Origin of the sequence: Vibrio sp. YQ_11 (assembly GCF_043103065.1) — a bacterium.
Taxonomy (GTDB): Bacteria; Pseudomonadota; Gammaproteobacteria; order Enterobacterales; family Vibrionaceae; genus Vibrio; species Vibrio parahaemolyticus.
The window spans coordinates 115079-230421 of the sequence record NZ_JBICJM010000036.1 but is presented as its reverse complement, the minus strand read 5'-3'; the positions used below and the strand labels follow the sequence as shown (position 1 = coordinate 230421).

Below are 115343 nucleotides of genomic sequence, written 5' to 3'. Positions count from 1 at the left end.
TTTGGTCTTGCGCCTTTGGCGAAGTTTGCAAACCGTCCGGGCATCACTTGGGGGCGCATTTTCCGTTGCTGGGGTCTGGTAGGTTTGGGTAACCTGATTGGTTCTCTGATTGTGGCTTACCTTGTGGCGATTTCTCTAACCGGTAACTTTTCTCTAGAACTCAACGCGGTAGCGAAGAAGTTTGTCGCTGTTTCTACCGCGCGTAGCCTTGGTTTTGAAAACATGGGTATGGACGGATGGATCACGTGTTTCGTACGCGGTATCTTCTGTAACCTAATGGTGTGTCTAGGCGTGATTGGCAACATGACTGCGCGTTCAGTATCCGGTCGCGTGGCGATGATGTGGTTCCCAATCTTCATCTTCTTCGCACTCGTATTTGAGCACACGGTGGTAAACATGTTCCTATTCCCACTAGGTATGATTCTAGGTGCGGACTTTGGTATCGCGACTTGGTTGAACTTCAATTTAATCCCAACCATTCTAGGTAACATCATCGGTGGTCTTGTCATGACTTGTCTGCCACTGTACCTAACTCATGCGAAAACAGCGCCTTCTCTAAGTGTTGAAGAGGACGTTATTGCAGAACCTGCAATCGCAAAATAAACCGCTTTATTTGGCCCTACCTTTGGTGGGTAGGGCTATTCAACTCATTTAACTTTCGATAGATATTGTATTGATTTAGCTATAAAAAGTAATAACTCCTTGGGGTAGTTTGAACCCTAAGCCAATTAAGTGAGTGTTACTCTTTATATCCCAATTTTCCGATAGGCGTTGATATGACTACTGTGAACTCATCTTTAAACAGCGGCTTTGTTTCTCTTGTTGGTGCAGGTCCGGGCGATCCAGACTTGCTGACGGTCAAAGGTTTGAAAGCGATTCAAGCGGCTGAAGTTGTGGTGTATGACCGTTTGGTATCGAAAGAGATTCTAGAGTTAGCACAGGCATCCGCAGAGATGATTTATGTCGGGAAAAAGCTCGATTTTCACTGCGTACCACAAGATCAGATCAACCAAATTTTGGTGGAAAAAGCACAAGAAGGGAAACGCGTTGTGCGCCTAAAAGGTGGTGATTCATTTATCTTTGGACGCGGCGGTGAAGAGTTGGAAGAGCTTGCAGAATACGGTATTCAATACGAAGTGGTACCGGGGATCACCGCTGCGGCGGGGGCGACGGCTTACGCAGGTATTCCACTAACGCACCGTGATCATGCGCAAAGTGTTCAATTCATCACGGGTCACGTGCAAAAAGACGGTCGCGAAATTGAATGGCACTCGTTAGCGCAATCAAACAACACGCTTGTGTTCTATATGGGGTTGAAGCAAAGCGGCCACATTATGGACAAGCTCATCACGCACGGCTTAGACCCAGAAATGTCATGCGCAATCATCGAAAATGGGACGCGACCAGAGCAACGCGTGTTCCAAGGTAAACTAAATGAACTGTCTAGCATGGCAGAGCAAGCAGTGAGCCCTGCATTGATAGTGGTGGGGAGCGTTACGCAGCTGCATAATAAGTTGGCGTGGTTCGGAAAGTAACGAAGAATCCTGTTTCTTCACGAGTCTTCATTTCCTCAAGTGCTTCAGATTTCGCAGGGGCTTCGCTGCCTCTGCATCTCTTGTTTTCGCATCGGCATTTGGTCAATCAAATCGTTAATGTATTGCCAGTCGGTTTCTGCCCCCCAGCGGTATTTTTCTAAGCCATCTTTACCGAGCAAAATCGCAGTGTGCTCGCCTTTTTTCACGCTGTAGATCTCTGCGAGTATCTTTAAATCAAACTCTTCTTTAAGCCAGCTTGGCACGGCGTAGCCGTCTTCTGTGATCACCAATGTGACGACATCTCTATCAACTAACTCACACTCGTGCATCAATGCTTCAAGCAAGAACTGTTTTACGTAATCATCATTTTCAGGCGCGAAATACAGAACACTGCGATGCGGCCAGTATTGAGTGTGTGCAGGATAGCCGAGTGCCGTCGAGGCAAAGACGCCCAAAAGCAGTATCACCAATAACTTTCCACCCATGACTCACTCCTAAAAACGCGATTTTCCGTTTATACGTTAAGTTTAGTGGAATTGGCTCATTGTGCTTTTGGGCGATCTGGCTTAGGGTAGGCGGCAAATTATCGGTATGAGATCACCATGCAATCAGACCACAAAGAAAAAATCGCCATTCTCGTTGACGTTCAAAACGTTTATTACACTTGTCGTGAAGCGTATCGCAGTAACTTTGATTACAACCAGTTTTGGTATGTCGCGACACAAGAAAAGGAAGTAGTAAGCGCAAAAGCTTATGCCATTGCCAGTAACGATCCGAAGCAACGCCAGTTTCATCACATTCTAAGAGGTGTGGGATTTGAGGTGATGTTGAAGCCTTACATTCAGCGTCGAGATGGCAGCGCCAAAGGGGATTGGGATGTCGGTATCACGCTCGATGCGATTGAGATTGCGCCTGATGTCGACCGCGTGATTTTGATTTCTGGTGATGGCGACTTCAGTTTGCTGGTGGAACGTATTCAGCAGCGCTACAACAAGAAGGTCACCGTCTATGGTGTACCAAGGTTAACCTCGCAAACCTTGATTGATTGTGCTGATAATTTCGTCGCGATTGATGATGATTTCTTGCTGTAATCATTAGACTAGACAAAGAAAAGGCGAGTCATTCAGGCTGTACTTATGCGTACAATGACTCGGCTTCCAATCTTACTTTACAGGTTGTTTATGAAGGAATGATGATTTGTCCTAGTACGTAACCTAAGCAACACGCGCCGATCACACCAATCAAACCTACCGACATAAATGAGTGGTTGAAGTACCACTTACCAATCTTAGTTGTACCTGATGTATCGAAGTTGACTGTTGCGATATCAGAAGGGTAGTTTGGAATAAAGAAGTAACCGTACACCGCTGGCATTAGACCGATAAGCAGTGCAGGATCCAGACCCAAGCCAAGACCAACAGGCAGCATCATACGAGCCGTTGCTGCTTGAGAGTTCACCACAACCGATACAATGAACAACGCAAGCGCGAACGTCCAAGGGTAGTTCGTTACCATCTCTACAATGCCAGATTTGAATTGAGGCATTGCGTATTGGAAGTAAGTATCAGACATCCATGCGATACCGAAGATAGCAATTGCCGCCACCATACCCGATTTGAATACCACACCGTTTGGCACGTCACGCGGGTCAGTTTTGGTTGCAAGAAGAATGATACCGCCGAAGCAGAGCATCATCATTTGAATGACAACGGCCATGCTAATTGGCTTCGCGCCATCCACAATGGTACGAATGTCTGGCCACATCGCGATAACGACGATAACCAAGATAGAAGCGATGAACAGCAACACAGAGTTGCGAGCACTTGTTGGTAGCACTTCGTCAAGAGACGTTGCAGTTGTGTTGAGGATCTTTTCACGCCACACAGGATCTTTCAAACGCTCTTGGTATTCTTCATCGTCTTCCAGTTCTTTACCGCGTTTGATGCTGTAAAGTGACATTAGCAACGTACCGAATAGTGTTGCTGGAACCGTAACGAGCAAAATAGAAAGCAGAGTGATCTCGTGCTGAATATCAGAGAGTTGCGCTAAGTAGTAAACCACAGCCGCTGAAATTGGTGAGGCTGTGATTGCGATTTGAGAAGCGACAGACGCCGCCGCCATTGGACGCTCAGGACGAATGCCGTTTTTCAATGCAACGTCGCCAATGATTGGCATAATGGAGTAAACCGCGTGACCTGTACCGAGCAAGAAAGTCATAAAGTAAGTCACAAAAGGAGCGATCAGGGTGACGCGTTTTGGGTTTTTACGAAGCACACGTTCGGCAACCTGAAGCATGTATTTCAAACCGCCTGCGGCTTCAAGAATCGATGCACATGTTACAACCGCTAGGATGATCAACATAACGGTGACAGGAGGGGAGGTTGGCGGCATCTTAAAGATAAAGACTTCAATCACCAAACCAATACCAGATACGACCCCGAGGCCGATACCACCATAGCGTGAGCCGATATACAGCATCACGAGCAAAAATAGAAACTCAAGATACAACATGTGGATTTCCTTATTCAAAACAGAGGGCTATATAGCCAAATTACCTAGTTATATTGTCCCGATATTCAGATGGAAAATACTTCATGTTGTTCACATTCCGCTGGATAAGAAACAGCAAGATTCAATTATTGGCAATAACTCACGCTATCAGAGCGAACTGTTACAGAACTTTTACCAAGGTGTTTTTATGCTGTGGCATTTTTAAATCGAAATACCTCAAAACCTGCTGATGATTTAATCATTTGTTGAATTTTATAGTGTGTCGTTTTACTCAAGTGGTTGAGCAACGAAATAGATACTGACTTGTCGCGCCGGTCAACGGTATATAAAATGCACAAATACAAAAGATAATAGTTTGCATTGCGATTCATGGTTAAGTATAAAGGGGGCAGATCTCAAACCGTAACCGCACGCAATCATGTCCGAGCCATTTTTCCCGCAACTCTTTCAAACATCGCAAACCATCACTCCTTATTTACATGGCGATATTGGTCGCATTGAGTCGGATGCCATTCATATCGATAATGATATCAATCCCATCGTTCAAGAGTTGTATCGTCAACTTTCTGAAACGTATCCAGAGGCCGGAAGGGCGTATTGGCTCACAAGAACATGGGATTTGCTCTGTTGGCAGCCAATCTACGTTGCGCTTGTCTCTATCTACGGTTTTCAATCGCTCCCGAATTTACGCAATATGGCGCAGTACTTACAGCCCTGCTTTGTAAGAGGATTTCGCTTTGCGGATCAGGAACATATTCAAGGTGATCACACAATATTGATTACGCAGGCAGGGCGTCAAATTCGAGCTTTGTTCGATTTTTATCAAGAACAGATGAACGAGTGGATTCGCATTCGTCCGGGGTTTACTCATCAGTTGATGTCAGACGGTATTTTGGCGTGCTTGTTAAGGTTACAGCAACATTTCCCTCAACTGACCGATGCCATCATTAAAGAGCACGCTAGCTTGTGGCTTAGTGCTCTGGGGCTGGATGAGCGTCATATCGATGCTTTGCATGGTGTGCCTCACGAGCAACCGCTCAAATTGGTCAGAAAAAGCTGCTGCTTGGTGTACAAGTGTGAAGGAAGAAAGCTCTGCGAGGACTGCCCTAGAGCAGCAAAAAACCGTCAGTTAATCATGCAAAAGAGCAATGGTTAACAACTTGTTAACCTATGTAACAGTGCTCGATTTGTTATTGATAATAAGTATCATTGTCGATTCTTTGGCTACAACAAAAAGATAAATACAATGACAAATAGGAAGTTCTCTTTAAACCTCATCGTATTAGCGATGAGCAGTGGATATGCAGCGCACGCATTGGCTGCGGAACAAGCTCAGCAACTGGCGTCTCAAAACGCAGCAGATGAACAGTTAGTTGTGGTTGGCAGCGTCATGCCAAAATCCATTTCTGATATTCCCGGTACGGTTTGGTTTGTAGGGCAAGAAGAAATTGCTCAACAATACCGAGCAGGTAAAACTCTGGGTGATATTCTTTCTGCGACGATCCCTTCTTTAGATGTTGGCACTGGCGGCCGGACAAACTACGGCCAAAATCTGCGTGGCAGAGCCATGCTGGTCATGATTGATGGCGTTTCTCTGCAATCTTCTCGTCCTATCAGTCGTCAATTGGATGCGATTGACCCGTTCAACATCGAACGAATTGAAGTGCTTTCAGGCGCGAGCTCCATTTATGGGGCTGGTGCGACGGGTGGTGTCATTAACATCATCACTAAAAAAGCGTACTCAGATGAATTGGCGTTTGAATCTTTTGTCGGCGGTACGTCAGGCTTCAACAGCAGCGATGATTTTGACTACAAAGTCGCACAATCCGTTGCTGGTGGGAATGACATCGTAAAAGCACGTGGCTCTGTGGTGTATTCCGAGACACAAGGTGCATTTGACGGAAATGGTGACATTGTCACGCCAGACATTTCTCAAGGTTCTCTGCAATACAACTCAACGCTTGATGTTATGGGTTCGGCAGAGATCCAAATCTCCGATGCCAGCAAGCTAAACCTAGTCGCGCAATACTATGACAGCCAGCAAGATTCGCCATACGGCTTGTACATTGTTAATAGCAAATTTGTTGATGTGCGAAAAGGGTTCGATTCCGATCGTGAGCATGGTACAGAGCGTGTACTTTTAAGTGCAAACTATGCACACGACAACGTATTCGGTCATCAATTGATTGGTGAATTGTCTTACCGTAGCGAAGATCAAACCTTTACACCGTATTACCAAAGCTCTTCACAGCAAGAAACCGAAGTGTTTGCGGGGCGTTTAGCGCTGGCGAAAAGTTGGGGGGCATTCAGTGCCGTTTACGGTGTGGATGCATACCTAGATCGATTCGATAGCAACCAAGCTTTGTTCGACAAAACCATTGCAGACAACTCAGGTAACCTAATTAACCGAACGTATGCGGAAGTGGGGCGTTATCCTGGTGTAGACGTAACATCTTACGCGATGTTTGTGCAAGGTGATTACCAAATCAATCAAGATTGGTCTGTGCAGGCGGGATACCGTTATCAATATATGGACAACAAGATTGATGATTTTGTCGCATACAGCGTGCAGAAGAACATTGTTTCGGGCAAAGGTGTGTCTGCCGATGCAGTGCCGGGTGGCAGTACTGATTACTCGGTGAGTTTGTTTAATGTTGGGACAATTTATCAGTTGAATGATGAATCTCAATTGTGGGCGAACTTCTCACAAGGTTTTGAATTAGCAGACCCAGCGAAATACTACGGTCAAGGCAGCTACGAGGCCGTTGATGCCAACGGGCACTACGCACTCAAAGACAGCATCAACGTAGCCGATTCAAAAATGTCGGGCATTAAAACGGACAGCTACGAAATTGGTTATCGCTTAGATACCGATACTGTCGCACTGCAAGCGGCGGGTTACTACTCGGTGTCGGATAACTCCATCAAGTACGATAAAAAGACGCTTCTAATTACCAACGTCGATGACGAGCAACGCGTGTACGGCGCAGAAGCAAACATCAATTATTGGGTAAGCAGCGACATCCTACTGGGTGCTTCTGGTCATTATGTCGTGTCTGAGCTAAAAACTAACGGGAAGTGGGAAGACTTAAGCGCAGGTAAAGCAAGCACATCAAAAGCGAACGCGTGGGCGGCTTATTATCAGGATGATTATTCAGTGCGTCTACAAAGCCAAACGATGTTTGATTACGAAGATGATGCCAACAACAAGCTTGATGGTTACACCACGTTTGATCTGCTGGGCAATGTGAATTTGCCAGTTGGTCAACTTGGCTTTGGTATTCAAAACCTGCTTGATGAAGATTACACCACGGCTTGGGGTCAACGTGCACAGATCTTGTACGCCGCTCACTACGATGCGGCGGCGTATGATTACAAAGGTCGAGGTCGCACGTTTACACTGAACTACAGCCTTGAATACTAAGTTCAATATTCTTTTCTAAAAGTAAAAAAGCCGCATTATGCGGCTTTTCTTTTTAAGCTTGGTCAGCAGTTGCTGTCTCTACAACGTTTTCAGAAGATTGCTGTTGTTCTTCGGCTTCCATTTTCGCGCGCTCAGCTTTAGAGATGTAGCGCGGTTTGTTGCTTTTATGCAGCTTCGCGTTGTGCTTCTTCTGCTTCGCTTTTAAGATCTGATTGATTTTCTTCTTGCGGTTCATGGTGTTGGTCCTTTAATTTAGCGGGGCAGGATAGTGATTTTTCATCCAAGTTACAACCATAATGGAGTTCGTATGAAAACTTTGACCACCGAACGATTGATACTGCGTCTAGTGAGTGTAGATGATGCGCCATTTATATTGGAGCTCTACAACCACCCTGACTTTTATCGCTTTGTTGGGGATAAGCAAATGCGAACCGATTACGAAGCGGATCGTTACATCAAAGAGAACATGCTGCGTATGGAAGAAAAGAAAGGTGTGAGCTTGCTGGTGGTTGAAGATAAGCAGACAAAACAGCCGCTAGGCATTTGTGGGTTAGTGAAGCGTGATACCTTGAACGCTTACGACATCGGCTATGGTTTTCTTCCTTCAGCTTACGGCCAAGGTTTTGCTATAGAAGCAGCAAAGGCAGTAGTCGAGTACGCGAAACAAGCGATGCAACTTAGTCAACTGGTCGCGATTACGAATAATGATAATATTCGTAGTATAAGTTTGCTGAAAAAACTCGGTTTCGAATTTGAACGTGTTGAGCAGCAATATGATAATGGCTGAACTTTAGAACTCTACACTCTCCAACTGTGATTTTGGGCAATACCATGAGCGATATTTTACTTGGCAAACTCGCCATCGAATTTAAAACCGTCAAAGCGATGGTGGAGGTGTATTGCCATGATCATCATGGAACCAAAGATGCGCTGTGCAGCGAATGCCGTGAACTGCTTGATTACGCGGAAGTGCGATTGGACCGATGCCCATACGGAGAAGAAAAACCGACGTGTAACAAGTGCCCAATCCACTGCTATAAACCCGAACCTAAAGAACAGATGCGTTTAGTGATGCGCTATTCAGGCCCGAGAATGTTACTCAAACATCCGATTCTGGCAGTTCGGCACCTGCTGCACGAGAAACGCGAGGTTCCTGAAAAACCAGCTGCCAATGCATCGAACCGCCACAAAAGAATCAATGAAGAACGCGATACTAAGAAGTCGTAACGACGGTTAGATTCTTTATCCAATACTTTTGCGTATATCGACGATAACACAACGCCAACTTAACGACTTCCTCTGCAATCATCAGTGCATACACGTACTTAAACTCCCAACCAAGAACAAACGCAGCGATTGCACAAAGTGGTAAGCCTGTCATCCACATGGCGATAAAGTCCATGCGTAAGCAGAATACGTTGTCGCCACCAGCTCGAATAATCCCGTTAATGATGATCATGTTCAACATACGCAACCAAATCGCGCAGCACAAAATCATCACCGCAGGGGCTGCGAGTGGGTAAAGCTCAGGGTTATCTAAATTCAATGCTGCAATGATCAACTCACGATTAAGAAGCAACAGTGCTCCGATGGAAATACCAAACACAAAGACTGCTTTGATAAAGAATTTTGCCATGTATTCAGCTTGCTCAAAGGCATCACGCCCCAAGGATTGACCAATTATCACAGAGCATGCCACAGAGATCCCAAAGAAAATCGAGTAACAGAGTGATTCAAATGGGCCGAGCATACTAAACACCGCCAATTCGGTTGTCCCCATGTGGCCAAAAATCATCTGATAAACCATGGTGCCGATTGCCCAAAGTAGCGCACCTAGCGTCATTGGCAGCGCAAGACGACGATAAGACAGCCACAGCGAAGGGCGTTCAGAGCCTTCTTTTACTTCCAGCAACCAGTGCTTCCGCCAACGCATGTAGGCAATCATGGCGAGTACTTGGAACAAACGAGAAATGGTCGTAGCGAATGCCGCACCAGCGACCCCCATTGCTGGGATGCCAAAGCCGCCTTTGATTAACCAGAAATTCAAACCAATATTAAGGACGATGGTCATTGCCCCCATTAATAGCGGAGTGACGGTGTCTCCCGAGGAGCGCATGCTGGCTTCGAGCACGATGACGATATGCGTAAGCAACAGCACCGGAAACGCATACCACAAGTAAGTCGCACCCAACTCAATCACTCGTGTATCGCTGGTTTGTAAACGTATGATGAGTTCGCTACCAAGCGTGATGATCAACGTCACTGGGATAAGCACTTTTAAGCCAAATCGGATGGCGATTCCAGTGACGGTTTTGGCACTGACGGCATCATTTCGCCCCCAATATTGAGCAACGAGCGTGCCGTTGGCAGAGGCTAGACCGGCCATGATCATGATCGCCACGAAATGCCATTTTGACGCAATTCCCACAGCCGCTGTCGCTTCTTTACCAAAGTCACTAACCATGAGAACATCAGCCAATGCCAATATCGCGACAAGCGCGCTTTGGATTGCGACAGGAAAACCTAAGCGAATAATCTGACGTAACAAGTCGCCAGACATAGGATTTGCTTGATTTTTGATGTCAGTATTGTTCGTCATAGTCACTCCTCATTTTGTGGGGGAATATAAAACCAACCGAGGCATAAATACATGTTCGAAAATCGACAAAACCTGTGCGAATCCGTCATTGGTCAATTCTCTCCTCAACATGAGTGGCACGATGACGTCTACCTTGCGCCTGCGTGCAAAGAACGTTTTCTTACGCTAACGGAAATTCCAGAATGGCAACGTGCCGATATTTTTATGGCGGGATTGGCTGAGCTGCACGACGGTTATCACGTTGAGCGCGACAAGGTGGGCGTGCATACGTTGTTATTCACGTTAGAAGGCGGCGGTGTGTTGATTACGCCGAATTGCGTTAAGGAGATCGAACCCTACACGCTGACCATCTTGCCCGTAGACACTTGCTTTCGTTTCGAGATCAACCCGCGTTTGGGAAGTTGGAAAATGGTCTGGTTGCTGCCGCAAAATGCACCTGCATGGCATCATCTCAATGATCTTGGCCAGTGCGTGATTCCATTTCGTGGCTCAGAACAGATTTGGTCGTTGATGACCTTACTCTACAACGAAATCGGCGGACGCTCTGGTTTTCGTCAGTTATTGATCAGTGAAGTTCAACGGTTGGTGCAAAGTGTAGAAACGCCAATCAGTACGTCGCTTTCGCGTGTTCAGACCTTGTTTAATGAGATAGAAGGGCAACTGCATTTGCCTTGGACTGTCAGTGAAATGGCTAAGCGATGTTTTATTAGTGAAGAACAGCTAAACCGTTTGTCGAAACAGCTCTTCAATATGAGTCCGAGGAGCAAGTTGATCGAGCTGCGAATGCACAAAGCTGCGGACTTGTTGCAATACCGGGCGTGGTCAATTGCGATGATTGCCAATAGATTGGGATACCGAGACCCGTACAACTTTACGCATCGATTTAAGAAGTTCTACGGCATTTCACCAACACGTTATCGAAAGCAGTTAATGGAAAACGCATAAAAAAACGAGGGCAGATAGCCCTCGTTTTCAATGGTCATTTGGTTGTTTTAGCTTTATAGGCCCGCAGCCATTTGCTGTTTGGTTTTGCTCGCTGCAAGCAACATGTAAACGCATGTCGCTACCAAAGCCGCAAACAAGTAACCCAACAAGCCGTGTACTTGGCCCATAAATTTGTCTGCGACTACTGGGCCTGCTACTGAGCCTACGCTGTAGCTAAACAGCATGACTTGAGTTGCAGAGACAATAAAGCGTTCATCAAGTCCTTCACAGCCGAGGTTGATTGCCACTGGATATAGAGCAAACGTGGCCATGCCCAATAGGAAAAGCGACGCCGCCAACACTGCGGTAGACGTAGAGATGAACGTCAAACCGATAGAGAAAATACCCAAAATACAGAAGAACGCCATTAAGACTGTTCGGCTCATGTATTTGTTTAATGTGGTCACCATAGGTTGAACCAACATACCGCCAAGGATCACCAACGCCATAAGCGTACCAATGTCTTGGTGGGTAATTTTACGGTTCGCCAATTCAACAGGCATAAGGCCGTAAATCGCACCCAAGGTTAAACCAGATACGACGCAACCGATGATCGCTGCATGATTGAGTTTTGCAATCTGTTTGAATGACAATGAAGTCGATTCATGGCTGTTCGGTTGTTCGCAATCAATAAACATCAGTACCAGCATCGCCATTAGGATCAATGTTGTAATCGCAACAAAGGGTACGCCGCCACTTACGCCAAGAACGCCAATACCAAATTGACCTAGAGCCGAGCCGCCGTATAGAGAAAGCATGTATAGGCTTAGGCGTTTTGCGCGTGATGCTTCGTCGCCTGACATCAACCAGGATTCAACGATCACGAACACACCTGCAACTGCTACACCAGCAATAAAGCGCGCAACGAGCCAAACTAGGCCATTCGGGAATGCTGGTAGAGCAACGATAGTGAGCGAAAAGGCAGCCAAACAGCCAATAAATGCTTTGCGGTGGCCAACATTACGAACAATACGTTCGATAAACATGGCACCAATCAACAAGCCGCCATAAAACACGCTCGCCAACCAACTCGCGTAATCAGCAGAGATGTTGTATTCGCCGAGCATGAGTGGGATCAAGCTCATCAAATAGCCTGAAGCAACCGCGTAAAGAGACAGTGCGACGACTGGAACTGTAACTCGTGGTGATGCTGCAGAAACGACTGTGTTTTCCAATGTTTTGCGCCTATAAATTAAGAGAAATCTAGGGGTTATTCGGCGCGAATATGAGGCTAATTAGTAGGCATGTAAAATGATAAATTTGTGTCGTATCGACAAATAAAATTTGTCGATATTATATGGCAATTTGCTGCATAAAAAAGCCTGCCAGACTGGCAGGCTCAAGGCTAGAATTATTTTGTAAGTGCTTGATTTAACCATTGATCAAACTGCGATTTAGGCAACGCACCATTCAGCATATCAACGCGCTGACCGTTCTTAAATACCATGATGGTTGGAATGCTGCGAATACCAAATTGCGCCGCAAGCTGTTGTTGGGCTTCAGTATCAATCTTTACAAAACGAGCCGTTCCTGATTGTTCTTGCGCGACATCCGAGAAAACAGGAGCAAAGCCGACGCACGGATTGCACCATGGAGCCCAAAAATCGACAACAACTGGCGTTGAGCTTTCTAATAGTGCAGAAAAGTTATCGAGTGTACCTTCAATAGGCGCGCCATCTAAAAGCGGGCTCTTACATTTACCGCACGTTGCAGATTCTGCAACACGCTCATTAGGGACACGATTTAAACCGCCACAAGATGGGCAACGAGTTTTAAACGATGACATGACTTCTTCCTTTATAACAACTTGATGAAAACATGACTTACCAGTCAGCTTCATAATGCGTATACTTTCTTTTTACTTGCAAATTTTATGGAATAGCAAGTTTTATAATAGAACCGGATCAGGTTCTTAGATATTTCATTAAAATACAACAATAAATAGGTCTGCGATGACAAATTACTACGCTGAAATTACAGGTTGGGGGAAATGTGTTCCGCCAACCGTGCTCTCTAACGATGATCTTAGCACTTTCCTTGATACTTCAGATGAGTGGATTCGCACCCGAACAGGTATCGAAAATCGCCGTATTAGCCATGTAAATACTTCAGATATGGCGACAGTAGCTGCTCAGCATGCGTTGGCAAGAGCAGGCGTTGAAGCAAGCGAAATCGACCTAATCATTGTTGCAACGTGCTCTCCTGATTCACTTATTCCAAACATTGCGTCTAAAGTGCAGCAAAATCTGGGCATTCGCTCAGCGGCGGCTTTCGACTTAAACGCTGCATGTACCGGTTTTGTATACGGCCTAGAAACGGGCACGCGTTTGATTCAGTCCGGTAACTACCGACACGCCATCATCATCGGTGCGGAACGCTTGTCTTTCTACATTGACTGGGCGATGCGTGATACCGCGGTTCTATTTGGTGACGGCGCGGGTGCGGTGGTTCTATCTCGCACAGAGAAAGAAACGGGCTTGCTGCAATCGCAAATTGGTTGTGATGCCAAAGGTCGCGATATTCTTTCTGTACCGAAGTTTGGTACTTGTATGGACCGCTTTGCGGAAGATAACGGTTACTGGGATTTCAACTTTGTGGGTCAAGAGATCTTCAAACGCGCAGTGAAAGGCATGGGCCTAGCGGCGAAAACCGTACTGAAAGCATCTCAGTTGACGACGGAACAAATTGATGTCGTGATTCCGCATCAAGCGAACATCCGTATTATTCAAACGCTGTGCGACCTTTCCGGTATTCCTCAAGACAAAGCGTTTGTGAACATTCAAAACTACGGCAATACCTCTGCGGCAACGGTGCCAATTGCATTGTGTGAGGCGGTAGAGCAAGGCCGAGTAAATCCTGGCGATAACATGCTTCTGGCTGCGTTTGGTGCAGGTTTGACGTGGGGTGCAGCAGTGCTGAAGTGGGGTGACCGCGTAACGCCAATTGGTGAAAGTGATGCGGCTCTGCCTGAGTGTGAAAAATCCGCGCTAGAATTACTTGAGCGCGCTATCAAGCTTTGTAACGAACGTCGTCGTGACGAAGTTTAATGAACGTTCGTTAACATAGATGATATTGCAAAGGGAGCATTGCGCTCCCTTTTTGACAATTAAATAAACGAAACTGAGCCGCTTGGCTTAAGCCATAAAGCCAAGGTTAGATGTGGTGAAATTACGGATGTTCGGGAATACGTATTCCAGTGCGGCATTGTCACTCACTCCCATCCACTGTGCGAGAGTTGAGCCAACTTGGTCTGCGGCAATAGTCGGAATCAATCGACCTTTTGAGTAATCATCTTGCCCTCCAAGTGTTAACTCTGGCCACGTACCGATCGGCGCACTGCCATTTACCGCACCACCTATCAATAACTGATGACCGCCCCAGCCGTGATCGGTACCGTTACCATTATTGATTATTCGTCGACCAAAGTCAGACATCGTAAACGTGGTCACGTTTTTACTCATACCGAGCTTATCAACTGCGCGATACATGGCATTTAGGTTGGTGGCGAGATCTTCGAGTAACAAAGGGTGTCGCGCAAGTTGCGAGTCATGCAAGTCGTATCCTGTATGTTTTACAAAGAACACTTGTCGCTGCTGACTAAGCGCACTCTGGCTGGCGATCAATTTGTACACGGTCTGCATTTGTTTGCCGAGCGTAGAAGAGGAGAATAAAGGCGCGTCATCGATCAGTTTCAGTTGCTCCGCGAGGATGTTGCTCATCATCATGGATTCGTCGACCATCAAATTAAAATGCCCACTGAACGGGTTATCTGCGCTTTGTGAGAGCAGTTTTTGATAAATCTCTTCGTAAAGTGGATTTCCAACCGCCGTCAATTGAACCGCTTTGTCTTTTTTGAGTACGGTCTGACGGTGCTCCATGGCCTTCAACCACAACGTATCGCCATGCACACTATACAGCGGTGTGATTTGAGCGTCTGACGTTAGCACATCGAGCATGCGTCCAGCCCAACCTAAATTCGTAGAAGCATCCATCCCACCGCGCAGCCAAGATGCGGTCTGTGAGTTGTGAGAAAACAGCTGCTCTGGCAATGGAACATCACCTTGTTCGATGGCTTGTTTTGTCACAGGTTGGTTGAGAATGCCGCTATTAAGCACCAAATTAGCATCGCCTTGTTGGAATAGCGGAGCAAGTGCCGACAACTTAGGATGCAGCCCAAGCGGAACGGCGTTGTTGTTTGCGTCGTTCGCATTCAATCCAATGGGAATAATGGTATTTTTGGCAACAGAAAGAGATCCTCTCACATTGGCGTACTGGTTGTAGTGAAAATCAGATAGCGGCAATATGGTATTAATCGCGTCGTTTCCGCCAGCTAAGTACACACAGATCAGCGCTCGGAAATCATTTGAAGGCGCGGCAAGTGAATAACCCGGCAATCCGAGTGAAGCGATCGCCCCAAACGATGCGGTGCTTTTTAGAAAGTTACGTCTCGAAATGTCCATAATTCACCCCTAATCCTGAATGTAAAACTCATCGCCAGAAATCGCAGTAAAGATAACGAGTGCGAGTTTTGTTGTTGGTACGTAATCGGTTCGATACTCATCCGACACTTCTAGCAAAAGCGCTTTGAGCTCAGGCGAAGCCGTGCCTGCAAAGAATCGTTCATCGACACGCTCAACGAGAGCTTCGTGATCATCGAGTAGGGAATACAGTTCGCTAAAGTCCAGCGTATAAGTATCGCCACCACCCGAGCGAGTGCTACTGAGCATGAAATTGACCAGATCGGTATACACTGACCAATCGAGCAATTCGTATTCGGGTGACACCATGCCTGATTGCACAAACTCATTCGAAGGTTGATAGTCTGGCGAGTAGAAATTAAATACTGAAGGAGAGCGCAGTGCGCCTTGTTCTGCGGTGTTCATCACTGTTGTTGCTCCGTCATAGCGCGCAGCGGTAAGTGTAAAGCCTGCGGCTCGGTGGAAGTTGGTGAGCACCAAAATGGGCTCTTTCACTTTCATTGGCGGCGTGTTGGTTAACCCCATGGCTTCGTTATCAAGTAAAACCGCGCGGATCACTGCGCTTAAATCACCTTTTACCCCTTTTCCGTTGTTGTTGAATACGCGAGCAACTCGCGCAACGTACTCCGGGCTTGGGTTAGAAGAGACGAATCGTTGAATCAAAAACTTCGACACAAATGGCGCAATGTTAGGATGAGACATCAATATATCCAGCACTTGTGAGAGCTCTTCTTGGGCGGTCAAACCCGCAGGAATGGTTGTTCCCAACACGGTTTTTTCGTTGGTATCATGTCGGCTGTTTATCACGCGCATGGGTTCAACAAATGCCGTGTCTGAATTTTTCCAACCAGTTAGCGCACGGGCCAGTTCTTGGATATCAGTTTGAGAGTAGGTCGGCAGCGGTTTTCCGGTTTTAGGATCACGTTTTACACTACCATCAAGGTTTAGCTCGTAAAGTCCTAACGTAAAAAGCTGCATCAGTTCTCTGGCAAAGTTTTCATCCGGTAGCGCGCCTGTTGAAGTATTTTCCTTAGTGCTGCCCATCATCGATAGGTAGTTGCCCATCGCCGGGTGGATAGCCACTTCGTGTAGAAGATCACGATAGTTACCAAAGGCGTGCTTCACCAACACATCGTAGTAGTCCACTAGGCCTGTTGGCTTGCTCGATAGTGCTCCGCCATAGCGCGAAACCACGAGTATTTGGCTTAACGCAAACGCCATTCGCTGACGAAGCTGGTCTTCTGATGTGAGAACAATTTGATACCAAGCATTTTCTCGATTTGCTTGTGCTCCTTTGCTAAAAGGAGTGTCGTAGAGAGGACGATGATAGGTCGCCGGAAGAAGAAGTTGTTGTTTGAGCCAACTTTCAATGCCAACTTCTTCGACTTGATCAATCAAGGCTGGCGTTGGTCCAAACGTACTTTGATAAAGAAAGCGCGCATTGATGAAGTTAGCGGAATCCTCTTCTGAGGAAGCGGGCCCTGCATAGCAGAGCAACATGGCTAAGAATCCTAGCACCCAACAAGAAATTCCATTTTGTTTCTGACGTCTCATAGTTAACTCGCTTACCCAAAGGAACGACTTAAATCCATTTAACGGGAGTAGTGACGCTCGTGTGAGCTTTAAAATAAATTTAGAAAAATCAAGCAGCTGCAGAGGTGAGTATAGTCGCTATAAGTGACTAATAAAAAACACAATTACTGAAAATAGTACGATTTTGTAACGACAGGAATTGGTAATTTGAGATAACTTACTGAATTTTATGTATAGACAAAAAGAAAGAAAAACCGCGTAAGAAAGAGAATAATTGTGTACAGATACGGAACTGACGGTCAATTTTGCCCAATGTAAAGAGGCGGCTTTATCGATGAGAGCGAACTCGGTGTTTAAAACGAATGAGCCATGAAAGAAAATTATCGAAGAGAAGGATCTGAATAAGTGCCCCGCAGAAGTTCAGCGCTCAGAGAAAAACAAAAGGCCTTCTCTGAGCGGCGAGTCTGTTATTTACGCGCTAATTTATGATGAGCTCGGGAGAAGTGATCGGCACAAAATGCGCCAACAATCGAGAGTTCGCCAGCCAGACAAAGCGCAGCTGCTACTTCGGCTAAGGCTTTCGCTTTGCCGTTGCCGTGCAAACCCAAAATATCCAAACATGCTTTTTGTGTTGGAAGGCCTGTGCCCCCGCCAACCGTTCCCACCATGATGTTCGGCAAGGTCACGCACGCGTACAAGTTGCCTTGAGCGTCCACATCCATACGAGTGATACCAATGGCAGACTCTGCAACGCAAGCGGCGTCTTGACCACAAGCAATGTACAGCGCAGCAAGGGCGTTTGCGTAATGCGCGTTGACGCCAATTGTCCCGCTGAGTAAACCGCCCACCGTTGTCATTTTGCCAAATTGAACCATAGACTCCGGCGTTGTATGCAAGTATTTTTCCACCAACTCAGCCGGAATGGTCACTTCGGCGGATACTTTCTTACCGCGTACCGAGCGTAGTGTGTGCGCGTTTGGTTTTTTGTCGCCTGATAAGTTGCCATCCAAGAATGCTTGAGTTGGTTTGATTGGGCTGGTCGCCAAAACATGATGGAACACTTCGTTTGTTGCGATGGTCACCATGTTTTGTCCGGAAGCGTCACCGGTCACGTATTCAAAGACCAAATAAACGTGGTTTCCTTCGATATTTACATTGATGTCTTTGAGTTTGCCATGTGAGGTGGTGGATTCCGCAATTTGACGAAATACTTCAAACTGGGTCACAACCCAACTGACGAACTGGCCAGCGTTGGCAAGGTTATTAAAGGCGAACACTGGTGTTCTGCTCACCCCTTCACTTAGCAACAATGCGCTTGCGCCACCAGCGGCGGTAATAAGATTTGCGCCACGATTGTAGGAAGCGACTAACGCGGCTTCTGTCGTTGCGAGCGGAACCAAAAAGTCATCGTTCGCATACAAACCGTTGACGCGTAAAGGACCTGCGATGCCGACCGGCACATTGACAGTACCAATGAAGTGCTCGATGTTGTTGGAGTAAGCGTCGCTATGTGATTGTGTGAAAGGATCAAGAAGATGATCTTTATTGGTCACTTGTTCCAATACTTGCCAACGGCGCGCCAAATGCTTATCCGATAGGCCAGGGCTTAAGCAGAGACGTTTCTCTGGCTTGTGAAACTTCGGTTCTAATGCCGATTGAATCTTACTGCTGGTTTCGATATCGGAAAGGGCGGAGCTTTGAACAGGGTTATCTTGGTTTAACTTCGGCATACAAACGTTAACTGAAAAATCGAACCAGAGATTGTAGTGATTGGGGCTTTGATTACAACGTTGATTATACGTTTTGCAACAAATACCACTGTGCAAGCGCCTTTATTATCCAAGTGATTTGATATTGGAGCGGCGAATTTAACGGAAATCAATGGGTTTTGACAATGAATGTTGCAGTGAATAGAGGAATCTATGGTTCTCAGAGAACTTAGATGGTTTAGACCGCAGCGGCTTTGAGTCGATAAGGTGTAAGAATGAGTGTCTTAAAACCGGACAGGCTCAATCTATGAGAGGAATAAATTGTCTAACCCAGTCCCTTGGGTCAGACGCTAGCTTGAATCCGTTATTCAGAAGTTAGTTAAAGGCGCGAGCCACACGTCCCGCACTTTGAATACGGTAATGGCCAACGTAAGCAGGAACAAATACCGATTGTCCTTTCGCTGCGGTTAACGTCTCACCGTTATCACTGATGAGTGTCAGGTCGGCATCAATCGCCATCAAAATCTCTGCGCTGTTTGCCTCAACCACTTCATTGTTCGGTTGGTTAATAATGCTGAAACTAAAGTCTGCCACTGGAACGGGGTAAAGGCTTTGGCAACCATTTGCATTGGGTTCAAGTACAAGGCTGTTAAACGGCTTAGGCACAAAGTCTGTGCATTTAACCAGTTCTTCAACATCCATATGTTTCGGCGTGAGTCCTGCACGCAAAACGTTATCTGAGTTCGCCATGATCTCTAATCCCGTACCTTTAATGTAAGCGTGTGGCGTTCTTGCGCTCAGGAACATCGCTTCGCCAGGTTGCAGCGTGATGACATTCAACAGTAATGGCGCAAACAAGCCGACATCGCCGGGGTATTGAGTGGATAGATTCAAGATGAGCTGGAAAACATCGCTGTCAGTGCCTTGCTCCGAGTCAGTGCATTGTTCCGATTGACGTGAAGCGTGGGCAAGAAGCTGTTTCAGTGCTCGCTCTTTTGTTTCTCCTTCCATGGTCAGAATGTGCACAAAGAAATCTCGTAAACCTTGTGAGTTGATTTCGCGTTTGAATGCATCTAGCGGTGCGCGTAGCTCATCGATATCGCAAAGGCTAAATGCCTCAATAATCTCGGCATACGAGCGAAAACCGTTCATGGCTTGGTAACTTGTCAGCGCGTACACCAACTCAGGTTTGTGGTTTGGATCCTTGTAGTTACGATGGCTCGCGTTTAGTGGGATGCCAGCACTTTGCTCTTTTTCGAAACCTATTTCGGCATCTTGTTTGCTTGGGTGAACTTGAATCGACAGTGCATGTTCGGCCGCTAAGATCTTAAACAGAAAGGGCAGGTCGCCAAATTTCGCTGCGGTTTCTGCTGATAAGTAAGCGGGTTGGTTTTGTTTAATCAGTTCAGACAAAGGCAGCGTGTTTTGCTCAACCTGAACTTCAGAGCAGCCGTTTGGGTGAGTACCCATCCATACTTCTGCTTGAGGTTCATTTGTTTCGTTAGAAAAGCCAAACAAATCGTGAATAGACGAGGTGCTTCCCCAAGCGTAGTTTTGGATTTTGTTGTTCATTTGAAAGAAGCTATGCGATGAAATAGTGTTCAAATTCATGAATTTTTCCCATAGTTAACCCTCCGAACTGAATCGGAAGAAAAATTGAGCAGAGATACGTTAAATAAGGATGGCGAGCGCGGTTAGGTCACTCGCCAATTTGCCCGAAGGGCGATAAGTCGATTTACAACCGAGGTTTTGGTTCGAGTGGTTTTCGTGATGGTTGCGCTTGCAAAAATGGCAGCAACAAAAGGCCAATGACGGCTGCACAAACTGAAATGGTGATGAAGAAACCCGTCCAATGATATTCTTCAAGAATTAACGCCAGTGGATAACCAGACAATGCTGCGCCCATGTAGGCGAACAAGCCCACGAATCCTGTTGCCGCGCCGGCAGAATCTTTGTGAGAGCACTCAGCTGCCGCCATACCGATCAGCATTTGTGGACCAAAGACAAAGAAGCCGATGGAGAACAATCCCGCCGCTTGGAATGCAAAGTTGGTCAGAGGCATCAGCCAAAGCGCGGAGACAGATAAGAAAATCCCAATAGCGAACAGCAAGTTCATTGGCCCACGGTTACCGCCAAAGAGTTTGTCTGAGCCCCAACCCGCAACCAATGAACCAACAAAACCACCGATTTCAAACATAGAAAGGGCAGCGTTGGCGTTAATCAGGCTATAGTGATGCTGCTCGGTCAAGTACAGGTTTCCCCAGTCGTTGATTGCGGTTCGGACGATGTAAACCAACACGTAACTGAACGCGAGTAGCCAGATGTATTTGTTGTTAAATACGTACGATTTCAGAATTTCGCGGTAGGTGAGGCCACGTCCGTAATTTTCTTGCGCAAGTTCTAGTGCGTCGTTGCGCCATTGTCCGACACTTGGTAAACCCATTGTTGTGGGTTTGTCGCGCAATCGCCAACAAACGAATAGACCGAGTAATACCCCTATGATGCCGGGTAGAATAAAGCCTTCACGCCAGCTGTAGTGTAAGGTTAAATAGCCCACCAAAATAGGGATCAGCGCGCCACCAACGTTGTGTGCGGTGTTCCAAATCGCCCATAAGAAGCCACGCTCGGAGCGTGAATACCAAGTGGTTAACAGCTTGGAGCATGAAGGCCAGCCCCAGCCTTGGAACCAGGCGTTTAAGATCCACAGAGTAATGAAAGCCGCGAGTGAGCTAGAAAAGCCGAACGCGATATTGACCAGACCTGTCGCTATCAAGCCTAGCCCCATGAAATAACGAGGGTTAGAGCGATCCGAAATCGTGCCAGAAATAAACTTCGAGCAGCCGTAGGTGATGTAGAAAAGTGTACCGATAAGACCCAAATCGCCTTTATCTAAGCCAAGGTCGGTAATCATCGCTGGTGCGGCGTAGTTAAAGGTCTTACGGGTAAAGTAGAAACCTGCGTAGCCGATGTACATCCCCAACATAATGTGCAAACGCCAATGGCGGTAACGCTGGTCGATTTGCTCGTTGCTCAGACTCGGTTGAGTAAATTTAGGTGAACGTAAAAATCCAAACATCTTGAGTTACACCTTAGGTAAAGTAATGCTGATTTGTGTGCCGATCACTTGATCGCTGGTGGAGTAGATAACCATTTTTCCACCTAACGCGTGCACACGCTCTTGCATGCCGCGAACGCCCATGCCTTTCATGCTGTCCTGAACTTTGAAGCCGACACCATCATCGTGAATCATCAGTGACACCGCAGCTTCTCCAATTGTCAGTTCAATATTGATCAACTGCGCTTCTGCGTACTTGGCTGCGTTATTTAATGACTCTTGGCATAAACGGAATAGGGTGACTTTGAGTGTGTCACTCAGGCTGGTGTAATCGCCTTGCCAGTTCAATTGAACAGTTGTTCCGTGATTGGCGAATTCCATCTCTCGCGTCAGTTGCTCGACGGATTCTTTTAAGTCCAAATCATCCAGCATTTTGGGTCTTAGCTTGCTTAGCAGTCGCTTTGTGGTGTCGTACACGTTGAGAGAAAGCCCCTCAATGGTATCTGCGCAATGTGCGCTCATTTCTGCGTTATCGATGCGCTTGATGATGTTGGCTTGAGTACGGATAGCGGTAATGTTCTGGCCGATTTCGTCATGCAGCTCGCGGGCAATGTCGCGTCTTACCGATTCTTCCGCTTCGATAAGTTGACGAGACAGATTTTGATTGCGGGATAGCTCGCCACGCAGTTTGTGGTTGAGATCTTTTTGCTTTTGAACCGCCAAACCCAGCATGATGCCGGTTATGGTTTGAGCTGAAAGAGACAACAACAAATCGGTGATTTCTAGATTCGATACGCCGCTACGAGCCGCAATCAGCGCAATGCTGTTGAGCATGGTGGCGAGTAGGGCTCCTTGCCAGCCGTAACGAAGTGCCAGCACGATGATTGGGATAGCCATACAAAATGGCGCAAATCGTTTTAACTCTTCAGGCAAACTCGTTTGCACCAGAATGCTGCCGATAAGAAGTACGGAGTAAAACACTATGTGTCGAATGCTGAACACCACAGTGTTGTTCAAAAGATGTGACGTCAGAGGCGACCATCGGCTTTGAAAGAGGTAGTTCCACAGCAGGTAGCACATAGGAACCAGCATCAGCCCACCAGAAATACTGGCTAACCACACCATGTAAACAGAAGGCACGTGAAAGCCGACCGCCATTACGTTGATGAAGGCGGTAATGATGATCACAACGCCCATGACGGCTAAGTGGCGGTTTTGGTCACCGTAGTAGTATTTTTTCGCAATCAGTGTGACAGGGATGCTGGCAACGCTGGCGATCAGCACGGTGAGCCATTGAGGTTGCTCTAATAAGGTCGCCAGTGCAATCGTCAGCGCCCATTCTGATACGTAGATTGTTGGCCAGTAAGCGGTGCGAGTGTGCAGCGCAATCCCCAATCGTAAGGCGAATGGGAAAAGCAGAATGGCGAGCTCTGGATCGTTGACAAAGTAGTAGGCGATCACCCACAAACAGAACCAAGCACAGGCCATAACAAACAGGCCACAAATCGTTGTGACAGAATAGGCTCGCATTAAAAGGACTCTTGAGAGAATAGTTTGGCGAGCTCAACGTTGTTTTTCACGCCGAGTTTGTCGATGGCATTCGCTCGATGAACGTGTACGGTCTTGTGGCTCAAGCCAAGCTCTGCCGCGACAGATTTTACATCCAGCCCTTTGGCTAAAAGCTGGCAAACTTCATTTTCGCGTCTTGTTAGCTGGCAAAGCGATGCAGCTTTGTCACTTGGTGTTGCCAGTTTGATGGCAATGTCGGAGGTAAGATAGCAGCCGCCAGACGCACTGGTTCTCACTGCTTGAATAAGTTCGTCTGGGCTACAGCGTTTGCTTAGATATCCTTTTGCACCAAGTTTTAGTGATTTTTCCACCATTGCTGGGGAGTCGTGCACGCTTAGCATGACACAGGCAATGCCAGTTGGAATTTCGCTCAGTAAGTTTAATCCGCTCTCATCGGGCATGGAAATATCTAGGATGACGACGTGTGGGTGTACCGCAGGCAAGCCTGTGCGTGCTTCGGCGACAGAACCAAATTCACCAACAACGGTAATATCACTTTCTAAATTTAATAATTGTGCGAAACCAGAACGCACGATGACGTGATCATCAACTAGAGCAACATGAATCATCATTACAACCAAATAGAGCAGACAACAAACAACAATAAGCCCCAAAACGGAGCTAATAGAAAAACCTTTAATGATACTGAATTGATCAACTCATTTTAATGATCTTGCGCGCTTTACCGAAGTAAAGCGCGCAGAGAAGTTAGGCTTGGTTTTGTGCAAGTTGAAGCTTCTTCGCGTGTCGAATCTTCTTCTCTTCCGCGATAGCAACGAAAGCAAGCAAAACAATACAAATCATGGCGGAGGTATCTAGGGCTGCGAAGGTACCTTTCCAGCCTGTTAGACCGAAGATTGGTGTACCGTCTGCAATCATACCGAGACCAAGTTTCGCGAAGCTGTCACCGATTAGGTAAGCGAATGTACCTTTCACACCGTCAGCCACACTGATTGCTTTTTTAGGAACAAAACCAACCGCTGCAACACCGATAAGAAGTTGCGGACCAAACACCAAGAAACCAAGTACGAATAGAGACGACAAGTACATGAATTCATTTGTTGCGTGTTGGTAGAACTCAAGCGATACGATGATCAAACCAAGAGACACACAAGCAACCAATGCGCGGCGACCATTTGCTAGGTCAGATAAGTAACCCCACATCAAAGTACCCACAAGCGCACCAACTTCGAACAGAGTAAAGCCAGAGATTGCCGTTTCTTTTGACAGACCAAGTTCTTGGTACGCGTATACCGTTGACCATTGGTCGATACCGATGCGAACGATGTAAAGGAAGATGTTGGCAAAGCAAAGTAGCCAGATAACTTTGTTTTTAAGAACGTATTCAACAAAGATTTCTTTTTTGGTCATCTGGTTTTCTTCAGCGGCGGTGTCTTCTTCACTCACTGCTTCATCGAAAAGTTCTTCTACTTTACCTAGACCGTAAGCTTCTGGAGAGTCGCTACCAAAGCGCATACCGATAAAGCCAACGATGATCGCGATGATAGAAGGGAACACGAACATGCCGATTACGTGGCCGTCGAATAGGTAGTTAGCACCGAAAAGAGCAACACCCGCTGCGCCCGCACCACCAACGTTGTGTGACATGTTCCACAAGCCTAGGTAAGAGCCGCGCTTGTTACGAGGTGTCCATTTTGTAATGGTTGAGTAACTAGAAGGGCCACCAGTACTTTGGAAGAAACCACTTAGAGCGTAGAAAGCCACCATCAAGAACAGGCTTGCACTACCGCCGCCCATGCTGAAGCTGAAACCAAGCATTGCAAGACCAGAAAGGATCAGCATAAAAGGGAGGAATTGCTTGGTGTTCTTACCGTCAGCGTAGTAAGACACAACGGTTTTACCGATGCCGTATGTGATGGAGAAGCCAAGGCCAATAAGACCTAGGTCTGTCATGCTCAAACCGTAAGTTGAGATCATGTCGTTTTGCGCGACATTGAAGTTCTTACGAATCAAGTACATGGTTAGGTAGCCGATAAATACGACCAAGTAAGATTGGATGAACGGTTTAAACCACATCTTTCTTCTAACTTCGACAGGAAGATCGAGGGTCGGCTTCCGCACCTGTTCGAGGAATTTTAACATGATGAACTCTCTTGTAATTGTTTTAGAAACACAACGGAGACCGTTATGCGCTCTTGTTACCTTTGACTGAGCGGAATTCTAGAGAGTGGTTTTGTGAGGCACATGAGATGGTTGCCTAGATCGGATAGGAAAAATTCCTAGAAATGCCTAGGAAGGAGGAAAAGCGTGAAAAGAGTCACACAAAATCCTTACTAATCTATGGGTTTTTGACTGGGTTCTTATCGGATTGGAAAGCGTTCAAATGCAAGCGGGTTAATATGCGTAAGCTTAGTGCAGACAAGGGGTGAGCACGTTTGGTTGGAGAGAATAGTGGCTTGTCGCTAAGTATCAATTAGGAATGAGAAGCAAACAACAGAAACCCGGAGGTCTCTGTTAGAAATATTAGGAATTCGGCTAGGTTGACGTGTTAAGGCGCAGGGCTGTATAGACGCGGCGAGCCGTGTTTTGGCAAGTGAATTAGGTTCAAATGGTTTCTTCTTGCCCATTCGACGGTTAACGCTGTAGGTGCAGATAAGCAAACCAGAGTGGGGATACGCGCGCGAACGGCCTTGTGGATCAACTCTAAGCTGCAACGGCTTGTCATGATAGCGAAGCCACTTTGAGGCTCGATGTGATTGTTGGCCAATGCACCAATCAACTTATCTAGCGCGTTGTGACGGCCGATGTCCTCTCGGCACAACTTGATGTTGCCTTGTAAATCTGCAAATAAAGCGGCGTGTAACGCGCCAGATTCACGTGCGGCTTCTTGATGCAGTGCGACTTTGTCTCGCAGCCCTTCGAATACATCGGAGCGCGGAGGAAGAGACGGTGTTAGCGGTGCCAAATCAGGCAAAGCTTGTTCCAGAGCCTCGACGCCACAAATGCCGCATCCGGTTGTGCCTGCAAGATTCCGACGTTGTGTTTTTAACGCCCAGAAAGCGCGGTTGCTGATTTCCACTTCCGCATAGTGAGATTCGTGATCGCCACCAATTTCAATGTCTTTGATCTCTTTGAAGTCGTGGACGATGCCTGTGCTTAGGCTAAATCCTTTCACGAAGTCTTCCAGATGGCCTGGCGTCACCATCATGACCGCTTGGCTAATGCCGTTATAGCTGATAGCTAAGGCGGATTCACTCGCCAGCGACATTTGTTGCACTGGGCGGCCATCAATCAATTCTCGGTAATTGAACGCACTTGGTTGAGGTGGTGCTTGATTGAAATCGGACAGTTCAAAATAAGATTGAGTAGTACATCTCATGAAATCACCTCATAAGCCGTTATGTATGCCAAAAATTGACGTGTGGATTCTTGTTATCGATTAAATATGTTTTTTGCTTCTGCGAAGCACTGATCGGTTAGCGCGGAGAAGGGTTCTTGTTTTCGCTTTAACAAACCTAGTGGGGCGTGAACGGCGGCTTCTTCGATAGGGATAATGCGAAGCGTATCGTTCAACTCTTCCAATCCACAATTCAGCGGCATAATGGCGCAACAAAGGCCACTGGTTACTGCTTGGATCAAGTGAAAGGTTGAGTTACTTTCAATGACGGTTTGCGGAACCAGCCCTTTACTCACAAAGCTAAGATCAATTGAGTGGCGATAGTGCATGCCCTTCGAAAGCAGCCCTAGCGGAATGTTATTGAGTGACTCCCACAACACTTCAGATTCGGCAAAATCAAAATGACGCTCATCGAATAAAACGCCAAGTTTGGTTGAATCTAGCTCGATAACATCGAAGTAAGCGGTGTTGACTTGATCGACATAACACATCCCCAAATCCAGTTGATTGCGATTGAGTTGGTCTATGATCTGTTCGGTCGTCATGGAGAGTATTTGAAAGCGTAACTCAGGGAACTGTTGAGCTAATGGTTTGAGCAATTGCATAGGGTTTTGGCTGGCGAGTGGTACCATTCCAAGCCGAAGTGAACCGACCAACTGACCACGGCAGTTGGCGGCTTCGGCTTGCAATCCATCATGAGCTGCTAAGACGGTTTTTGCCCAAGCTAAAATGCGTTCTCCGGCTTCAGTAAATCCTTCAAATCGTTGACTTCTTTGGATTAATTCGAGATCGAGTTCTTCCTCTAAGCTCCGGATTCTCATGGACAAGGTAGGCTGCGTAATGTGGCACAATGCGGCGGCTTGACCAAAGTGTTTGGTCTGTTCAAGTGCGATGAGATATTTAAGTTGTTTGATATCCATAATGGCTTGTTAACCTTGCGTTGTGAGTCACATGTACGGGGGAACTCCCTAAAAAGGGCACAGCACTACCGTACTTTTTTAAGCGCTGGAGCGTTTTAACTGGGGAATGGAAAACCAAAACCAAGTCAAGAATAAAACCACACTCAAAATTGATCTGAATCAAGGCTATTCCTGATATTAATTAGGGTCAAATTTAAAGTATCTATAGTGTGATAGATATTATCTATTATCAAGAGTACCGATTTTATTGAGTTCGTTAAGCGAACTAGGTGGAATCGAATAGGAAAACGATTAACCTCATAAATTGTATTGATTAAAAATGTGATGACCGTCAGTGGAAAAATTCGTCATAGATTTTGTTTATCACTCGGTCAGGATTATCAATTGGACGCATATTGAATATCGACTTAATCTTTGATTTAGATCAAGACGCAACAATGCAAATTGAATCTAACAGTCTTAGAAACAGTAGGCGGGTATCCGATATCAAGAATCTAGATAAGTAAACGCTCGGACAAGCGAGAGCATGTTGAGTGGTTACTTATTTGGATTAAAAAATACATGGATTAGAAACTAAGCCCTTCAATACTTCCGCATTATCTCAATAAATAACGCGCTTGTTTTCACGGGCACCCTGCTTGCTGGTATATCTGCGAGGAGTAAAGTCGTGAGCCAAAAAGAACAAATAAAAACATACAAAGGTCCAGCTGGTGGTTGGGGTGCACTGAAAGCCGTAACCAGAAGTTGGTGGGGCAGTGAAAATGCAGTTAAAAACATTCGCACTATGCTCAAAACCAACCAAAATGGCGGTTTCGACTGCCCGGGATGTGCATGGGGCGAGTCGCCAGATAGTGGTAAAGTCAATTTCTGTGAGAATGGCGCGAAAGCGGTAAACTGGGAGGCGACCAATCGTCTGGTTGATCCTGAGTTTTTTGCCAATCACAGCGTTTCTTCTCTCTCAACTCAAACCGATTACTGGTTGGAATACCAAGGCCGTATCACGCACCCAATGCGATACGATGCCGAGTCCGATCACTATGTGCCTGTCTCTTGGGATGAGGCTTTTTCTCTTGTGGCTAAACATCTCAACCAATTGGATTCACCACACCAAGCGGAGTTTTATACCTCTGGCCGTGCAAGCAACGAAGCGGCGTTTTTATATCAGCTATTTGTGCGCGCATTCGGTACCAACAACTTCCCAGATTGTTCCAACATGTGTCACGAAGCCAGTGCAATCGGGATGAAAGACACCATTGGCGTTGGTAAAGGCACAGTGATCTTTGATGATTTTGAAGAAGCCGACGCGATTTTTGTGATTGGTCAAAACCCAGGCACGAATCACCCACGAATGCTTGAACCTCTGCGCGAAGCGGTAAAACGTGGTGCTCAGGTTATCTGTCTAAACCCGCTGAAAGAGCGCGGATTAGAGCGTTTCCAAAACCCTCAAATGCCGATTGAGATGTTGAGTAACGGCTCAGAGCCTACCAACACGGCGTACTTGCGTCCTGCTTTGGGCGGAGACATGGCAGTGTTTCGTGGCATCGCGAAATTCTTGTTGCAATGGGAACGCGAGGCATTGCAAAACGGTGGCAAAGCGGTATTTGACCGTGAATTCATCAAACAACACACGATAGGTATTGATGAGTATTTGGCTGAAGTGGACGCAACCTCTTGGGAACACATCGCGGAACAATCGGGTCTTGATTTAAGTGAAATCGAGATGGTGGCGAGCATGTATCGACGTGCAGAACGTGTGATCATGTGTTGGGCGATGGGGTTGACTCAGCATCGTCACTCTGTGCCAACCATTAAAGAAGTCGCAAACGTGCAAATGTTACAAGGTAACGTTGGTAAGCCGGGCGCGGGTCTTTCACCAGTGCGTGGTCATAGTAACGTTCAGGGCGACCGTACGATGGGCATTGATGAAAAACCTTCAGATCTGTTGTTGGATCGCATTGAAAGTCGATTTAACTTTGCCGTCCCGCGTGGTGAAGGCCACAACACTGTGCAAGCCATTAAAGCGATGGAAGAAGGGCAAGCGAAAGTATTTATCGGTTTGGGCGGTAACTTTGCACAAGCAACGCCAGACACAGAACGTACGCACAACGCGATGCGAAACTGTAATTTAACCGTACACATTTCGACGAAGTTAAATCGTTCTCACCTTGTCACAGGTAAAGATGCGCTTATTCTTCCATGCTTAGGCCGTACTGAAATTGATCAGCAAGCGACGGGCCCACAAGGTGTGACGGTTGAAGATACTTTCAGCATGGTACATATCTCATTTGGTCAGCTAAAACCGCGTTCGGAGCATTTGCGTTCAGAACCAGCGATTATTGCCGGTATTGCCAATGCTACACTCGGGGCAAAACCAATTGATTGGTTGTGGGCGATTGAAGATTACGACCGTATTCGCGATTTGATTGCCGACACGATTCCGGGCTTTACCGACTTTAACCATAAGCTTAAACACCCGGGTGGATTCCACTTGGTAAACCCAGCTGCTGAGCGTCGATGGAACACACCAAGCGGCAAAGCGCAGTTCAGCTCTAGCGAGTTGCCGAAGCAGTTGATCAGCGAAGCGATACTCGAAAAAGGCCAAAAGCCAGATTTGATCTTGCAAACCATGCGCTCACACGACCAATACAATACGACACTTTACGGCTTGAATGACCGTTATCGTGGAGTATTTGGTATGCGCGAAGTGCTGTTTATCAATGAAGCGGATATTCGTAAACTCGGTTTTGAACCGGGCGACAAAGTGGACATGGTGTCATTATGGGAAGATGGCGTTGAGCGTCGCGTGAGCGGATTTACGCTTGTTGCCTATGATGTGCCAGCAGGTCAGGCGGCGGCTTACTATCCAGAAACAAACCCATTAGTTCCTTTAGATAGTTATGGGGATAGAACATTTACGCCAACCTCCAAGTTTATTGCGATCAAATTGGAAAAATCGACATCCGATAAGATCGCTTTGGTGGAAACGGAATAGTTACCAAACCAGCACTACAATATTCGGGATAAGAAAAACGGCTGATATATGTATCAGCCGTTTCTATTTCTCAAATCAAACAGATTTAATGTTTGCGAAGATTACATTACGCTTTTGCAAACTTGTAAGTACGGTAACCACCAATCAAGTTACGAGCTTTGTAACCGTTGTTGACGAGTTGACGGTATGCCACGTTACCGCGCAAGCCTACTTGACAGTAAATCACAATCTCTTTGTCTTTTGGTAGTTCACCCATACGATGGCGCAGCTGATCAACCGGAATGTTGATTGCCCCTTCAAGATAACCAACCGACTCCAATTCACCCGGGTTACGGACGTCGAGGAGAATTTGATCTTCAGTCAGGTTGTCGATTTCATCGTAATGAATCGCCGTTGCGTCACCTTTGATGATGTTATTTGCCACAAATGCTGCTTGGTTGAGCACATCTTTTGCACTGCCGTAAGGTGGCGCGTAAGTCAGTTCAAGATGCTGCAGTTGTTCAACCGTCATGCCAGCGCGTTGTGCAACAGCCATAACGTCGATGCGTTTATCGATGCCATCTTTACCAACTGCTTGAGCACCTAAAATCTTGCCTGATTGTGGGTCGAACAACATTTTGAACGACACCACTTCGGCACCAGGGTAGTAGCTCGCGTGGCTTGCTGTATGCACGTACACTTTGTCGTATGCGATACCAGCGCGTTTTAGTTGCTTCTCGTTTTTGCCGGTAGAAGCTACTGCAAGGTCAAAGATCTTACAAATCGCTGTCCCTTGTGTGCCTTGGTAGGTTTCTTTGCGGCCGAGCATATTGTCCGCTGCCATACGGCCTTGACGGTTTGCCGGGCCTGCAAGTGGCACTAGAGTTTGCTCGCCAGTCACGAAGTCTTTCTCTTCTATCGCGTCGCCGACAGCGTAGATCGAAGGATCGCTGGTTTGCATGTATTCGTTCGTGTAAATACCGCCTAGTGCGCCAATTTGAAGGCCAGCTTCTTGCGCCAGTTTTGTCTCAGGACGTACACCGATTGCCATGATCAGAATATCGGTAGTGAGTTTTTCACCGTTGTTCAGTGTTAACTCCAATTCACCTTCTAGGTGTTGGTGTTTCTCACTCTCACCAGAGTCGAAACTTGCAACGTGTTCGTTAGGTACGAATTTCACAGATTCAAGCGCGACGCCAAGTTTGAGGTCGACACCTTTGTCACGAATTTCTGCATGAGCAAAACCTGCCATTTCACGGTCTACTGGCGTCATGACTTGGTCTGCCATTTCGATTAGAGAGGTTTTAATGCCAAGTTGGTGGAAGGCTTCCATCATTTCTAAACCGATGAAACCGCCGCCAACAACCGTCGCATGTTCTGGCTTGTTCATTTGGATCGTTTCGATGATGCGATCCATATCTGGAATGTTACGTAGCGAGTGGGTGAGCGGGTTATCGAGGCCTGGGATTGGTGGAACAATAGGACCAGCACCTGGGCTAAGCAGTAGGAAGTCGTATGATTCTACGTATTCAGACTCATCCAACAGGTTTTTGATGGTAACGGTTTTGTCCTGTCGGTTAATAGAAACTACTTCATTCATCACGCGAACATCAACGTTAAAGCGTGCTAAAAAGCTTTCTGGCGTTTGTAGTAGTAACTTACTGCGTTCTTGGATATCGCCGCCGATGTGATAAGGCAAGCCACAGTTGGCAAATGAAACAAACGGGCCACGTTCAAACATGATGATTTCGGCATCTTCGCTCAGACGACGAGCACGCGCCGCCGCAGATGCACCACCTGCAACACCACCGACGATTAAGATCTTAGTCATTTTTAACTCCAAGTTTTAGGGCGAGCTGACCTTTCACGAATAGCCTGTGTGAAAGGTCACTGCGCTCTAGATTATCTAAAACCAAATTTCTTTAAAAAATAAGCAGCAGGGCAGATTCCCGTGTAAGCACTTTGAATAAGATTAACGCCGATAAACACGGTGAACCAAATGAAGTTACTGTGAACGAACACGGTTAGTATGACCGAGACCAATACCATCGTGCCTGCAAAAACTCGTACTGCATTTTCTAACGTCATAACTCTTCTCCTTCGTACTCTCAAACTGAGAACGCCATCCTTTGATGTTCATCACTATAATTAACTAAATTAGAAATGTCTAATGTTAATTTATCTAAATTCACAATTACTAATTTAGTGTTGACTAAAGATATTGTTTTAGTAATATCTAATTTAGTTTTTAATGTAGAGGTGAGTCATGAGCTATACAGATATGGATGTAGCAGCAATGAAAGGCAATGCCAATGAAGCTGCTGATCTCCTAAAAGTAATGGCACATCCGGAAAGGCTAATGGTGTTGTGCCAACTGACCCAAGGTGAAGTTGGTGTTGGGGAACTGCAAAAGAACTCGTTCCTTAGCCAGTCCGCCTTTTCACAGCACTTAACGGTGCTTCGCAAGCACAAATTGATCACGGCTCGTAAGGCATCACAGCAAGTGTTTTATTCGTTGTCAGAACCGAGAGTTGAGTCATTAATTAAAGCGCTTCATGGCGTTTTCTGTAACTAATTCGTAGCTAAGATTTTAGAGGTAAATAATGTTAAACGTTATTCCATGGGAATCGTTGTTTGGTGGCATTTTGTTAGGGATTTCCGCCACTATATTGTTGTTGGTTAACGGTAAAATTGCCGGAATCAGTGGAATTATGAATGGCATTATGTCACCGAAAAAAGGTGATTATTCGTGGCGATTGCTTTTTGCGGTTGGAATGATAGCTGGTGGCTTGATTAGCGTTCTGATGTTGGGCGTTGCGGCTCCTAGTACCGCGAACCTTTCTTTAGGGATGGTGATTGCCGCTGGTTTATTGGTCGGAATCGGGACCAGACTGGGTAACGGATGTACTAGCGGACACGGCATTTGTGGCATGGGCCGTTTGTCTAAGCGCTCTATTGTGGCGACCTGTGTATTTATGTCCGTCGCTGGCCTAACGGTATTCGTTCGACTTCACCTAGTTTAAGAGAGATTCCATGAACAAGACTATTTTTCGTTTTTCTGCTCTTTTGAGCGGTGTGTTATTCGGTATGGGCATGGCGGTGTCCGGCATGATCGACCCAGCTAAAGTCATTGGATTTTTAGATATTTCTGGCAGTTGGGATCCAAGTTTGGCTTTTGTGATGGGCGGCGCACTCGCGGTATTCATGCCAAGCTATTTTTTAATCATCAAGCCGAGAAAACAATCAGTTAGCGGTGAAGCGTTTTGCACACCAACCAATAAGAACATCGACGGACGTTTGTTATCTGGTGCGGCGATCTTTGGTTTAGGTTGGGGGTTGGCAGGTATTTGCCCTGGCCCTGCAGTTGCGAGTCTGGCATTAGGCAACGTGAGCATTGTAGTGTTCTTCCTTGCGATGTTAGTTGGATCTCTGTTCGCGAAAGCGATCATTACTAACCGTAACGCGAAGAAGATGAAAACTGCGAACGCGTAAACAATCAATCTGATATGGAGGGGAAAGGATGCCCGACAAACTAAAGCGAAGTTTTGTTCAGTCTGTGATGAACAGCTTTTTCCCTCCGATCATGATCTTGCTCGCGCTTGTGGTCGGTGCTGCGGCCTTGTGGTTGACCCCGAAAGAGGAAGACCCGCAAATCGTTGTGCCGATGGCCGATGTATTGGTTTCGGCTCCCGGACTCAGCGCTTCTCAAGTCGAAAATCAAATCACTGAACCATTAGAAAAGCTTGTTAGCCAAATTGACGGTGTGGAATACGTTTATTCTTCGTCAATGGAAGGTGCTGCGCAAGTCATCGTTCGTTTCTATGTAGGTGAAAACCGCGAAGATGCTCTGGTTAAGCTTTACAACAAACTCTATTCCAACCAAGACAAAGTTCCTCCTTCTGTCACTAACTGGCTTGTAAAGCCTGTTGAAATCGATGATGTACCCATTGTTGTTGCCGCAATTTATTCCACCGATCCAGACATTCTCGATCGCCATCAGTTGAGACGTATTGCAGACCAAGCCACGTTAGGCATTAAATCATTGGATGCCACCAACAAGGTGGAAGTGATTGGCGGTGAGCCGAGAAAAATCCAGATAGAGCTTGATTCCGTTGCGATGGCAAACTTCAAAGTAACCATCGATGACCTCGAACAGGCCATTCAGCTCAGTAATAGCAAAACCCAAGGCAAGAACGTTCGCGTAAACGGGCAAAATTACACATTGGAGTCGGGACGGTTTCTGACCAACGCCGAAGAAGTTGGCGATCTTGTTATCGCGGTGCTCAATGGCAAACCCGTTTATTTGAAAGATGTCGCGCGTATTTACGACGGTGAAGGTGAGGCAACATCCGATACTTGGTATCGCGATAAAAACCACGATGAAGCATACCCAGCGGTATTCATTTCTGTCGCTAAACAAAAAGGCTCGAACGCGGTTAACGTCGCTCAGTCTGTTCGGGATAAACTGGCGGCGCTTCAATCCGAGCAGTTTCCTCCACAAGTTCAAGTTGCAGTCATTCGTGACTATGGCGAAACGGCGAATGCGAAAGTAAACAACTTGGTATCAAGCCTTGGCATCTCTATTCTAACGGTCGTGGTGTTTGTCGGTTTGTTCTTGAACTGGCGAAGCGCATTGGTGGTTGGTATCGCGATTCCGATTAGCTATGGTGCCGCGCTCGGGATGGACTTGGCATTTGGCTATTCCATCAACCGAGTCACACTCTTTGCATTGATTTTGGCGCTAGGTTTGATCGTGGACGATCCGATCGCGAGTATCGACAACATTGAACGCTACCTCAAACGAAAAAATCTAACACGAACCAATGCGATTGTTCTCGCCATGGCAGAAATTCGTAGCGCCTTGTTAATGTCGACGGTCGCGATTGTTATCGTGTTTACGCCGATGTTTTTTATCACTGGGATGATGGGGCCTTACATGGCGCCACTGGCGTTCAACGTTCCGATCAGCGTTATCTTTAGTACCGTTGTCGCGTTTATGATCACGCCTTGGCTTGCCAAGAAGCTACTCAAAGGTGCTGAGGAAAACGGCCACTATGACATGCAATCTTCGCCGATGTATCGTTTGTATCGTGGTGTGTTGATTCCGCTACTTGAAAGTCGCAAGAAAGCATGGCTTTTCCTTGGTTTGGTTGCCTTGTTGTTCGTCTTGGCAGCATTGTTGCCAGCACTTCGCTTAGTTCCACTCAAGTTGCTGCCTTATGACAATAAAAATGAGTTCCAATTGGTATTAAACATGCCAGAGTCTTCAAGCTTTGTGGATACCTCCAACGCGCTGTCGAGCTTTACGGACTATTTAATGACGGTGCCGGAAGTGACAAGTGTGTCGGGCTTTGCAGGCACCGCTTCCCCAATGGATTTCAACGGCATGGTGCGCCACTACTTTATGCGCAGCGAACCATACCAAGGCGAGCTTCGAGTCGTTCTTGCAGAGAAGAATCGCCGCGCAATGCAATCACACGAACTGGTGACACGACTCAGGGCGGATTTAGAGCAGATTGCAGATAAGTTTGACGCTGACGTGCAGCTAGTCGAAGTGCCGCCAGGCCCGCCTGTTATCGCCACCATTACGGCAGAAGTTTACGGTGATGAAGCGACATCTTATGAAGATCTGATGATCCAAGCAGAGAAAGTCGCGGATAGGCTTCGCAAAGAACAGTTGGTTTCTGAGGTGGATACCAGCATCCAAGGTGATTTAGAAACGTGGCAATTCATCGTTGATCAAGAAAAAGCGGCGCTGTCTGGTGTTTCTGTTGCTGATATCAATAACACGCTTATTACCGCCGCGAACGCCAAAGTGCTCGGTTATATCGCCGATCCAAGAGAAGTGGACCCACTACCTATCGAAGTGCAGCTCCGACGCGAAGACAGAGATAACCTTAATCAACTAGAGCAACTTTATGTGCGAGGCCGTCCGGGCATTGCAAAAGTAGAATCCAATGGGGCGGTTGTGGATGCTCCTCAGCCTATCGTGCAGTTGTCTGAAGTCGGTCATTTTGTGAAACGCGCAACGGACAAACCGATTTTCCATAAAAACCTCAAGCCTGTTGTGTATGTCTACGCCGAGGTAGTTGGGCGTGTTCCGGGTGAAGTGATTGCCGATGTGATGGCTGACCAAGATACAACTCACGCGGAAGATGTGCATCGTCACTGGCAAGATCGCACGTACTTGAGCAATGGCGCTGGTGTCAATTGGAGCGTGCCAGACAACATCGAAGTGGTTTGGAGTGGTGAGGGGGAATGGAAAATCACAGTGGACGTATTCCGCGATTTAGGCATTGCTTATGGCGCTGCGCTGCTTGGCGTATTTGTGGTGATGTTGATTCAAACTGGTTTACCTGCGGTATCGGGCATCATCATGCTGGCGATACCTCTGACTGTGATTGGGATTATGCCGGGGTTCTGGATTTTGAATGTGTTAAGCAGTGACATCGGTAATTACCCCAACCCAGCTCTGTTCACGGCGACCGCGATGATCGGCATGATTGCGTTAGCTGGGATTGTGGTGCGTAACTCACTCGTTTTGATTGAATTTGTTCAGCAATCGCTGGCTGAAGGTCGTAGCTTACATGATGCGTTGATTGAATCTGGTGTTGTTCGTATGCGGCCAATATTACTGACCGCGGGTACAACGTTACTGGGTAACGTCGTGATTACGTTAGACCCAATTTTTAACGGTTTGGCTTGGGCAATCATATTCGGTATTACCGCCTCGACCATCTTTACGCTGCTTGTGGTTCCGGTGGTTTATAACCTTGCATACCAAAACACCAAAGGACATGGATTACCTCAGATGGAGGAAGAGCAATGAAATTAGATACCAAATGGTTAGGCGTGATTCTGTTTGCCATACTCGCGCTTCTTTTTCTCTATATGGCTGGATTTTTTACAGAAAAGTTGCCGACAGAACATGACGCGAAAACCAACCAGATTGATGTAAATAACGCAGAGACACATCAACTGATGTTAACCAGCGAACCGGTTGTTCGAGAGTTTCCGGGCGTCGTCGTAGCAGAACAGCACGCCGATATCGCTGCACGGTTAACGGCATCGGTGATGGAGGTATTGGTGAAGGTTGGCGATAGAGTGAAGCAAGGAGACGTGTTGGCGCGGCTAGAAAGCGATGATCTCGACGCGCGAGTTCGTCAAAGTGAGCAGGCTTTATCCTCTGCACAAGCGCAGCTCAATGCGGCGAGAAAGGAGTTTTCTCGTGTCAGAGCGCTTTTAAACAAAAAACTGATCCCTCAATCGCAATTTGACCAAGCGGAAAGTGCGTTGCAAACCGCACAAGCCAACTTCAATAAAGCGCAAGCAGCGGTCTCTGAGGCGGAAACGACCTTTGGCTACAGCATCATTACTGCACCGTTTGATGGCTTGATCACGCAAAAGCCCATCAACAAAGGTGATACCGCGACGCCGGGTGCTTTGCTTTTATCGATGTACAATCCAAACTCGTTGGAAATAGAGGTGAACTTTGCTGAGTCTGTCATGCCTTATGTGACTTATGATAAAGAAGTGGACGTTGTTTTTCCGTCTTACAACCTCAACGCGCAAGCGGCAGTAAAAGAAGTGACGCCGTCGGCAGATGCCAACTCGCGCAGTTATACCGTAAAGCTTCAATTTGAGCCGCCAACGGCTATCTATCCGGGTACATACGCCAAAGTCGCGTTGACCTTGACCGACGATGTTGTACTTCGCGTGCCAAAAGAGGCGGTTTACCAAGTTGGCCAATTGGACTACGTAAAAGTGGTGCAAGACAGCGGTGAGGTAGAAACTCGGCTTATTCAGCTTGGAGAGTTGGGGAGAGTGCGAACTGGGTTAAAGCAGGGTGACGTAGTGCTGCTGAATCCAAGAGCGCTTTGATAGAACGGTTTCTCTTGTTAACTAGTTAAACGTCTATCTAACAAACAAGAAGATAAAATAGCCCAGCATGATGCTGGGCTATTTTGTTCGTTCAGTTAAGCGTTACCGTTGCGTTTACAGGGCAATGGTCACTCAGTTTGTAATCCAAAACATCTTGTGAGCTGAACAGCGTTTGATGCGCGTTTTTCGCTTTTATTTGCGGGCTCACAATAATGTGATCAATCAAAGAGCGGAATTGGTGTGTTTTGCTTGGGTTCTTATTTGAGCGAACCTTGCAATCGGCTTGGGTATCTCGCGTTACCAATTGTGCATCGTTACCGAGCGTCATGATCGCCCACAACCAATCACGTTGATACGACAAGTTGTGATTGAAATCGCCCATTACAGCGTACTGCTCTTTTTTCTTTTCTCTTTCGCTCATCCATTTCGCAAGTGCTTCTCCTTGTTGACTCAGTGTCTGGCAATCACGACTGTTTTTGTACGCTCCGCTGCATCCTGCTTTTAGATGCACAGAGAGCAGGTGAAGCTCGTCCTTTTGGCTTGGGTTAACGACGATGTAACTGGCAAAGCGCAACTTGCTATTACCACGCGTGATTGAGAAGTCTGCTGGGTCAGACACTTCAATGTCTTTGCGCACAGCAAAACCGGTGTACTGATTGGTATCAGAAAACTGAAGGTGCTTATTGTTTGATTGAGCTCGATCAGAGAGATAAATCGCGTAGCCATCACCTACGGCTTTTTGAACCGCGGCTTTGGAGTCGACCTCCTGAAAGGCGATGATGTCGGCTTGAGTTTTATCCACATATTGGTTGAGTTTGACGAAATCGTCACTGGTTCTCGAAACCTTACCTCCATTTATAGACAGCCATTCTATATTCCAACTGGTTAAGTTGATGGAGTTTTGAGCAAGTGACGTTGAACTAAAAATTAATAAGGCAGTAACAAATAGTGATCGCATATTGGCTTGTTTCACTCCTGGTTTTTAGCGTATTCCTTTCCAACCTTTATTCTATAAGACATCCAAAAAAAGCAAGTAGATTTAGTTCCAATTTTGCAATTTTCACGGTTTTCTTCGCAACTGAGATCAGTACCAATAAGATCGATTTGTTCTTGTCCGCTAGCCGATCTTTATTGATCAAAATCAATGTTTTCAAGTGGTGCTTTTCGTTAAATACGCCACAATATATTGTGTTAGCAGAATAAAAAATAACCCCATATAGTGTGTTTGTGGATAACTCTGTGAGTATGCTGGGGTAAGGAGAAGAAAGTGAAACCAATCGTAATCAAGCGTGACGGCTCAAGAGCTCCGTTCAACAGGGATCGTATCCAAGCAGCAGTTGAAGCGGCAGCGGAAAACAAAGATAAAGATGTCGCCATTTATGCTCTTAATGTCGCTCTTGCTGTCGAGTTACAGCTAAAAGATCACGATGAAGTTCACATCCATGAGATTCAAGACTTAGTCGAGAATGAACTCATGCAAGGTCCTTACAAAGCCCTAGCACGTTCTTACATTGAATATCGCCATGACCGCGACATCGCGCGTGAAAAGCAAAGTGCACTAACTCGTGAAATCGAAGGCTTGATTGAAGAAAGTAACCTTGATTTGATCAACGAAAACGCGAACAAAGACGGCAAAGTTATCCCAACTCAGCGTGACCTTTTAGCGGGTATCGTGGCGAAGCACTACGCGAAAACGCACATCCTGCCTCGTGATGTGGTTCAAGCACACGAAGTGGGTGACATTCACTACCACGATCTGGATTACGCGCCATTCTTCCCGATGTTTAACTGTATGCTTATCGATTTGAAAGGCATGCTAACGCACGGCTTCAAAATGGGTAATGCAGAAATCGACACGCCTAAATCGATTTCAACTGCGACTGCCGTAACGGCGCAAATTATTGCTCAAGTAGCTAGCCATATTTATGGCGGTACGACAATCAACCGTATCGACGAAGTGCTTGCTCCGTACGTTATGACAAGCTACGAGAAACATCTAGAGATCGCGAAAGAGTGGAACATTGCCGAGCCAGAAGAGTTCGCTAAAGCGCGCACCGAGAAAGAGTGTTACGACGCATTCCAATCGCTAGAGTACGAAGTAAACACACTGCACACGGCAAACGGTCAAACGCCATTCGTTACGTTTGGTTTTGGTCTTGGTACAAGCTGGGCGTCTCGTCTTATTCAGCAATCGATTTTGAAAAACCGTATCGCTGGTCTTGGCAAAAACCGTAAAACCGCCGTATTCCCTAAATTGGTGTTCGGTATTAAAGACGGTCTAAACCACAAGGCAGAAGATCCAAACTACGACATTAAGAAACTTGCACTTGAGTGTGCTTCAAAACGTATGTACCCAGACATTCTTAACTACGACAAAGTCGTGGAAGTAACGGGTTCATTCAAAACACCTATGGGTTGTCGTAGCTTCCTAGGTACTTACGAAGAGGATGGCGAACTTATCCATGAAGGTCGTAACAACCTTGGTGTAGTTAGCTTGAACTTGCCACGTATCGCACTTCGCGCAAAAGGCAGCGAAGCGAAGTTCTATGAACTTCTTGATGATCGTCTACGTCTTGCTCGTAAAGCACTGGAAACGCGTATTTCTCGTCTAGAGAACGTAAAAGCGCGCGTTGCACCAATTCTATATATGGAAGGTGCATGTGGTGTGCGCTTGAAAGCGGACGATTCGATTGCAGAAATCTTCAAAAACGGCCGTGCGTCAATTTCTCTAGGCTACATTGGCGTGCATGAAACTATCAACGCGTTGTTTGGTACTGAAGCGCACGTTTACGATGATGCCGTATTGCGTGAAAAAGCGGTCGCGATCATCAAACATCTAAAAGATGCGGTGAACCAATGGGCTGACGAAACTGGCTATGGCTTTAGCTTGTACGCAACACCAAGTGAAAACCTATGTAGTCGTTTCTGCCGCATCGACACCAAAGAGTTTGGTTTGATTGAAGGCGTAACAGACAAAGGTTACTACACCAACAGCTTCCACTTGGACGTTGAGAAGAAGGTTAACCCTTACGACAAGATCGACTTCGAGATGCCTTACCCAGAAATCTCAAGCGGTGGCTTCATCTGTTACGGTGAGTTCCCGAACATGCAACGTAACGTAGAAGCGCTAGAAAACGTGTGGGACTACAGTTACACCCGCGTTCCTTACTACGGAACCAACACTCCGATTGATGAGTGTTACGAATGTGGTTACACCGGTGAGTTTGAATGTACAAGCAAAGGCTTTACTTGCCCAAGCTGTGGCAACCACGATTCAACCAAAGTATCGGTGACACGTCGCGTATGTGGCTACTTGGGCAGCCCAGATGCACGTCCGTTTAACTTCGGCAAACAAGAAGAAGTTAAACGTCGAGTGAAACACCTATAAGGTTAATTACCACTCGATTCAACACTTTGAAAATCAACCTGCTTTAGGTTGATTTTCTTTTTCGCGATAACAAAGAGACGCATTATGAACTACCACCAATATTATCCAATTGACGTTGTTAACGGACCGGGTACGCGCTGCACATTGTTTGTGTCGGGGTGCGTACATCAGTGTCGTGGCTGTTATAACCAGTCGACGCAACGCTTGGATTCGGGTGTGTTGTTCACGCAAGAAGCGGAAGACAAGATCATCAATGACTTGAATGACACGCGCATTAAACGTCGCGGTTTGTCGTTGTCGGGCGGAGATCCGCTTCATCCTGCTAATGTGCCTCATATTTTAAAGATCGTGAAAAGGGTGAGAGAAGAGTGTCCCGGTAAAGACATCTGGGTTTGGACAGGCTACACGCTGGCTGAACTGGATGACGCGCAAAGAGAAGTGGTGCAATACATCGACGTTTTGATTGATGGTAAGTTTGAACAAGACAAGAAAGACCTCAATCTCGAATGGCGTGGTAGTTCAAACCAAATCATTCATCGCTTTACAGACATCTAACCAAGTATTCTCCAAACATAAAAAGGGCTCACGCGTGCATAACGGGTGAGCCCTTTTGGTGTGAGTTCGTTAGTGTATTTATAGTTACACTGTCACTACTTGGTCATCTTCGACCATATTGTTTATCCAACGTTTAGATTGGATACGATAAGTCGTCAGTACGCCTTTCACAAATTCTTCAGCTAGCAGAGACATTAAGACAAAATGCAAAGGCAACCCGAGTACCATACCAGTGTAATAGGTAAGGGGAATACCAATAGCCCACTGACCGAACGTATCAATAAAAATGCTGTAGCGAATATCTGCACCACTCTTTAGTACGCCGCCAATCCCTACCATGTTGAACACTCTCAAAATCATACCCAGCGCCATGACTAAGCATACGTTGAGTGCCATTTCTGCATCGGTTAATGGGCTCAGTACCAATAGATGATGAATCAAAGGCGAGCTCAACCACACAAGGAAAAACAGTAAGGTGGCTAAGATTGCGCTGGTTAACACATACCACCACGCCGTTTTCTCGACCCGATCATAATGTTTTGCGCCAATATCATTCCCAAGAAGAACGGATGCAGCGACCGCAAATCCCATAAAGGTTGAAATCAGTACACCTTCAATTGGCGACAAGAATGAGATGATCGCAAGTTCTGAAACGCCCAATTGACCATAGATGATGCTGTAAACGATCAGTCCACCAGTCCAGAGCGCATCGTGGACCAACATGGGTAGAGAAACCTTAAAGTATTTTTGACGATATTGCTTTAAACGGCCTTGTGCCCAATCGAATTTGGTCGGAATCAGGTGTGCATAACGTTTGCAGAAAAAGTAAATCAATACCGCAGTTTGGAAAAATCGAGAAACAAAAGTACCGACTGCTGCACCAAATACGCCCCATTGAGGGAATCCAAATAAACCGAAAATCAAAACGGAGTTCAGCACGACATTCACAACAATGGCGGAGATACTAACGTTGGTTGCCAGTTTGGTTTGGCCTACGGAGCGCAATACCGCTTCAATCGGTACCACTATCGCCGTTGCAATGAGACTAAAGCCCGTAACCACAAGATAGTCACGTGCATAAGTGACGTATTCAGGATCGTCTGACATGAAAGAGACGATCTCTTCATCAAAAATCGCATAAAGAACAATAAATGGCAGTGTCACTAAAATGGAAATACACCAAGACTGCGCCAACGTTCTGCGAATTCCCGCCATATTTCCTGAGCCGTAATATTGAGAAGCCAGCACCGTTACCGCACCACACAGGCCAAAAACGACCGCAAGGTTGAAGAAAAAGATGCGGTTTCCGACACCGACCGCAGCTGTTGCGGATTCGCCGAGTAGACTCACCATGAAAATATCCACGACGCCGAGCAACGCAAAAAGCATGGATTGCAGTGAAACAGGGAGGCCAATCGCAATCAGCTTTTGCCAAAATGCTTTATCGATGTATTCGCGTGTTAAGAGCATCGCATTTCTCCTTAAAGATTGATGCGAGTAGTTTATCCCCATGATTTCGCGTTGTATTTTTCAAAGGCATCCAAAACTTTTGCAAAACTCTCAACTAACACCCGCAAATAAATTTTGTCATTGTAAAAACGCGATGACTCACAGTACGAGCCACCGACATGGAAGAAAAGCAAGAGCGCTACACCATCTCAGAGAAAACCTATCAAGAGTTCATTGATCACACGCGAGTGCTTGCACTGGAAGAACGAGGCATTGTGCAGTGTGGGATCGCGACTTGCCGTGACTTCTTTTCCGTTTATCGCAAGAACCAGAAGAAACACATGCTGCTTTATACTGTGCGTGGTAAAGGTTGGTTAGAAAGTGGGGCGTGCCGTTATGAGCTTGAACCCGGATCGCTGGTGGTCGTGCCTGCGGGGATTGAAAATGGGTTTGGAATGGAAGATGAAACGTGGCAAATCGCTTGGGTATTTCTTTCCCAACATAAAGAGTGGTCGATGGTTGGAGAAAACATCAGCTATCAACTAACACCTGCACCGGAAGTGATGTATTCATGTATTCAGACATTGCTTCGTAGCATAAATCTGTCCATTGATTACGGCAGTGCGGTCGGTGCTCACAGCGTAGCGCAACTGGAATTGATGCTGAATATGCCGTCTTCGGAATCTGTTTCTCGCAATCAGCTTAAACTTCGCCGCGTATTTGACCTCGTTCAGCGTCAATTACATAAAGACTGGAGCGTTGAGCAGTTAGCGGCACTCTATCCATGTTCGGAGCCCCATTTACATCGTTTAACGCAGCAACAATTTGGTCGAAGCCCGATGGCACACTTGATGCGCATGCGAATGGAGTATGCCGCGCGTTTACTTCGTTCAACAGAGTGGCCGATTCAACATATTGGTGAGATTGTCGGGTACCCAACCAGCGCAAACTTTAGTACGCGCTTCAAAGCGTGGTCGAGCATGACGCCAAGAGAGTTCAGACAAAATGGAAGAATAGAACGAGATCCTGAGAAGTGATTCGTACTTTTTGTGAACGATTGGGCGCACAGAACCTCTTGGCTCTCAGAATATTCTCCTCTAATTGATGAAATAAGTGAAAAATCATTTCGCCATTTTTAACGATAGTGTTAACGTGAGGTTCGATACTTGAATTTCAAAGGGTTATGACTTTCATGTTTTCTAATCTACCAACTCCCGTATTAGATCCAATTTTATCTTTATCCGTTGCATACCGTAACGATGAACGTCCAAACAAGGTTGACCTTGGTATTGGCGTATACAAAAACAGCGCAGGCGAAACGCCGATCATGAAAGCCATTCAAATGGCTCAAGATGTCGTTGTTGAAACTCAAAAAACCAAATCTTACGTTGGTCTTGCTGGTTGTGAAGAATTCAACCAAAGCATGATTGATCTTCTACTGACGGGAACGTCAGCGATGGATCGTGTTGCTGCAATTCAAACGCCAGGAGCGAGTGGTGCACTGCGTATGCTGGGTGACCTAATGAAGGTCGCACAACCAGATACAACGGTTTGGATTTCGAATCCAAGCTATGTGAACCACAAGCCAGTAATGGAAGCTGCTGGGCTTAAAGTTAAGTTCTACCATTATTTCTCGCCAGAAACGAAACAAGTCGACACTGCAAAAATGCTGGATGATCTTGCTAAAGCAGGGCCGGCAGATGTGGTTCTACTGCATGGTTGTTGTCACAACCCAACAGGCGCAGACATCGACTTTTCCGCATGGCAAGCTATTACAGAACTTTCTCAAAAGAACGGTTTTACGCCATTTGTTGATATCGCGTATCAAGGTTTTGGTGACGGCTTAGAAGCTGACGCAAAAGGTCTTCGTTACATGGCGGATAATGTCGAAGAGATGTTGATTACAACTTCTTGTTCTAAAAACTTTGGCTTGTACCGCGAACGTACTGGTGCTGCTATTGTTGTGGGTAAGAACACGCAAGACATCACTAACGCGAAAGGCAAATTGTTAACGTTGGCGCGCTCTACGTATACGATGCCACCCGATCATGGTGCTGCTTTAGTGAAAACCATTCTGCAAGATGCGAACCTGACTTCTGTCTGGAAGCAAGAGTTGAGCGAAATGCAACAACGTTTGGTCAGCCTTCGTCAAAGTTTGTGTAACGAATTGAGAAACAACCATAATACAGATCAATTTGACTTCATTGAGAGTCACAAAGGCATGTTTACTGTGCTAGGCTTTAGTGAAAACCAAATGGCGCAACTGCGTGAAGATTATGGCATTTATGGTGTTGGCGATGGTCGAATTAACATCGCTGGCTTAACCGAAACTCATATTCCATACGTAGCTGACGCAATTAAGAAAATATCTCAACCTTAATTGGAGTGTGGATGAATAACTGGAAACTGATTCTGCCGCTTATGATGAGCTGCAGTTTAATTGCTTGTACGTCAACTCAAACGACCACAGAGCCTGTTGAGCCAGAAACACCAAAAGTTGAACAACCGGTGACGGTTGAACCAGAAGTGAAGCCAGAGGTTGAACCTAAGCCTGAGGTGAAACCTAAACCGGAAACAAAGCCTGAAAAGAAACCAGAACCAAAACCAGAAAAACCTGTGAAGGTGCAAAAAACACCTGATGGTATGCTGATTTTAGGTTCAGAAGAGTGGGTTTATGTACCAGCGATCGACCAGACGTTTAAAGCGAGAGTCGATACCGGTGCAACAACGTCTTCAATCAGTGCGACGGAAATCGTGCCTTTTGAGCGTGATGGTAAAGATTGGGTTCAGTTTAAAATCGACATCAATGGTAAGACGAGCAAAGAGTTCAAAGTGCCTGTTGAGCGTTGGGCTAAGGTGAAGCAGTCATCTTCTGATGAAGTAGATAAACGAGCTGTTGTTGTCGCTTATATTCAAGTTGGCGATTACAAAGAGAAGACAGAGTTTACTCTAGCTGACCGCGATCACATGAAGTTTCCAATTCTCTTAGGCCGAAGCTTCTTCAGAGATATCGCCGTTGTGGATGTGTCTAAAAAGTACATTCAAGACAAACCAACAAAGTCGACCCAAAAATAAGAGTTTAATACGACAAAGGCCTCCAAAACGGAGGCCTTTTTATCTTACAGAGAAATCAGATTAGTCTGAATCAACACTAGAACGCGAAACGGGCAGACATTACGATCTGCTGACCATAAACACCGTTGTTTTTGAAGTCTGCGCCTAAAGACAGCTGTTGTGTCGAGTGGAATCGAGCACCAACGTTGTAAATCGTATTGGCGTTGTCGTTATCCATGATTTGACCAAGGCGCGCGTGAAGTTCTAAATTTTGCATAAACCAAATGCGAGTACCGATGTTGACCTCTGTACGCCACTCATCGCCAACTTTATCGCTGCCGTGTTCTTTGATGTTATGTACCAACATCTGACCGTAAATATCAGCAAATTGACCTGCAGGGCCATTGAAACCAATACCACCAGCAACATCCCAGTCACCACTGAATTCACTGTCAGCGCGCGCAACAAAGTGGGTGTTTTCTGTAAAGTACGTAGTGAACTCGCCACCAAAAGTACCAGGGCTAGTGCCCATGCGAAATTCCATCATGTTGTAGTTGAAATTATTTGCATGTGCGGATAGTGGCAAAACAGCACACAAACCAATGGCTGCAACCTTTAGAGCTTTACCTAGCATGGCGTCTCCGGGCAAGATGATTAAAATGAACAAAAAAATGGTCTGCAAAAAGCAGACCAAGAATCGTAAAGCTATCATTTTAAGTGCTTGCCGTCATCTGTTAACAGACACAATTTCTTACATCATGCTGATATAAAGCGAAATTTGTGACTACCTTACATAATGACTAATTGCTCAACCTCGATTTCTGGCTTGTTGCCACCTTCGAACTCACCAAACAGGCGAACTTTGGTGGTTTGGTCAATCGGAGAATTTAGACGAATGTCATCGTCTAACTCGATCATAACTTCACCGGTTCCATCGCTAAAAATGAATGTATCAGCACGAACTTGGCGGAGTAAATTACCTTCTACTACTACGTCTTTCTCTGTGAACATATTGGAATCTTTCAATAGTGTATCTAACTTTTCGACGGTAACTGGGCCGCCAAATTGCACGTTAGATGGGGTTTGACTGGGATCTTTTGCAAGTGCGATAGATGGGGCAATAGTCAATGCTGCAATTGTTGCGATAATTGTTTTTTTCATGATGTTTGATTCCTATGTGTGTTTGTTTTCGATGGTGCTATTAAAACAAACCGAGTTTGAACCAATGATGATTTCAACATTCATATTCCATTCATTTGCTTGAGTCAGGACTGACGATAACGTTATGATTGTTCATCTTCTTTTACTCCTTACAAATGTTCATGAAATCAGCAATTCCATCGTTAATGGTTCAAGGCACCACCTCGGATGCCGGAAAAAGTGTGCTTGTGGCAGGTTTATGCCGTGTATTAGCCAGAAAAGGGATAAACGTTGCCCCATTTAAGCCTCAAAATATGGCGCTCAATAGTGCCGTAACCAAAGATGGCGGTGAAATTGGACGAGCTCAGGCGGTTCAAGCTCAGGCATGTAATATTGAGCCAACTGTGCACATGAATCCGGTTTTGATTAAGCCAAATAGCGACACAGGTGCTCAGATCATTCTTCAAGGCAAGGCTTTGTCGAATATGGATGCCACCAGTTTCCACGACTACAAAAAAGTGGCCATGAACACGGTGTTGGATTCGTTTTCTAAGCTGACTAAAGAGTTTGATTCGATCATGATCGAAGGTGCTGGTAGCCCAGCGGAAATCAACTTGAGAGAAGGCGATATCGCAAACATGGGTTTTGCGGAAGCAGCCGATGTGCCAGTGATCATTGTTGCGGATATTGATCGTGGCGGTGTGTTTGCGCATTTATACGGAACATTGGCGTTACTTTCTGAATCTGAACAGGCGAGAGTAAAAGGGTTTGTCATTAATCGCTTTCGTGGCGATATTCGTTTGCTGCAATCAGGCCTGGATTGGCTAGAAGAAAAAACGGGTAAGCCTGTTTTAGGCGTGTTGCCATATCTGCACGGCTTGAACCTAGAAGCCGAAGACGCCATTACTGCACAGCAGGAGTTGAACTCTGAAGTTAAGTTAAATGTGGTTGTTCCGGTGTTAACGCGCATTAGCAATCATACTGACTTTGATGTTTTACGCTTAAATCCCGACATTAATCTTCGCTATGTTGGGAAAGGTGAGAAGATAGATAAAGCCGATCTCATCATTTTACCGGGAACGAAATCAGTACGAGACGATTTGGCATATCTAAAAAACCAAGGTTGGGATAAAGACATTCTGCGCCACATTCGTTTAGGTGGAAAAGTAATGGGCATTTGTGGTGGCTACCAGATGCTTGGTAAAACGATTGATGATCCAGACGGTGTAGAAGGTGAACCGGGTTCAAGCGAAGGTTTGGGACTATTGAATGTTCATACCGTGCTGACTGGTAGTAAACAGCTCACTAAGACTGAAGCTGTGCTCAATCTCAATAACCAAAAAGCGAAGGTTAAAGGTTATGAGATTCATGTTGGTAGAAGCCAGGTACTTGACGAACAACCGCTTGAACTCGACAACGGAGAATGTGACGGTGCCATTAGTGAATGTGGCCAAATTATGGGAGCCTACTTGCACGGATTTTTTGACGAAGTGGAAGCGCTAAACCTCATTACTGAGTGGGTGAATGGCACTCAGGTCAAACAGCAAGATTTTGAAGCATTGAAAGAACAAGGTATTAACTGTATTGCGGATGCGATAGAACAACACATGAACCTTGACTTTCTGTTTAAATAACTCGTTAACCAAACGCTATCTTTAACCAAATTTTCTCTCGGCTCCTTATTAGAAAAACGGATCGGGCTGGGAACGCATTCATTTGGCTAGATAGAATTTTCGCTTGCCTTGTACGGAGTCACTTTATGAAAGCATGGAAAACGAATGCTTGCCTAGCGGCAATATTAAGCATTTCATTCTCAACAAATGCAGCAACGGATCTGAAAGTTTATGCTGCGTCTTCGATGACGAATGCGATTGACGAAATCGCTCAAGATTTTAAAGAAAAGTATGACGTAACAGTTACTCCTGTGTATGGCGGCTCGTCTTCGATCGCACGACAAATTATCAATGGTGCTCCAGCTGATGTGTTTATTTCTGCAAACACGAAATGGATGGACTATTTGGTTGATGAAGGTGTTATAGATAGTGACAATGTCACTAATTTAGTGCGCAATAGTCTCGTTCTTATTGCACCTCAATCGTCAAGCTTAGCCGTATTTAACTTCGCGGATGCAAATGCTTGGGAAGCGGCGTTAAATGGCAGTCGCCTCGCATTGGGCAACCCTACGTCTGTGCCGGCAGGGATGTACGCGAAAGAATCACTGACTACACTGGGTGTATGGAAAGAGATTCAAACCAAAGTTGCACCAGCAAAAAATGTACGTCTTGCTTTGGCTTTAGTTGAGCGCGGAGAAGCTCCTTTAGGGGTGGTTTATAAGACCGATGCGCAGTTGACTAGCAAAGTGAAAATTGTTGGCGAGTTTGCGAGTGACACGCACGCGGCCATCGTTTATCCAGCGGCGGTAGTGAACGATTCAACGGAATCGAGACAATTCTTCCAGTATTTGAAATCGGAAGACGCGAAGCGAGTTTTTGCTCATTACGGTTTCCAACAATAATACGGTTTTCAATAATAGGGACAAAGAGTGACAGAACTTGAATACCAAGCCCTAATGTTGAGCTTAAAAGTCGGCGCTTATGCGGTACTTTGGCTTATTCCTTTAGGTGTATTTCTTGCTTGGTTACTTTCTCGCAAAGAGTTCTTCGGCAAATCTATTCTAGATAGCTTGATTCATTTACCACTGGTGCTTCCACCAGTGGTGATTGGTTATTTGTTGTTAGTCTCGTTAGGGCGACAAGGCTTTTTAGGGCGTTGGCTCTATGAGCATTTAGGTTTGGTGTTTAGCTTCAATTGGAAAGGGGCAGTTGTCGCTTGTATTGTTGTCGCATTGCCTTTGATGGTTCGTTCTGTCCGGTTAAGTTTGGAAAGTGTGGATCCTAAACTGGAACATGCTGCATCCACGTTGGGCGCATCGCCTTTAAAAGTCTTTTTAACCATTACTTTGCCTCTGACGATTCCTGGGATCATCACCGGCACTATGCTGTCGTTTGCCCGCAGTCTGGGTGAGTTTGGCGCAACCATCAGTTTTGTGTCCAATATTCCCGGGGAGACACAAACCATTCCTCTCGCTATGTACAATTTTATTGAAACGCCGGGAGCGGAAATGGAAGCGGCACGCTTGTGTATCATTTCTATTGCACTCGCTTTATCGACGTTGATGATTTCTGAGTGGTTGAATCGTAAAGCAGTGAGTAGATTGGGTGCGAAGCGATGACAATTAAAATTCAATTCAAACAAACGCTTGGCGAAACTAACTTTGATATCGATCTTTCGTTACCACGTAACGAAATAAGTGCATTATTTGGACGTTCTGGAGCTGGTAAAACCACATTAATCAATGTGATTAGTGGGTTGGTGACGCCACAACAGGGCAGAATTGCAATTGGTGATCACGTCTTGTTTGACAGTGAACAAGGGATCAATTTACCAACGCATAAACGTAAAATCGGGTATGTATTTCAGGATTCGCGTTTATTTCCTCATTACTCTGTACTGGGCAATCTTTTGTATGGGGTGAAGGAAAAAGACGATGCGTATTTTGATGCCGTTACGGACTTGCTCTCCATCAAACCTCTTTTAAAGCGTTTTCCAATCTCACTCTCTGGCGGTGAAAAGCAACGTGTCGCTATTGCTCGTGCACTGTTATCGAAGCCGGATTTGTTATTGATGGATGAACCTCTCGCATCACTAGATATGCCCAGAAAGCGTGAGGTCATGCCATTTCTGGAAGAGTTGTCAGACAAGGTGAACATTCCCATTATCTATGTAACGCATAGCCTACAAGAGATTTTGAGGCTTGCTCAGCATCTTGCGATTATCGATAAAGGACAAGTAACCACATCTGGCAAACTTGAAGAGGTTTGGGCTTCTCACGCAATGCGACCATGGCAATCATTCTCCGATCAAAGCAGTCTGTTTGAAGGAAAGATCGATGCACACCATTCGCAATATGCGCTGACTCGTGTGAAGCTGGCTCCAAGCGCGTCACTTTGGGTTCAAAAGATTGATGGCGAGCCCGACACGCCAATTCGTTTACAGGTGCGTGCAAATGATGTCTCGATTGCTTTAGAGCAGCCGAAAGCAACGTCAATCCGAAATGTATTGCCTGCTGAAGTTCATTTGATAGAAGCGTTTAACGCGGGAGATGATAAGCAAAGTATTAACGTCTCTTTGCAGTTAGATGATGGATGCTATTTGTGGGCGACTATTACGCCATGGGCGCTTGATGACTTGAACTTGAAAGTGGGTGACAAGGTTTATGCTCAGGTGAAAGGTGTGAGTGTCACGCAGAGAGACGTTGCGCTAGCACCGCATTAAACCTATAAAAGAATTGACTTATTACATGATCAAAAAAAGGCCGCGATGCGGCCTTAATTATTTGTATTCTAGCAATTATTTTGCAAATACTTCTTTGAATTCACGCTTAAGAATTGGGTCGCGACGTGCTTTCTTCAGTTGCTTAACCATGTCTTTAACACAGTTATGAAGAACGTTATCAAGCAGTTGCGAACGGTACTCTTCTTTATCTTCATCTGTCATGTTTTCTGGCAGATTCAGAGTTGGGAACTCTTCCATTACATTAATACCAGCAAACGCTTGGCCTACTGATACTAGAGCATGGAACTGCTCGAAGTTATCTAGAATGTTTTGTGCGCTTGCAGGCATTTCGTCCCAAGACGCACGTACAGCTTCTTCAGACACTTCATGGATAGAGGTAACCATTTCGAACATTTGCTCTGGAACTTCGTCAAATTCGATAACTTTACGTAGTTCTGGAGAAATGGTTTCTAGATCAATTTTTTTGCTTTCGTTGTTAGTTGCTTCTGACATGGTGTGTCTCTCGTTACAAAAGGCGGGAATAGTAATACCAAATGCATCAAATAGCTACCATAAGAACCATTTGAATTCGTGACAAATCGACAAAAAATATAGCACTTAATTCTTAGCGTAATGCAACAAGTCTATGAGTATGGTATATGTTTAATAAAGACAAATAAAAATGGAACGCGTTATGCAGCCTACAGGGACATCAATGCGTATTCTTCTGGTTGATGATGTTCAACTAGACAGAATGCAGTTGGCTATTCGTCTTAAACAGCTTGGACATATCGTCAAAGCCGTCGGTAGCGGTATAGAAGCTTTAAATACTTACGAGAGCTTTGATCCCGAACTGGTACTGCTTGATATTTCCATGCCTGAAATGAACGGTTTTGAAGTCTCCCTCCATGTTCGAGAAACTTTTCCAGACTGGATTCCTATCATTTTCTTAAGTAGTCATGAAGAACCTGAAATGATTGCGAAAGCGATCGATGCAGGCGGCGATGACTATTTGATTAAGCCAGTTGACAAACTCGTCCTGAACTCCAAACTCATAGCGATGCAGCGTATCGCGCATATGCGTCGAGAACTCAAACAAGCAACAGCCCAACTAGAGCAAGTCAACCAACTTCTCACTCAACAAGCCAACGAGGATGGACTGACCAAGCTTTTCAACCGCCGTTACATTGATCAAAAGTTAGATTCAATGGTGGCGTGGCATGGAAGGCACCATATGCCGATGGCGATGATACTGTTAGATGTCGATTTCTTTAAGCCATTTAATGATAACTATGGACACATAGAAGGTGACCGCTGTTTACAAGCGATTGCCAACCAGCTTAAAGCAACATTCTGTCGTTCTGGTGAATATGTTGGTCGTTATGGCGGAGAAGAGTTTGTGGTTCTACTCAGTAGCACGGACGCGCAAACGGCAGAAAGGGAAGCAGAGCGAATTCAAGAAGCGATGTACTTCCTTGACTATCAACATGAGTTCTCAAGCGTTGCAAATAGAGTGACAGTGTCACAGGGGGTGTTTGTGTTCCAACCCACTGGAAAAGAGAATCAAGCAGATTTGTATGCCACGGCAGATAGGGCGCTTTATACTTCAAAATCGTTAGGTCGCAATACTTATACAATGGTAAACGCAAGTTGAAACAAGCTGTTATCAACAGTTATGCTATAGCTACACTGTCACTTTTGTCCACGGCTTCACAAGCCGAAACGCTTAATGATTTAATAGTCAAAGAATTTGAGTACAACTTTGCATTGAGTGTGGTTTTAACTGACACCGATGTATTTACATTTGGGTTTCATGATTTCGACCCTAACCAATACTTCAACTTAAGTAACGAAGATATTGGGACGGCAGACTCTTTGGAGCTGCGCAAAGAGATCAAAGAATTCACGTTACCTTACAGCTTTGACCTTGCCGAAAACGAAACTGAGAAACTAACGTATCGTTTTAATGGACGCTTTTATCTGTTGGGCATTGATCAAGATGTTTACTTCAATGAAGAACCTATTCCAGATCGAAGTAAAGAGCAGTTTATCGGTGGGTATAACGAGTTTGAAGTGGAAAAGCAGCTCACAGAACACTTTAGCCTAAGTGGTGCGCTAGGGGCTCACCTCATACATTATAAAACGGACTATACCTACCGAAGTGATGCAATTTCGGCACTCCAACCTATTTTGGATGGTGCATTGATAAATACCAGTGCTTGGGCTTTGCTCGGACAGCTTAACGCCAAGTTAAAATACCTTGAACAAGAATCATGGGGTAAATGGTATCTCTGGACATCGCCACATTACTTCTATGGAACCGGATGGGGTGAGGCAAATAACGGGAATGTAGGAAAGCCGGAAGGTTGGTATTGGGTAAATGGTGTCAAAGTCTTCTACGACGTCGCTCATATTGGTACGACAGTTCAATCTTTCTATACCAGCTTTAGTCGAATCGATATTGGTGGCGATACGAGCGATCCGCTAAATACTACGAATTATTATGAAGGCAGTATTGGATGGTTGATGACTCCACCGTTTGAGTCCGATTGGATAGACAATATTGGTATCGGTTTAACCATCAATTATGGTAGTGATCTGAAAGGTGGCAGTTTGGTTCTGTTCTTTAATCAGGATTGACGATACTTGCCGTTGAACTGTCTAAACAAAACGACCGCACTTATTTGAGTGCGGTCGTTGTATTTCTTTATGTGATTAGTTCTGATTCACTCTGGTGCAATTTCGACCTGCTTTTTTAGCTTTATACAATGCCGCATCCGCCAGTTTGATGACTTCAGCAGGTTCTCTTCCGTTTCTACTGTCTGCAGCACCAAAGCTCGCCGTGACGAATACCGATTCTCTTTGCATGTCTTCGGTACCTCGGTTTTGCTGGCCTTGCTTGTGATCGTCAGGGCGAGAGGCTTTGTCACGGAGGATCATTTCATATTCAGCGATAGCTTTACGAGCTTCTTCTATGTATTGGCGACAATCTTCAACGTTTTTTCCCTTGAAGACCATGGTGAATTCTTCGCCGCCGAAGCGATAAACCTTTGCACCACCACGTGTTTTCATTAATCTTGAAGCCACCATTTTGAGCACATCATCGCCGATGTCATGCCCGTACGTGTCGTTAAATTTCTTGAAGTGGTCGACATCGAGCATTGCAATTGTGAATTTTCTGCCCATGTGTTTTAGATCTAAATCTAATGCTCTGCGGCTTGGAATCTGCGTTAGGCTGTCAGTAAACGCAAGTTGGTGACTCGCCGAGGTTGAATAGATGATGATGAGCAGACCAGTAAGCGTAAACATGGTGCTGGAAATGTACTGCACATCAAAGAAGATGAATGTCGCGGAGGCCAAAGCCATTGCAGAATAGGTCATCGCATGGATGATTTTGTTGGTTTTCAGCAGCAGAATACCAAGAAAGCACACAATACCAACACAATACAAAACAAGAATAAACGGCAGCTTAGATACGCTAGGCACAATGAACAAAATGCCGCTGGTCCATTGCTCAAAGCCACCATCAACGTAATAAGCCAAGATGATGTAGGACCACAAGATGAACATCACCAGCATCAAAACATAGATGAACATGGCTTTTGAATCGAATCCATCTTTGTTGAACAGAAAGACCGTCAAAAAGGAGACAGGAAGCAGGGTAGCGAGAATAGTGAGTTCTAATAACGCGGTTCCGCTGTTTAGAGGGACTTGCAATCGATGCTGAATAACAAAGTATGCAACCAACATGGATAAACAGACCATTGATTCTCTGCCTTGCTTAAAGGAGTAGCAAAGCACGAGCGCACAACCTAGCAAGATATAAGGTAGGTTTGCAGCAATACCCCAGTTGGATTGAGTCATCTGAATGATGTTGCCCATACCAACACTCACCATACCTAATAGTGCGATCGGGAATAAAAATCTAAAGCCTGATGACGTCATTAAAGATGAGGACATTTATTAAAAACTGCCTGCAAATAGTTGATTATATCTAGTATGTTACGTTAAGCATTCAATCAATACTGAGTAAGGTGAGTATTTGATTTTTCAGCTTTTTGATTTAAGAAGAATACGTGTATTTGCGCATTTTCCCAAGTATTTTGGCTCGCATCGCAACAAAAAGAGAGAGATTGATTAAATTAAGAGCAATCAATGAGTTGTTCAAAACGACCGGCTGCTATACTTGTTCACAATGAACATAGGAGAATTATCAATGCAGATCAGTTCTGACGTACATAACTATATGGAAACCCTCGTTGGTCAAGTGCTAAGTTCAAACCAATACACTTCTCAATTCGATAACGAGCAGTTGGCAGATATTGCCTGTCTCGCGCTGATTCAGCTTAAACCTGTTTATATTCGTCATGATATTGATTTTCTCTCTGCACTACCGGAAAGAAAACTCACTCAGTTCAAGCAAAGCGTGGATGTCGCGGTACACAATGCTGCCGCTATGATTTTAGAAGACAGACGTAAGAATCGCGATAATGATGTGCCTGTCATTTTCTCTCATACCAGTTATGATGATGACAAAGAGCTGGACTGGTTTGAGAAACCAATCTTAAACGTTAACATTAGGTGATTGGCGTTTGCGCAGAACCGAAACAATAGAGTAATCGTACCCAAGGAGGAATCGTGGGATTCTTTTCACGCTTGTTTGGTGGCAGTGAAAAAACTGCTGAAGTAAAAACGGTAGAGCCTGTCGAATACAAAGGCTTTCTGATCTATCAAGAGAGCATTTCAGAAGGCGGTCAATACAGAATCGCAGGACGCATTGAAAAGTCCTACGATGGAGAAGTCAAAACGCATCGTTTCATCCGCTCTGATTTGCTCGCTTCTGAGGGAGATGCAAACGAGCTGATGTTGAAGAAATCTCAAATGTTTATCGATCAAATGGGCGACAAAATCTTCGATTAACAATTCGCTGCAACTTGATACGAATCATCTTAACGAGGGCCATTAGTGTATATGCTGATGGCTCTTTCTTTTTTTAGCTTAAATGTCTGTTAACTAAGTAGTTACGACGATCTGGTTAGACCTCGGTCTTGTGTGACAAAGCGTTGTTATTTTTCATGGTCAAAGCGAGAATCTTTGATTACTTAGCGTTATATGTAATGAAATTTAGTATTTAAATTACAAAACACTTGAAGTCATAACCCACGTTCGATACAAACAGAATAATAACAGGGCTGTTAGTCAAGGTGTTATTGTGCAAATGGGTGGCCCCAAACACCATCTTTCGTTTGCAATTGTCTTGCGTGGTAAACAGATAGAAATAAAAAAGAATTAGAGTAGAGCACAGCTCTGTTTTGGGACTAATTTATTGATATGTATACAAGGAGTATGCGTTTTGCAAATCGGTGTACCTAGAGAGATACTCGCGGGTGAATCGCGAGTGGCTGCATCGCCGAAGTCGGTTGAGCAGTTAATTAAATTGGGATTCGACGTCGTTATCGAATCTCAAGCGGGGGTGCTAGCAAGTTTCGATGATGCTGCTTATGAAGCTGCTGGAGCGAAAGTCGTTTCTAGTGACGAAGTATGGGCATCTGGTCTTATCTTAAAAGTGAATGCGCCAATCGTAGATGAAGAAAAAGGCATCGACGAAATCGCGTTACTACAGGATGGTGCAACACTTGTTAGCTTTATTTGGCCTGCTCAAAACGCAGAGTTGATGGAACAACTATCAAGTAAGAATATTAACGTTCTTGCTATGGATTCTGTTCCTCGAATCTCTCGTGCACAAGCCTTGGATGCACTTTCTTCAATGGCTAACATTGCCGGTTACCGCGCGGTAGTTGAAGCGGCGCATGAGTTTGGTCGCTTCTTTACCGGTCAAATTACGGCTGCAGGTAAAGTGCCACCAGCGAAAGTTTTGGTTGCTGGTGCAGGTGTAGCGGGTTTGGCTGCAATCGGTGCTGCTGGCAGTCTTGGCGCTATCGTTCGTGCGTTTGACGTTCGTCCAGAAGTAAAAGAACAAGTTGAGTCGATGGGTGCGGAGTTCCTAACCGTGGATTTCCAAGAAGACTCTGGTTCTGGTGACGGCTACGCAAAAGAAATGTCTGATGACTTCAATAAGAAAGCGGCAGAGCTATATGCAGAGCAAGCTAAAGACGTTGATATCATCATTACAACTGCATTAATCCCGGGCAGACCTGCTCCGAAGTTGATCACCAAAGAAATGGTCGATAGCATGAAAGCGGGTAGTGTGATTGTGGACTTGGCAGCCGCTAATGGTGGTAACTGTGAATACACAGTGAAAGACCAAGTTATCATGACAGACAACGGCGTTAAAATTGTTGGTTACACCGACATGGTCGGCCGTTTGCCAACGCAATCTTCCCAGCTTTACGCAACCAACCTTGTAAACCTTCTTAAACTGCTTTGTAAAGAAAAAGACGGCAACATCAATATTGATTTCGAAGATGTGGTTCTTCGTGGTGTTACTGTTATTAAAGAAGGCGAAATCACTTGGCCTGCGCCACCAATTCAAGTATCGGCTCAGCCTCAAGCTAAGCAAGCTCAACCCGTTAAGAAAGAGCCAAAAGTTGAAGAACCAACTTCTCCGACTAAAAAGTTGATTGGTCTTGTTGCAGCCGTTGGCGCATTTGCTTGGATTGCATCGGTAGCACCTGCTGCGTTCCTTTCTCACTTTACCGTGTTTGTTCTTGCGTGTGTGGTGGGTTACTACGTGGTTTGGAACGTAACACATGCTCTGCATACGCCACTAATGTCTGTAACGAATGCTATCTCGGGCATTATTGTGGTTGGAGCGTTGTTGCAAATCGGACAAGGAAACGGGGTTGTATCATTCCTATCCTTTATTGCTGTATTGATTGCAAGTATCAATATATTTGGTGGTTTCACCGTAACCAAGCGCATGCTTGAAATGTTCCGCAAAGATAAATAAGGAGTCACAATGTCTGCAGGATTAGTACAAGCAGCTTACATTGTTGCTGCATTATTTTTCATCATGAGTTTGGCGGGGCTGTCTAAGCAAGAGTCCGCACGTAACGGTAACTACTACGGTATCGCGGGTATGGCGATCGCGTTGATCGCAACGATCTTTAGCCCAGATGCTCAAGGTTTTGGTTGGATCATTATCGCGATGGCGATCGGTGGTGCGATCGGTATTTTCTACGCCAAGAAAGTAGAGATGACTGAAATGCCAGAACTGGTTGCTATTCTACATAGCTTTGTAGGTTTGGCGGCGGTACTTGTTGGTTACAATAGCTACTTAGACGCACCAGAAGCTGCAACGCATGCAGAGCATGTTATCCACCTTGTCGAAGTTTTCCTTGGTGTATTCATTGGTGCTGTAACGTTCACTGGCTCTATTGTTGCGTTTGGTAAGTTACGTGGTGTGATTTCATCGTCTCCACTGAACCTTCCTCACAAGCACAAAATGAATCTGGCTGCGATCGTAGTTTCAACGCTTCTAATGATCTACTTCGTAAAAGCTGATGGCAGCATGTTCGCGCTTATCGTGATGACGTTAATTGCGTTCGCGTTTGGTTACCATCTAGTCGCATCCATTGGTGGTGCGGATATGCCAGTTGTTGTTTCTATGCTTAACTCGTACTCAGGTTGGGCAGCGGCGGCAGCAGGTTTCATGCTTGCAAACGACCTATTAATCGTAACAGGTGCTTTGGTTGGTTCTTCAGGTGCGATTCTGTCATACATCATGTGTAAAGCGATGAACCGCTCGTTTATCAGTGTTATTGCTGGTGGCTTTGGTCAAGAGATTATTATTTCAAGTGATGAAGAGCAGGGCGAACACCGTGAAACCACTGCTGAAGAAGTGGCTGAAATGCTGAAAAACTCGAAGTCAGTAATCATCACTCCAGGATACGGCATGGCAGTAGCGCAAGCGCAGTACCCGGTGCATGAAATTACTGATGCACTTCGTTCACAAGGTATTGAAGTTCGTTTTGGTATTCACCCTGTCGCGGGTCGTCTGCCTGGTCACATGAACGTGCTACTTGCAGAAGCGAAAGTACCATACGACATCGTTCTGGAAATGGACGAAATCAATGATGATTTCTCAGAAACAGATACGGTTCTGGTTATTGGTGCGAACGACACTGTAAACCCAGCAGCGCTAGAAGATCCGAACAGTCCAATTGCTGGCATGCCTGTATTGGAAGTGTGGAACGCGAAAAACGTCATCGTATTCAAGCGTTCAATGAATACTGGTTACGCGGGCGTTCAGAACCCACTGTTCTTTAAAGAAAACACTTCGATGCTGTTTGGCGACGCTAAAGAAAGCGTAGAGGCGATTTTTAAAGCGTTGTAATCGAAATTGTTTTAAAACTATACAGGGTCAGCACTTGCTGGCCCTTTTTTGTTCCGTTTCAATGTTATAGTAATGCAAATCCTTAAGTTAGCTAATGTCAATTGCTTGTAGATTGATGTATAGTTTTCGCTAATGAAACAAGTAACGGTAACAGTTTGATTAAACAGTTTTTGCTCGGTTTTGCATCAATATTGCCACTATTCTCGGCACCTGCATTATCCGATTCACTACCAGAACGCATAGATACGTTTACAGAGCTATTTAACTATGAAGTGGCTCTTAAATCGTATGATATACGCATTCTGCAATCAAATTACCCTACGAAGTTACTTTCACCTGATTCGTTGCTTCCTCAAACTTCTGACTATCCTTTGAAGGATATTCAGCAGCTCTACAGCTTGGCTAATACATGTCGAGGGAAATTACCTCTCAGCCCTCTAATTACTGAACCTCTAGTATTTACTCGTGCTATTTGTAAGGGCACGCAATTAACGCCGCGTTGGTTCTCGCGTAGTGGATTAATTCACCCGGGTGGCGGTACTTACGCGGCGCGCTATGTTGAAAAGTATCCCGAGTTGCGTCCTAAACTTGCTCAGTACATGCACATTAAAGAGCGTGACAACGAAGAAGGTGACGAGCTACTAGAAAGCTTGCAAAATATGGACGATGACGCCATTAATGCTCTAATTGCAGGAGCAAGTATGTTTATTGAAGGCAAGGAAATGTGGCTTCGTCGTGGCGACCGTTACTTCGTATTTTCCAAAGACGTTTGGCAAGAAAACGTCGCGAATGCGGGTCTTTCTTATACATTAGCGTCACAAAGCAAAAGCTGTTTCGTAAAACGAGGCAACATATGTTGGGATGTAGAAGATCACTCGCAAGTATTGCGGATCAGCATGATCATCCTTGTCATTGCAAACATCTTGCTTGTCATTGGCTGGGCGGTGTACCGTTGGAACAGTAAGCGTGAAGAACTTCGTAGCCGTATGCTGGTCTTACAGATCTTAACGCATGAGCTTCGAACGCCAATTGCTTCACTATCGCTAACCGTCGAAGGATTTAGACGAGAATTTGAGCACTTACCTGAAAGTGTGTATGACGAATTCCGAAGATTATGTGAAGATACTCGCCGATTGCGTCAATTGGCGGAGGCAAGTAAAGATTATTTGCAATCTGATAACCAAATGCTTGCAACAGATTGGGTTCCATCTGTAGCAGAATGGCTAGAATATAAGATTGAAGAAGAATTTGATAACGCTGTGCTTTTCAACATCAACGAAGATGTAGCGGCAAAAGTTAACGTTTACTGGCTTGGAACATGTATCGATAACTTATTGCGAAACGCACTTAAGTATGGCGTTCCACCGGTTGAACTGAACGTTCAAACCAGTAAAGAAAAAATCGTATTCCAAGTCCGAGATGCCGGTGATTTGACTTCTAAAGACTGGGCAAATTTGAGAAAACCGTTCGTAAGTAAGAGCGGGTTAGGACTTGGATTAACAATCGTTGAATCTATGGTAGGCCGCATGGGCGGAAAAATGTCCCTAATGGGACCACCTACAACCTTTATATTGGAGATACCTTGTGAAACAGACACTGCTTCTCGTTGAGGACGATAAAAACTTGGCTGATGGCCTGTTAGTAAGCCTGGAACAAGCAGGATATGAGTGTTTACATGTGGAGCGTATTGCCGACGTCGAACCTCAGTGGAAAAAAGCGGATCTTGTCATCCTAGATCGCCAGCTACCTGACGGTGACTCCGTACAACATCTCCCTGAATGGAAGAAAATTAAAGACGTCCCAGTTATCTTGTTAACGGCTCTTGTTACCGTTAAAGATAAGGTAGCTGGTTTAGACTCTGGTGCAAATGACTATCTTACAAAACCGTTTGCAGAAGCTGAATTGTTCGCGCGTATTCGTGCTCAATTGCGTGCGCCTGACTCTGCTGATCAAGCTAATGCAGATAAAGTGATGACGAAAGATCTGGAGATCGATCGCGCAACACGTGAAGTTATCTTCAAAGGTGATTTGATCACGTTAACTCGTACTGAGTTTGATTTGCTTCTGTTCTTGGCGTCAAACCTAGGCCGCGTTTTTACTCGTGATGAACTACTAGACCATGTATGGGGGTACAACCATTTCCCTACAACACGTACTGTAGATACCCACGTACTTCAACTTCGTCAGAAATTGCCAGGCCTTGAAATCGAAACGCTTCGTGGCGTAGGCTACAAGATGAAAGCATAGTCGATAATGAAAACGCTACTCCCTGTAGTTCTCTCGTTAGCGTTAGTGAAACCAGTCCAAGCGATGGACTGGTTTCAAACCAATACGCCACTGACACAAGCTCATCAACACCTGCTTGAAGATGACCTAGCAGGGATGTTCAACTCGTTGGTTGAGTTATGGCAAACAGAGCCAAGCAAAGATCTAACTCCTCATCTCAATGACTTACTCGGTCAATCTCTTTCGAAAAATTGTGGCAAATCACTGACAGGTGTTACCTTGCCTGATTGGATCAGTGGCGTAAACGTGATTCGTCAAACTATCCAAAGTCCGGGGCGCGATACTTTCCGTTTGGTGATCAAACTTAGAGCGACAACAGATATTGAGGACATATCGTTTCGTCGTTGGGTTGATGAGTCTATATCTGGTGACAGCTCTTTCAGTTATGAAGAGCAAGCTGATGGGACAGAAATAGCAAACGAACGCAGTTTTCTCAAGCGATACAACCTCACAGGTAAACTGGAAGCCGGTTTGTATCACTTGTCCGTTGTATCTAAAGATAAACAAGTTTACCGAACTTGGGTGATACTCGGAGACTCAAACTCCTCCCAATATGTTCGCTGGACATCAAAAGAGAACTGGAAAGTAGAAAAGAGTGCACTTCGCAATCCTCATTGCCCATTACCTCAATTGGAAGTCGGTCTGTACGACTATGTGGATGGCCAGTATGAGCAGATGTGGAAGAAAACCTACGAATCTAATTACCCAAACTCACTTGAATTAGCTGGTGTACCAAACGATAGATATGTTTTAGCGGTAAGTATCAACAGTAGACGTTGGCAAGGGGACATAATTGTTGAGCAAGCTCAAACAATCAGCCGTACTTATGATCTTTCTCAGGAAGAATAATTAAAGAAATAACATTTGTGCCGATATAAGTTCAGGAAGAACTAAAAACACAAGTGTAGTATGAAAACCCAATTCAAAATTTTAGCCACCACCATTACAGCATCACTATTTGCGAATGTCGCTTCTGCTGCGACTTATGCTATTGAAGCACGTAGCGATGCAATGGGTGGTGTTGGTACCGTTTCTGCCTCTTATCTGACCGCTCCATTTTTCAACCCTGCGTTGACTGCAATTTACCGCCGCAATGACGACGCGGGTATGATCATTCCAAGTTTCGGTATAAGTTATGACGATCAATATGATCTTATTGACGAAATAGAGCGCATTAGTAAGCTGACCGATGTTGATGAGATCAAAAAATCCATGGATGCTATTGACGGCAAAAAAATGGATTTTGACTTAGGTGGTGTCGTTGCCGTTGGTATTCCAAATAAATTCTTATCAGCAACTGTCTACGGAAAACTCTACACAGAGTCATTTGTTCAACCTAATGTTGATACATCAGGTGTCGATCCACTAACAGACAGCTATGTTCAAGGTGTTTCGATTGGCGTAGCGGAGGCGGGGGTGTCTCTTGCCAAGTACACCAACTTTATGAATCAGCATCTTTCTTTTGGTATCACCCCAAAACTGCAGCGCATCTATACATATTCGTATGCGACCAGCTTTAAAAACTTTGATACCAAAGATCTCCGTGAACACGAAACTGCTGAAACTATGTTTAACTTAGATGCGGGTGCACTTTGGTTCTTCGGTCCATATCGTTTGGGTATCTCGGCTAAAAACTTGATTGGAAGAGACGTGAAAACCAAATCGTTCCAGTACAACACTGATACGATTCAGTCATACGAATACAGTATGAGACCTGTTTACACAGTCGGTGCGGGTATCGTTGCAGACTACTTTACCATGAGCGTCGACTACGACTTAAATGAAGAGAAACGCTTTTCCTCATTTGATGACAACACCCAAATGATTCGAGCTGGCTTCGAAATAGACATTTTGCGCCAAATGGCACTACGAGGTGGCTATATGAAAAACCTTGCGAGAAGTAATGATGAAGGGACGATTACGGCTGGTATAGGCTTATCGCCATTGAACCTGATTGAATTAGATATTTCTGCGAGATACACAAACGAAAATGCAATGGGCGCATCCATTAATTTTCTTGCGACCTATTAACTGAATCGTTATAGTCGGCTCCTCACATTGAGGAGCCTTTTTTATGTTTGACGATTTACCACCTATATCGCACAAAGAGCAGCAAGAAGCTGTAGAACGAATTCAAGAATTGATGGCAAAGGGCACAAGTACAGCCGAAGCGATCAAAATCGTGGCAGACCAGATTCGCGCAGAATACGCAGCCAAACAACAAGGCAGTTAATAGAAGAAGCAGGGCACAGACCCTGCTTTTTTACCCCTTTCTTAATCCATTTCCCATCAAACAATTTAAGTCATTCAGTTACCGCGTAACACAACCTTCTTAACTACAGCAGTAAAAGAGGCCAACCATTTAAACGAAAGCAATAGGTAAAATTTTACCAATTCATCTTTATCCATAAACATGCTTCAGTGGTGATTTTATGGTTGTTCAGGTCAATCTTGGTTAAATCTGATATTAATCAGAGAGTTATCGTAGAACTATTTGCTTTCTTAAGATTGATGAGTAATTTGCATGTAATTAAATTACACAGTGACCATTAAGAGGAATAATTAGCCAGTATAATGTGTTGAATTTTTCATTAAGACACAGTGTCACAAAATCAAATCAGAATTAGGTGCTTATATATACTTCCATATAAAGACAGTAAGTACTTGCAGACGGTGTGTCAGAACTGCTTCTTCAGGGACTACATCATTAAAATTGCGGCAGAGTTTTTGATGATCTTTAATCTAGATTTTCAGAGCGCTTAGAGGCAGGAGCCACTACGGACTTAGTTTTACAGCATCGCTTACAAGTCAACTTAAGTTACGGCGTAATGTTTAGTGAGAGGCTTAGGGGTATATGTTCGAACAGCTGAGCTCTTAGAGATGGGGATTTGGATGTTTTCATTTAGATATCGGCGGGTAAGCCGATGTTTAGTGTGTTCGATAAGCTAGACTAAAAGTAGTACCATTCAAAATAGGAGAGCGTAATGAGTTATGGACATATTTTGGTTGCGGTAGACCTTACTGATTCCAGCAAAAAAGTCATCGATAAAGCAGTTTCTTTAGCGAAAGATGAAAAAAGTAAGCTATCCTTAGTCTATGTAGATGTCGATAAGATTATTCTAGAGTTGAAAGAAGAACGAAAGTTGCAGAATGCATTACAAAAGCTTGCTGACGAGTGTGATTATGAAGTCCATGACAGTAAGGTTGTGATTGGTGATCTTCACATCAAGCTCTCCGGAATTGCGAAGGAAGTAGGGATAGATCTCGTTGTATGTGGCCATCATCATAGCTTGTTGAGTCGTTTCTTTTCTTCTGTCCCCAAGCTTGCGAACGCCATAGAAGCTGATTTGCTAGTCGTGTACTTAGATGATTAAACAATGATGAGTAAAAGCCGAACCAAAGGTTAGTTCGGCTTATATCGTTTATCGAGTTAACGAGAATGGCTTTTTGGACAAAACAGAAACGGATTCAGCATTTGAAGCCATGTCAAAATGTACGTTAACTTGGACGCCTTCTCGCTCAAAAGTAACATCGTCAAAATCTGTCATGGCGATTTTGAACCCGTTCTTTGCAAAAAGGCCAGTAACCATGGTGCGCTGTTTAATTTCTAAAGCGGACGCCAGTAATTTATCCATAGCCAATATCCTTGTTTTTTATGGGGGTCACAAACACCATACCGCTCGCAGATTATGAAATCAATTGATTATTGAGCTGTACTAGATTTATGTTTTAGTCAAAGTCAATTGATGTACTATTTAACGTGATATGCATTCATTAGAAGCATTTCCGAGGATATGTTTTACCACGATCTCTGTGACGCAAAGCATCATTCCTCTATTGAGATAATTGAATTGACAATATCGTTAACATAATTTGTTACAAATTAACTTTGTTTTTGAATGTTATTTGTCATTTTTCGGCAGACCTCAAATGAGTAAGTCCAACTGGATGTGACTCCGTAATTATAGTTACTTTTCCCCTAAGATCGCTGTGAGCTCTAACCTTATGAAAGATGAAATTTCGACCAGCTTTCTCGGTAATGGATTTTGATAGGGGTAGGCGACATACATTGACTTTTCTGTGCTGAATATATGGGTAACTTTTAAAAGTTCTTGATGACTACTGTCTTTTAATAAGTAGTTGGGTATTACGCCTAATCCCACACCTTGCTCAACAAAGTTCAATAAAATTGATGTATTCAATTTGAGGTTTTGGGTGACGCGTTTATCAGGTTACTTGGGAAGACACTGAGCGGAACATGTATGCAGTAAATCTTTGGAACGTTCACACAGGGCTTCAATGGTAAGTGTTGTTGACTTGATATGTAAGCTTACTTACACTTGATTTGAATTTGGACTTTTTTGGTCCAAAACCTCTGAAGTGAGTGTGATCACCTCAGAGGATTGGAGGTTTAGCGCTTGCTCTTAAGCGCAAGGATTAGTGTTGCTAGTGAACCAATAATAGCTGCAACACCTTGGAGCGTATCCGGATCCATAAGGTCTCCTTATTGTGAAGAATGAAAGCCCTGAGTTGCAGCTCGGGGCTTTTTTATTTACGAGATAAGAATCTCGTCGTTTTCAATCATCTCACTGAAATAGCGAATCTGGCAAGACCGCCCAAAATTTAATTTATTAACTTGATTTTGAGATGTTATCTAATGAGGAACTTAAAAGGATTAACTCAGAAGCTTTTAATAACCTTACAGCCTTAGTGCGCATTATGCGACGTTATGTTGAATAATGTTTCATACAGATTACATATACACCCTTTTGATTATCAGGGTATATATGACGAACTTTCGAAAAATGAGCAAGAATTACGTTTTTCGTGAATTTGAATGCGGTTTAAGTGTAGAAGAGACAGCAAAACTATGTTTTAAAAGTGTGAGGGCGGTCAAAGGTTGGGACGATGGGAAGCCCATACCGCCCGAATGCAAACGTCTGATGAGAATGACCAAGGGGAGGGAACTAGCCACCTCGGAAGCTTGGGAAAACTTCAAAATGCACAAAAACACACTAGAGCTACCGACGGGGCAACTCGTAACACCACAAGAAATATTAACCGGAATAGCACTACTAGAAATAGGCGCAGAACCGGACATGATGAACGTAACCAAAGTACTTCGATATGCGAGAGCTATTTCCCGAATAAAGAAATAATATGATTTACGTAACAATTTTCAAATTTTGATTTCTGTAACATATTTCAATTCAATTGAATTGTGTTACATTATTCATATTGAGATGATTTGTGTAACGGATTTCAAGATGAGTGTAAACTGCAAACCTAAACTATCTGATGACATGAAGACATCACTTAACGCATTCCAAAATGAGTTAGATGTGCTTAGTACATACTGGGAAAACCCAAAACGAGCAATAGAGATAGCTAACAAGCACCTGGAGCTCAATCCAGACCTTGAGTTCATCAATGGATGGGGGACGCCGTTAGGTGTTTTAGAGGAGTTAGCAGTGACACGAGAAAAGAAAACCAACAAGGAAAAAGGAATAAGAGGCGGAAAAAGAAAGGGGGCAGGAAGAAAGAAAAAGGAACCAACTGTAGTAATGCGCGTTCCTGAGTCACTTAAAGCAGTGTTCGAGGAAATGATTAAAAGGCACAAGGAAGAATCTGAGTAAAAGTAGCCCCCGAAAGGGGGCTTTTGCCAAAATGAAAAAATAAAAAAGACCCCGAAAGGGGTCTAATTGTGTCACCAGTGACATAGGCTATTTAGTGCATCGATACCATACGACCAGTATTCACATCCTTGAGTACACCAACCGTTAGATTTTCACAATCGCACATAACAGAAGCAGCCTGTTTAATATCAGATTCTCTATCAGACGGAACCCAAAGAGTCACTTTCTTAAGCCCCTTTTCTCTCATTCGCTGCTCATATCTTGTATTCCTACTCATAGACGCCCCTTGCGAAGATACTCAAAAAACAAATCCCATAAGAGATACCAAACAAAACTACCAAGCAACAACAAAAGAAATTGCCACCATTCAAGTCCGATAAAATCCATAGTACGCATCCCTCATAACCTTATGTGAACCATTTGATCACACCGAGAAAGGGTTTTCAAATATTAAGTTTGGAGTGAAGACTTTCACCCCGTATTACTATACGGGGCGGACGCCGCACCTCCTCATTCCTCCTCCTCAGTCTCGTCGTCGTCATTCGTCAATGCGGCTTTAAGGGTATAAATCAATCTCGACACTCGATTGATTTGATGCTGATAGATAAGAGCGTTGCAGTAGCAAAAAGCCCCACTATCGTTGTGAGGCTCTGGAAGGGAGGCTTAGCAGGAAAGGAGGGCGGCAGAACCCAAGTAGTTTTGGGTTGCTAACCGCGCCGATTAGATGGGGAGGCTATCTTTAGTTAAGTGGGCGGCTTGGGGCCCCGTCGTCGCTCCGCAACTCCTTATCCCTGCGGGGCCAACTCGAAAGTAATAGAATGGTAAAAAAACTTCCCATAACGCCACCAATCAATCCACCCAACAACATATCAAAAAGATAGACATCATTCATAAGCTCAAGAGCAGCGACAAAATCATTTACCGTTACATATTCATCATTCATTAGAACCACCAAATAAAAGCGCAAACATAATCACACCACAGCAAGATAAAACCAAAACATAAATTTCACGCACAGCATCAACAAGCCACATCAAAACCTCACATCAAAAAAGAGTTTTCACTCATCGCTTGACCTCGTAGAGAGCCAATACTGGCGACATCCGTCTCAACCGCCTCACGTTCCATACGTTCAACCGGATTGGATGGCTCGCACGTAATAAGGCTCTTAAGCTGACCTTGTTTTAGAACCATCAAACATTCATCGAGTAACTCAAATTGAACATCAACCGCATCAAGATAGCGCTTGTTTAGAGAATACAAACCATCATCGGTGTAAGCGTTAATGATCACATCAAAGTGCGCCGTTCTCAGGTTAAGACCATTCTTTTCCTTGATGTTGGTGCGCTTATGAAATCCCGATAAGTAAGCGTTTTGTAAACCCTCAAAGTAAAGAACTTGAGTTACAGGAACAAAAGGAGAGCTAACTTGCTGAGAATTCGGATTAGAATCCCCACCGCTAGGTAAAACAGAACCACCTTGAGCAGGCTGCGCAGACCGTCCAACCGGAACAGATTCCACAGCTTGGCTATTAACACCCGTCGCAGGTTCATTTGTTGAAACCTGACTTTCATCTTGAGTAAATAAATCCATAACGCCATAAATAAAGTACACCGGACAAGCAATCATTAAGAAAAGAGCGAGAAAGAATTTCGGGGAGCGAAACAGTGTATTCAAGCCCCCTGATTTGGTAGCGGCACCCGTACCCGTCGATTTGTAAAGAAGATGAGCCTCAATAGGAATCTTCTGAGGAAACAGGTTGGCATCTTTCTTATGTGGAATAACAGGCTTAGACACGGTGGTAGGGTGTTTGTATATCCAAGGTTTGCGCTTAGCAAAAAAGAAACCATCCCTATTTTTGTGGAAGAATGCTTGCTCCGCACACGCCTTAATTGAACTATCTATTTGCTGCCAGTCAGGCGAGAGCAATTCGATATCCCAATTGTATTTTCTATGGCGCATAAAGCCCTCGTTATAAGTTAACGGGTAGATTATGCGACCGTTGGCGTCATACTCAGCAACACCCAAATCGTCAATCTCGCAAGATTGGAGGGTACTTAAATCAACCGGAACATGGCGAGAATCAAAGAACTCTTTATAACCCTTGGGTAGATGAGGAAGAAACTCCTCAAGAGGGCGATATTTGATTTTGCGACCATCAAAACCAATATTCTTGGAGAAAATATCCTGACACTCATCAATAACAATAAGCGCATTGAGAGGACACCAACAAAAGAAATGCTGCCAGAGTTCAATGCCAATCTCAGAACGAGAGAAGATACGAATCAACTTAGCAGACGATGGAAACTTGATGTTCAATCGCTCCTCAATTTCTTCTAATGGCTGCATACCCTCAAAGTTAGTCACCACAACGCGACCAGCTTTAAGAGCAGGAAGAATCACAAACCAAGCCGTATACGCTGATTTGTAAGAACCATTACCGCCAGTACGAATACTAATAGCCATGAATTACCTCGACATACGCATAACAAGTGCGGTAGTAGCACAGTTAACATAAATGGCCATACCCTCCGGAACCTTGAATAACACGCCCCAATATCTAAGTTCAGAAGGAAGCAAATTAAAGAGTTGACTAAAGAGTGCGCTAAAGCCGATTTCATCGAGTAGTGAAGTGGCAACAAGATAAGAGACCTTAAGGAACTCAATAGCGACCATTAATTTCATCTTTATCCACCATGTTTGGAACCACACCATTATCTGGTCAAAAAAGTTACCCATATTGGTCAGGTAGTTGTAAATGGTGTCACCAAAGTTAGCCATTAACTGAAAGAAGTCTGTCATTACAAAGCCCCCACAAGTGCGCGTATGCCCAACATGCCAAAGATAAACAAGACCACGGCGGATATGATTCCGGCGTTATCCTGTAACGCTAGCATGACTTGGTTTTTTTGATTGATAGCGTTGCCATGCCAGTTAAGCCCCAGATTGTGAGGATTAAAATCACCACTATTCACGCCATCGTTAAAGTTAAAGTAAGACTTGAAGTCATTAAGAATTTGTTTGTACTCACCCTTTAATGTTTCAACCTCAGAAAGCAAATTAGCGTACTGAGTACCATCATAGAGAAGAACTGGAGCCTCACCTTGACCTTGAGTTACATCGGTATTACCAAGTTCATTAAGTGCATCGACAACATCACCAAAGCCTTTTTGATTGGTCGACTGCAAATCGCCAAGCTCGTTAGATAGTTGACCAAAACCATTGTTTAAAAGATTGTTCGCAGAAGTAAGCAGACCATTCGTTTTATTACCAATATCAGACAACATGTCCGATTGTCCTTGTATTGCATTCGCAACGTGATTGGCATTATCAACAACCGTATCGGTATTCAAATCAACAGAAGCCTTAAGAGCATCAAGAGCCGATTTGGTTTCAGCTTGGTTTTTATTCATGTCGTTATTGATGCCAGTTAGTTGGGAGTTCACATCCTTATTCATCGCCTTAATAGCGGCTAGAGTGTCACTAGTATTATCAACATCCGGCTCAGGTTTATCAGGGTCAGGATTACCAGCACCACCACCACTTGGTTTATCAGGGTCACCTAAATCACCGCCCGATGGAGGGTCGATATCAGTATCCCCCGAACACTCCGGCCAATTAGGGGAAAAGATGGTACAAGACTCAGGTGGAGGAACGTCACACCAATTATTCTCTGGCGTACAACACATTCCGTATTCTGGATTCCAATCTGGATGATTTTCATCACATTTGTTTTCATCGTCCAAGCATGCAGGAAATGAAGGGGAACCCGGCTCACAACCCTCAGGTGGAGGTGGAGCAATATCGCAAGACATTCGAAAGTCAGGCGGGTCAACTTGGTCATTACAAATAATTGTTGGAGAGCCACCATCAGCAAAACACTGAGTCTCATAATCCCTCATTTGTTGCTGAGTTGATTCTTGTGAGCAAAAAGGAGCAGGAGGCTCGACATTCTTTTCATATGTGTAATTTCGACTACCATTAGTGTTATAAAGCTCAGTACAAGAAGCGTCAGAATATGTGTCATATTTCAGTTCGACATAATGCCCCCTATCAGTACCATTTTTAACCAAACCATAAAGCCAAGACTGACTAGGAACACCCTTGTGACACCCCCCAACCTTGGTAGCGATGTACTCAGAAGGACTACCATAATAAGAACCCGTATCAGGGCCACTAGTAATAAGAATTGCAGAATAAGCACTAAAAGAAACACTCAGCAAAATAACCAGTGACGCAATGCTTTGTTTAATACTCATTTGTATCCCTTATAAAAAATAACGCCCCACTAGGAGGCGTTAACACCGGACTTAAACCCCCCAACGAATGCACCAAACATCGAGAGAGCGAATATAAAGGTGAGCGTGGCGGTTAAGGTCTCCTGCATAATGATTAAGAACGCATTGAGCTAATCATCATATGAAGACCGAAGCCGATAGCCGCAAGACCAATTAGACCAACGACAACCAGTGTGTAGTTAGCTTGACCTTCAGTAACCGCTGCGTTAATTGCTGCAGAATGGTCAGCAGCAAAAGAGGAAGCAGAAGTAACGAGAGCACCAGTTACAACAGCCGTTTTTACGCCAAATTTCTTAACAAGATTTACCATAGAAATATCTCCAAAAGGATTATCAAAATTAGGCTTTACCAAGCCCTTTAACGATTCGGCCAAGAACATGGCCAGACAAAAAAGACAGCAACAAATAACCCGTAATTTCAGAATAAAATGTCGCGTCAATATCAAACTCTAAGCGTGCACGACCATCCATTAACCGATAGTCATCATTGCTCACCACTACGAACGTACAATTAGCTAAAGGCTCGTAGGGGAAAGCTTTAATCGTTCCATCAGTGAGGATTTCCGCACAGACTGAGAGAGTCATAATTCGTCTTCTAACTCCGCAATTTTGAAATCAGTAACTAGGTTGCGCTGAGGGTTCTCAGGGTCAGGTTCGAGAGTCAGAACACATTTAACAGGGAACTGATTTTGAATTTTGTCGAACTCAGATAACAAAGCAGGGTTAGCCGACATAGGCATTTGACGTTGAGCCAAACCGTAGGCTTTACATTGACCCTTTGCTGACTTCCAACCCTGATTTGGTGTCAGGATATTAAGTTGAGCAAAGTTATATGGCGTATCGTCCTTTTTGGACAACCCAACAGAATGCTCACAGCCAGCTACAACAACAGTAATCGTGTTACTCATTTCATTTACTCCAGATTGATTGCGTTTAAAGCCCGACCGACTGGAAAGTTAATCCGGTCGGGGATATCCGTAATATCCAAGCCGTCAGTAAGACGCTTGATAATTTTTTCATGCGAATTTTTTTCATCGGCATAAAGCTGAGACATTAAGTTAATCAACTTACCGTACTGAGTTTTCGCATGTTTGATTGCGTTTTCTAACGTTGTTTGGAACTGAACTTTCACTGTCGGAATAGCCACAGGAACAACGCTAGGAATTAAAGTAGATAGAGCAGGGTATGCACCCGAAAAATACTGGTCACTGTTAGTCAAAACATCCAAAGGAATAACACGGTAACGGTTACCAATCTGAACCTCGAAACGATTCCAGTTTGGGAAGTCCTTACACTTAAGTTGCGCACCCTTGTGGTAAGCGCGGAATATCTTCCCGTTCTCACGAGCACCTACATAGAACGTATGACCAGCATCAGGAACCAAACCGCATTTTCTACGGTCTTCAGTACTCATACCGCGACCACCCCAAAACTCACCCCAAGATGGAGGTGTGCCACGTGTAATGAATTCACCGTTACAGTAACGCTCTTTAATCTCATCAATCGTCACATTGCCTTGCATATCATCAAGAGCAATATCCACACGAGTTAATTTAGTGTGAGGCATCTGTTTAAGAGAGTATTGAAGCTTAGCCATATCAACAGCCTCGCAACCCTTACCAGAAAACGATACATAAAAGCCAAAGTTAGCCGCACCCCAAGCAACTAAACCAGCTTGAGTACCATTGCAAAGCAACTTAGCTGAATGACAATAACCAGAAAATCCGCCGCCTTTACGTTGGATTTCCCAATGATTACCCTCATAGCTGATTTCGTTTTGAAGTACCTCAAGAAACGATTCCACCTCGCCATGACAAAGCACGTCCAACATATCGATACCGATATTAGCAATCAGAGAGTCATAGCATTCCTTGAATGATTTAGAAGCATCAATAATCAAGTCAGCGTTATACAAAGCCTCAGCAGCAGACGAAAAGAACAAGTCACGATTAGCAAAATCACTGGACTCATCACAACCCAACTCAACAGCAAGATTCTGTAAAAACCATTCACTCTGAGTTCGCTCACGATGAGCAATAGCCACAACGTTTTGTGATTGGAACTCGTTAATCTGAGAGATAGCGAAACGCTGCTTAGCCATTTCTTTGCAACGCTCAAGTAACTCAGGAGAGCCTGAAAAACTAACGAAGTCGATAATGGTTTTATTCATCGCAGTAATCCGCATCAAAAGCGCCAGACTCACGAAGTTCGCGCTCATTTTCATCCGTGATTTGAATCAATTCTCGACACTCACCACACGCAAACATGTACATTTCTTGTTTGGTTTTGAAGTACTCGGGTTTACCATCAATAGAACACCAAAAGCCGTCTGAGTGATGCTCGAAGTAAACTGGACGCTTCTCTGAATTATGAAGACCGAAAGTCATTTATTAGCCTCCAATTTAGAGTAGAAATCGCGTTTTTCGTCTTGCTTAGTGCAATCACGAACCTCAAACAACTCAAACACAGTCACACGACCATCAGACGCGTAATCAAAAGCCATCTGACCGCAAAATTCATGCTCCAAGTAAACTGAATAACCCTGATATTCTTCAGGTGAAATTTCGAATGACTCCCAAATCTCAGACAAAAAGAAATAAACGACCACACAAATAAACACGACCCCAAGACAACCAACAGCATCATCAATCCAGTCATAGATAGAGCGTGTTTTAGAACCAATAAAGCAATTGCCGAAGTTCTCAGAGCAATCAGAACAAGCATCTTCAGATGTAAAATTCACCATGCAGACGGGACAAAGCTTTTCGTTAGTTGATTCAGTCATCACTTAGCCTCCAATGCAGTAGTACTCGAAGGTGTCATACCTAGGAAGCGACATAGAACGTCATATTCGTCAGATTCAAAACGAAACTCATAATCACCAACCGAAACATAACCAAAAGACTCTTTGTTGTTTTCGAATGTGCTAATGCAGTAGCCAAAATGATTGAAGGGAACGACGACTTCTTCAAAGATGTCAGTTGTAGTGATGTAACAAAGCTTGAAAGCGGGAACGTGAGACACCGCGAAGTGACGGAGCGTTAACGTTTTAACATTGACGTTTTTAACTTCAGTTTCTAAAACAACCATTACAACCACCTTGACTAGTTGAGTGTGAGAGCGACCGCCAAAGCCAAGACGTAAGCGTCAAGGGCAAACGCCCAAAACTAAGGCGGTCTAATACACGAATTTGTGTATAGTAAATACACATATCTGCGAATTGTAAATACACGTTTTTGCGGACAGATAAGCTAGAATGAAGTCATAAACCCAATAGTGAGGATTGGAAAATGTACATAAACCAATTGCTAGACGCATATAAATCAGCGAAGAATTATGTGCAGGACAAGCAAATCGCTCATGATTTAGGGATAAGCGTGCAAAAGCTATCAGGTATAAGAAAAGGCGAACGCTATCTAACTGAAAATGAAGCGCTTTTTCTTGCTAAAGAAATTGGAGCAGATACAGAATCCGTTTTGGTGTATTTAGCCGCTGATAAAGCCAAAACGTACGAAGCTCAACAAGCTTGGGCGAAGATTGCAAAAAAGTTTAACGGGCTAGGATTATCAAGTATTTCAATGGTTTGTGGCATGTTTGCGTTGTGGCTTGGCGACCTTAAAGTAGCTATAGCTAAGTGCGCATTATATGTGTTATGTTAAATATGGTGGGTTTTTAGTTAAGTTCATAAGCAGGTCTGTTTCAATCACTTACCCTGCTTTCCAATCATTTGCCTATTGTGAGTTATAGGTCTACGCTAACTTCATGTATTGGTGTTTCTAGGTTTTTGTTAGGTTCATAAGAGTATGCATATTTAACAGTATTCTGATTTACCATAAAATAGCTAATATCGATCTATCAATCTGCGATTGCTTGTTCTTCAATTAGCAAGTTGTTTATTGCAAATAAAAATGGCGTCTAATCATATAGACGCCATTTTTAGTTTATCTGAGATTTGAACGTCAGGAATTTAGCCACCGGCTAGTTTTACTGTCATGCCTTTCTTTTCAAGGTGTGTCTTGATCTTATCTCTTGCGTCACCTTGAATTTCGATGGTGCCATCTTTGACTGAACCGCCACAACCGCATACTTTTTTAAGCTCTGCTGCGAGCAGTTTCAAAGGCGCATCGTCTAGGTCTAATCCTGAAACGATACAAACGCCTTTGCCTTTACGGCCTTTGGTTTGGCGCTGAATACGAACAATACCGTCGCCTTTAGGACGAGCTACTTTTTCTTCTTCCGGTTTAATGCGTCCGGTTTCTGTTGAATATACCAGGGTCATTCTGTTATTTCTTTTGCTGTTGTGCCTGTGCTTGCATCGCTTTCTGCTTTGCAACTAAATAAGCTTCGATGTGTCGTTGAATAGCAGCTTTGCCGCCTTTAATGAGTTTACCATTAAACATACAGTACCAACCGTTTGGTTCACCAGTGTCGTTTTTAATGGTATAGCCGTTAAAAACTTCTGATTGAACACCACCGATTGGGTGTGCTCTTTGTCCAAGAGACGCGAATTCTTTCGGGTCAATGATCGATGCTGTGTCACACCACCAATCAATGCTCTTTTTCACCGCCGTCAAACTGCCTTGTAAAACGTGGTTTTTGATTTTAACCTTCCAAATACTGCCATCGGCTCCGCCTGACTGCAGGTTAAAACCTCTATAATTTGAAATTGCCATACCACTGAATCATCTGTTTAATGCGTTAATACAATCATAATTGCTACTGAGCATTATTCAAATATCGCTTGAACAAACCGTGCTCTATTCAACTATTTCTAACACAAAACGTATCGCGTGAACGTTAATCACTTTGCACTATTAATACAATCTTCAAGAAACTCATGGAACTTGTGACCATTGTTTTGAAGCATTTTAGGGAACATTGAAATTGGCGTCATTCCTGGGAATGTATTCACTTCATTCAAGTAAATTTCGTTATCTTCCGTAAGGAAAAAGTCGATGCGAGACAAATGACGAAGGTTCATTTGTTTGAATACGGTTTCTGACGCATGACGAATCTTATCGATCTGTTCTTGAGTCAGGTTCTTCGCTTCTACTTCTGTTAATGAATGGCTTGAGCTGCTGTATTTTTCATCGTATGAGTAAAATGCACCATCGGGTGCGATCACCTCACCTGGCTTAGTGATGTGCAGTTCACCGTTCATTTCATAAGCTGCGACTTCTAACTCACGAGGTTTTACCGCTTTCTCTACAAGTACTTGATCTGAATAACCAAACGCATCGTTTACTGCTTTAGCGATAGCTTGCTTTTCGGTTACACTGTAACACCCAACAGACGAGCCTTGGCGTGCAGCTTTAATAAACAGTTTCCCCCACTTTTCAAAGGCTTGTTCAGCTTGTTTATGAGCGTGTTCATCATTGCGAGTTAGGAATAAGTAAGGTGTATTTGGAATGTCTAAAGCGTCGTACCAAAGTTTTGATGTGATTTTATTGAAACTGTTGCTGCTTGCTTCTGGTCCACATCCTAAGTATGGGATACCGGCAATTTCGAATAGTGATTGAATGTCACCAGTCTCGCCGGGAAAGCCGTGAATACAAGGCACAATAATGTCGATCGTTTGGTTGGATTCATTCGAGCACAATTGTTTGGTGTTTAAATCAAGGTAAACCAATTCGCCTTGATCTGTAACCCAACCTTCATTTTTTATTTCTACGCGAGTGACTTTGACGTTCTGAATTAGGTTTAGTTGTTGTTCAACAAAGTTAGCCGACAACAGTGAAATTTCGTGTTCAGAAGAGCCGCCGCCGCATAATAGAAGAATATTTTTAATCATGAATCAATCTTTCCGTGACCTACAAAAGATACTAGTTAATATGATAAACCTTTGAGGTGTAACGTACAGTTATTTTAGTGTGAGGAATTCTGTTCGAATAGGATTTGACCAAAGAAATAAGGGAGCGTATTGCTCCCTTATTTTGGTTTGATTAGTTGAGTTTGTTAAGCGTTGGAAATGATGAGTTCTTAATTGCGTCAATGCTTTTAACAAAAGGCTTCAACTGTTGGAATTGAGTTGGAAGCGTTGAAATCGCTTGTTGAGCTTCGGCGCTTGTTGCGTAGTCACCGTAAAGAACCGAGAACCACTTTGTGCCGTTGACAACTTTGTAATTCTCCCAAATCGGCTGACCGTTTTGAGGCAGTTTGTTTGCAAATTGATCAACTTTAGCTTGGCTACCTACGGCGACTACCTGGATGGTGTAACCGAATCGTTGAATACCTGCTCGCTTCTTGCTCGGAGGGACGATTTTAACGGGTTTTACCTGCTCTTTTGGTGTGAGTTTCACCACTTTTTTCTCTTCAGGCTTTGCCGTCATTTTCACGACTTCAGGCTTAACGTCTTGTTCTACAACTGCACTTTCAGACGCCATTACAGGCTTAGAGACTGCGTCTGATTTGTAGTCTTCTCGGTAGCTTTCGGAGGTGACATCTGTGATGTAAGTTTCCGAAACACAAGCTGAAAGAAGGACTGATAAGCCAATGATTGCGATTTTTTTCATGAAGTAACAAACGCTCTGGATAAATATTACGATAAATCATGCCGATAGCAGGCCCGTTTATCAAGCATCAAATACAATAATCTGCGAATTTGATGTGATGAGTGACACAAACTCTACAAGCACTGTATAGATTTGCTTCAATGTCCGGTTCGTTTATGTTTTCTGGCCTATTTATTCGTTTATGATTGTTGATATCAACGTAGCAGATTGCAAGTAAGTCGCGACAAGCCGCAGGAGTTCACATGAATAAACTACATAAGCTCTTTAAACCTAGTTCTGTAGCGGTAATTGGCGCCTCTCAAAAAGAACTCCGTGCAGGCCAAGTCGTTATGCGGAATCTTCTGCAAAGTGGGTTTGACGGTGCAATCATGCCAGTTACCCCAAGGTATAAAGCGGTATCGGGTGTCATTGCCTATCGCGATGTTGCTTCCCTGCCCTATACGCCGGATATCGCTATTCTCTGTACTAATGCTTCGCGAAATGAACAACTTCTCAAAGAGCTGGATGAGCGTGGTACTCCATTCGCGATAGTAATTTCTGATGATGCACAAACGCTAGATTTGTCATCTCTCAATATTCGGGTTCTTGGACCAAACAGTCTTGGAATTATCTTACCTTGGCATAATTTCAATTGTACGTTTTCGCCTGTCGCAGCAAAGCCGGGAAAGATTGCTTTTATCTCTCAATCGGCTGCCGTTTGTACCACGGTTTTAGATTGGGCCAACGACAAAAATATCGGGTTTTCTTCATTTATCTCGATTGGTCGTGGGCAAGATATTGATTTTGCAGATTTGCTCGATTATTTGAGTATGGATGGCAATACCGAAGCAATATTGTTGTATGTCGACTCCATTCAAGATGCACGACGATTTATGTCCGCAGCCCGTGCCGCTTCTCGCAATCGTCGTATATTGGTGTTGAAAGCTGGTCGTTCAAAAGAAATGAATAAGTTCGAGCAGCAAGATGGCGATACGCTCGATGTGATTTATGACTCTGCGATACGAAGAACGGGTATGCTGCGTGTTAGCAATACGCATGAGTTATTTGCTGCGGTAGAGACGCTGACGCACTCAGTTCCGTTGCGTGGAGAACGCTTAGCCATCATCACTAACGGTGGAGGCCCTGCCGTCATGGCGGTCGATACACTAGTTGAACGAGGTGGCAATTTAGCGACTCTGGACGAAGTAACAACCGATCAGCTCAGAGCCATTTTACCGTCTAACTGGCGGGGTGTTAATCCGATAGACCTTTCCGGAGATGCAACGAAAAAACGCTACGTAGATGCGATCAATGCGGTAATGAATAATGATTGTGCTGATGCGATTTTGATTATGCACAGTCCTTCTGCCGTGTCTGATTCTTATGAAACGGCTTTGGCGGTTATTGAAGCCATCAAGAATCACCCTCGACATAAACATTTTAATGTCCTAACTAACTGGTCTGGTGAACAAACATCTCGAGATGCTCGACTGGCATTCACTCAAGCGGGGATACCTACCTATCGTACGCCGGAAAGCGCGGTCGTTGCTTACATGCACCTCGTTGAATACAGGCGAAACCAGAAACAGTTGATGGAAACGCCAACAACAGCAGAGCCGCTGCACTCAGGTAGCGTAAATTCTGCAAAAGAATGGGTAGATGAACGACTACTGGATAAAAACACAGTTACACTGGATACACACCAAACTAGCCCACTATTTAAGCTTTTTGGCTTTAATGTTTTGCCTACTTGGATAGCATCGGATGAAATCGAAGCTGTTCACATGGCAGAAAATATTGGATACCCGGTCGCCGTGAAGCTTCGCTCTCCTGATATTCCTCACAAATCAGACGTACACGGCGTGGCGCTTAATTTGAGAAATAGTCGAGAAGTTTCTAACGCTGCACAATCGATTTTAGATACCGTCAAATTCAGTTACCCATCTGCAAACGTACACGGCCTGCTAGTTCAAGGCATGGCGAAGCTTGGCAGCGCGGAAGAGTTGCGAATCAGTATCGCGGTTGACAAGGTATTTGGGCCTGTCATTTTACTTGGTCAAGGTGGATCTGAATGGAACATCGCTCAAGATGCGGTGGCCGCCCTGCCTCCTTTGAATATGACGCTTGCACGCTATTTAGTCGTGGTTGCATTAAAGTCCGGGAAGATCCGTCTTCAGAAACACAAAGATGCGCTCGATATCACTGAGCTGTCAAAATTCTTAGTTCGTATTTCGCAAATGGCGGTTGAGTTACCTGAAATACAAAGACTGGATATCCATCCAGTATTGGTGTCTGGAGATGACTTAACCATACTTGATGCTGATGTGACGCTTTGCAAATATGAAGGTGACGCTCAAAAACGACTGGCTATTCGCCCTTTCCCTGCTGAATTTGTTGAAACTGTGACACTGCGTGATGGTCAACCAATCCTTCTTCGTCCAATTCTTCCTGAAGATGAGCCACTCCACGCTCAGTTCATAAATAGTGTATCCAAAGAAGATCTCTATAAACGGTTCTTCTCAGAGGTTGGTGAGTTCAATCACGAAGCTTTGGCTAATTTTACTCAAATTGACTACGACCGAGAGATGGCCTTTGTCGCAGTAGCATTCGATAAAAGTGGACCGTCGATCATTGGTGTCGCGCGTGCGCTGATCACGCCAGACAATAGTGATGCTGAATTTGCGATTTTGGTTCGCTCAGATTTGAAAGGAAAAGGATTAGGAAAAATCTTGATGGAGAAGATCATTAGCTATTGCAAAATTAAAGGCACGAAACAAATGTCAGGTATGACGATGCCTACCAATCGAGGGATGCTGATGCTTGCTCAACGTTTGGGGTTTGAAGTTGATGTCCAGTTTGCAGACGGTACGGCAGATATGGTGCTACCTTTAAATTAATGAGTGAGGAGCGTGCTCTCTTTTTACCGCTCAACTTCTTAGATTCAGTAGACTTATCTGAATCTAAGAAGTAAAAAGTGACGCTGTTACTTTAGTTTCCAATTCTTTTTCAGATACTGAATGCACCAAGATTTCGCTTCACCCATGGTGTTTCTTCTCCACGCGAGAATGATATCCATCGGCTGCTCTTCTGTGCCTTCAATTTGCTTAAGTACGCCTTTTTCTATTAACGGTAGCGCGATTTGTCTAGGTAAGGTACCAATCCCTAAGCCTGCGGTTAATGCTTCTACTTTTGCTGTAAAGTTAGTAACAGTGAGTCTAGGTTGCTTTTGAATGATGTTTATCGAAAGTGCTGGCTGTTCGCGTGCGGTGTCTGCAATGGCAATAATTCGGTATTTCTCTCTTGCTGAATCATCAAACTCGCCACTGCGTTTGTGAACGTAATGCTCGGTTGCCGCAACCCAAATCATGGACATCTTGCCAATTTTCTCTGCTTTCACCTCTTGCGGTAACGTATCCAACGAAGGGCACACAAGCAGATCAGCTCTTCCTGTATTCAGAGATTCCCAGCTTCCTGCAAGAATTTCTTCTTGTAGCCTAATGCGTGTTGAGCTTACTTCCGCCAGCGCATCCACCATCGGGAAGAAGTTTGAAATTGGAATGATGCCATCAAACGCAACAGTAATATCCAACTCCCAACCGTTAGCAAGCAAAGTCGCATCATTCACTAACTTTTCACTCGCTTGCAGAATTGCACGCCCTCTTTCCAAAATGAGCTTACCTGCCTCCGTAAAGAGCGCTTTGTGTCCTGAACGGTCAAAAATATTGATGTCGAGATCTTGTTCGAGCTTTTGGATTTGGTAACTCAGCGAAGATGGTGCTCTATCGAGCTCATTTGCCGCTGCCGCAAAGCTGCCTCTGCGATCTATCGCATCCAAGATATGGAGCGCTTCTAAAGTGATAGGGCTCTGCACGATAACTCCCTTTGTGTGATGTGAATCACGGCTGTGATATTTGGATAGATTTGTCAGAAATCGTTTTCAACAATATAACACACTGATAAATAAAGACTAGAAATGCCAAGCATTCAAGAATAGACGACATCAAAATTTGAATGTTAAAATGATAATGATAGTAATTATTATTTAGATCCATTAACATTTGCGCGTTGTTATTGCCTATTATGGATTTAAGGTATTGAAACCAATGTATAATAAATCAATTTTATCAGCCTCTATTCTGATTGCACTATCCCAAGGTGCCTACGCTGAAGACCATTCAACCTTCAATGAAGTGGTCGTGACTGCGACTCGTACTAATAGCCAAATCGAAGACACTGCTGCTTCTGTTGCCGTCGTTACTGATAAGAACATCGAAGAAAGCATGGTCACTGGCTTAGATGATATCTTTGAGTACACGCCAGGAGTCACGGTTAAGACAAACTCGCGTCAAGGTGTCCAGAGTATCAATATTCGAGGTATCGAAGGTAACCGAATTAAGGTTCTTGTGGACGGCGTATCTCAAGGTAACCAGTTCGAATCAGGGAATACGTTCATTAACTCTGCTCGCGTTAACGTGGATACCGACCTAATAAAAGCGGTTGAAATTGTAAAAGGTGCAGCATCGTCTCTGCATGGTTCTGACGCAATTGGTGGCATTGTTGCATTTGAAACCAAAGATCCGGCTGATTTCCTTAAGGGTCGTAACTTTGGTGGCCATGCGAAGTTCAACTACTCTTCTGAAGACAATACATTCAGTGAATCTGTTGCACTAGCGAACAAAACGGGCGATTTGGAATCTTTAGTTGCCTATACGCGTCGCGACGGCAATGAACTGGATAACTTTGGAGATCTAGCAGATGCAAGTACTGAAGCGAACAACTTACTAGTTAAACTTCAGTACCAAGTCAATGATGCACATCGTGTTGAATTCAATGGGAATTATATTCGCAACAAAGGCAACGGAAAGCAGTCTTACAACGGTTATACGAATGCAACAAGTGAAGATGTAACAGAGCAATATCAAGTTGGTATAAAACATATTTGGGAGATGCAAACGGCCCTAGCGGACTCCCTTACCTGGCAACTAGATTGGCTTAGCAAGGAAGAAAACGGCATTACTGATCGTGTTAAAGGTCAGAATATCCAACGTAAAGACTACATCTACGAGGATGAAGGCTACCAGTTTGACTCACAGTTTGACAAATATCTCTCGCTTGGTAGTACAGAGCATTACTTTGTGTACGGTGCATCCTTAAGTGATAAAGACATTAAGAACGTCAACAAAGAGTACAACAGTGCAAGCGCGAACAAAGAAATTTTCTATATTCCTTCTGCGAGTGAGCGTCGTTACGGGCTCTTTTTACAAGACGAGATTACGGTAGGTAACTTTACGATTACTCCGGGCGTACGGTGGGATGCATTTGAAACCGATCCAGGCGACACAAGCAGCAACCCAAGTGGTAACGCGGCTAGCGACTACAAAAAGTTCTCTGATTCTGCATTTACAGGCCGCTTAGGTTCTGTTTATAAGCTTAATGAGCAACATCGTTTATTCGCGCAAATCAGCCAAGGTTTCCGTGCTCCAGATTTCCAGGAGTTGTACTACTCTTTCGGTAACCCAATGCATGGCTACATTTTTAAGCCAAATCCTGATTTAAAAGCAGAAGACAGTATTTCGTACGAGTTTGGTTGGCGACATAACAATGACATTTCTAGCAGTGAAGTGTCAGTTTTCTACAGCGACTACGACAACTTCATCGAAAGTAAAACCGTCTCTGGCACTTGGACGCCAGTGACTGACCCTGCAATTCAGCAGTACGTGAATATAGGCAAAGCGACAATTAAAGGTATTGAGTTTTCAAACCAACTTTCGTGGAACAAGTTCATGCCAATCGAAGGCTTTAGCTCTCGTGTAGCAGCGGCGTATACGGAAGGTGAAGATGGAAACAATAATCCACTAAACAGTGTTAACCCTTGGAACCTTGTCGCTGGTTTTAATTACGATTCAGAACAAAACTGGGGAACCACGTTAACCATTAACTACACAGCTTCTAAAGACAAAAGCGACATAAATGACGATAAAGTGTTGCCTATCTCTGCTGCTACGGTTGTAGATATCACCGCGTACTACAAACCTATTAAAGATCTTACGTTGCGAGCAGGTCTGTTCAACGTGACAGATGAAGAGTACTACAATTGGAATGATGTGCGTGACCTTCAGACAGAGAACAAAGATCTGACTCAAGCTGGACGGAACTGGTCAATTACAGCAAAATACGAGTTCTAAAGCCTCCGAAAACACAAAAGCCAGCGTAATGCTGGCTTTTTTAATTGGCTTTCATTTCAAAAATGTTAAGAAAAGTATGAAAAATGAAAGCTTACTGTTTTGCCATCTCTTTCTTCACCATCACTGCTGCTGCAACGATGAATGCGATGATCAGACCAAGCTCCATGAACTACCCCAATAGATACAAGAAAATTTACGACCTAAATTAAGAGTCATGGGTAGTTTAGCACTTATCTATTTGGTTGCTACCTTTTAACCAGTAATTTACGATTTTTTCCGATTTAGATCAAAAAAGGCGCTGGAATGCGCCTTTTGTTACTATTGTGTTAAATAAAACTATACGTCTGGGTAACCTTGTGGGTTATTTGATTGCCAGCGCCATGTGTCCCCTGTCATATCTTCAAGAGTACGTGATGCTTTCCAGCCTAGTTCATTCATTGCTTTTGAAGGATCTGCCCAACATTCTGCAATGTCACCAGGTCGACGTTCAACCAGTTGGTATGGCACATTTTTACCGCACGCGCTTTCAAATGCTTTTACCATTTCAAGAACGCTGTAACCATTACCGGTACCAAGGTTGTAGATGTGCAAACCAGCTTTACTGCCGACTTTTTCTAGCGCAGCAACGTGGCCATCTGATAGATCCATTACGTGAATGTAATCACGAACACCAGTACCATCTTTGGTTGGGTAATCACTACCGAAGACAGATAGAAACTCGCGACGACCAACTGCTACTTGAGAAATAAATGGCATTAGGTTGTTCGGAATACCTTGCGGGTCTTCACCTAACTCACCAGTTGGGTGCGAACCAACAGGATTGAAGTAACGAAGAAGTGTGATGCTCCAGTCTGGGTTCGCTTTTTGGAAGTCAGTTAAGCACTCTTCTACCATTAACTTGCTACGACCGTATGGATTAGTCGCACTAGTTGGGAAGTCCTCAGTAATAGGCACTGATGCAGGATCACCATAAACTGTCGCAGATGAGCTAAATACCAGTGATTTCACGCCTGCTTCACGCATTGCGTCCACAAGAACAAGTGTGCCATTTACGTTGTTATCGTAATACTCAAGCGGTTTTTCTACTGATTCTCCGACTGCTTTTAGGCCAGCAAAGTGAATAACGGCTTCAATATTGTGTGCTTTTAGTGCCTCAACAAGCGCAGCCTTATCGCGAATATCCGCTTCGATAAAAGTTGGCTTTACGCCACATACTTTTTCAATGCGCTCTAAGACTGTGGATTTGCTGTTGTATAGGTTATCGAGAATAACTGGTGTCATACCAGCTTCGATCATTTGAATACAAGTGTGACTGCCAATGTAGCCCATACCACCCGTAACAAGTACTTTCATTTTATCAATCCTTCTGACGCGAATCCGATTAGTGTAAAGCTTTAATGCGACAATTTAAACGGTCTCTTGCAATTCGCATCCCATTAATATTGCTTGCCCTTTTCCGGCTTTCTTCGCTTGGTACATTGCGGTATCCGCACTCTTTAAAATACGGGTTGCGTCTCGTTCGTTAACGCCAACCAATTTCACCCCAATGCTCACGCCGACTTTTAACTCATTACCTTTGTATTCAATAGGCGCGCAGATGCTCTCTAACAATTGCTCGGCGATTCGCGTTACGACTTTTTGATTGGCCGGGTTGACTAGCATAACAAACTCATCGCCAGATAGGCGTGCGATTAAGTCACTGTGCCTAGTCGCCGATGTCAAACGATCTGCGACACGTTTTAAAACTTCATCCCCAGCGTCATGGCCGTATGTGTCGTTGATTTCCTTAAAACCATCTAGATCAAGATAAAGTACCGCAAATTCATCGCGCTGATAGCCTGATCTTTGGACTAAATCTTCCAGCTCTAAATGGAACTTAGAACGATTTGCTAATCCTGTAAGCGCGTCATGATGTGCGAGATACTCGAGGCGCTCCATCTCTTTTGCATTGGAGAGATCGGTAAGAATAATGACCAAGTCGTAGAAACCGTTATCCTCGCACTTCACGATGCGATTTACTCGAGCAAACATTGGCACAAGTAAGCCTAAGTGATTTTGCTCAATCACTTCCCCTTGCCATACGCCATAGTTTTCAATGGACTCAATGATACTCGGCATCATTTCTTGTAATTTTCGCCAACGAATAGTTTGAATGAAAGACTGACCAACTAACTGGTCGATTTCTAAACCCACAAGTTTGGTGACTGCTGGGTTAACCATGGTGATGACGCCTTTGTGATTAAGCACAATAAGGCCGTCTTGACTGGCTTCAAACACTCGACCAGCTACGCGCTGGCGATTCATCGCCTCTTCAATCTCTGTGATGTCTTGAATGGCGAAGAGAAGATAACCGTGGTTAGACAAACGACGAGTCGTTAGGCTTAGCTGCAGTTCGTTATCAATGTTTTGAAGGTGGATATCATCACACTCTAAGCATCGACTAAGAATTTGGCTAAGCTCGTTCGGCATTTTTGTTTTTATCAGATCGCGGATATTCGCATTTTCTAATGTTTCCGGTGTTTTCTGAAATATATGCTGAGTCGCAGCATTACTGTGGATAATGGTGCCAAGGTTGTCGGTAATAACTAACGCATACTGAATGGATTCAATGACTTCTTCTGAAAATGCTCTTTTTTGTTCGAGCGTAGCTAACGAATGCTGGCGTTGTTTTTCCCTTTTTCGGAGTTTGGTCATCATTCGGTTGAATGAGTGAATAACTCCGCCCAGTTCGTCTTTAGAATGATGACGAATTTGTACGTGAGAGGCATTACCAAAAGTAACATCTTGAATTGCACCGTTGAGATCGAGCAACGGTCTTAGAATGATACGATCAATGGTAATGTAGAAAATAATGCCACCAGCCGCCAATATCAGCAGAAGTACGCCGGCATCTTTCAAGAATGAATGTTGCGCATTTATAATTGGAATATGTGACAACGTCACTCGAATTGAACCAATCACATGCCCTTCATGGATGATAGGCTCAAGTACGTACAAAAACTTGGCGGACAACGCATACCCTAATGCATCGAGCTTACTTCTTTCATTTTGATTAGGAACGGGAGCAGACTCCCCACTCCCTTCAAGCACAACAAAAGGTTCATTGGCCCTATCATACAATTTCACTCTAGAAACGTTGGGCTGTTCTAGAAGATCGGCCAGAATAGTTTGTGCTTTTCGCTTGTTCTTTGTTGTGAGCGCATCTTTAATTGAATAAGACACGTTATTGATTAACTTGCGAGTTTGCTCAACCAACTCATGTTTTGACGATTGGTATGCGGTGTACGAGGTATAACCTTTTGAAGCAACAAAGATCGCCGTAATAAAAACCAGAATCGGCCAGATAAGCTTTGCTCGTAATGACATATATATTCCTGTCGCACAACAACAACTAGAAGACAAAAGAGTTGTTATGCAAGCTATCACCCAATAGAAGCCGTAAGACTAACATGACGGCAAAGCAAAATAACGTTAAATTCTCAAAAATTGGATTGAAAAGGACCGAATTACCTTAAAATTCGGATCAAATCAAAGAACGATAACGACGTGCTGGACTCTAATGATCTTTCTCAGCTCGAGTTCCAAGTAAAAATCTCATTCTGGTTGTTTGAAGAATGAACTGAGTCACTGAAGATAAAAGGTTTTTCCTGCATCGTTATGTGATTGCTAAGGTAACTATAAATATATGACATTGAATAAACAGCAACTAACATTAAATTGCGATATGGGCGAGAGCTTTGGTTCTTGGAAGATGGGCGCTGACGATAGCGTGATGCCTCATGTCGATATGGCGAACATTGCTTGTGGCTTTCACGCTTCCGATCCTAACGTGATGCACGACACGATTACCTTAGCGAATCTTCACGATGTTGATATTGGTGCGCACCCCGGTTATCCCGACTTACAAGGTTTTGGTCGACGCAGCCTCAGTATGAGCAGCGATGAAATTACTAACATGGTGATCTATCAAGTAGGCGCGTTGCAGGCATTGTGCCGTGCGCAGTATACCGATATCGGTTATATCAAGCCTCATGGTGCCCTTTACAACGATATGATGAAAAGCGATGCGGTTTTTCGAGCGGTCGTTAAAGCAGCCGCGCTGTTTAAAGTACCGTTGATGATCCTTGCATCGCAAGAGAACGAAAAATATTTAGAAATCGCGGACGATTATGATGTGCCATTGTTGTTTGAGGCGTTTGCCGATCGCCTGTATCAGGATGATGGGATGTTGACACCAAGAACGCACCCAAATGCCGTTTTGAAAGATGAGCTAGCGATTTTAGAACAAGTCAGAACATTGGCTGATTCAGGCCGAGTAAAAACCGCGTCAGGCAGTTATATCTTGTTAGAAGCGGACACAATATGCGTCCATGGAGACAATGAAGAGTCGATCGCTTTGATTCAAAAAATTCGTCAAAGCCTCTACTCCGGAGGAAATTAATGCATCAAACAAAGTTCTCGATTGATTTGGTTTCTGAATGCAGCATTTTGATTCGATTTGATGAAACCATTTCTGAAAACTCAATTGGACAGTTAGCGCGAGCAATGAACCAACATCTGTCCCATATTGTCATGAATATCGTTCCTTCCTATCGAACCGTGTTAATTGATTACTTACCGTTCAGAATCAGTGAATTTCAGTTAGTCGACATACTGCACAATATCTTAGTCGCGTTTGACCCAAATAAAGCCGACAAGGCTGAGCCTAACGAAATTTCGATCCCCGTTTATTACTCCGAAGAAACTGCTTTAGATTTGGAGCGTTTTGAAGAACAAGGCATTGATCTCGGCGCGCTTATTGATGCTCATACAAAGCCGGTATATACCGTTTCCGCGATTGGGTTCGCACCTGGCTTCGCCTTTCTTTCTGATGTGGAAGAGAGTATCGCCATGCCTAGGTTAAAAACGCCGAGAACGTTTGTGCCATCAGGAAGTGTCGGCATTGCCGATAGTAAGACCGCCGTTTACCCATCAGACAGTCCAGGTGGTTGGAATATCATAGGTCGCTCTCCACTCTTACTCTTTTCGGATACTCCTCCTTTTATTCCTTTTGAAGTTGGTGACAAGGTCACGTTTTATGCGGTATCAAAACAGGAATTTCTTGAATTAGGGGGAGCGTTATGAGCGCATCAGGATTATTAGTTGAAAAATCAGGGCCTTTGTCATTGATTCAAGACTTTGGCCGTTTTGGTCTTGCTCACATCGGGATAACGCAAGGTGGCCCTGTTGATGATTACGCCTACAGTTGGGCTAATCATCTACTTGGAAATCACGTGAATTGTTCAGCAATTGAGATTACGTTAGGCAATGCTTGTTTTGTCGCCTTACAAGACTGTCACCTGGCAATTTGTGGCGGCGATCTTAATGCATCAGTAGATGGTCACCCTATTGCCAATTGGTCGGATTTTTCGATAAAAAAAGGTCAAAAGCTTCAGTTCGGAATGGCGAAAAATGGCCTTCGCGCCTATCTCGCTGTAAAAGGTGGCTTCAATGTGCCTGAGCACCTTGGGAGCTCATCGACCGTGCTTCGTGAAGCATTAGGTGGACTAGAAGCCAATGGTAACGCTCTAAAAGCTGGAGATGTTCTCCCTTTTGATGCTCATTCATTGCCTAACCATAAACCAAGAATCACGACATTTCGTTTCAAGCCAGATTACAACTTGCCAATTACACTACGCGTTATTGAAGGTTATCAATGTGATGATTTCAGTGTTGAAGCTAAAGAAAAATTCTATTCGGGAAGCTTTGCGATCTCGCCAGACTCTAATCGAATGGGCTATCGCCTTGAAGGAAATACGGTAAAGCCACCTTATGATGGCATCTTGTCTGAAGGGATCGCGCTAGGCGCCATTCAAATTCCCCATGATGGTAATCCGATTGTATTACTCAATGACCACCAGACCATTGGCGGGTATCCAAAGCTTGGTTGTGTTGCCAGAATAGATTTGCCTAGATTAGCGCAAGCGAAGCCGGGTCAGAAAGTGCGTTTCATCAAAGGTGATAGACAAGGTTTGCAGGATGTGTGGTGTCAGTGGGCTCAGTTTTTTGGCTACTGAGCCCTATTCAGTTTTTGGCTGTTTACATCCCGTAGCGTTCAGCTAGAGCATGCGGATAGCCTCGTTCTTCGGTCAGTTTAATCGCGTATTGTTCGATTTCGTCTTCAGACCAATTAACGGTCACTGGATGTTGCGCTTCTACATTATGTTGAGGCGTGATATCAAACCAATACTGAAGCATTTTTTGAGCAGCCAACAACGTAGAAGACGCTTTCACAACTTCAATTCGAGCGTAGTGATTTTGTTCGAATGAAACATCTGCCGCGCGAAGCACAGGATCTGTGCCTGGAATCTGTTGAGCACCAAACAATGCTTTGCCACCTTTTTCCGCTGTTTTGTAATCAGGGATAAATTGGGCCATGTGCTGTATTGCGTTATGCGTTCTTTCACCCAAAATTTCTTCACGCCACCCACTACGAATTTTAGACAGTAACGGTACAGGTAGCTCAGGTTGAGCAGAGAGTGCCGTGCTTTCAACTAAGCCATCTTCAAACAACGTGATCTCTTTCGTCATGCCGTGCAGCTGGAAATAGCCATCTCCATAAGGAGTTAACTGCGCCATTCCTTTATCTGTGCCACGGGGGCCGTGGAAAATGACTTCTGGCCATTGCTGGTTACATTCGTTCCATTTGGTCACGTAAGCGGCTTTGAATTCAACTAAACGGTCACGCTTAGCGCCAACTGCGTTATCAATAGTTCCCGTCTCGAAACCACATGCGTTGACTAAGTAATCACAAGTAAGCAAACAATTGACGCCATTGTGTTCGTAAGTCAATTGCCAATGATCACCAAGCCAATCTGCCTGATTCAGTGTCGCTTGAGTAATCACGTTTGAATTCGGCAGTTTTGCTAAGGTTAAGTTAGCAATAGCCGCTAAACGGAACACGCTCCAACCATACTCCTGAACGGCAACGACCGGATATTTTAATTGTTCTAAATCAGCGTGCTGAGCAAAAGGAATGCTCCATTCATCAAAGGTGGATGGATGTTCTGGTTGGTTTTGTTTTGCCAGTTCCTGTAATTCTTCTTTTGAATACAGTTTGAAATACTCTTCAGGCTCGCCAAGTACTTTGTTGTGTTCGTCTTTGTCGACTAACGCCTGGTAAGCACTTTTAATCACCTCTAAGCGAGGCAGCAGCGCGAATGGGTCACCCCCATCAGAGTGAGGTACGGCAATAATGGTAGGACGAATATTCAGTGAGTGAGGATACAGTCTGATCGTATCTATAGATTGCGTAAGCAAATCCAAACATTGTTGTTCAGAAATTTCACGATACAAATTACCGCCCGCATGAAGGTGACAAATTGGTGGGCCGTTGACTAACGATACGCCCTTTTCAATAACAGAGACTTTGAATCCCAACTCTGCAAAATGAATGGCGGCTGTGGCACCGGCTACACCACCACCTACAACGGCGATGTGTTTATCTTTATGACTTAGAAACTCAGACTTCATTGCTTCACTAAAAATTTTATAAGGAGAAATCTTTACTAACCGTGATTCTACTCGGGTTTGGGTATGATTAAAATCACAAAAAGTTCATGGGTTTGCGATAACTTTAAAAGTTGCTTTACGGAATAAAAAATTGCGAAAAAAGTGCTTGACGAAGTGGTTTGATGAGCGAATTTTTAGCCTGTTGTGTATAAGAATCCCACTCTAAGACCCATGGCGTAAAGCTTGCGGAAACACCCCTATTTTTGACCTCTCCAGTTATCCCAAAAGTTATCCACCGTTTTTGTGGATAACTAAAATAAAAATGTCATGGAGTGAATCCGCGTTAGTTATATAAATGGGTATTAAGTGTTTACTGGCGTTAGCAATCTTTTCAACAAACTCATTACAACAAGTGCCAGTGTAACGAAAGTGGCTAACGGTAAAGCTATCCACAATTCAGGGTGAATTTGAGCATTGAGGTCAAACCCATACTTCATCACTGCTGCTACACAAGCTTCGGCTGCCATAACGGCGACAGAACTTGCTACAAGCGCCATAATTCCGTATTCCGCCCACAAGGTTGTATTAATCCGTTTTTTGCTTGAGCCAAGCGTACGATACAGACGGATTTCTTGCTGACGTTGAGACAAGCTCAAGCGTAATAATGTAAAAATGAGCAATAGCCCTGCAACTACACCTAACAAAGCAAGAATGGTGATCGCAGAAACGATTTGTTGTATTAGCGCCTGTATTTTTTCTCCCATCGTTCGGATGTCTAACACAGAAACTGTTGGGTGCGCTCTCGACATTGATGTAAGCAGCGATTCGTTTCCTTCATTGATTCGGTAGCTAATCAAATATGAACCCGGAACATTGGCCATCACATCAGAAGAAAAGATGAAATAGAAGTTAGGCTTCATATCTCGCCACTCAACATGGCGAATGGTATCCACTGTCGCATCAAAGTTTTGGCTGTTGATAACAAACCTTAATTTGTCTCCAAGTTGAATACCCAAATCGCGCGCGACATCGGCCTCAACAGAAACACTGTTTGCGTTCGTCCATTTTCCTGAAAGAACGTCATTGTATTCTGGTAACTGATCACCCCATGTTAAGTTGAGCTCTCGACGGATTGCGTCAGAGCCTTCCCCTTCATATTCAACGTCTTTAACGTTTTGGCCATTAATCTCTGTGAGTCGTCCTCGAATAATTGGAAATGCTTGTGACCGTGTCACTGCATTTTTATCCAGTGTTTCTAGGTAGTTAGCCAGTTCATAATTGGCAATGTTTAATGCGAATACATTAGGCGCATCCGCAGGCAAAGTCCGTTCCCAATCTGCGAGGATGTCACTACGGACAAGCCAAATAATGGAAAGGAGCATCAAAGAAAGCGACAGCGCACCAAACTGCAGACCGCTGGTTATAGGCGTGCGGTTGATCCGGCTCAGTGCCAACTTCATCGCTGGTTTGGTGGCAAAGCGGGAGAATAACTTCGTCAGTGCGATGCTTAATCCTGCCAACACGACAAATAGTGCTGCAATACCCGCCAGTACAATCCAAACCAAAGTGTTGTTTGCGTACAACGCGAGCAATGGAAGCACAGGGACAAGAACGAGCAGCAGTCGCTTCCAAGATCGTTGCGCTGTGCCCTGCTGTAAAACCTCAAGTGCTGTTGTCTTAATTAACCCAAGTAGCGGGATACCAAGCGCCGGAACGGTGATGAGAATGGCAGAAACCACAGCGACAATAAATGGAGTGACGCCGTAACTCGGTAGTGGGTTTGGCAAGAGATCTTTCAGAGGAATACGTAACAAATATTCCAAGCCGCTACCCAGAATGACTCCGACAATACTGGCGGTTACCAATAGAATGGCAACTTGAATCAATAACCACTTTTCTATCCAACGTCTGCTCGCGCCAAGGCTTTTCAACATTGCGATGGTTTGAGTTCGGCTATTCACGTAGTTTTGGCAAGTAAGAACCAACGTTGTCGCGGCCATAATTATGACAATAGCTACGGTCAATGATAAATACTGTGTGGTTCGATCAAAAACTTCATTGCTGCGACTCGCGGTATCTTGAGTACGCCAGCGATCACTTGGTGACAGAACTGTCTTATCTTGGAGTTGCTTTAGCGCCGCATTGTCAGCTTTTAGAAACAGTCGATACTGCACTCGACTGCCGACTTGTATCGCGCCTGTTTTTTCTACGTCGCTTTGGTGAATATACGCCGCAGGCATTTGTTGGAATGGATTGAAACTTAAACCCGGCTCCATCAGCACGGCACCTGAAACGGTGAAATCTGCATCACCAATGGTGACATTGTCACCTTTGTTAACTTCTAATTGAGCCATAATGCGTTCGTCTAACCAAAGCTGGTTAGGCTTCACGCGACCTGACTCATTCCCATCTAAAACCAACTCTCCCATTAAAGGATAACTTTCATCGACACCTCGTACAGAAATAAGCTGCATTCCGTTATCGCTAAAAGCCATGGTCGAAAATCGGGTCATAACGGAGTGCTCAAGTTGCTCTGTCGATTTTAATAGCGAGTCAGATAATGGGTTTGCGGAAACGAACACCGCATCCGCAGTTAATGCATCCTTGCCCTGCTTGACAATCACTTGCTCCATACGAGATGCAAGTGCAGACAATGCAAAAATACTCGCGATGACCAACACAAGAGCGACGCTGATCGGCCAAAGGTTTCCTTGCCTAATTTCGCCCAAACTCCAACGCACCAAACTTTTATTCGGGGAGTGTTGCTTCAATCCACGTTGATCTGAAGATGTTACTTCACTTGAAGATACTGCTGACATTACATCTCCTCCTTAAGCTCACCCGCCTCCATACGATAAATTCTGTCGCATCGGCTTGCTAAGTTCACATCATGAGTGACCAATATTAATGTCGTACCGTGCTGGCTATTGAGATCGAACAACAGCTCGATGACTTTGTCCGCGGTTTGGTGATCAAGGTTCCCTGTCGGTTCATCAGCAAACAGCAATTCTGGCTGAGTCATAAATGCTCTGGCCAACGCGACGCGTTGTTGTTCACCACCAGAAAGTTGACTTGGTAAGTGGTCGAGTCGCTTTTCCAATCCTACGGCGCTTAATAATTCTGTCGCTCGTGCTTCATCTTCGGCTTCTCCGCGTAAAAGACACGGTAAGGTCACATTGCGAAGTGCACTCAAACTTGGGATAAGTAGAAAGCTTTGAAAGACAAATCCTAGAGAATCGGCTCGGATTTTCGCACGAGCTTCGTCATCTAGCTTCGAAAGTTCGTGTCCTAGAAGCGTGATTTCTCCGGAGGTTGGTGTGTCGAGCCCCGCCAACAATGTCATTAGCGTGGATTTACCTGCACCAGATGTGCCGACAATTGCGATGGTCTCGCCCTTTCTGATGTCAACATTTACATCTTTAAGGATTGTTAATTGTTCTTGATTAGTAGAGACTTGTTTAGAAACCAAATTCGCTTGAACAATAGGTGCTTTGAGTACAGGTGTTTGCATGATTCGTTTACTTTCCTTAGTTCTCTTTTTTTGTCTTTCCGCCGCATCGCAAGCAAGCGAAAAGCTTCTTGTTCTTGGTGATAGCTTGAGTGCGGGCTATCAAATGCCGATTGAGAAGAGTTGGCCTAGCTTACTCCCTGACGCGCTGCTCGAACACGGGCAAGATGTAACAGTTATTAATGGCAGCATCTCCGGAGACACTACTGGCAACGGTTTGGCTCGCCTCCCGCAACTGCTTGACCAACATACACCCGACTTAGTTCTTATCGAGTTGGGCGCCAATGATGGGTTGCGTGGCTTCCCTCCAAAAGTTATTACGTCGAATCTGTCGAAAATGATTAGCATGATCAAAGATTCTGGTGCCAATGTGGTCATGATGCAAATTCGTGTCCCACCTAACTACGGCAAGCGCTACAGCGACATGTTTTACGACATCTATCCTAAATTGGCTGAGCATCAACAAGTTCAGTTAATGCCGTTTTTCTTAGAGCATGTGATCACCAAGCCAGAGTGGATGATGGATGATGGCTTACATCCGAAACCTGAAGCTCAACCTTGGATTGCGGAATTCGTTGCTCAAGAATTGGTTAAACATCTCTAATTTTGATGGTCTAGCTCAATAAGTTTTACCTAACTTTACGTTAATCTAACCAGAATTCCACTCACCGAGGTTAGATCACAACAATGCGAATAGAACCGTTAATTCAAGGTGTTGTTGCTCGCTCTGCGCATCCACACGGTTGCCATGCATCCATAAAAGAGCAAATTGAATACGTAAAAAAAGCCCCGCAGATCAAAAGCGGCCCTAAACGAGTTTTAATTATTGGTGCTTCCTCCGGTTTTGGGTTAGCAGCACGTATTGCCCTGACGTTTGGCGGCGCTGAAGCAGACACCATTGGCGTCTCGTTTGAACGAGGCCCATCTGAGAAAGGGGTTGGCAGCGCAGGCTGGTACAACAACATCTTTTTCAAACAAGAAGCAACACATTCCGGACGCACTGCAATCAATATTGTTGGTGATGCATTCTCTGACTCTGTCCGCAATGAAGTTATCGAAGCGATCGAAACCTACTTTGAAGGTGAAGTCGATTTGGTGATTTACAGCCTTGCAGCGGGCGTTCGTCCAAAACCTAATTCAGATACGTTCTGGCGCAGTGTGATTAAGCCTATTGGTGAATCGGTTACTGGCGCTTCCATCTTACTTGAAAATGATCAATGGGTTGAAACCACGCTCGAGCCTGCCACCGAAGAGGAAGCAGAAGCGACCATTAAGGTCATGGGGGGTGAAGATTGGGAAAGCTGGATTGATACTCTCATTAACACGGAATCCGTCGCTCAAGGTTGCAAAACTATTGCATTCTCATACATGGGCCCAGAAGTTACTCACCCAATCTATCTCGATGGTACTTTAGGCCGAGCCAAAATTGATTTGCACCAAACCAGCCATGCATTGAATCTGAAACTGGCTAACTTCGACGGTGGTGCTTACGCCACGGTGTGTAAAGCGCTGGTAACCAAAGCTAGTGTTTTCATCCCTGCTCTGAGCCCTTACCTTTTAGCTCTGTACCGAGTAATGAAAGAGAAAGGCACGCATGAACGCTGCATCGAACAAATGCAACGTCTGTTCACGACGAAGCTTTACGATCAGCCTAAAGTTCCTGTTGATGGCGAGCGATTGATTCGAATTGATGATTTAGAACTGGATCCGCAAACGCAGGCTGAAGTGAGTCATTTATTAGAACAAATGAATGCGGAGAACTTTAAAGAGATTGGTGATTACCAAGGCTTTAAGGACGAGTTCATGAAACTCAACGGCTTTAACTTTGACGATGTAGACTACTCGCAAGACATTTCGTTAGAAACCTTGGCGTCACTTAAGCCATAAGTTCGTCAAATTTGTTTCATATTTGAGATGGCTTCCAACAATTTGGGGTCCTGAAAGGTTTTCAGGACTTTTTTTTGTTTCGTCTGTGGGCGACCCTATACTTAAGTAAAACGACTAATGTTATAACAATTACTACTGCATAAATCTTCGATTCACAGGATGTGAAACTACCGGAAAGGAAGGCCTCTATGGGGAGATTTCAAACACTAGATTATGAGATTCCTGAATCCATGCAGCGAAGCTGGCAGGATATTGTCAATCTCCTCGCACAGATTGCAGACGTGCCAACCACGCTTATCATGCGAGTGCATCAAAACCACATCGAAGTAAACACCTCAAGCGACACCCAAGGTAATCCATATAAAGCTGGTGACAAAGAAGATCTTGGACATGGTTTGTACTGTGAACATGTCATTGAAACCAAAAGCCAACTGGTTGTTCCCGATGCCCTTGCAGATGAAAAATGGTCGAATAACCCGGACATCAAACTTGGTATGCTCTCCTATTGTGGTTTGCCGTTGTTTTGGCCAAATGGAGAAACGTTTGGAACCATTTGTATGTTGGACTCCAAAGCCAATGAGTACAGCGAAACTTACCGGCAATTGCTCAATACGTTCAAGGACTCAATAGAAGCTCAACTTGCTGTTGTCTACCAACAATACAAACTGTTGAGACTTAACAGCGAACTCAAAAATCGCGTAGAAAACCGAACTACTGACCTCGCCCAACTCAGCTTTTCACTCACCCAAGAAATTGACCGCCGCAAAGCCGCTGAAAGACAAGTTAACTACCAGAAAACCCATGACCAAGGTACCGGATTTCTTAATCGCGCCGCACTGGAAGCGGTGGTTGAAGATACGCTTCAATCCCTAGAACACGGGCATCAGTCTTTAATTGTTATAAATGTGGGCTTTAGTAATGCGCGTAGTATACAAACTCGATACGGCTTTGAAGCGTTTGATGAGATCCTCAAAGAATTTCGTAAGCGCCTTGGAACGAACGATTCAAACTACTTCATTACTGGTCGCCCAAGTTCAAACGACTTAGTGCTTTTGTTATGGGGAGAAGATGCTGATTCGAAACTGCATAATCTGCTCGATAAAATCACTAATATCAGCGTGGGGAACTTCTACATCAACGACACAGAAGTGCACTTGCACTCCTACGTTGGCGTAGTTCAGGCTCATCGCTCGAGCAGTGCTAAACAGCTTCTACAAAATGCTTGTTACGCGATGTTGCTATGTAAAGAGTCGGGTGAAGCTTACAGTTACTTCTGTGAGAGCCACACGCATGAGTTGAACAACCATAATCAGCTCGAAAGTTATCTGCTCCAAGCTGTACGTAATGACGATTTGATGTTGTATTTCCAACCGAAGGTGAACCCTCATACGCACAAATGGATAGGTGCAGAAGCGCTATTACGCTGGCGTCACCCCGTTTTAGGGGATGTATCTAACGAAGCGCTGATCCACATGGCTGAGCAAAATGGGCTCATATTTGAAGTTGGCTCATTTGTTTTGCGTACTGCTATCGACAAAGCCAAACAGTGGTCTGAGTTATTCGATAATTTCAAAGTCGCGGTAAATGTCTCTCCTATTCAACTGCAAAACGTGAATTTCGCCGAGCAAGTTGAACACCTTCTCGAAGCGTTCCACCTTCCGGCACGTTTTCTTGAGTTAGAAGTGACGGAAAGTGCGTTAATTGCTGATGAAGTGGTCGCACGAACGACCCTTAAAAAATTGAACAAACTTGGCGTGACATTGTCACTTGATGATTTTGGTACGGGCTACGCCTCTTTCAGTTATTTGAAGAAGTACCCTTTTGATGCCATCAAAATCGACAAGAGTTTTGTTCAGCAAATGGAAAAATCCGACGATGACCGCGCAATCATTTGTTCCATCATCCATATTGCGAAAAAACTTGAGCTGCAAGTGGTCATTGAAGGAATTGAATCGCCACAACAAGAGCAGTTTTTGATTGGTGAAGGATGCGATATCGCACAAGGCTTTTTGTACGGAAAACCGATGCCTTGTAACGAGTTCGAACAAAGTTTGTTTAATCAGCGTCAAATTGGTGGCCAATACGCCTATTCTTCCTAAGCTCTCCTTTACTCTCCTTGCGGTGGTTTCTATAATCGCCGCCCGCTTCTAATTAAAAGGCCAATATCTTCATGGATCAGTTAACTGCCACGCTTAAGAAAATTGAAAAGCAGAACTACCGTGCTTACCAACAAATCAAAGGTCAGTATGACTTCATTGATTTCACGTTGTTTATCGATCATGTTCAAGGCGACCCGTATGCTTCTGCATCACGTTTTCGTGCGACTCGTGCTTGGTCACTAACTGGTCTTGAGTGGCTAAAAGACGAGTCTCCGGCGTTCCAACGCGCGGCTCGCGACTTTATTGCTCGTAGCTTTGAGCAATTTGCTAAACAAGAAAATACCGTATCAATCGCTTTAAATGGTCAAACGGTTTTAGACAGCACAGCGGTGCTATTCACAGAAGAAGGGATTGAACTGCGTTTTCGTGTCAACCTACCCGCTGAAGGCCGTTCTGTGCTTGGTAAAAAGGCGAACAACATCCTAACGTTTCATCTGCCTAAGTTTATTCGACGCGCGACGCTTGAGCGTGAGTTGGATAAAGAAGCGATGGTGAAGCACTGTCAAGTCGTCGAAGATCAAAGCGCACTAAGAGAACAATTAGAAGCACACAATCTTGTTGCGTTTGTTGCGAATGGTAGCGTTCTACCACGTATTGCGGGTAACTGTGATTTGCCGATGAAAGAAGCAGTGGAGTTTACGGCTCCTGAGTCTTTGCAAGTGACTCTGCATGCACCAAACAAAGGTTACGTGACTGGACTTGGCATTCCCAAAGGCATCACTTTGATTGTCGGCGGTGGTTTTCATGGTAAGTCTACATTGCTGAACGCCATTGAACGTTCTATTTACGATCACATTCCTGGTGATGGTCGCGAGTACATCGTGACAGATCAGAAAGCGATGAAGATTCGTGCAGAAGATGGCCGTTGTGTGCATCACTTAAATCTGTCGAACTACATCAACCATTTGCCAATGGGTAAAGATACTGCAGATTTCTCAACGCAAGATGCATCAGGTTCAACATCGCAAGCGGCTTGGTTACAAGAATCTATCGAAGCCGGTGCAACATCACTGCTGATAGATGAAGACACATCTGCAACTAACTTTATGATTCGTGATGAGCGTATGCAGGCACTTGTGGCAAAAGGCGATGAGCCAATCACACCGTTGGTTGACCGTATCGGTCAATTAAGTGATGAACTGGATATCTCTACTATCATCGTTATGGGTGGCTCTGGTGATTACCTGGATGTGGCGAATACCGTTATTCAGATGCATGACTACCAAGCGGTCGACGTGACTGAAAAAGCAAAACAAGTGATTGCGCAGCACCCTACTCAGCGCCATAACGAATCAGAAGAGAGCTTACAAACTTTCCGACCACGCGCACTAAACCGCGTGGCTCTTATGAATATATTGACTGACGGTAAATTCCGCGTAAGTGCAAAAGGCAAAGACTCACTGCGTTTTGGTAAAGAATTTACTGACCTTAGTGCGCTAGAGCAGATTGAGTCTGCTGACGAAGTGAACGCCATTGGTTGGTTGTGGTTCCAGCTTGCACAACTGCCTGGTTGGTGTAACAACCCAGCAAAAGAAATTGAAGAGATGTTATCGGGCGAATGGCACGCATCACTGCCTAAACAAGGTGACCTTGCTAAACCACGTACTTTGGATGTGATGGCAGCACTTAACCGTATGCGTAAGTCACAGTTCAAACCTTCACACTAAGTATTTTGTATTTGACGTATCACGACTTATCCAAGTCTGGCTCGTCTAAAACAAAAAGGCAGCAATTATCGCTGCCTTTTTTATTTTCAGTCCTAAACCACCAACTACAGTAGGTAGTTATTTACTATTTATCCATTTCGAAGCACATTCCATGCTTCGCACAACACTCTGAATCTTTCGGCATCGCCATTTTCTCTATCAGGATGCCAGCGTAACGCCAGTTTTCGCCATTGTCGGCGGATTTCAATACGAGATGCATCTCCCGCTAGGTCAAAGAGTTTAAGCGCTTTCGCTTTATCGATGTTGTGCTCCGAGGCGCCGCCGACAAAGCGTTGATAACGACTCCAAAACTCATTGAGTAATCGACGAACTTCATCTTCGTTCGCTTCATAATGGGTCCAATCCAAATAGTATTGTCGCAAAGGATCGTTTGGATCGACGCTATTTCTACTCGCTTCTAATGCTGACATCAACATGATATCCATCGCTTCTACTTGCAACCAACTGTCCGGAAAGAGCGTCTCTTGCAGTTGATACAGCGCATTCATTATCAGAAAGTTTCTTTTGAATAAGTCTTTATCTGGCGAGGGGTCAAGCTGGTTAATGTAACCGCGCTCACTGAGCTTGCTGGCCAAGGTGTGTACTTTCCAACCAGACGGTTGCTTTTTGAGAATCTCAAGCATTGGCCAAAGCAACGGGTTCTCTATTTCACTCTGACTGCTATCGCATACGCCATATTGATCTTCCATGCGCCCTCGTTTGATTTATAAGCGATTAAAATTGAGCACGTTTCAAAGCTCAACGTCGTTACTTTTGTACCATAAACGAAAAAAGGCCGATAGCGAAAAACCATCGGCCTTTGGAATCAGGATCGCGTTTGATTAAATAACGCCTAGCTCACGTAATCGTTCCATCAAGTAGCTGTGTGCTGTGTAACGCTCAGAAAGTACTGTATCTGGTTTTGGGTGCAAGAAAAGCGGTAGTGAAATGCGAGATTTTTCTTGGCGAGCACCTGTTGGGTTGATAACTCGGTGCGTCGTTGACGGGAAGTAACCACCTGACGCTTCTTGTAGCATGTCACCGATGTTAATGATCAAGTTACCAAAGTCACACGGAACATCGATCCACTCGCCATCTTTGCTCATAACTTGCAGACCAGGCTCGTTCGCCGCTGGCAGTACAGTCAGTAGGTTGATGTCTTCATGAGCGGCTGCGCGAATTGCACCTGGCTCTTCTTCGCCTGTCATTGGTGGGTAATGAAGAACGCGAAGCAACGTTTTGTCGCTGTTATTGATCATTTCTGACAGCGCGATAGAGAACTTCTCTTGTACGTCTTTTGGTGCGTACTCTTCTACCCAACCTAGCAGTTCTTGTGCAAAAGCGTTTGCGCGCTCGTAGTACTCAAGAATCTCTGCTTTCAACTGTTCTGGGATTTGTCCCCAAGGGTAAACATGAAAGTACTCTTTGATGTCTTTTACTTTGTGGCCTTTCGCAACTTCAGAAACCGAAGGTGGGAAATAACCATCTTGCGTTTCTACATTAAATTGGAAATCATTTTTTTCTTCTGAGCAGAAAAACTCGTGCCAGTTTTTGTAAATGGACTCAACCAACTCTTGAGGGATTGGGTGATTCTTTAATACGCCAAATCCTGTTTCGCGTAGTGATGCTACGAACTGTTGAGCAGCGTCGTCAGCAAGATAATCGACAGTTTCCAGTTTCATGACTTTACTTCTTTTTTATTAGACTGAGTCACGGATTCTATGGATGGGCATGTTGTAAATCAAACTTTAATGAAATGTGCACGCGCAAACGTTTTAATGTTGAGCAGTTCGCTAATAATTCAACATGTTTAGTTAATAATTGACCAATAAAAATAAACAATTGCACACCGTTCAATTAAGTGTAATCATTGTTAACGCATTACAAACAGAGATATAAACGGTTTAACTCGATGCTTGTACGCTCTAAAAAATCAATTGAAGGATCAACTAACCCTATGAAAAGCACTTCTACACTATTGGGATTGACGATTTTTTACGCCATCGTTTTTTTATTTTCAGCATTAGAACCTAGCTCGCGTGCTGTCTGGTTTGCTGAAATCGTTCCGGCGATTGGTATTCTCATTGCGATTTGGGCGATTTCGATTCGCTACCAGTTCAGCAACACCGCTTACCTTTTGATGTTTATTTGGTTGTGCCTACACACCATTGGCGCGAAATACACCTTCGCTGAAGTGCCGTTTGATTGGTTCAATAACCTAATTGGATCAGAGAGAAACAATTTTGATCGCGTAGCCCACTTTGCGATTGGTTTATATGCCTACCCGATCGCTGAGTATTTGATTCGCAACAAAAAATTCAACCCAACTTTTTCATGCTGGTTTGCGTTGTTTGCCATTATGTCTTTGGCTGCAGGCTACGAAATCATTGAGTGGTGGTATGCCGAACTGGCTGGTGGCGATGAAGGCATTGCCTTCCTAGGCTCCCAAGGAGACATTTGGGATGCCCAGAAAGACATGTTGTGTGATACGACGGGTGCCATACTGTCGTTGTTTTTAATGTCGGCTCAACGTCGATTCGCGAAGCCATTCTAAATACGGATTAAAACCATCCACGATAGGAACCTGTACGATTTGAGCAACCTCGTATTCGTGCAGGTTTTCAATTTTTTCTTCCACTAACTCGTAAAGTTCACGTCGTGTTTTGATGATGAGTAACCATTCGTGATCAGTACAAACTTCCCCTTTCCAAACATAATGGCTCTCAATTGGCATCGTCTGAATACACGCCGCTAATTGAGCCTCTAATAAACCTTTGATGATTTCATCGCGATTTTTTTCATTATTGGTGGTACTTAACACCATGCACCAATCGTTTTGTTGGCTCATTATTTTTCCTACTTCATTGTCACTTTTCCGCCAATCATCTTAAACGCAGGCGTACCTCTGACTAACGTATCTCGTGCAAACTCTTGCCCGCAGCTCGGGCAAAAACAAGGGGTTTGAGTGTAATCTTCTACAATGCGTTCTTTAAAGCACTTCACCAAGGCCCCCTTTCCGCCCTTGCGATATTTATATAGCTGCGCTTTGCATTTCGCACAATAAATTTCGACAGTTTTATTCGGTTGCTTTTTATTCGGCTTGGCCATTATCTTCTATCTCTGGCTTGACCCACACATTGCTGAAATCGAACCACCCCAACGCATTACATTTTGCGTTTTGAAGCGCTCCGCTGTGGTCTTTGTTTACACCAAGCCAGCAATGGAACATTGGAATAACCTGACAGCTTTTCACTAACTGCCTTCCTAATTCGCGAGCAGGAAAGTCGGCGTGAATACCTGCACGCCATTGATCGACTAATGTCACCCATTCTGAAAAATCGTAACCCGCGCTGAATTTTTCGATGTCGCTGTAATCAAGTAGCCAGCCCGCTAATGCATCGTTGCGATTGGTCGCAATACCCATTGCTTTTACCCAAACGTCGACTTCTTCTGGGTTTGGCGGCTGCGTATCGTAGCGAATAAACTCGACATCGACACTGTGCGGTTTGAGCAAATGTTTAATTGCTTTGGCAATGACAGGAAACATCGGATGTTTTTTCTGATAAGCGACGGTAATCGATTTACCTTGTTGCGGGACTTCACCCACTGATGTCGGCCTTAAGTCAATCCACCCCGGTTTTAAACCAAATGCTTGCAGTACACCCAGTTCAATCACTTTATCTTGGGGAACGTGCGCGTAGATTTGATGGCTATTTAGTGTTTGGCTTAAAAATTCGGCCCAACGTGGGTCTTTTGCGATCCCGGTATTTTTGTTAAGCAGCAAGAAGGTACAGCCCGGATCGAGTTCCACTTCATCGGTCGACGCTTGTTTGTTCATTTGTGGCTTAGACAAGCTTGGATACACCATTGATGAGTAGGCTTCATCAATCACCCACACTTCAACTTGGTCCAGCAGTGGACGAAACCCAAAGTAACCATCGAAAGCAGTAAGAATAAGGCGTTTGTCGTCGTTCACTTTCACTTGGAACGGACCTGTACCAATAGGCTTACGGTCAAAATCCTCAGAGCGAAGCGCTTGTGGCAATAAGACTTTGGCTTGAGACTCGCTCAATGCTAACGGTAAATAGCGATCTGGACGAACAAGCTTAATATCAACGGTCCAAGGCTGTGGTGACGAAACTTGCTGAATGTGAGAGAACAAATTCAATCCACTCAAGGCAAGAATGCTCTCTACAACACAATCTGTCGTGAGTGGTTCACCATTATGGAAGCGTACGCCACGACGCAAATAGAAACGCCAATGAGTGTCAGAAAGCGCCTCCCACGTATGTGCGAGATCCGGTTGAAGTTGTTCGTTTTCATCAAGACGCGTTAAACCGCTAAAAACTTGTCGCGCGATGTGTTGCTCTGAGCGACGCATCGGCTTTTGCGGATTCAGCATGGCTAACGGTCGGTAATAAGGCAATCTTACGACTTGCTCGCCTTGTCGATGCTGCAATCCCAAATAACCTTGAATCACCTGGGTTAAACGTGCGGCGTCATTGTCTAACGCATCGAGCGCCTGTCCAATTTTTCCTTCGTCTAGATAGCGTCTCGCTAAGTTTTCGCTTACGTCACTACGATTGCGCTTAAAGATCAGTTTGGATAGTTTGCCTCGGCCAGCCGCCGGGTGCCATTCTATCCACCCTTCTTCTTCGAGCTTATTGAGAACGATACGCGCATTTCGTCGCGTACAAAACAGAGCATCGGTAATGTCTTCTAGCTGAACTTCTGTGTCGTTACCGGCAAATTTTTCAAAGAGTGTTTCGAACTGAACACGTAAACGAGGGCTACTCATAAAGAGGAAATACTTGTCTTGATGTCAATAAGTCAAGTTTCCTCATTTTTATGAAAAAGTGCAAATATGAAGGGGTAAATTATTGAATATCGATACCAATTTCTTGTGCGAGTTGGATAAGTTGTTCCTCATTATCCAATTTTATTGACCATTTGCATTCGGCCCCATGGGCTAACACCACATTTGCGCCACGACCAAGAAGTTGAAGTGCATCGGTTTGTGCTTGCAATGTGACCATTGCCTCACCGGTTAGTTTGATGACGATTTCACGCTGCGTCGCGATAATTTTACCTAATGAAAACTCGATAACCATGTTCTGCCTTTGGGTGTATCTCTGCTGATTGATGAACGTCGAATTAAGCCAATTTTGCTTTTTGTTGTTTCACAGCAATCGTTAGACGACTAGTACACACCAAGCGATCACGTTCGTCTGTAATTTCAATCTGCCAAACTTGAGTCGACACACCAAGGTGAATAGGTTTTGCGGTACCGATAACATAACCACTGCGCATTGCTCGTACATGGTTTGCGTTGATATCTAAACCTACGCAGTAGTTACCTTCACTTACGCAAAAGTTTGCGGCAATGGAACCTAATGTTTCTGCTAGCACGACGGATGCACCACCATGCAACATACCTAGCGGTTGGTGAGTAAAACTGCACACTGGCATCGTTGCACTTAATGAATCATCCGTGAAGTTGGTGTACTCGATTTGTAGGTGCTCCATCATGGTATTTCTTGATGTAGCGTTAAGGATGTCCAAACTGATCGGCTTTTTCCAAATACTCATTTTTCGCTCTTACTGTTTGCAGGTTGAGACTGCTTATTCATATTTATGCCAAGCGCTTAGCATAGTCTCTATTGCTGCGACACTTCAAGACAAAACGCGCTAGCCCTCAACTCTACAATCACACTTACCTCGCCTATGCATCTTGTCATCATTTGGGTATATACTACTGGTTCAAAACAAGAATTAGTGAATATGGAGCCACTTATGAAGGTATGGATTAAAGCCTCTGCTCTCTTGACCTTAGCAGGCTTAACTGCGTGCAGCGCCTCACCAACTGGTCGAAATCAAATACTGATGTTTTCAGATCAAGAAATGTCATCACTTGGTGCAAAATCCTTTGATCAAATGAAGAAGGATATTCCAATCAGTAAAGATAAAAAGACCAACGCTTACGTACAATGCGTAGCTAAGCAGATCACCAATGCCATTCCACCTCAAGCTGGTTTCAAAGATTGGGAGGTCGTGGTGTTTGATAGGCACCAAGTCAATGCGTTTGCGTTGCCAGGCGGAAAAATTGGTGTTTACACTGGCCTTCTCAAGGTAGCGAAAAACCAAGATCAGTTAGCAACGGTTATCGGGCACGAAGTGGCGCACGTTTTAGCAGAACACAGTAACGAGCGGCTGTCTCAAAGCCAATTGGCCAATGCTGGGCTGTCGTTAGCGAATGTGGCAATTGGCGCATCTGAATACAAACAATATCAACAGCTCACTATGGCCGCGTTAGGTGTTGGTGTGCAGTACGGCGTGATTCTCCCTTATGGAAGAACGCAAGAGTCTGAAGCGGATATCGTTGGCTTAGAGTACATGGCGAAAGCTGGATTCAATCCTAATCAAAGTGTCGATCTGTGGAAAAACATGAGTGCAGCATCAGGTGGAGCGCAGCCGCCGGAATTTTTCTCTACTCACCCTTCTCACAGTACGCGAATCAAAGACTTGCAGGCAACCATCAACAAGTTACCGAAGTACAATGTGAAAGCACCGAAATGTGGTTAGAAAGCGTATAACCCTACAAAAGTCTGATACAAAAAAGCTCCTACTTAAGGAGCTTTTTCGTTATCTGTGTGTTGAGAACTTTCGTTAAGCTCCAAGAATTTGCAAAGGTAAGCTGAGTAAGCTGTCACCCAGCCCTGCGAAATACCAAATAATCCCAACAAAACCACCAACGGATGCTAAATACCAAACCAATGAGAACAATTGACCGTAGCGAGTGAGTGGCAGCAAGTGGCTGTGATGTCTTGCTCGCCATTCCATGACCACTTCCAGCATCCCCATCATCAGTAAGAATCCGAGCAGCGTTAAACCAAATGAATAGCTGAGCGCAATACCAAGTAGTGCTGTAACAATGCTGCCCGCCAACCCAATCCAAGTATTCATCGAGAAAGTAATACTCTTTAGAACATGGCCACCATCTAACGGTAAGATCGGCAGCAAGTTAAAGAGGTTTAGCAGCGCGTTAAACACAGCAAGACCAGCGAATATCATTTCGCCTGTCATCCAATAAAGCAGAGTAAACACAATGCTTAAAACCAATCCAAAGAAAGGCCCCATGATAGAAATGACGACATCTTGCCAACGCGTGTTTATTTTCTCGTCACTTAAAGCCAAGCCTCCTAGAAACGGGATTAAGTAAATGCCCTTGGTTTTCATACCGAAATACTTCATCGCTTTGATATGCCCATATTCGTGGAATATAAGACAAGCGATAAGAGCCAGAGCAAACTCAATAGAAAACAACCATGAATAGGCAGCTAAACTTGCTGACGCCAGCGCAACTTTAATCACTTTCGCGCTTTTTAAGGCTTTCATACCTAAGGAAAAAATACCGATGACACTCAAGCGCTTTTCTGATGGCGGCGCGACCTGTGGCACCTGCCTTTCAATGTCTTTTTCGTTTCTTGAACCTTCCGTAATTAGCTCACCGTTAACGGTGGCGCGATAGGTCAGATCAAAAGGTTGCCAATCCAATGTGCAGTCTAATTGGCAAAGCAAAACCTCTTCTCCAGCACTCAACTTAAATTGATGCGTGTAAGTTTCTGTTTTCTTTTCGCTCGCATCAATTTGAGAAACTAGAGTGTTGTCCCAGTACAATTGCTGCCATCCCGCCATCGATCCTTCTAATCTTAACGGGCGACCCAAAAATTCAGTGTGTAGTAATTCCAACGCGATTCCTAATGCGATAGCCACAAAGGTCGAATTATGCCTCTTATAACAAGTGACATCAAAGCATGTGAACTCAAGATTTGAAGGTTATTTAATCATAAGATTTGCAAAACAATTCTGGTCGTACCATTTCCACAAAAAATATAACGATAATACATGCCCTTACGAGCAGGCGTTTGACGTATGCATCAAATTTAAAACGCCAAATACGCTCAAACTTTGACAAGTTATTAAACATACAATTAACATTACGTTTACATCACAGCTGTGTTTCAACGCAATCACAACTGCTGTTTAGTACCACACAACAATTACAAGGACTTCGGTCCAGCATAATGACACCCTAGGAGGGTCAAGGATGAACAAGAAGCACTGCTCTCTGCTGACAATTTCAATATTGTTTGCGTGTAATGCCCATTCAGCGGGCTTTCAGGTTGCTGAACACTCGGCATCTGGTCTTGGTCGAGCATTCTCAGGTGAAGGGGCTGTAGCAGACAATGCCAGCGTCCTTGCACGTAACCCAGCAGCAATGACTCTTTTCAAAGAAGCTCAGTTTTCTGGCGCACTTTCTATCGTTGATCCTGAAGTCAACGTTTACGATACGCTTCATAAAGAGCAATCTGATGACGTAGCACCACTGCAAGTGGTTCCTGCGGGTTATTACATCAGCCCAATCAATGACAACTGGGCTTGGGGTATCGGTATGTTCACCACTTACGGTGTTGCAACAGATTATCCAGATGATATTTCTGCGGGTGATATGGCTGGCGACACCTCGCTACTTTCTGTCAATATCAACCCAAACATTGCTTACCGCATCAACGAAAAATTTAGTGTTGGTGGCGGCATCAACTTAGTTTATGCAGAAGCTGAACTGACACGTCATAAAGGTGCGTTGGCGCCGCTATTTGGTTCTGGTAGCAGTAAATCCGATAACCTAATTGGCATGGAAGGTGAGACTTTCGCATGGGGTTGGAACGTTGGTGCCCTATTTGAACTTAACGAAAACAACCGTTTTGGCTTTGGCTACCGTTCTAAAGTCGATCTAGATTTTGATGATGGTGAATTCAGCAGCTACGACTCTGGCATCGCAACCGCAGCAAAAGTCGATGGTCGTTTGAAGATTTCGCTTCCTTCTATTATCGAACTATCTGCATTCCATCAATTGAACGACCAATGGGCGATTCATTACGGTTGGCAACAAACTGACTGGAGCACTTTTAAAGAGCTAAAAGCGACCAGTAATGAATGTAAAGGCGGCGTATGTTTCTTCAAACCAGAAAAGTATGAAGACAACAACCGTTACTCTGTAGGTGCAACTTACACGCTAAACACGGAGTGGACATTCCGCGCAGGCTTGGCTTATGACGAGCAAGCGGGTGAAGCAACATTGAGTATCCCTGATAGTGACCGTATGTGGTACAGCGCGGGTCTAACGTATGCAATGAATGAAAACCTATCGTTTGATGCTGGTTTTGCATTGGTACAAAGTGAGTCGGGCTCTTTCACTGAGACTAACGCAGCAGGTCAAGAAATTAAGTTTGATTCAGAAGGTACGGCATACATCAGTGCAGTACAGATGAACTACACCTTCAAATAATAGGATTCTCGGAGTAACCCAATGAAACATACGTTTAAACTATCACTGCTTTGTTCTGCGATCCTACTTGCAGGTTGTGGCGACAACACATCAAGCTCAGGCACAACAGATAAAGTAACGTTTGAATCGGAAGTTCAAGCATTGCTAGATCGTGGCACTTCAATTAGCTTTACTATCCAAGGTGCAAACGCAGACGTACCTGCCCCTTCTTACCTACTTATGGATACGTCAGATGGTACGCTTGGTCTGCCAACTAACGGTGATGATGCCCTTACTAATCCACGCGCATCAATGAACACAATGGACGGTTGGTCAACGTCTATGCCTATCGTTTTGAACTTTAACGGCGATGGCTTCGCTCCTGGCATGTTGGCTTCTGGCGTTAAAGTTATCAAAATCAACCAGCGTTTGACGGAATGGGACGGAAAAACTAACCCGATTTCAAAAGTCCTTGTTCAGAACCAAGATTACGTTGTTCAAGCCAATGGTAAATCTCTTTATGTTCAGTTTGCCGATTCTCTTGATGAATCCAGCGAATACATTTTCGCGGTCACGCAAGACGTAACCGACGTTAATGGCGAGCCTATTGGCACCTCTTCAAGCTACGCGGTGGCAAAGAGCAAACAAGTTAAGTACGAATCAGGCGATCTTGCATCCGTACAAGCGGTAACAGAAGCTGTCGAAGGTATTTTTGGTCTAGCGCAAGTCAACCCAGCTGATATTGTCTACTCATCATGGTTCAGCACTCAATCTGTAGGTGATACGTTAGCGGCTGTTAAAGGTGTTACTGCGACAGGTTTTGCTACTGGCGCGAACACGCTAAATGCCATTTACAAAAATGATACTAACGAGAATGCTGTCGACCTTTCTACTGCGTACACAATGGTGCTTGGTGAGACACAAGACTTTATGACAGCGTTAGATTCGGACAGTGACTTTAATAAATACGTCAGTGACCTAGATGCAGCGAAAAGCGCGATTAAAGGTCTTTACCTGCAATCTGGCGCGAGTGTGAATGTTACTCAGGGTCAAGTAAGACTGCCACACTACCTTGAAAAAGGCGCAAACTGGAACATGCAACCGATGGTGTCTGCGATGCCAAGCCTAGCGAAGCTAAACGCAGCACTTACCGATCCAGCAGAACAAGCGAACATGGTTCAGCAGCTTTCTTCTGGCGTTTTCGCAAGCTCTCCTGTAGACGTTAGCAAGCTGGCGACAGATCCAACAGAGCAGCTAAAACTGGTAGGCTCGAAACTGTACTTAAACGACGGCACACAACTGGATAGTGAGCGAGTTATTACTCGTTACTCTCCTGTTCCTGCGGTTAAGTCTTTAGAAAATGTCGAGTTCTTACTGTTTACTCCTCAAAATGGTGTTGCAAAAGACGTGGTGATCTACCAACACGGTATCACTTCAGCGAAAGAAAACGCGTATGCATTTGCTTTTAATATGGTGCAGGCTGGCGTAGCTGTTATCGCTATCGATCTTCCAATCCACGGTACACGTAGCCTAGACGAACAACGATCGGCAAATGCGAACGTTCTTGCTTACTTGAACCTTTCTAACCTTGCTGTAGCGCGTGATAACCTTCGTCAAAGCGTGCTGGATGTATTGGGCTTACGTGCTAGTTTAGTAGTATCAGAGCAAGGCGGCCTATTGGCTGGAGGCCCTCTTCAAGGTTTTAACCCGATGATGGGCTCTCAAGTGAAAATGCTAGGTCACTCACTAGGCGGTATTGTTGGTACGTCTGCGGTTGCTGCTGCAAACAACACGCTAGGTAGCCCTACTGCTGATGCATTGTATACATTTAGCGCGGCCTCTATTCAGAACTCTGGTGGTCAAATCGGTAATCTATTGCTGGGTTCTTCAGACTTTGGTCCGCAAATCAAGCACAACCTTGCTTATGCAGCATCAACGGATTACAAGTCTTACGCTGACGCGCAGTGTGCACAGTTAGATGACAAAGCATGTTACGAGGTCTTTGAAGGTTTAGCGACACCGGAACAGCTTGCAGCTCTGAGTGCTGGTTTCTCACAGTTCATCTACGCAGCGCAAACCACGCTTGATACTGTAGATCCATTTACTAATGCCGCAGACCTAGTTGCTTCAGGCACTCTAACTACACCATTCTTGATGACAGAAGTTGAAGGTGATAAGACGGTACCGAATAACGTTGCGAACGCTCCATTTGCAGGTACAGAGCCGTTAGCCAAGAAATTGGGCTTAACTGAGGTTAATAGCTTAAATACAGCGGTCGCTGCGACGTCAAGCTTTGTTCAATTCAACGCTATTGCTTCACACAGTACGTTTGCGTCGCCATCAGGCACACTTGCCGATATCAATCATCATGCTGAAATGCAAAAAGAAAACGCGGACTTCTTGATGGACAACGCATTGAGTGATGTTTCGGATACAACAGTACTGAAATAATCGACCATTCATTCATCGACAAAACCCAGCTTAGGCTGGGTTTTTTATTTTTCGCACTCAAAAGAGTGTTGAATAATTCACACAACAATTCATAACCCAAGATAATTGACCACTTCTTTTATATTCCAAATATTATTTATTTAGCGATTGTTTTACATCTTTCACCTAATCAGGTTGGAATATTGTAAAATCTCGGCTTTAATTCGCTAACACCCTTTTATTTCTCAGGATAAAGTGGATAATACCGCCACAAAATAACATTACTAAGGTGAGTCCTTATGTCTATCGAAGCTACTCTGCTTGCACGCTGCGAGTCAAAATGTGAACTGTGTTCATCTGAATCTCCATTAACTGCTTACGCTGTACCACCACACGGTAACGTAACAGTTGATACCGCTATCATGGTATGTGACAAATGCCACAGCGAGATCGAAGAACCTAAAGACATTAACCATTGGCGTTGTCTGAACGAAAGCATGTGGAGCCAGGTTCCTGCAGTACAAGTAACTGCATGGCGCCAACTAACTCGCCTAAACTCTGAAAGCTGGGCTCAAGACGCTCTTGACATGATGTACATGGAAGAAGAGCAAAAGAACTGGGCAATGACAGGTATGTCTGCTGATGACAAAACTGTTGACTGCAACGGCACTGAACTTAAGAAAGGTGACGATGTAACAGTAATCAAAGATCTACCAGTTAAAGGTACAAACCAAGTAATTAAGCAAGGTACTGTGATTCGCGGTATCAGCCTTGGTGATGACCCTAAACTGATTTCAGGTAAGGCAAACGGTGGTCAGTCAATGTACGTGATCGCAGAGTACTGCCGTAAGAAGTAATTTTAGTTACTTTTGTATAAAACGGGGTTCCATTTGGAACCCCGTTTTTGTTTGTGCTTCGGAAGGCCCCCTAACCCATGCGTTTGAATCAGGTCCCTTTGAAACAGCAAATACAAAAATGCCAGCGACTAAGCTGGCATTATTTTTTCACAGTGTTCAGATTAACGGTACATACCGATATCTTTTTGAATGTGAGCTGACAAGTCTTCTGCGTAGTAGCTGCGAGGAGCAGAGTTATCTACAAAAAGAATGTCGAGTAAGTGAGCAATCAATCCTTTGAAGTTAACCGCGTAGGTTTTCTTATCCATAGAGGTTGGTAAAGCTACATTTGTCATTTG

109 protein-coding genes and 1 pseudogene (2 of these 110 running past the window's edge) are annotated in these 115343 nt (G+C 44.6%); 53 read left to right on the top strand and 57 right to left on the bottom strand.

Going from position 1 to position 115343, the window contains the following annotated elements:
• Positions 1-603: the 3' portion of a formate/nitrite transporter family protein gene (locus ACF8EG_RS15530; protein WP_015313275.1), read on the top strand. Its footprint begins 246 nt before the window's first position; the window shows 603 of its 849 coding nt (coding positions 247-849); its start codon lies beyond the left edge, outside the window; it ends in the stop codon at positions 601-603.
• Positions 604-776: 173 nt separating this feature from the next.
• A complete protein-coding gene (gene cobA, locus ACF8EG_RS15525) occupies positions 777-1535 on the top strand; it encodes a uroporphyrinogen-III C-methyltransferase (RefSeq protein WP_069507174.1) in 759 nt (252 codons plus the stop codon).
• A gap of 44 nt (positions 1536-1579) precedes the next feature.
• On the opposite strand, the gene ACF8EG_RS15520 is transcribed toward cobA, so the two are convergent.
• Positions 1580-2020, bottom strand: coding sequence for a DUF4174 domain-containing protein (locus tag ACF8EG_RS15520; RefSeq protein ID WP_069507172.1), 441 nt, complete (start codon positions 2018-2020; stop codon positions 1580-1582).
• Between the two features lie 117 nt (positions 2021-2137).
• Here ACF8EG_RS15520 and ACF8EG_RS15515 point away from each other — a divergent pair, with 117 nt between their 5' ends.
• Positions 2138-2626, top strand: coding sequence for an NYN domain-containing protein (locus tag ACF8EG_RS15515; protein WP_069507170.1), 489 nt, complete (start codon positions 2138-2140; stop codon positions 2624-2626).
• An 88-nt stretch (positions 2627-2714) separates the two neighbouring features.
• Here the strand turns inward: ACF8EG_RS15515 and ACF8EG_RS15510 are convergent, their stop codons facing one another.
• Positions 2715-4046, bottom strand: a complete 1332-nt coding sequence (locus ACF8EG_RS15510; RefSeq protein ID WP_005460955.1) for an anaerobic C4-dicarboxylate transporter — start codon at positions 4044-4046, stop codon at positions 2715-2717.
• 418 nt (positions 4047-4464) lie between these two features.
• Here ACF8EG_RS15510 and ACF8EG_RS15505 point away from each other — a divergent pair, with 418 nt between their 5' ends.
• The gene (locus ACF8EG_RS15505) at positions 4465-5202 is read left to right on the top strand and encodes a siderophore ferric iron reductase (protein WP_029802319.1); all 738 of its coding nucleotides are present in this window, start codon (positions 4465-4467) and stop codon (positions 5200-5202) included.
• Positions 5203-5292: 90 nt separating this feature from the next.
• The gene (locus ACF8EG_RS15500; protein ID WP_069507166.1) at positions 5293-7470 is read left to right on the top strand and encodes a TonB-dependent receptor; all 2178 of its coding nucleotides are present in this window, start codon (positions 5293-5295) and stop codon (positions 7468-7470) included.
• A 52-nt stretch (positions 7471-7522) separates the two neighbouring features.
• On the opposite strand, the gene ACF8EG_RS15495 is transcribed toward ACF8EG_RS15500, so the two are convergent.
• Complete coding sequence (locus tag ACF8EG_RS15495) at positions 7523-7705, bottom strand: DUF2986 domain-containing protein (protein ID WP_005480281.1); 183 nt, start codon at positions 7703-7705, stop codon at positions 7523-7525.
• 72 nt (positions 7706-7777) lie between these two features.
• On the opposite strand from ACF8EG_RS15495, the gene ACF8EG_RS15490 reads away from it, so the two are divergent.
• Both ACF8EG_RS15490 and ACF8EG_RS15485 read left to right on the top strand, forming a co-directional pair.
• Positions 7778-8257, top strand: a complete 480-nt coding sequence (locus tag ACF8EG_RS15490) for a GNAT family N-acetyltransferase (protein ID WP_392419526.1) — start codon at positions 7778-7780, stop codon at positions 8255-8257.
• Between the two features lie 44 nt (positions 8258-8301).
• On the top strand, positions 8302-8697 hold the full coding sequence (locus ACF8EG_RS15485) for a nitrous oxide-stimulated promoter family protein (RefSeq protein ID WP_029802317.1): 396 nt from the start codon (positions 8302-8304) through the stop codon (positions 8695-8697).
• On the opposite strand, the gene ACF8EG_RS15480 is transcribed toward ACF8EG_RS15485, so the two are convergent.
• Positions 8684-10030: an MATE family efflux transporter gene (locus ACF8EG_RS15480; RefSeq protein WP_392412386.1), complete on the bottom strand. Its 1347-nt coding sequence runs from the start codon at positions 10028-10030 to the stop codon at positions 8684-8686. The two genes, ACF8EG_RS15485 and ACF8EG_RS15480, sit on opposite strands and share 14 nt — an antisense overlap.
• 90 nt (positions 10031-10120) lie before the next feature.
• On the opposite strand from ACF8EG_RS15480, the gene ACF8EG_RS15475 reads away from it, so the two are divergent.
• Entirely contained in the window at positions 10121-11014 is an 894-nt protein-coding gene (locus ACF8EG_RS15475) for a helix-turn-helix transcriptional regulator (protein WP_053316402.1), read from the top strand.
• 53 nt (positions 11015-11067) lie between these two features.
• Here ACF8EG_RS15475 and ACF8EG_RS15470 read toward each other — a convergent pair whose 3' ends face one another.
• A complete protein-coding gene (locus ACF8EG_RS15470) occupies positions 11068-12228 on the bottom strand; it encodes an MFS transporter (RefSeq protein ID WP_005460918.1) in 1161 nt (386 codons plus the stop codon).
• A gap of 176 nt (positions 12229-12404) precedes the next feature.
• Positions 12405-12839 carry a thioredoxin TrxC gene (trxC, locus tag ACF8EG_RS15465; protein ID WP_069507163.1) on the bottom strand — a complete coding sequence of 145 codons (435 nt, stop codon included), beginning with the start codon at positions 12837-12839 and terminating at the stop codon, positions 12405-12407.
• Positions 12840-13005: 166 nt separating this feature from the next.
• On the opposite strand from trxC, the gene ACF8EG_RS15460 reads away from it, so the two are divergent.
• Positions 13006-14100, top strand: a complete 1095-nt coding sequence (locus ACF8EG_RS15460) for a ketoacyl-ACP synthase III (protein ID WP_021450860.1) — start codon at positions 13006-13008, stop codon at positions 14098-14100.
• 87 nt (positions 14101-14187) lie between these two features.
• Here the strand turns inward: ACF8EG_RS15460 and ACF8EG_RS15455 are convergent, their stop codons facing one another.
• From ACF8EG_RS15455 to ACF8EG_RS15410, 10 genes are all read right to left on the bottom strand, one after another.
• The gene (locus ACF8EG_RS15455) at positions 14188-15513 is read right to left on the bottom strand and encodes a DUF1501 domain-containing protein (RefSeq protein ID WP_069507161.1); all 1326 of its coding nucleotides are present in this window, start codon (positions 15511-15513) and stop codon (positions 14188-14190) included.
• A gap of 9 nt (positions 15514-15522) precedes the next feature.
• On the bottom strand, positions 15523-17085 hold the full coding sequence (locus ACF8EG_RS15450) for a DUF1800 family protein (protein ID WP_069507158.1): 1563 nt from the start codon (positions 17083-17085) through the stop codon (positions 15523-15525).
• Between the two features lie 446 nt (positions 17086-17531).
• The gene (locus tag ACF8EG_RS15445; protein WP_069490342.1) at positions 17532-18794 is read right to left on the bottom strand and encodes a hydroxymethylglutaryl-CoA reductase; all 1263 of its coding nucleotides are present in this window, start codon (positions 18792-18794) and stop codon (positions 17532-17534) included.
• Positions 18795-19148: 354 nt separating this feature from the next.
• Entirely contained in the window at positions 19149-20384 is a 1236-nt protein-coding gene (gene manA, locus ACF8EG_RS15440; RefSeq protein ID WP_069507156.1) for a mannose-6-phosphate isomerase, class I, read from the bottom strand.
• A 124-nt stretch (positions 20385-20508) separates the two neighbouring features.
• Positions 20509-21849: an MFS transporter gene (locus ACF8EG_RS15435; RefSeq protein ID WP_005480243.1), complete on the bottom strand. Its 1341-nt coding sequence runs from the start codon at positions 21847-21849 to the stop codon at positions 20509-20511.
• 6 nt (positions 21850-21855) lie between these two features.
• Positions 21856-23358 (bottom strand): signal transduction histidine-protein kinase/phosphatase UhpB, encoded by a 1503-nt coding sequence (uhpB, locus tag ACF8EG_RS15430; RefSeq protein ID WP_025817608.1) that lies wholly within the window; start codon positions 23356-23358, stop codon positions 21856-21858.
• The gene (uhpA, locus tag ACF8EG_RS15425) at positions 23358-23966 is read right to left on the bottom strand and encodes a transcriptional regulator UhpA (RefSeq protein ID WP_005394558.1); all 609 of its coding nucleotides are present in this window, start codon (positions 23964-23966) and stop codon (positions 23358-23360) included. The genes uhpB and uhpA overlap by 1 nt, the downstream gene beginning before the upstream one ends.
• Before the next feature lie 139 nt (positions 23967-24105).
• Positions 24106-25500, bottom strand: coding sequence for a hexose-6-phosphate:phosphate antiporter (gene uhpT, locus ACF8EG_RS15420; protein ID WP_005479317.1), 1395 nt, complete (start codon positions 25498-25500; stop codon positions 24106-24108).
• A gap of 406 nt (positions 25501-25906) precedes the next feature.
• A complete protein-coding gene (fdhD, locus tag ACF8EG_RS15415; protein ID WP_017447522.1) occupies positions 25907-26737 on the bottom strand; it encodes a formate dehydrogenase accessory sulfurtransferase FdhD in 831 nt (276 codons plus the stop codon).
• A gap of 53 nt (positions 26738-26790) precedes the next feature.
• The gene (locus ACF8EG_RS15410; RefSeq protein ID WP_005460961.1) at positions 26791-27675 is read right to left on the bottom strand and encodes a LysR family transcriptional regulator; all 885 of its coding nucleotides are present in this window, start codon (positions 27673-27675) and stop codon (positions 26791-26793) included.
• A 667-nt stretch (positions 27676-28342) separates the two neighbouring features.
• Here ACF8EG_RS15410 and ACF8EG_RS15405 point away from each other — a divergent pair.
• Entirely contained in the window at positions 28343-30667 is a 2325-nt protein-coding gene (locus ACF8EG_RS15405) for an FdhF/YdeP family oxidoreductase (RefSeq protein WP_029830297.1), read from the top strand.
• Positions 30668-30773: 106 nt separating this feature from the next.
• On the opposite strand, the gene ACF8EG_RS15400 is transcribed toward ACF8EG_RS15405, so the two are convergent.
• On the bottom strand, positions 30774-32477 hold the full coding sequence (locus ACF8EG_RS15400; protein WP_206948757.1) for an FAD-dependent oxidoreductase: 1704 nt from the start codon (positions 32475-32477) through the stop codon (positions 30774-30776).
• A 71-nt stretch (positions 32478-32548) separates the two neighbouring features.
• On the bottom strand, positions 32549-32734 hold the full coding sequence (locus ACF8EG_RS15395) for a DUF2892 domain-containing protein (RefSeq protein ID WP_005460908.1): 186 nt from the start codon (positions 32732-32734) through the stop codon (positions 32549-32551).
• Between the two features lie 178 nt (positions 32735-32912).
• Between ACF8EG_RS15395 and ACF8EG_RS15390 the strand changes: the two genes are divergently transcribed.
• The 5 genes from ACF8EG_RS15390 to ACF8EG_RS15370 are packed head-to-tail and all read left to right on the top strand — an operon-like array spanning position 32913 to position 38527.
• Positions 32913-33221, top strand: a complete 309-nt coding sequence (locus ACF8EG_RS15390; protein WP_005460911.1) for a metalloregulator ArsR/SmtB family transcription factor — start codon at positions 32913-32915, stop codon at positions 33219-33221.
• A gap of 28 nt (positions 33222-33249) precedes the next feature.
• Entirely contained in the window at positions 33250-33669 is a 420-nt protein-coding gene (locus tag ACF8EG_RS15385; protein WP_025627981.1) for a YeeE/YedE family protein, read from the top strand.
• Positions 33670-33679: 10 nt separating this feature from the next.
• Entirely contained in the window at positions 33680-34138 is a 459-nt protein-coding gene (locus ACF8EG_RS15380) for a YeeE/YedE family protein (protein ID WP_005460965.1), read from the top strand.
• A gap of 28 nt (positions 34139-34166) precedes the next feature.
• Complete coding sequence (locus tag ACF8EG_RS15375) at positions 34167-37475, top strand: efflux RND transporter permease subunit (protein ID WP_069507154.1); 3309 nt, start codon at positions 34167-34169, stop codon at positions 37473-37475.
• The gene (locus ACF8EG_RS15370; RefSeq protein ID WP_005460933.1) at positions 37472-38527 is read left to right on the top strand and encodes an efflux RND transporter periplasmic adaptor subunit; all 1056 of its coding nucleotides are present in this window, start codon (positions 37472-37474) and stop codon (positions 38525-38527) included. Before ACF8EG_RS15375 ends, ACF8EG_RS15370 begins: the two co-directional genes overlap by 4 nt.
• Before the next feature lie 91 nt (positions 38528-38618).
• On the opposite strand, the gene ACF8EG_RS15365 is transcribed toward ACF8EG_RS15370, so the two are convergent.
• A complete protein-coding gene (locus ACF8EG_RS15365; RefSeq protein ID WP_005479310.1) occupies positions 38619-39485 on the bottom strand; it encodes an endonuclease/exonuclease/phosphatase family protein in 867 nt (288 codons plus the stop codon).
• A 309-nt stretch (positions 39486-39794) separates the two neighbouring features.
• On the opposite strand from ACF8EG_RS15365, the gene nrdD reads away from it, so the two are divergent.
• On the top strand, positions 39795-41915 hold the full coding sequence (gene nrdD, locus ACF8EG_RS15360) for an anaerobic ribonucleoside-triphosphate reductase (RefSeq protein WP_020842161.1): 2121 nt from the start codon (positions 39795-39797) through the stop codon (positions 41913-41915).
• An 84-nt stretch (positions 41916-41999) separates the two neighbouring features.
• Positions 42000-42470 (top strand): anaerobic ribonucleoside-triphosphate reductase-activating protein, encoded by a 471-nt coding sequence (gene nrdG / locus ACF8EG_RS15355; RefSeq protein ID WP_005394529.1) that lies wholly within the window; start codon positions 42000-42002, stop codon positions 42468-42470.
• Between the two features lie 84 nt (positions 42471-42554).
• On the opposite strand, the gene ACF8EG_RS15350 is transcribed toward nrdG, so the two are convergent.
• Positions 42555-43940: an MATE family efflux transporter gene (locus tag ACF8EG_RS15350; protein WP_020842160.1), complete on the bottom strand. Its 1386-nt coding sequence runs from the start codon at positions 43938-43940 to the stop codon at positions 42555-42557.
• A 158-nt stretch (positions 43941-44098) separates the two neighbouring features.
• Here ACF8EG_RS15350 and ACF8EG_RS15345 point away from each other — a divergent pair, with 158 nt between their 5' ends.
• The 3 genes from ACF8EG_RS15345 to ACF8EG_RS15335 all read left to right on the top strand — a co-directional run bounded on the left by ACF8EG_RS15345 (position 44099) and on the right by ACF8EG_RS15335 (position 46994).
• The gene (locus tag ACF8EG_RS15345) at positions 44099-44956 is read left to right on the top strand and encodes an AraC family transcriptional regulator (protein ID WP_005460898.1); all 858 of its coding nucleotides are present in this window, start codon (positions 44099-44101) and stop codon (positions 44954-44956) included.
• A 155-nt stretch (positions 44957-45111) separates the two neighbouring features.
• Positions 45112-46299, top strand: coding sequence for an amino acid aminotransferase (locus tag ACF8EG_RS15340; protein ID WP_029829303.1), 1188 nt, complete (start codon positions 45112-45114; stop codon positions 46297-46299).
• A gap of 11 nt (positions 46300-46310) precedes the next feature.
• The gene (locus ACF8EG_RS15335) at positions 46311-46994 is read left to right on the top strand and encodes a RimK/LysX family protein (RefSeq protein WP_069507152.1); all 684 of its coding nucleotides are present in this window, start codon (positions 46311-46313) and stop codon (positions 46992-46994) included.
• Positions 46995-47070: 76 nt separating this feature from the next.
• Here the strand turns inward: ACF8EG_RS15335 and ACF8EG_RS15330 are convergent, their stop codons facing one another.
• Both ACF8EG_RS15330 and ACF8EG_RS15325 read right to left on the bottom strand, forming a co-directional pair.
• On the bottom strand, positions 47071-47607 hold the full coding sequence (locus ACF8EG_RS15330; protein WP_005460944.1) for a hypothetical protein: 537 nt from the start codon (positions 47605-47607) through the stop codon (positions 47071-47073).
• A gap of 155 nt (positions 47608-47762) precedes the next feature.
• Positions 47763-48134 carry a YgiW/YdeI family stress tolerance OB fold protein gene (locus ACF8EG_RS15325; protein ID WP_021484658.1) on the bottom strand — a complete coding sequence of 124 codons (372 nt, stop codon included), beginning with the start codon at positions 48132-48134 and terminating at the stop codon, positions 47763-47765.
• A 161-nt stretch (positions 48135-48295) separates the two neighbouring features.
• Between ACF8EG_RS15325 and ACF8EG_RS15320 the strand changes: the two genes are divergently transcribed.
• The 4 genes from ACF8EG_RS15320 (at position 48296) to modC (ending at position 52448) form a co-directional block, all read left to right on the top strand.
• Positions 48296-49747: a cobyric acid synthase gene (locus ACF8EG_RS15320; RefSeq protein WP_069507180.1), complete on the top strand. Its 1452-nt coding sequence runs from the start codon at positions 48296-48298 to the stop codon at positions 49745-49747.
• Positions 49748-49872: 125 nt separating this feature from the next.
• Complete coding sequence (modA, locus tag ACF8EG_RS15315) at positions 49873-50628, top strand: molybdate ABC transporter substrate-binding protein (protein ID WP_031813052.1); 756 nt, start codon at positions 49873-49875, stop codon at positions 50626-50628.
• A 27-nt stretch (positions 50629-50655) separates the two neighbouring features.
• Positions 50656-51345, top strand: coding sequence for a molybdate ABC transporter permease subunit (gene modB, locus ACF8EG_RS15310; RefSeq protein ID WP_025794138.1), 690 nt, complete (start codon positions 50656-50658; stop codon positions 51343-51345).
• Entirely contained in the window at positions 51342-52448 is a 1107-nt protein-coding gene (gene modC, locus ACF8EG_RS15305) for a molybdenum ABC transporter ATP-binding protein ModC (RefSeq protein WP_031853575.1), read from the top strand. Before modB ends, modC begins: the two co-directional genes overlap by 4 nt.
• 75 nt (positions 52449-52523) lie before the next feature.
• On the opposite strand, the gene ACF8EG_RS15300 is transcribed toward modC, so the two are convergent.
• Positions 52524-52961, bottom strand: coding sequence for a DUF3069 domain-containing protein (locus ACF8EG_RS15300; RefSeq protein WP_005461031.1), 438 nt, complete (start codon positions 52959-52961; stop codon positions 52524-52526).
• Positions 52962-53142: 181 nt separating this feature from the next.
• Here ACF8EG_RS15300 and ACF8EG_RS15295 point away from each other — a divergent pair, with 181 nt between their 5' ends.
• Positions 53143-54102 carry a diguanylate cyclase gene (locus ACF8EG_RS15295; RefSeq protein WP_005479359.1) on the top strand — a complete coding sequence of 320 codons (960 nt, stop codon included), beginning with the start codon at positions 53143-53145 and terminating at the stop codon, positions 54100-54102.
• A complete protein-coding gene (locus ACF8EG_RS15290) occupies positions 54099-55088 on the top strand; it encodes a Solitary outer membrane autotransporter beta-barrel domain (protein ID WP_031853573.1) in 990 nt (329 codons plus the stop codon). Before ACF8EG_RS15295 ends, ACF8EG_RS15290 begins: the two co-directional genes overlap by 4 nt.
• A gap of 75 nt (positions 55089-55163) precedes the next feature.
• On the opposite strand, the gene ACF8EG_RS15285 is transcribed toward ACF8EG_RS15290, so the two are convergent.
• Positions 55164-56408, bottom strand: a complete 1245-nt coding sequence (locus ACF8EG_RS15285; protein ID WP_011106381.1) for a GGDEF domain-containing protein — start codon at positions 56406-56408, stop codon at positions 55164-55166.
• Between the two features lie 256 nt (positions 56409-56664).
• Between ACF8EG_RS15285 and ACF8EG_RS15280 the strand changes: the two genes are divergently transcribed.
• The 10 genes from ACF8EG_RS15280 (at position 56665) to ACF8EG_RS15235 (ending at position 66404) form a co-directional block, all read left to right on the top strand.
• A complete protein-coding gene (locus tag ACF8EG_RS15280; RefSeq protein ID WP_029839389.1) occupies positions 56665-57033 on the top strand; it encodes a late competence development ComFB family protein in 369 nt (122 codons plus the stop codon).
• Between the two features lie 53 nt (positions 57034-57086).
• Complete coding sequence (locus ACF8EG_RS15275; RefSeq protein ID WP_005498884.1) at positions 57087-57368, top strand: HlyU family transcriptional regulator; 282 nt, start codon at positions 57087-57089, stop codon at positions 57366-57368.
• A gap of 433 nt (positions 57369-57801) precedes the next feature.
• On the top strand, positions 57802-59358 hold the full coding sequence (locus ACF8EG_RS15270) for a Re/Si-specific NAD(P)(+) transhydrogenase subunit alpha (RefSeq protein ID WP_005461001.1): 1557 nt from the start codon (positions 57802-57804) through the stop codon (positions 59356-59358).
• Positions 59359-59367: 9 nt separating this feature from the next.
• On the top strand, positions 59368-60744 hold the full coding sequence (gene pntB / locus ACF8EG_RS15265; RefSeq protein WP_005461042.1) for a Re/Si-specific NAD(P)(+) transhydrogenase subunit beta: 1377 nt from the start codon (positions 59368-59370) through the stop codon (positions 60742-60744).
• A 155-nt stretch (positions 60745-60899) separates the two neighbouring features.
• On the top strand, positions 60900-62354 hold the full coding sequence (gene vxrA / locus ACF8EG_RS15260) for a sensor histidine kinase VxrA (protein WP_029839387.1): 1455 nt from the start codon (positions 60900-60902) through the stop codon (positions 62352-62354).
• A complete protein-coding gene (vxrB, locus tag ACF8EG_RS15255) occupies positions 62329-62991 on the top strand; it encodes a response regulator transcription factor VxrB (RefSeq protein ID WP_005479407.1) in 663 nt (220 codons plus the stop codon). Before vxrA ends, vxrB begins: the two co-directional genes overlap by 26 nt.
• Before the next feature lie 6 nt (positions 62992-62997).
• Positions 62998-63879, top strand: coding sequence for a DUF2861 family protein (locus tag ACF8EG_RS15250; RefSeq protein ID WP_005455351.1), 882 nt, complete (start codon positions 62998-63000; stop codon positions 63877-63879).
• Between the two features lie 60 nt (positions 63880-63939).
• A complete protein-coding gene (locus tag ACF8EG_RS15245; RefSeq protein WP_005498876.1) occupies positions 63940-65061 on the top strand; it encodes a conjugal transfer protein TraF in 1122 nt (373 codons plus the stop codon).
• A 43-nt stretch (positions 65062-65104) separates the two neighbouring features.
• Positions 65105-65263 carry a YoaH family protein gene (locus ACF8EG_RS15240; RefSeq protein ID WP_005479401.1) on the top strand — a complete coding sequence of 53 codons (159 nt, stop codon included), beginning with the start codon at positions 65105-65107 and terminating at the stop codon, positions 65261-65263.
• 751 nt (positions 65264-66014) lie between these two features.
• Positions 66015-66404: a universal stress protein gene (locus ACF8EG_RS15235; RefSeq protein WP_005455301.1), complete on the top strand. Its 390-nt coding sequence runs from the start codon at positions 66015-66017 to the stop codon at positions 66402-66404.
• 48 nt (positions 66405-66452) lie between these two features.
• On the opposite strand, the gene ACF8EG_RS15230 is transcribed toward ACF8EG_RS15235, so the two are convergent.
• Positions 66453-66665: a hypothetical protein gene (locus ACF8EG_RS15230; protein ID WP_005479370.1), complete on the bottom strand. Its 213-nt coding sequence runs from the start codon at positions 66663-66665 to the stop codon at positions 66453-66455.
• A gap of 333 nt (positions 66666-66998) precedes the next feature.
• Positions 66999-67229 (bottom strand): annotated as a pseudogene (locus ACF8EG_RS15225) (LysR family transcriptional regulator); the annotation flags it as partial.
• 588 nt (positions 67230-67817) lie between these two features.
• Between ACF8EG_RS15225 and ACF8EG_RS15220 the strand changes: the two are divergent.
• Together ACF8EG_RS15220 and ACF8EG_RS15215 are read left to right on the top strand one after the other, a co-directional pair.
• Positions 67818-68189 (top strand): regulator, encoded by a 372-nt coding sequence (locus tag ACF8EG_RS15220; protein ID WP_392419524.1) that lies wholly within the window; start codon positions 67818-67820, stop codon positions 68187-68189.
• Positions 68190-68297: 108 nt separating this feature from the next.
• Positions 68298-68666: a hypothetical protein gene (locus tag ACF8EG_RS15215; protein ID WP_392419522.1), complete on the top strand. Its 369-nt coding sequence runs from the start codon at positions 68298-68300 to the stop codon at positions 68664-68666.
• A 91-nt stretch (positions 68667-68757) separates the two neighbouring features.
• Here the strand turns inward: ACF8EG_RS15215 and ACF8EG_RS15210 are convergent, their stop codons facing one another.
• The 12 genes from ACF8EG_RS15210 to ACF8EG_RS15155 all read right to left on the bottom strand — a co-directional run bounded on the left by ACF8EG_RS15210 (position 68758) and on the right by ACF8EG_RS15155 (position 76053).
• Entirely contained in the window at positions 68758-68943 is a 186-nt protein-coding gene (locus tag ACF8EG_RS15210) for an antitoxin MazE-like protein (RefSeq protein ID WP_273978849.1), read from the bottom strand.
• A 462-nt stretch (positions 68944-69405) separates the two neighbouring features.
• A complete protein-coding gene (locus ACF8EG_RS15205) occupies positions 69406-69609 on the bottom strand; it encodes a hypothetical protein (RefSeq protein ID WP_029792120.1) in 204 nt (67 codons plus the stop codon).
• A 98-nt stretch (positions 69610-69707) separates the two neighbouring features.
• Complete coding sequence (locus tag ACF8EG_RS15200; protein WP_029792119.1) at positions 69708-71132, bottom strand: zonular occludens toxin domain-containing protein; 1425 nt, start codon at positions 71130-71132, stop codon at positions 69708-69710.
• A 3-nt stretch (positions 71133-71135) separates the two neighbouring features.
• On the bottom strand, positions 71136-71468 hold the full coding sequence (locus tag ACF8EG_RS15195; RefSeq protein ID WP_392419520.1) for a DUF2523 family protein: 333 nt from the start codon (positions 71466-71468) through the stop codon (positions 71136-71138).
• Positions 71468-72925, bottom strand: a complete 1458-nt coding sequence (locus ACF8EG_RS15190) for a chemotaxis protein (protein WP_243189959.1) — start codon at positions 72923-72925, stop codon at positions 71468-71470. Before ACF8EG_RS15190 ends, ACF8EG_RS15195 begins: the two co-directional genes overlap by 1 nt.
• Before the next feature lie 133 nt (positions 72926-73058).
• Positions 73059-73274: a hypothetical protein gene (locus ACF8EG_RS15185; RefSeq protein WP_029792117.1), complete on the bottom strand. Its 216-nt coding sequence runs from the start codon at positions 73272-73274 to the stop codon at positions 73059-73061.
• A 28-nt stretch (positions 73275-73302) separates the two neighbouring features.
• On the bottom strand, positions 73303-73548 hold the full coding sequence (locus tag ACF8EG_RS15180; protein WP_029792116.1) for a hypothetical protein: 246 nt from the start codon (positions 73546-73548) through the stop codon (positions 73303-73305).
• Positions 73545-73871 carry a hypothetical protein gene (locus ACF8EG_RS15175; protein WP_025788709.1) on the bottom strand — a complete coding sequence of 109 codons (327 nt, stop codon included), beginning with the start codon at positions 73869-73871 and terminating at the stop codon, positions 73545-73547. The genes ACF8EG_RS15180 and ACF8EG_RS15175 overlap by 4 nt, the downstream gene beginning before the upstream one ends.
• 5 nt (positions 73872-73876) lie before the next feature.
• Positions 73877-75133 (bottom strand): replication initiation factor domain-containing protein, encoded by a 1257-nt coding sequence (locus tag ACF8EG_RS15170; protein ID WP_029792115.1) that lies wholly within the window; start codon positions 75131-75133, stop codon positions 73877-73879.
• Positions 75126-75350 carry a hypothetical protein gene (locus tag ACF8EG_RS15165; protein ID WP_392419517.1) on the bottom strand — a complete coding sequence of 75 codons (225 nt, stop codon included), beginning with the start codon at positions 75348-75350 and terminating at the stop codon, positions 75126-75128. Before ACF8EG_RS15165 ends, ACF8EG_RS15170 begins: the two co-directional genes overlap by 8 nt.
• Positions 75347-75748 carry a hypothetical protein gene (locus tag ACF8EG_RS15160; protein WP_140062386.1) on the bottom strand — a complete coding sequence of 134 codons (402 nt, stop codon included), beginning with the start codon at positions 75746-75748 and terminating at the stop codon, positions 75347-75349. Before ACF8EG_RS15160 ends, ACF8EG_RS15165 begins: the two co-directional genes overlap by 4 nt.
• Positions 75748-76053 carry a hypothetical protein gene (locus ACF8EG_RS15155; RefSeq protein WP_140062387.1) on the bottom strand — a complete coding sequence of 102 codons (306 nt, stop codon included), beginning with the start codon at positions 76051-76053 and terminating at the stop codon, positions 75748-75750. Before ACF8EG_RS15155 ends, ACF8EG_RS15160 begins: the two co-directional genes overlap by 1 nt.
• A gap of 200 nt (positions 76054-76253) precedes the next feature.
• Here ACF8EG_RS15155 and ACF8EG_RS15150 point away from each other — a divergent pair, with 200 nt between their 5' ends.
• Positions 76254-76622 carry a DUF3693 domain-containing protein gene (locus ACF8EG_RS15150; protein ID WP_029792111.1) on the top strand — a complete coding sequence of 123 codons (369 nt, stop codon included), beginning with the start codon at positions 76254-76256 and terminating at the stop codon, positions 76620-76622.
• A gap of 308 nt (positions 76623-76930) precedes the next feature.
• On the opposite strand, the gene yciH is transcribed toward ACF8EG_RS15150, so the two are convergent.
• The 4 genes from yciH to ACF8EG_RS15130 all read right to left on the bottom strand — a co-directional run bounded on the left by yciH (position 76931) and on the right by ACF8EG_RS15130 (position 79475).
• On the bottom strand, positions 76931-77242 hold the full coding sequence (gene yciH, locus ACF8EG_RS15145; protein ID WP_005455336.1) for a stress response translation initiation inhibitor YciH: 312 nt from the start codon (positions 77240-77242) through the stop codon (positions 76931-76933).
• Positions 77243-77246: 4 nt separating this feature from the next.
• The gene (locus ACF8EG_RS15140) at positions 77247-77636 is read right to left on the bottom strand and encodes a DUF3319 domain-containing protein (protein WP_031854529.1); all 390 of its coding nucleotides are present in this window, start codon (positions 77634-77636) and stop codon (positions 77247-77249) included.
• 128 nt (positions 77637-77764) lie between these two features.
• Positions 77765-78754: a D-alanine--D-alanine ligase gene (locus ACF8EG_RS15135; RefSeq protein ID WP_392419514.1), complete on the bottom strand. Its 990-nt coding sequence runs from the start codon at positions 78752-78754 to the stop codon at positions 77765-77767.
• A 151-nt stretch (positions 78755-78905) separates the two neighbouring features.
• Positions 78906-79475: an SPOR domain-containing protein gene (locus ACF8EG_RS15130; RefSeq protein ID WP_031854530.1), complete on the bottom strand. Its 570-nt coding sequence runs from the start codon at positions 79473-79475 to the stop codon at positions 78906-78908.
• Positions 79476-79717: 242 nt separating this feature from the next.
• On the opposite strand from ACF8EG_RS15130, the gene ACF8EG_RS15125 reads away from it, so the two are divergent.
• The gene (locus ACF8EG_RS15125; protein ID WP_069488064.1) at positions 79718-82351 is read left to right on the top strand and encodes a bifunctional acetate--CoA ligase family protein/GNAT family N-acetyltransferase; all 2634 of its coding nucleotides are present in this window, start codon (positions 79718-79720) and stop codon (positions 82349-82351) included.
• Between the two features lie 86 nt (positions 82352-82437).
• Here the strand turns inward: ACF8EG_RS15125 and ACF8EG_RS15120 are convergent, their stop codons facing one another.
• Complete coding sequence (locus ACF8EG_RS15120; protein WP_005455339.1) at positions 82438-83325, bottom strand: LysR family transcriptional regulator; 888 nt, start codon at positions 83323-83325, stop codon at positions 82438-82440.
• Between the two features lie 232 nt (positions 83326-83557).
• On the opposite strand from ACF8EG_RS15120, the gene ACF8EG_RS15115 reads away from it, so the two are divergent.
• A complete protein-coding gene (locus ACF8EG_RS15115) occupies positions 83558-85639 on the top strand; it encodes a TonB-dependent hemoglobin/transferrin/lactoferrin family receptor (protein ID WP_069507150.1) in 2082 nt (693 codons plus the stop codon).
• Positions 85640-85975: 336 nt separating this feature from the next.
• On the opposite strand, the gene galE is transcribed toward ACF8EG_RS15115, so the two are convergent.
• Together galE and ACF8EG_RS15105 are read right to left on the bottom strand one after the other, a co-directional pair.
• Complete coding sequence (gene galE / locus ACF8EG_RS15110) at positions 85976-86992, bottom strand: UDP-glucose 4-epimerase GalE (RefSeq protein WP_069507148.1); 1017 nt, start codon at positions 86990-86992, stop codon at positions 85976-85978.
• A gap of 54 nt (positions 86993-87046) precedes the next feature.
• Positions 87047-89005 (bottom strand): diguanylate cyclase domain-containing protein, encoded by a 1959-nt coding sequence (locus ACF8EG_RS15105; protein WP_069507146.1) that lies wholly within the window; start codon positions 89003-89005, stop codon positions 87047-87049.
• 319 nt (positions 89006-89324) lie between these two features.
• Between ACF8EG_RS15105 and ACF8EG_RS15100 the strand changes: the two genes are divergently transcribed.
• The 3 genes from ACF8EG_RS15100 to ACF8EG_RS15090 are packed head-to-tail and all read left to right on the top strand — an operon-like array spanning position 89325 to position 91695.
• Positions 89325-90080, top strand: a complete 756-nt coding sequence (locus tag ACF8EG_RS15100) for a 5-oxoprolinase subunit PxpA (protein ID WP_005498854.1) — start codon at positions 89325-89327, stop codon at positions 90078-90080.
• Complete coding sequence (locus ACF8EG_RS15095; protein WP_069507143.1) at positions 90080-90763, top strand: allophanate hydrolase subunit 1; 684 nt, start codon at positions 90080-90082, stop codon at positions 90761-90763. The genes ACF8EG_RS15100 and ACF8EG_RS15095 overlap by 1 nt, the downstream gene beginning before the upstream one ends.
• Positions 90760-91695, top strand: a complete 936-nt coding sequence (locus ACF8EG_RS15090) for a biotin-dependent carboxyltransferase family protein (protein WP_069507141.1) — start codon at positions 90760-90762, stop codon at positions 91693-91695. Before ACF8EG_RS15095 ends, ACF8EG_RS15090 begins: the two co-directional genes overlap by 4 nt.
• A 22-nt stretch (positions 91696-91717) precedes the next feature.
• Here the strand turns inward: ACF8EG_RS15090 and ACF8EG_RS15085 are convergent, their stop codons facing one another.
• From ACF8EG_RS15085 to ACF8EG_RS15075, 3 genes are all read right to left on the bottom strand, one after another.
• The gene (locus ACF8EG_RS15085; protein ID WP_021821678.1) at positions 91718-93151 is read right to left on the bottom strand and encodes an FAD-dependent oxidoreductase; all 1434 of its coding nucleotides are present in this window, start codon (positions 93149-93151) and stop codon (positions 91718-91720) included.
• 341 nt (positions 93152-93492) lie between these two features.
• The gene (locus ACF8EG_RS15080) at positions 93493-95949 is read right to left on the bottom strand and encodes an ABC transporter permease (RefSeq protein ID WP_069507139.1); all 2457 of its coding nucleotides are present in this window, start codon (positions 95947-95949) and stop codon (positions 93493-93495) included.
• Positions 95949-96641 (bottom strand): ABC transporter ATP-binding protein, encoded by a 693-nt coding sequence (locus ACF8EG_RS15075; protein WP_005455354.1) that lies wholly within the window; start codon positions 96639-96641, stop codon positions 95949-95951. The genes ACF8EG_RS15080 and ACF8EG_RS15075 overlap by 1 nt, the downstream gene beginning before the upstream one ends.
• Here ACF8EG_RS15075 and ACF8EG_RS15070 point away from each other — a divergent pair.
• From ACF8EG_RS15070 to ACF8EG_RS15055, 4 genes are all read left to right on the top strand, one after another.
• Positions 96640-97242 carry an arylesterase gene (locus ACF8EG_RS15070; RefSeq protein WP_005455373.1) on the top strand — a complete coding sequence of 201 codons (603 nt, stop codon included), beginning with the start codon at positions 96640-96642 and terminating at the stop codon, positions 97240-97242. The genes ACF8EG_RS15075 and ACF8EG_RS15070 overlap by 2 nt on opposite strands.
• Positions 97243-97325: 83 nt before the next feature.
• The gene (gene fabV / locus ACF8EG_RS15065) at positions 97326-98525 is read left to right on the top strand and encodes an enoyl-ACP reductase FabV (protein WP_069507137.1); all 1200 of its coding nucleotides are present in this window, start codon (positions 97326-97328) and stop codon (positions 98523-98525) included.
• 188 nt (positions 98526-98713) lie between these two features.
• Positions 98714-100624 carry a GGDEF and EAL domain-containing protein gene (locus tag ACF8EG_RS15060; RefSeq protein WP_069507135.1) on the top strand — a complete coding sequence of 637 codons (1911 nt, stop codon included), beginning with the start codon at positions 98714-98716 and terminating at the stop codon, positions 100622-100624.
• A gap of 71 nt (positions 100625-100695) precedes the next feature.
• Entirely contained in the window at positions 100696-102351 is a 1656-nt protein-coding gene (locus ACF8EG_RS15055) for an ABC-ATPase domain-containing protein (protein WP_069507132.1), read from the top strand.
• 128 nt (positions 102352-102479) lie between these two features.
• Here ACF8EG_RS15055 and ACF8EG_RS15050 read toward each other — a convergent pair whose 3' ends face one another.
• Positions 102480-103100, bottom strand: a complete 621-nt coding sequence (locus ACF8EG_RS15050) for a DNA-J related domain-containing protein (RefSeq protein WP_025526278.1) — start codon at positions 103098-103100, stop codon at positions 102480-102482.
• A 132-nt stretch (positions 103101-103232) separates the two neighbouring features.
• The gene (locus ACF8EG_RS15045; protein ID WP_005455357.1) at positions 103233-104072 is read right to left on the bottom strand and encodes an isopenicillin N synthase family oxygenase; all 840 of its coding nucleotides are present in this window, start codon (positions 104070-104072) and stop codon (positions 103233-103235) included.
• A 275-nt stretch (positions 104073-104347) separates the two neighbouring features.
• On the opposite strand from ACF8EG_RS15045, the gene ACF8EG_RS15040 reads away from it, so the two are divergent.
• Complete coding sequence (locus ACF8EG_RS15040) at positions 104348-104944, top strand: DUF2238 domain-containing protein (protein ID WP_005498833.1); 597 nt, start codon at positions 104348-104350, stop codon at positions 104942-104944.
• Here ACF8EG_RS15040 and cutA read toward each other — a convergent pair.
• From cutA to ACF8EG_RS15015, 5 genes are all read right to left on the bottom strand, one after another.
• Positions 104906-105238: a divalent-cation tolerance protein CutA gene (gene cutA, locus ACF8EG_RS15035; protein ID WP_069507131.1), complete on the bottom strand. Its 333-nt coding sequence runs from the start codon at positions 105236-105238 to the stop codon at positions 104906-104908. The genes ACF8EG_RS15040 and cutA overlap by 39 nt on opposite strands.
• An 8-nt stretch (positions 105239-105246) precedes the next feature.
• The gene (locus tag ACF8EG_RS15030; protein WP_025520701.1) at positions 105247-105498 is read right to left on the bottom strand and encodes a hypothetical protein; all 252 of its coding nucleotides are present in this window, start codon (positions 105496-105498) and stop codon (positions 105247-105249) included.
• A complete protein-coding gene (locus ACF8EG_RS15025) occupies positions 105482-107188 on the bottom strand; it encodes an SgrR family transcriptional regulator (RefSeq protein WP_029857161.1) in 1707 nt (568 codons plus the stop codon). Before ACF8EG_RS15025 ends, ACF8EG_RS15030 begins: the two co-directional genes overlap by 17 nt.
• A gap of 79 nt (positions 107189-107267) precedes the next feature.
• Complete coding sequence (locus ACF8EG_RS15020) at positions 107268-107501, bottom strand: DUF3389 domain-containing protein (protein WP_005455381.1); 234 nt, start codon at positions 107499-107501, stop codon at positions 107268-107270.
• A gap of 43 nt (positions 107502-107544) precedes the next feature.
• On the bottom strand, positions 107545-107979 hold the full coding sequence (locus ACF8EG_RS15015; protein WP_005455359.1) for a hotdog fold thioesterase: 435 nt from the start codon (positions 107977-107979) through the stop codon (positions 107545-107547).
• A gap of 204 nt (positions 107980-108183) precedes the next feature.
• Here ACF8EG_RS15015 and ACF8EG_RS15010 point away from each other — a divergent pair, with 204 nt between their 5' ends.
• Positions 108184-108972 carry a M48 family metallopeptidase gene (locus ACF8EG_RS15010; RefSeq protein ID WP_079858972.1) on the top strand — a complete coding sequence of 263 codons (789 nt, stop codon included), beginning with the start codon at positions 108184-108186 and terminating at the stop codon, positions 108970-108972.
• Between the two features lie 84 nt (positions 108973-109056).
• On the opposite strand, the gene ACF8EG_RS15005 is transcribed toward ACF8EG_RS15010, so the two are convergent.
• Complete coding sequence (locus ACF8EG_RS15005) at positions 109057-110139, bottom strand: site-2 protease family protein (RefSeq protein ID WP_206925994.1); 1083 nt, start codon at positions 110137-110139, stop codon at positions 109057-109059.
• 358 nt (positions 110140-110497) lie between these two features.
• On the opposite strand from ACF8EG_RS15005, the gene ACF8EG_RS15000 reads away from it, so the two are divergent.
• The 3 genes from ACF8EG_RS15000 to ACF8EG_RS14990 all read left to right on the top strand — a co-directional run bounded on the left by ACF8EG_RS15000 (position 110498) and on the right by ACF8EG_RS14990 (position 115005).
• Positions 110498-111739, top strand: coding sequence for an outer membrane protein transport protein (locus ACF8EG_RS15000; protein ID WP_005455385.1), 1242 nt, complete (start codon positions 110498-110500; stop codon positions 111737-111739).
• Between the two features lie 21 nt (positions 111740-111760).
• Positions 111761-114169 carry a VolA/Pla-1 family phospholipase gene (locus ACF8EG_RS14995; protein ID WP_069507122.1) on the top strand — a complete coding sequence of 803 codons (2409 nt, stop codon included), beginning with the start codon at positions 111761-111763 and terminating at the stop codon, positions 114167-114169.
• Positions 114170-114447: 278 nt separating this feature from the next.
• A complete protein-coding gene (locus ACF8EG_RS14990) occupies positions 114448-115005 on the top strand; it encodes a PhnA domain-containing protein (protein WP_005455388.1) in 558 nt (185 codons plus the stop codon).
• A 161-nt stretch (positions 115006-115166) separates the two neighbouring features.
• Here ACF8EG_RS14990 and ACF8EG_RS14985 read toward each other — a convergent pair whose 3' ends face one another.
• A protein-coding gene (locus ACF8EG_RS14985) for a hypothetical protein (protein ID WP_005451745.1) crosses the window boundary here: on the bottom strand, positions 115167-115343 show its 3' portion. 15 nt of this gene lie beyond the right edge of the window; only the last 177 of its 192 coding nucleotides appear in the window; the start codon falls outside the window, past its right edge; its stop codon occupies positions 115167-115169.

Excerpts from the sequence above, each read along its gene's own strand:
- ACF8EG_RS15165 (WP_392419517.1), bottom strand. The coding sequence starts at position 75,350 with ATGACTTTCGGTCTTCATAATTCAGAGAAGCGTCCAGTTTACTTCGAG.
- ACF8EG_RS15245 (WP_005498876.1), top strand. The coding sequence starts at position 63,940 with ATGAAAACCCAATTCAAAATTTTAGCCACCACCATTACAGCATCACTA.
- ACF8EG_RS15045 (WP_005455357.1), bottom strand. The coding sequence starts at position 104,072 with ATGAAACTGGAAACTGTCGATTATCTTGCTGACGACGCTGCTCAACAG.
- ACF8EG_RS15325 (WP_021484658.1), bottom strand. The coding sequence starts at position 48,134 with ATGAAAAAAACAATTATCGCAACAATTGCAGCATTGACTATTGCCCCA.
- ACF8EG_RS15010 (WP_079858972.1), top strand. The coding sequence starts at position 108,184 with ATGAAGGTATGGATTAAAGCCTCTGCTCTCTTGACCTTAGCAGGCTTA.
- ACF8EG_RS14995 (WP_069507122.1), top strand. The coding sequence starts at position 111,761 with ATGAAACATACGTTTAAACTATCACTGCTTTGTTCTGCGATCCTACTT.
- ACF8EG_RS15090 (WP_069507141.1), top strand. The coding sequence starts at position 90,760 with ATGAGCGCATCAGGATTATTAGTTGAAAAATCAGGGCCTTTGTCATTG.
- ACF8EG_RS15070 (WP_005455373.1), top strand. The coding sequence starts at position 96,640 with ATGATTCGTTTACTTTCCTTAGTTCTCTTTTTTTGTCTTTCCGCCGCA.
- ACF8EG_RS15335 (WP_069507152.1), top strand. The coding sequence starts at position 46,311 with ATGAATAACTGGAAACTGATTCTGCCGCTTATGATGAGCTGCAGTTTA.
- pntB (WP_005461042.1), top strand. The coding sequence starts at position 59,368 with ATGTCTGCAGGATTAGTACAAGCAGCTTACATTGTTGCTGCATTATTT.
- ACF8EG_RS15340 (WP_029829303.1), top strand. The coding sequence starts at position 45,112 with ATGTTTTCTAATCTACCAACTCCCGTATTAGATCCAATTTTATCTTTA.
- ACF8EG_RS15205 (WP_029792120.1), bottom strand. The coding sequence starts at position 69,609 with ATGAATGATGAATATGTAACGGTAAATGATTTTGTCGCTGCTCTTGAG.
- ACF8EG_RS15320 (WP_069507180.1), top strand. The coding sequence starts at position 48,296 with ATGAAATCAGCAATTCCATCGTTAATGGTTCAAGGCACCACCTCGGAT.
- ACF8EG_RS15100 (WP_005498854.1), top strand. The coding sequence starts at position 89,325 with ATGACATTGAATAAACAGCAACTAACATTAAATTGCGATATGGGCGAG.
- ACF8EG_RS15250 (WP_005455351.1), top strand. The coding sequence starts at position 62,998 with ATGAAAACGCTACTCCCTGTAGTTCTCTCGTTAGCGTTAGTGAAACCA.
- ACF8EG_RS15390 (WP_005460911.1), top strand. The coding sequence starts at position 32,913 with ATGAGCTATACAGATATGGATGTAGCAGCAATGAAAGGCAATGCCAAT.
- ACF8EG_RS15040 (WP_005498833.1), top strand. The coding sequence starts at position 104,348 with ATGAAAAGCACTTCTACACTATTGGGATTGACGATTTTTTACGCCATC.
- ACF8EG_RS15200 (WP_029792119.1), bottom strand. The coding sequence starts at position 71,132 with ATGGCTATTAGTATTCGTACTGGCGGTAATGGTTCTTACAAATCAGCG.
- ACF8EG_RS15050 (WP_025526278.1), bottom strand. The coding sequence starts at position 103,100 with ATGGAAGATCAATATGGCGTATGCGATAGCAGTCAGAGTGAAATAGAG.
- ACF8EG_RS15460 (WP_021450860.1), top strand. The coding sequence starts at position 13,006 with ATGACAAATTACTACGCTGAAATTACAGGTTGGGGGAAATGTGTTCCG.
- ACF8EG_RS15155 (WP_140062387.1), bottom strand. The coding sequence starts at position 76,053 with ATGGTTGTTTTAGAAACTGAAGTTAAAAACGTCAATGTTAAAACGTTA.
- ACF8EG_RS15020 (WP_005455381.1), bottom strand. The coding sequence starts at position 107,501 with ATGGTTATCGAGTTTTCATTAGGTAAAATTATCGCGACGCAGCGTGAA.
- ACF8EG_RS15410 (WP_005460961.1), bottom strand. The coding sequence starts at position 27,675 with ATGGATATCAAACAACTTAAATATCTCATCGCACTTGAACAGACCAAA.
- ACF8EG_RS15450 (WP_069507158.1), bottom strand. The coding sequence starts at position 17,085 with ATGAGACGTCAGAAACAAAATGGAATTTCTTGTTGGGTGCTAGGATTC.
- ACF8EG_RS15370 (WP_005460933.1), top strand. The coding sequence starts at position 37,472 with ATGAAATTAGATACCAAATGGTTAGGCGTGATTCTGTTTGCCATACTC.
- ACF8EG_RS15515 (WP_069507170.1), top strand. The coding sequence starts at position 2,138 with ATGCAATCAGACCACAAAGAAAAAATCGCCATTCTCGTTGACGTTCAA.
- uhpB (WP_025817608.1), bottom strand. The coding sequence starts at position 23,358 with ATGCGAGCCTATTCTGTCACAACGATTTGTGGCCTGTTTGTTATGGCC.
- uhpT (WP_005479317.1), bottom strand. The coding sequence starts at position 25,500 with ATGTTAAAATTCCTCGAACAGGTGCGGAAGCCGACCCTCGATCTTCCT.
- ACF8EG_RS15160 (WP_140062386.1), bottom strand. The coding sequence starts at position 75,748 with ATGACTGAATCAACTAACGAAAAGCTTTGTCCCGTCTGCATGGTGAAT.
- ACF8EG_RS15485 (WP_029802317.1), top strand. The coding sequence starts at position 8,302 with ATGAGCGATATTTTACTTGGCAAACTCGCCATCGAATTTAAAACCGTC.
- ACF8EG_RS15000 (WP_005455385.1), top strand. The coding sequence starts at position 110,498 with ATGAACAAGAAGCACTGCTCTCTGCTGACAATTTCAATATTGTTTGCG.
- ACF8EG_RS15195 (WP_392419520.1), bottom strand. The coding sequence starts at position 71,468 with ATGACAGACTTCTTTCAGTTAATGGCTAACTTTGGTGACACCATTTAC.
- ACF8EG_RS15240 (WP_005479401.1), top strand. The coding sequence starts at position 65,105 with ATGTTTGACGATTTACCACCTATATCGCACAAAGAGCAGCAAGAAGCT.
- ACF8EG_RS15380 (WP_005460965.1), top strand. The coding sequence starts at position 33,680 with ATGAACAAGACTATTTTTCGTTTTTCTGCTCTTTTGAGCGGTGTGTTA.
- ACF8EG_RS15185 (WP_029792117.1), bottom strand. The coding sequence starts at position 73,274 with ATGGTAAATCTTGTTAAGAAATTTGGCGTAAAAACGGCTGTTGTAACT.
- ACF8EG_RS15215 (WP_392419522.1), top strand. The coding sequence starts at position 68,298 with ATGAGTGTAAACTGCAAACCTAAACTATCTGATGACATGAAGACATCA.
- ACF8EG_RS15025 (WP_029857161.1), bottom strand. The coding sequence starts at position 107,188 with ATGAGTAGCCCTCGTTTACGTGTTCAGTTCGAAACACTCTTTGAAAAA.
- ACF8EG_RS15475 (WP_053316402.1), top strand. The coding sequence starts at position 10,121 with ATGTTCGAAAATCGACAAAACCTGTGCGAATCCGTCATTGGTCAATTC.
- ACF8EG_RS15095 (WP_069507143.1), top strand. The coding sequence starts at position 90,080 with ATGCATCAAACAAAGTTCTCGATTGATTTGGTTTCTGAATGCAGCATT.
- ACF8EG_RS15190 (WP_243189959.1), bottom strand. The coding sequence starts at position 72,925 with ATGAGTATTAAACAAAGCATTGCGTCACTGGTTATTTTGCTGAGTGTT.
- ACF8EG_RS15365 (WP_005479310.1), bottom strand. The coding sequence starts at position 39,485 with ATGCGATCACTATTTGTTACTGCCTTATTAATTTTTAGTTCAACGTCA.
- ACF8EG_RS15085 (WP_021821678.1), bottom strand. The coding sequence starts at position 93,151 with ATGAAGTCTGAGTTTCTAAGTCATAAAGATAAACACATCGCCGTTGTA.
- ACF8EG_RS15455 (WP_069507161.1), bottom strand. The coding sequence starts at position 15,513 with ATGGACATTTCGAGACGTAACTTTCTAAAAAGCACCGCATCGTTTGGG.
- ACF8EG_RS15180 (WP_029792116.1), bottom strand. The coding sequence starts at position 73,548 with ATGACTCTCTCAGTCTGTGCGGAAATCCTCACTGATGGAACGATTAAA.
- ACF8EG_RS15350 (WP_020842160.1), bottom strand. The coding sequence starts at position 43,940 with ATGCTCTTAACACGCGAATACATCGATAAAGCATTTTGGCAAAAGCTG.
- yciH (WP_005455336.1), bottom strand. The coding sequence starts at position 77,242 with ATGACCCTGGTATATTCAACAGAAACCGGACGCATTAAACCGGAAGAA.
- uhpA (WP_005394558.1), bottom strand. The coding sequence starts at position 23,966 with ATGATTCATGTTGCTCTAGTTGATGATCACGTCATCGTGCGTTCTGGT.
- ACF8EG_RS15295 (WP_005479359.1), top strand. The coding sequence starts at position 53,143 with ATGCAGCCTACAGGGACATCAATGCGTATTCTTCTGGTTGATGATGTT.
- ACF8EG_RS15520 (WP_069507172.1), bottom strand. The coding sequence starts at position 2,020 with ATGGGTGGAAAGTTATTGGTGATACTGCTTTTGGGCGTCTTTGCCTCG.
- ACF8EG_RS15080 (WP_069507139.1), bottom strand. The coding sequence starts at position 95,949 with ATGTCAGCAGTATCTTCAAGTGAAGTAACATCTTCAGATCAACGTGGA.
- ACF8EG_RS15015 (WP_005455359.1), bottom strand. The coding sequence starts at position 107,979 with ATGAGTATTTGGAAAAAGCCGATCAGTTTGGACATCCTTAACGCTACA.
- ACF8EG_RS15175 (WP_025788709.1), bottom strand. The coding sequence starts at position 73,871 with ATGAGTAACACGATTACTGTTGTTGTAGCTGGCTGTGAGCATTCTGTT.
- ACF8EG_RS15105 (WP_069507146.1), bottom strand. The coding sequence starts at position 89,005 with ATGTCATTACGAGCAAAGCTTATCTGGCCGATTCTGGTTTTTATTACG.
- manA (WP_069507156.1), bottom strand. The coding sequence starts at position 20,384 with ATGAATTTGAACACTATTTCATCGCATAGCTTCTTTCAAATGAACAAC.
- galE (WP_069507148.1), bottom strand. The coding sequence starts at position 86,992 with ATGAAAGTACTTGTTACGGGTGGTATGGGCTACATTGGCAGTCACACT.
- ACF8EG_RS15280 (WP_029839389.1), top strand. The coding sequence starts at position 56,665 with ATGCAGATCAGTTCTGACGTACATAACTATATGGAAACCCTCGTTGGT.
- ACF8EG_RS15505 (WP_029802319.1), top strand. The coding sequence starts at position 4,465 with ATGTCCGAGCCATTTTTCCCGCAACTCTTTCAAACATCGCAAACCATC.
- ACF8EG_RS15395 (WP_005460908.1), bottom strand. The coding sequence starts at position 32,734 with ATGACGTTAGAAAATGCAGTACGAGTTTTTGCAGGCACGATGGTATTG.
- ACF8EG_RS15375 (WP_069507154.1), top strand. The coding sequence starts at position 34,167 with ATGCCCGACAAACTAAAGCGAAGTTTTGTTCAGTCTGTGATGAACAGC.
- modA (WP_031813052.1), top strand. The coding sequence starts at position 49,873 with ATGAAAGCATGGAAAACGAATGCTTGCCTAGCGGCAATATTAAGCATT.
- ACF8EG_RS15030 (WP_025520701.1), bottom strand. The coding sequence starts at position 105,498 with ATGGCCAAGCCGAATAAAAAGCAACCGAATAAAACTGTCGAAATTTAT.
- fdhD (WP_017447522.1), bottom strand. The coding sequence starts at position 26,737 with ATGAGATGTACTACTCAATCTTATTTTGAACTGTCCGATTTCAATCAA.
- ACF8EG_RS15480 (WP_392412386.1), bottom strand. The coding sequence starts at position 10,030 with ATGTCTGGCGACTTGTTACGTCAGATTATTCGCTTAGGTTTTCCTGTC.
- ACF8EG_RS15300 (WP_005461031.1), bottom strand. The coding sequence starts at position 52,961 with ATGTCAGAAGCAACTAACAACGAAAGCAAAAAAATTGATCTAGAAACC.
- ACF8EG_RS15150 (WP_029792111.1), top strand. The coding sequence starts at position 76,254 with ATGTACATAAACCAATTGCTAGACGCATATAAATCAGCGAAGAATTAT.
- ACF8EG_RS15135 (WP_392419514.1), bottom strand. The coding sequence starts at position 78,754 with ATGATTAAAAATATTCTTCTATTATGCGGCGGCGGCTCTTCTGAACAC.
- ACF8EG_RS15285 (WP_011106381.1), bottom strand. The coding sequence starts at position 56,408 with ATGTCCTCATCTTTAATGACGTCATCAGGCTTTAGATTTTTATTCCCG.
- ACF8EG_RS15510 (WP_005460955.1), bottom strand. The coding sequence starts at position 4,046 with ATGTTGTATCTTGAGTTTCTATTTTTGCTCGTGATGCTGTATATCGGC.
- ACF8EG_RS15140 (WP_031854529.1), bottom strand. The coding sequence starts at position 77,636 with ATGGCAATTTCAAATTATAGAGGTTTTAACCTGCAGTCAGGCGGAGCC.
- trxC (WP_069507163.1), bottom strand. The coding sequence starts at position 12,839 with ATGTCATCGTTTAAAACTCGTTGCCCATCTTGTGGCGGTTTAAATCGT.
- ACF8EG_RS15170 (WP_029792115.1), bottom strand. The coding sequence starts at position 75,133 with ATGAATAAAACCATTATCGACTTCGTTAGTTTTTCAGGCTCTCCTGAG.
- cobA (WP_069507174.1), top strand. The coding sequence starts at position 777 with ATGACTACTGTGAACTCATCTTTAAACAGCGGCTTTGTTTCTCTTGTT.
- ACF8EG_RS15400 (WP_206948757.1), bottom strand. The coding sequence starts at position 32,477 with ATGACTAAGATCTTAATCGTCGGTGGTGTTGCAGGTGGTGCATCTGCG.
- ACF8EG_RS15330 (WP_005460944.1), bottom strand. The coding sequence starts at position 47,607 with ATGCTAGGTAAAGCTCTAAAGGTTGCAGCCATTGGTTTGTGTGCTGTT.
- ACF8EG_RS15445 (WP_069490342.1), bottom strand. The coding sequence starts at position 18,794 with ATGCCGAAGTTAAACCAAGATAACCCTGTTCAAAGCTCCGCCCTTTCC.
- modC (WP_031853575.1), top strand. The coding sequence starts at position 51,342 with ATGACAATTAAAATTCAATTCAAACAAACGCTTGGCGAAACTAACTTT.
- ACF8EG_RS15385 (WP_025627981.1), top strand. The coding sequence starts at position 33,250 with ATGTTAAACGTTATTCCATGGGAATCGTTGTTTGGTGGCATTTTGTTA.
- ACF8EG_RS15235 (WP_005455301.1), top strand. The coding sequence starts at position 66,015 with ATGAGTTATGGACATATTTTGGTTGCGGTAGACCTTACTGATTCCAGC.
- cutA (WP_069507131.1), bottom strand. The coding sequence starts at position 105,238 with ATGAGCCAACAAAACGATTGGTGCATGGTGTTAAGTACCACCAATAAT.
- ACF8EG_RS15345 (WP_005460898.1), top strand. The coding sequence starts at position 44,099 with ATGGAAGAAAAGCAAGAGCGCTACACCATCTCAGAGAAAACCTATCAA.
- ACF8EG_RS15495 (WP_005480281.1), bottom strand. The coding sequence starts at position 7,705 with ATGAACCGCAAGAAGAAAATCAATCAGATCTTAAAAGCGAAGCAGAAG.
- ACF8EG_RS15075 (WP_005455354.1), bottom strand. The coding sequence starts at position 96,641 with ATGCAAACACCTGTACTCAAAGCACCTATTGTTCAAGCGAATTTGGTT.
- ACF8EG_RS15130 (WP_031854530.1), bottom strand. The coding sequence starts at position 79,475 with ATGAAAAAAATCGCAATCATTGGCTTATCAGTCCTTCTTTCAGCTTGT.
- ACF8EG_RS15490 (WP_392419526.1), top strand. The coding sequence starts at position 7,778 with ATGAAAACTTTGACCACCGAACGATTGATACTGCGTCTAGTGAGTGTA.
- nrdG (WP_005394529.1), top strand. The coding sequence starts at position 42,000 with ATGAACTACCACCAATATTATCCAATTGACGTTGTTAACGGACCGGGT.
- ACF8EG_RS15125 (WP_069488064.1), top strand. The coding sequence starts at position 79,718 with ATGAATAAACTACATAAGCTCTTTAAACCTAGTTCTGTAGCGGTAATT.
- ACF8EG_RS15435 (WP_005480243.1), bottom strand. The coding sequence starts at position 21,849 with ATGTTTGGATTTTTACGTTCACCTAAATTTACTCAACCGAGTCTGAGC.
- ACF8EG_RS15230 (WP_005479370.1), bottom strand. The coding sequence starts at position 66,665 with ATGGATAAATTACTGGCGTCCGCTTTAGAAATTAAACAGCGCACCATG.
- ACF8EG_RS15500 (WP_069507166.1), top strand. The coding sequence starts at position 5,293 with ATGACAAATAGGAAGTTCTCTTTAAACCTCATCGTATTAGCGATGAGC.
- ACF8EG_RS15115 (WP_069507150.1), top strand. The coding sequence starts at position 83,558 with ATGTATAATAAATCAATTTTATCAGCCTCTATTCTGATTGCACTATCC.
- ACF8EG_RS15055 (WP_069507132.1), top strand. The coding sequence starts at position 100,696 with ATGGATCAGTTAACTGCCACGCTTAAGAAAATTGAAAAGCAGAACTAC.
- ACF8EG_RS14990 (WP_005455388.1), top strand. The coding sequence starts at position 114,448 with ATGTCTATCGAAGCTACTCTGCTTGCACGCTGCGAGTCAAAATGTGAA.
- ACF8EG_RS15210 (WP_273978849.1), bottom strand. The coding sequence starts at position 68,943 with ATGAGTAGGAATACAAGATATGAGCAGCGAATGAGAGAAAAGGGGCTT.
- ACF8EG_RS15060 (WP_069507135.1), top strand. The coding sequence starts at position 98,714 with ATGGGGAGATTTCAAACACTAGATTATGAGATTCCTGAATCCATGCAG.
- ACF8EG_RS15220 (WP_392419524.1), top strand. The coding sequence starts at position 67,818 with ATGACGAACTTTCGAAAAATGAGCAAGAATTACGTTTTTCGTGAATTT.
- fabV (WP_069507137.1), top strand. The coding sequence starts at position 97,326 with ATGCGAATAGAACCGTTAATTCAAGGTGTTGTTGCTCGCTCTGCGCAT.